The sequence below is a fragment of the Brevundimonas lutea genome (assembly GCF_003704105.1).
Taxonomy (GTDB): Bacteria; Pseudomonadota; Alphaproteobacteria; order Caulobacterales; family Caulobacteraceae; genus Brevundimonas; species Brevundimonas lutea.
Genome location: NZ_QUOQ01000007.1, coordinates 1 through 112,447, shown reverse-complemented (window position 1 = coordinate 112,447; position 112,447 = coordinate 1). Strand labels below are relative to the sequence as shown.

The 112,447-nt window shown below is 68.2% G+C and carries 104 protein-coding genes, 1 tRNA gene, 1 other RNA gene and 2 pseudogenes; 54 read left to right on the top strand and 54 right to left on the bottom strand.

Annotated elements, in window-relative coordinates; translation table 11 throughout:
- Nucleotides 1–74: 74 nt before the first annotated feature.
- The 3 genes from EES48_RS12995 to EES48_RS12985 are packed head-to-tail and all read left to right on the top strand — an operon-like array spanning nucleotide 75 to nucleotide 4,186.
- Nucleotides 75–1,163, top strand: a complete 1,089-nt coding sequence (locus tag EES48_RS12995; RefSeq protein WP_122467927.1) for an HNH endonuclease — start codon at nucleotides 75–77, stop codon at nucleotides 1,161–1,163.
- Nucleotides 1,156–3,411, top strand: coding sequence for a hypothetical protein (locus EES48_RS12990; RefSeq protein WP_122467925.1), 2,256 nt, complete (start codon nucleotides 1,156–1,158; stop codon nucleotides 3,409–3,411). The genes EES48_RS12995 and EES48_RS12990 overlap by 8 nt, the downstream gene beginning before the upstream one ends.
- Nucleotides 3,412–3,421: 10 nt before the next feature.
- Nucleotides 3,422–4,186 carry a DUF4145 domain-containing protein gene (locus tag EES48_RS12985; protein ID WP_162998162.1) on the top strand — a complete coding sequence of 255 codons (765 nt, stop codon included), beginning with the start codon at nucleotides 3,422–3,424 and terminating at the stop codon, nucleotides 4,184–4,186.
- A 160-nt stretch (nucleotides 4,187–4,346) separates the two neighbouring features.
- Here the strand turns inward: EES48_RS12985 and EES48_RS12980 are convergent, their stop codons facing one another.
- The 4 genes from EES48_RS12980 to EES48_RS12965 all read right to left on the bottom strand — a co-directional run bounded on the left by EES48_RS12980 (nucleotide 4,347) and on the right by EES48_RS12965 (nucleotide 11,415).
- On the bottom strand, nucleotides 4,347–6,086 hold the full coding sequence (locus EES48_RS12980) for a DUF2326 domain-containing protein (RefSeq protein WP_240623360.1): 1,740 nt from the start codon (nucleotides 6,084–6,086) through the stop codon (nucleotides 4,347–4,349).
- 43 nt (nucleotides 6,087–6,129) lie between these two features.
- Complete coding sequence (locus EES48_RS12975) at nucleotides 6,130–6,378, bottom strand: ABC-three component system middle component 8 (RefSeq protein WP_122467918.1); 249 nt, start codon at nucleotides 6,376–6,378, stop codon at nucleotides 6,130–6,132.
- Nucleotides 6,371–7,327: an ABC-three component system protein gene (locus EES48_RS12970; protein WP_122467916.1), complete on the bottom strand. Its 957-nt coding sequence runs from the start codon at nucleotides 7,325–7,327 to the stop codon at nucleotides 6,371–6,373. Before EES48_RS12970 ends, EES48_RS12975 begins: the two co-directional genes overlap by 8 nt.
- Nucleotides 7,328–7,572: 245 nt before the next feature.
- Nucleotides 7,573–11,415 carry a hypothetical protein gene (locus tag EES48_RS12965; RefSeq protein ID WP_205679477.1) on the bottom strand — a complete coding sequence of 1,281 codons (3,843 nt, stop codon included), beginning with the start codon at nucleotides 11,413–11,415 and terminating at the stop codon, nucleotides 7,573–7,575.
- Between the two features lie 414 nt (nucleotides 11,416–11,829).
- On the opposite strand from EES48_RS12965, the gene EES48_RS12960 reads away from it, so the two are divergent.
- The 10 genes from EES48_RS12960 (at nucleotide 11,830) to EES48_RS12915 (ending at nucleotide 23,877) form a co-directional block, all read left to right on the top strand.
- Nucleotides 11,830–12,432 carry a hypothetical protein gene (locus EES48_RS12960; protein ID WP_122467910.1) on the top strand — a complete coding sequence of 201 codons (603 nt, stop codon included), beginning with the start codon at nucleotides 11,830–11,832 and terminating at the stop codon, nucleotides 12,430–12,432.
- Nucleotides 12,425–12,901, top strand: coding sequence for a hypothetical protein (locus tag EES48_RS12955; RefSeq protein WP_122467908.1), 477 nt, complete (start codon nucleotides 12,425–12,427; stop codon nucleotides 12,899–12,901). The genes EES48_RS12960 and EES48_RS12955 overlap by 8 nt, the downstream gene beginning before the upstream one ends.
- A 20-nt stretch (nucleotides 12,902–12,921) precedes the next feature.
- Nucleotides 12,922–14,487 (top strand): DEAD/DEAH box helicase, encoded by a 1,566-nt coding sequence (locus EES48_RS12950; RefSeq protein ID WP_122467905.1) that lies wholly within the window; start codon nucleotides 12,922–12,924, stop codon nucleotides 14,485–14,487.
- Between the two features lie 337 nt (nucleotides 14,488–14,824).
- Nucleotides 14,825–15,631, top strand: coding sequence for a hypothetical protein (locus EES48_RS12945; protein WP_122467902.1), 807 nt, complete (start codon nucleotides 14,825–14,827; stop codon nucleotides 15,629–15,631).
- Nucleotides 15,632–15,633: 2 nt separating this feature from the next.
- Nucleotides 15,634–16,530 (top strand): ComEC/Rec2 family competence protein, encoded by an 897-nt coding sequence (locus tag EES48_RS12940; RefSeq protein WP_122467899.1) that lies wholly within the window; start codon nucleotides 15,634–15,636, stop codon nucleotides 16,528–16,530.
- Nucleotides 16,531–16,791: 261 nt separating this feature from the next.
- Nucleotides 16,792–17,733 (top strand): HEPN domain-containing protein, encoded by a 942-nt coding sequence (locus EES48_RS12935; protein ID WP_122467896.1) that lies wholly within the window; start codon nucleotides 16,792–16,794, stop codon nucleotides 17,731–17,733.
- A gap of 78 nt (nucleotides 17,734–17,811) precedes the next feature.
- Entirely contained in the window at nucleotides 17,812–19,836 is a 2,025-nt protein-coding gene (locus EES48_RS12930; protein WP_122467893.1) for an ATP-binding protein, read from the top strand.
- Nucleotides 19,833–22,187, top strand: a complete 2,355-nt coding sequence (locus EES48_RS12925) for a Z1 domain-containing protein (protein ID WP_122467889.1) — start codon at nucleotides 19,833–19,835, stop codon at nucleotides 22,185–22,187. The genes EES48_RS12930 and EES48_RS12925 overlap by 4 nt, the downstream gene beginning before the upstream one ends.
- On the top strand, nucleotides 22,184–23,164 hold the full coding sequence (locus EES48_RS12920; protein ID WP_240623358.1) for a PD-(D/E)XK motif protein: 981 nt from the start codon (nucleotides 22,184–22,186) through the stop codon (nucleotides 23,162–23,164). The genes EES48_RS12925 and EES48_RS12920 overlap by 4 nt, the downstream gene beginning before the upstream one ends.
- Nucleotides 23,165–23,241: 77 nt before the next feature.
- Nucleotides 23,242–23,877, top strand: a complete 636-nt coding sequence (locus EES48_RS12915) for a hypothetical protein (RefSeq protein ID WP_205679476.1) — start codon at nucleotides 23,242–23,244, stop codon at nucleotides 23,875–23,877.
- Between the two features lie 110 nt (nucleotides 23,878–23,987).
- On the opposite strand, the gene EES48_RS12910 is transcribed toward EES48_RS12915, so the two are convergent.
- Nucleotides 23,988–24,077 (bottom strand) — tRNA-Ser (locus tag EES48_RS12910).
- Nucleotides 24,078–24,209: 132 nt separating this feature from the next.
- Here EES48_RS12910 and msrA point away from each other — a divergent pair.
- From msrA to EES48_RS12870, 7 genes are all read left to right on the top strand, one after another.
- Nucleotides 24,210–24,860: a peptide-methionine (S)-S-oxide reductase MsrA gene (gene msrA, locus EES48_RS12905; RefSeq protein WP_122467883.1), complete on the top strand. Its 651-nt coding sequence runs from the start codon at nucleotides 24,210–24,212 to the stop codon at nucleotides 24,858–24,860.
- Nucleotides 24,861–24,862: 2 nt separating this feature from the next.
- Nucleotides 24,863–25,207 (top strand): MmcQ/YjbR family DNA-binding protein, encoded by a 345-nt coding sequence (locus EES48_RS12900; RefSeq protein WP_122467880.1) that lies wholly within the window; start codon nucleotides 24,863–24,865, stop codon nucleotides 25,205–25,207.
- Between the two features lie 71 nt (nucleotides 25,208–25,278).
- Nucleotides 25,279–26,793: a response regulator gene (locus EES48_RS12895; protein WP_122467878.1), complete on the top strand. Its 1,515-nt coding sequence runs from the start codon at nucleotides 25,279–25,281 to the stop codon at nucleotides 26,791–26,793.
- 41 nt (nucleotides 26,794–26,834) lie between these two features.
- On the top strand, nucleotides 26,835–28,574 hold the full coding sequence (locus tag EES48_RS12890) for an AmpG family muropeptide MFS transporter (RefSeq protein ID WP_122467875.1): 1,740 nt from the start codon (nucleotides 26,835–26,837) through the stop codon (nucleotides 28,572–28,574).
- A gap of 87 nt (nucleotides 28,575–28,661) precedes the next feature.
- The gene (locus EES48_RS12885) at nucleotides 28,662–30,107 is read left to right on the top strand and encodes a cytochrome ubiquinol oxidase subunit I (protein ID WP_122467872.1); all 1,446 of its coding nucleotides are present in this window, start codon (nucleotides 28,662–28,664) and stop codon (nucleotides 30,105–30,107) included.
- Nucleotides 30,104–31,141 (top strand): cytochrome d ubiquinol oxidase subunit II, encoded by a 1,038-nt coding sequence (gene cydB, locus EES48_RS12880; RefSeq protein ID WP_122467869.1) that lies wholly within the window; start codon nucleotides 30,104–30,106, stop codon nucleotides 31,139–31,141. The genes EES48_RS12885 and cydB overlap by 4 nt, the downstream gene beginning before the upstream one ends.
- Nucleotides 31,142–31,300: 159 nt before the next feature.
- Nucleotides 31,301–32,080, top strand: a complete 780-nt coding sequence (locus EES48_RS12870) for a hypothetical protein (RefSeq protein WP_122467864.1) — start codon at nucleotides 31,301–31,303, stop codon at nucleotides 32,078–32,080.
- 6 nt (nucleotides 32,081–32,086) lie between these two features.
- Here the strand turns inward: EES48_RS12870 and EES48_RS12865 are convergent, their stop codons facing one another.
- The 4 genes from EES48_RS12865 to EES48_RS12850 are packed head-to-tail and all read right to left on the bottom strand — an operon-like array spanning nucleotide 32,087 to nucleotide 36,249.
- A complete protein-coding gene (locus tag EES48_RS12865) occupies nucleotides 32,087–32,398 on the bottom strand; it encodes a hypothetical protein (RefSeq protein ID WP_122467861.1) in 312 nt (103 codons plus the stop codon).
- 2 nt (nucleotides 32,399–32,400) lie between these two features.
- Nucleotides 32,401–34,938, bottom strand: a complete 2,538-nt coding sequence (locus tag EES48_RS12860) for a cbb3-type cytochrome c oxidase subunit I (protein WP_122467858.1) — start codon at nucleotides 34,936–34,938, stop codon at nucleotides 32,401–32,403.
- A complete protein-coding gene (locus EES48_RS12855) occupies nucleotides 34,935–35,888 on the bottom strand; it encodes a cytochrome c oxidase subunit II (RefSeq protein WP_240623357.1) in 954 nt (317 codons plus the stop codon). The genes EES48_RS12860 and EES48_RS12855 overlap by 4 nt, the downstream gene beginning before the upstream one ends.
- Complete coding sequence (locus EES48_RS12850) at nucleotides 35,881–36,249, bottom strand: c-type cytochrome (protein ID WP_122467855.1); 369 nt, start codon at nucleotides 36,247–36,249, stop codon at nucleotides 35,881–35,883. The genes EES48_RS12855 and EES48_RS12850 overlap by 8 nt, the downstream gene beginning before the upstream one ends.
- Here EES48_RS12850 and EES48_RS15285 point away from each other — a divergent pair.
- Nucleotides 36,134–36,964 (top strand): annotated as a pseudogene (locus tag EES48_RS15285) (c-type cytochrome); the annotation flags it as partial. The gene EES48_RS12850 and the pseudogene EES48_RS15285 sit on opposite strands and share 116 nt — an antisense overlap.
- A gap of 22 nt (nucleotides 36,965–36,986) precedes the next feature.
- Here EES48_RS15285 and EES48_RS15185 read toward each other — a convergent pair.
- From EES48_RS15185 to EES48_RS12785, 14 genes and pseudogenes are all read right to left on the bottom strand, one after another.
- Entirely contained in the window at nucleotides 36,987–37,691 is a 705-nt protein-coding gene (locus tag EES48_RS15185) for a cytochrome b (RefSeq protein WP_122467849.1), read from the bottom strand.
- Entirely contained in the window at nucleotides 37,688–38,413 is a 726-nt protein-coding gene (locus EES48_RS12835; protein ID WP_122467847.1) for a cytochrome c oxidase assembly protein, read from the bottom strand. The genes EES48_RS15185 and EES48_RS12835 overlap by 4 nt, the downstream gene beginning before the upstream one ends.
- A 127-nt stretch (nucleotides 38,414–38,540) precedes the next feature.
- Nucleotides 38,541–40,037 carry a phosphomannomutase/phosphoglucomutase gene (locus tag EES48_RS15180; RefSeq protein WP_240623369.1) on the bottom strand — a complete coding sequence of 499 codons (1,497 nt, stop codon included), beginning with the start codon at nucleotides 40,035–40,037 and terminating at the stop codon, nucleotides 38,541–38,543.
- Between the two features lie 81 nt (nucleotides 40,038–40,118).
- Nucleotides 40,119–41,138: pseudogene (locus tag EES48_RS15175) on the bottom strand (mannose-1-phosphate guanylyltransferase); the annotation flags it as partial.
- A 65-nt stretch (nucleotides 41,139–41,203) separates the two neighbouring features.
- Nucleotides 41,204–42,229, bottom strand: a complete 1,026-nt coding sequence (gene pseI, locus EES48_RS12825; protein ID WP_122467841.1) for a pseudaminic acid synthase — start codon at nucleotides 42,227–42,229, stop codon at nucleotides 41,204–41,206.
- On the bottom strand, nucleotides 42,226–42,795 hold the full coding sequence (pseH, locus tag EES48_RS12820) for a UDP-4-amino-4,6-dideoxy-N-acetyl-beta-L-altrosamine N-acetyltransferase (RefSeq protein ID WP_162998160.1): 570 nt from the start codon (nucleotides 42,793–42,795) through the stop codon (nucleotides 42,226–42,228). Before pseH ends, pseI begins: the two co-directional genes overlap by 4 nt.
- Nucleotides 42,780–43,748: a hypothetical protein gene (locus tag EES48_RS14920; protein ID WP_162998159.1), complete on the bottom strand. Its 969-nt coding sequence runs from the start codon at nucleotides 43,746–43,748 to the stop codon at nucleotides 42,780–42,782. Before EES48_RS14920 ends, pseH begins: the two co-directional genes overlap by 16 nt.
- A complete protein-coding gene (gene pseF, locus EES48_RS12815; RefSeq protein WP_122467836.1) occupies nucleotides 43,745–44,449 on the bottom strand; it encodes a pseudaminic acid cytidylyltransferase in 705 nt (234 codons plus the stop codon). The genes EES48_RS14920 and pseF overlap by 4 nt, the downstream gene beginning before the upstream one ends.
- Nucleotides 44,446–45,582, bottom strand: coding sequence for a UDP-4-amino-4,6-dideoxy-N-acetyl-beta-L-altrosamine transaminase (pseC, locus tag EES48_RS12810; RefSeq protein ID WP_122467833.1), 1,137 nt, complete (start codon nucleotides 45,580–45,582; stop codon nucleotides 44,446–44,448). Before pseC ends, pseF begins: the two co-directional genes overlap by 4 nt.
- 113 nt (nucleotides 45,583–45,695) lie before the next feature.
- Nucleotides 45,696–47,300, bottom strand: coding sequence for a bifunctional phosphoribosylaminoimidazolecarboxamide formyltransferase/IMP cyclohydrolase (gene purH, locus EES48_RS12805; protein ID WP_122467830.1), 1,605 nt, complete (start codon nucleotides 47,298–47,300; stop codon nucleotides 45,696–45,698).
- A 66-nt stretch (nucleotides 47,301–47,366) separates the two neighbouring features.
- Complete coding sequence (locus EES48_RS12800) at nucleotides 47,367–47,852, bottom strand: phasin family protein (protein ID WP_162998158.1); 486 nt, start codon at nucleotides 47,850–47,852, stop codon at nucleotides 47,367–47,369.
- Nucleotides 47,845–48,651, bottom strand: coding sequence for a creatininase family protein (locus tag EES48_RS12795; RefSeq protein WP_122467825.1), 807 nt, complete (start codon nucleotides 48,649–48,651; stop codon nucleotides 47,845–47,847). The genes EES48_RS12800 and EES48_RS12795 overlap by 8 nt, the downstream gene beginning before the upstream one ends.
- A 70-nt stretch (nucleotides 48,652–48,721) precedes the next feature.
- Nucleotides 48,722–49,930 (bottom strand): DNA recombination protein RmuC, encoded by a 1,209-nt coding sequence (locus EES48_RS12790; protein WP_122467823.1) that lies wholly within the window; start codon nucleotides 49,928–49,930, stop codon nucleotides 48,722–48,724.
- Between the two features lie 86 nt (nucleotides 49,931–50,016).
- Nucleotides 50,017–50,151, bottom strand: a complete 135-nt coding sequence (locus tag EES48_RS12785) for an entericidin A/B family lipoprotein (protein WP_122467820.1) — start codon at nucleotides 50,149–50,151, stop codon at nucleotides 50,017–50,019.
- Nucleotides 50,152–50,255: 104 nt separating this feature from the next.
- Here EES48_RS12785 and EES48_RS12780 point away from each other — a divergent pair, with 104 nt between their 5' ends.
- Together EES48_RS12780 and EES48_RS12775 are read left to right on the top strand one after the other, a co-directional pair.
- Nucleotides 50,256–51,929 carry a thiamine pyrophosphate-binding protein gene (locus EES48_RS12780; protein ID WP_122467817.1) on the top strand — a complete coding sequence of 558 codons (1,674 nt, stop codon included), beginning with the start codon at nucleotides 50,256–50,258 and terminating at the stop codon, nucleotides 51,927–51,929.
- Between the two features lie 61 nt (nucleotides 51,930–51,990).
- Nucleotides 51,991–53,829: a DUF885 domain-containing protein gene (locus tag EES48_RS12775; protein ID WP_122467815.1), complete on the top strand. Its 1,839-nt coding sequence runs from the start codon at nucleotides 51,991–51,993 to the stop codon at nucleotides 53,827–53,829.
- Nucleotides 53,830–53,835: 6 nt separating this feature from the next.
- On the opposite strand, the gene EES48_RS12770 is transcribed toward EES48_RS12775, so the two are convergent.
- Both EES48_RS12770 and EES48_RS12765 read right to left on the bottom strand, forming a co-directional pair.
- Nucleotides 53,836–56,919, bottom strand: coding sequence for an efflux RND transporter permease subunit (locus tag EES48_RS12770; RefSeq protein ID WP_122467812.1), 3,084 nt, complete (start codon nucleotides 56,917–56,919; stop codon nucleotides 53,836–53,838).
- Nucleotides 56,920–56,928: 9 nt separating this feature from the next.
- Entirely contained in the window at nucleotides 56,929–58,068 is a 1,140-nt protein-coding gene (locus EES48_RS12765; RefSeq protein ID WP_240623356.1) for an efflux RND transporter periplasmic adaptor subunit, read from the bottom strand.
- Nucleotides 58,069–58,237: 169 nt separating this feature from the next.
- Between EES48_RS12765 and lepA the strand changes: the two genes are divergently transcribed.
- Both lepA and EES48_RS12755 read left to right on the top strand, forming a co-directional pair.
- On the top strand, nucleotides 58,238–60,046 hold the full coding sequence (gene lepA / locus EES48_RS12760; RefSeq protein WP_122467809.1) for a translation elongation factor 4: 1,809 nt from the start codon (nucleotides 58,238–58,240) through the stop codon (nucleotides 60,044–60,046).
- A gap of 31 nt (nucleotides 60,047–60,077) precedes the next feature.
- Entirely contained in the window at nucleotides 60,078–61,238 is a 1,161-nt protein-coding gene (locus EES48_RS12755) for an ATP-binding protein (RefSeq protein ID WP_122467807.1), read from the top strand.
- Here EES48_RS12755 and EES48_RS12750 read toward each other — a convergent pair.
- Nucleotides 61,235–62,146 carry a putative phage abortive infection protein gene (locus EES48_RS12750; protein WP_162998157.1) on the bottom strand — a complete coding sequence of 304 codons (912 nt, stop codon included), beginning with the start codon at nucleotides 62,144–62,146 and terminating at the stop codon, nucleotides 61,235–61,237. The two genes, EES48_RS12755 and EES48_RS12750, sit on opposite strands and share 4 nt — an antisense overlap.
- A gap of 80 nt (nucleotides 62,147–62,226) precedes the next feature.
- On the opposite strand from EES48_RS12750, the gene EES48_RS12745 reads away from it, so the two are divergent.
- The gene (locus EES48_RS12745) at nucleotides 62,227–63,384 is read left to right on the top strand and encodes a hypothetical protein (protein WP_122467801.1); all 1,158 of its coding nucleotides are present in this window, start codon (nucleotides 62,227–62,229) and stop codon (nucleotides 63,382–63,384) included.
- Nucleotides 63,385–63,392: 8 nt separating this feature from the next.
- Nucleotides 63,393–63,791: an acyl-CoA thioesterase gene (locus EES48_RS12740; protein ID WP_122467798.1), complete on the top strand. Its 399-nt coding sequence runs from the start codon at nucleotides 63,393–63,395 to the stop codon at nucleotides 63,789–63,791.
- 32 nt (nucleotides 63,792–63,823) lie between these two features.
- Here the strand turns inward: EES48_RS12740 and EES48_RS12735 are convergent, their stop codons facing one another.
- Nucleotides 63,824–64,285, bottom strand: a complete 462-nt coding sequence (locus tag EES48_RS12735; RefSeq protein WP_122467796.1) for a hypothetical protein — start codon at nucleotides 64,283–64,285, stop codon at nucleotides 63,824–63,826.
- 286 nt (nucleotides 64,286–64,571) lie between these two features.
- Here EES48_RS12735 and EES48_RS14915 point away from each other — a divergent pair, with 286 nt between their 5' ends.
- Genes EES48_RS14915 through EES48_RS12725 form a run of 3 tightly spaced genes read left to right on the top strand, consistent with a single transcriptional unit; the run spans nucleotide 64,572 to nucleotide 65,550 of the window.
- Nucleotides 64,572–64,730: a hypothetical protein gene (locus EES48_RS14915; protein ID WP_162998156.1), complete on the top strand. Its 159-nt coding sequence runs from the start codon at nucleotides 64,572–64,574 to the stop codon at nucleotides 64,728–64,730.
- A gap of 59 nt (nucleotides 64,731–64,789) precedes the next feature.
- Nucleotides 64,790–65,347, top strand: coding sequence for a peptide deformylase (gene def, locus EES48_RS12730; RefSeq protein ID WP_122467793.1), 558 nt, complete (start codon nucleotides 64,790–64,792; stop codon nucleotides 65,345–65,347).
- Nucleotides 65,347–65,550 (top strand): hypothetical protein, encoded by a 204-nt coding sequence (locus EES48_RS12725; RefSeq protein WP_122467790.1) that lies wholly within the window; start codon nucleotides 65,347–65,349, stop codon nucleotides 65,548–65,550. The genes def and EES48_RS12725 overlap by 1 nt, the downstream gene beginning before the upstream one ends.
- A gap of 7 nt (nucleotides 65,551–65,557) precedes the next feature.
- Here the strand turns inward: EES48_RS12725 and EES48_RS12720 are convergent, their stop codons facing one another.
- From EES48_RS12720 to EES48_RS12710, 3 genes are all read right to left on the bottom strand, one after another.
- Nucleotides 65,558–67,165, bottom strand: coding sequence for a leucyl aminopeptidase family protein (locus EES48_RS12720; protein ID WP_122467788.1), 1,608 nt, complete (start codon nucleotides 67,163–67,165; stop codon nucleotides 65,558–65,560).
- Between the two features lie 94 nt (nucleotides 67,166–67,259).
- A complete protein-coding gene (locus tag EES48_RS12715; RefSeq protein ID WP_122467785.1) occupies nucleotides 67,260–67,733 on the bottom strand; it encodes a hypothetical protein in 474 nt (157 codons plus the stop codon).
- Nucleotides 67,734–67,829: 96 nt separating this feature from the next.
- On the bottom strand, nucleotides 67,830–68,174 hold the full coding sequence (locus tag EES48_RS12710; protein WP_205679475.1) for a ribonuclease: 345 nt from the start codon (nucleotides 68,172–68,174) through the stop codon (nucleotides 67,830–67,832).
- 161 nt (nucleotides 68,175–68,335) lie between these two features.
- Between EES48_RS12710 and EES48_RS12705 the strand changes: the two genes are divergently transcribed.
- A complete protein-coding gene (locus EES48_RS12705) occupies nucleotides 68,336–68,563 on the top strand; it encodes a hypothetical protein (protein ID WP_122467782.1) in 228 nt (75 codons plus the stop codon).
- A gap of 21 nt (nucleotides 68,564–68,584) precedes the next feature.
- On the opposite strand, the gene EES48_RS12700 is transcribed toward EES48_RS12705, so the two are convergent.
- Together EES48_RS12700 and EES48_RS12695 are read right to left on the bottom strand one after the other, a co-directional pair.
- Nucleotides 68,585–69,640 (bottom strand): 1,9-bis(guanidino)-5-aza-nonane synthase, encoded by a 1,056-nt coding sequence (locus EES48_RS12700; protein WP_122467780.1) that lies wholly within the window; start codon nucleotides 69,638–69,640, stop codon nucleotides 68,585–68,587.
- A gap of 117 nt (nucleotides 69,641–69,757) precedes the next feature.
- A complete protein-coding gene (locus EES48_RS12695; protein WP_122467777.1) occupies nucleotides 69,758–71,020 on the bottom strand; it encodes a type III PLP-dependent enzyme in 1,263 nt (420 codons plus the stop codon).
- Nucleotides 71,021–71,291: 271 nt separating this feature from the next.
- Here EES48_RS12695 and EES48_RS12690 point away from each other — a divergent pair, with 271 nt between their 5' ends.
- Complete coding sequence (locus EES48_RS12690; protein ID WP_122467773.1) at nucleotides 71,292–74,090, top strand: M16 family metallopeptidase; 2,799 nt, start codon at nucleotides 71,292–71,294, stop codon at nucleotides 74,088–74,090.
- Here EES48_RS12690 and EES48_RS12685 read toward each other — a convergent pair.
- From EES48_RS12685 to flgB, 5 genes are all read right to left on the bottom strand, one after another.
- Nucleotides 74,087–74,266, bottom strand: coding sequence for a hypothetical protein (locus tag EES48_RS12685; protein WP_122467769.1), 180 nt, complete (start codon nucleotides 74,264–74,266; stop codon nucleotides 74,087–74,089). The genes EES48_RS12690 and EES48_RS12685 overlap by 4 nt on opposite strands.
- Nucleotides 74,267–74,428: 162 nt before the next feature.
- Entirely contained in the window at nucleotides 74,429–75,100 is a 672-nt protein-coding gene (locus tag EES48_RS12680) for a YiaD family glycine zipper/OmpA-like lipoprotein (protein WP_122467766.1), read from the bottom strand.
- Between the two features lie 99 nt (nucleotides 75,101–75,199).
- Entirely contained in the window at nucleotides 75,200–75,499 is a 300-nt protein-coding gene (gene fliE / locus EES48_RS12675; protein ID WP_122467763.1) for a flagellar hook-basal body complex protein FliE, read from the bottom strand.
- Nucleotides 75,500–75,510: 11 nt separating this feature from the next.
- Nucleotides 75,511–75,930, bottom strand: a complete 420-nt coding sequence (gene flgC, locus EES48_RS12670; protein ID WP_205679474.1) for a flagellar basal body rod protein FlgC — start codon at nucleotides 75,928–75,930, stop codon at nucleotides 75,511–75,513.
- Nucleotides 75,931–75,945: 15 nt separating this feature from the next.
- Nucleotides 75,946–76,356, bottom strand: coding sequence for a flagellar basal body rod protein FlgB (gene flgB / locus EES48_RS12665; RefSeq protein ID WP_122467760.1), 411 nt, complete (start codon nucleotides 76,354–76,356; stop codon nucleotides 75,946–75,948).
- Between the two features lie 154 nt (nucleotides 76,357–76,510).
- Here flgB and EES48_RS12660 point away from each other — a divergent pair, with 154 nt between their 5' ends.
- From EES48_RS12660 to EES48_RS12650, 3 genes are all read left to right on the top strand, one after another.
- A complete protein-coding gene (locus tag EES48_RS12660; RefSeq protein WP_122467757.1) occupies nucleotides 76,511–76,783 on the top strand; it encodes a flagellar biosynthetic protein FliO in 273 nt (90 codons plus the stop codon).
- 2 nt (nucleotides 76,784–76,785) lie between these two features.
- The gene (gene fliP, locus EES48_RS12655) at nucleotides 76,786–77,589 is read left to right on the top strand and encodes a flagellar type III secretion system pore protein FliP (protein WP_122467754.1); all 804 of its coding nucleotides are present in this window, start codon (nucleotides 76,786–76,788) and stop codon (nucleotides 77,587–77,589) included.
- A gap of 170 nt (nucleotides 77,590–77,759) precedes the next feature.
- Entirely contained in the window at nucleotides 77,760–78,035 is a 276-nt protein-coding gene (locus EES48_RS12650) for an HU family DNA-binding protein (protein WP_122467751.1), read from the top strand.
- 13 nt (nucleotides 78,036–78,048) lie between these two features.
- Here the strand turns inward: EES48_RS12650 and EES48_RS12645 are convergent, their stop codons facing one another.
- Together EES48_RS12645 and EES48_RS12640 are read right to left on the bottom strand one after the other, a co-directional pair.
- Entirely contained in the window at nucleotides 78,049–80,907 is a 2,859-nt protein-coding gene (locus tag EES48_RS12645; RefSeq protein WP_205679473.1) for a hypothetical protein, read from the bottom strand.
- A gap of 35 nt (nucleotides 80,908–80,942) precedes the next feature.
- Entirely contained in the window at nucleotides 80,943–82,046 is a 1,104-nt protein-coding gene (locus tag EES48_RS12640; protein WP_122467748.1) for a hypothetical protein, read from the bottom strand.
- Between the two features lie 1,110 nt (nucleotides 82,047–83,156).
- On the opposite strand from EES48_RS12640, the gene EES48_RS12630 reads away from it, so the two are divergent.
- From EES48_RS12630 to EES48_RS12615, 4 genes are all read left to right on the top strand, one after another.
- A complete protein-coding gene (locus EES48_RS12630; protein ID WP_162998154.1) occupies nucleotides 83,157–84,437 on the top strand; it encodes an ATP-binding protein in 1,281 nt (426 codons plus the stop codon).
- Nucleotides 84,438–84,492: 55 nt separating this feature from the next.
- Nucleotides 84,493–84,876 (top strand): response regulator, encoded by a 384-nt coding sequence (locus tag EES48_RS14910; RefSeq protein ID WP_276309638.1) that lies wholly within the window; start codon nucleotides 84,493–84,495, stop codon nucleotides 84,874–84,876.
- Between the two features lie 252 nt (nucleotides 84,877–85,128).
- Entirely contained in the window at nucleotides 85,129–85,554 is a 426-nt protein-coding gene (locus EES48_RS12620) for a DUF2178 domain-containing protein (RefSeq protein ID WP_162998152.1), read from the top strand.
- Nucleotides 85,547–85,759 carry a helix-turn-helix transcriptional regulator gene (locus EES48_RS12615; protein WP_122467734.1) on the top strand — a complete coding sequence of 71 codons (213 nt, stop codon included), beginning with the start codon at nucleotides 85,547–85,549 and terminating at the stop codon, nucleotides 85,757–85,759. Before EES48_RS12620 ends, EES48_RS12615 begins: the two co-directional genes overlap by 8 nt.
- Before the next feature lie 13 nt (nucleotides 85,760–85,772).
- On the opposite strand, the gene EES48_RS12610 is transcribed toward EES48_RS12615, so the two are convergent.
- The 3 genes from EES48_RS12610 to EES48_RS12600 are packed head-to-tail and all read right to left on the bottom strand — an operon-like array spanning nucleotide 85,773 to nucleotide 87,157.
- Nucleotides 85,773–85,967, bottom strand: a complete 195-nt coding sequence (locus EES48_RS12610; protein WP_122467731.1) for a hypothetical protein — start codon at nucleotides 85,965–85,967, stop codon at nucleotides 85,773–85,775.
- Between the two features lie 33 nt (nucleotides 85,968–86,000).
- Nucleotides 86,001–86,216: a hypothetical protein gene (locus EES48_RS12605; protein WP_122467728.1), complete on the bottom strand. Its 216-nt coding sequence runs from the start codon at nucleotides 86,214–86,216 to the stop codon at nucleotides 86,001–86,003.
- Complete coding sequence (locus EES48_RS12600) at nucleotides 86,213–87,157, bottom strand: site-specific tyrosine recombinase XerD (RefSeq protein ID WP_122467725.1); 945 nt, start codon at nucleotides 87,155–87,157, stop codon at nucleotides 86,213–86,215. The genes EES48_RS12605 and EES48_RS12600 overlap by 4 nt, the downstream gene beginning before the upstream one ends.
- Before the next feature lie 53 nt (nucleotides 87,158–87,210).
- Here EES48_RS12600 and EES48_RS12595 point away from each other — a divergent pair, with 53 nt between their 5' ends.
- From EES48_RS12595 to EES48_RS12575, 5 genes are all read left to right on the top strand, one after another.
- Nucleotides 87,211–87,777: a shikimate kinase gene (locus EES48_RS12595; protein WP_122468235.1), complete on the top strand. Its 567-nt coding sequence runs from the start codon at nucleotides 87,211–87,213 to the stop codon at nucleotides 87,775–87,777.
- Complete coding sequence (aroB, locus tag EES48_RS12590) at nucleotides 87,774–88,892, top strand: 3-dehydroquinate synthase (RefSeq protein WP_122467722.1); 1,119 nt, start codon at nucleotides 87,774–87,776, stop codon at nucleotides 88,890–88,892. The genes EES48_RS12595 and aroB overlap by 4 nt, the downstream gene beginning before the upstream one ends.
- Nucleotides 88,889–89,467 (top strand): GNAT family N-acetyltransferase, encoded by a 579-nt coding sequence (locus EES48_RS12585; RefSeq protein ID WP_122467719.1) that lies wholly within the window; start codon nucleotides 88,889–88,891, stop codon nucleotides 89,465–89,467. The genes aroB and EES48_RS12585 overlap by 4 nt, the downstream gene beginning before the upstream one ends.
- A gap of 62 nt (nucleotides 89,468–89,529) precedes the next feature.
- Nucleotides 89,530–92,691 (top strand): bifunctional proline dehydrogenase/L-glutamate gamma-semialdehyde dehydrogenase PutA, encoded by a 3,162-nt coding sequence (putA, locus tag EES48_RS12580; RefSeq protein ID WP_122467716.1) that lies wholly within the window; start codon nucleotides 89,530–89,532, stop codon nucleotides 92,689–92,691.
- Between the two features lie 91 nt (nucleotides 92,692–92,782).
- A complete protein-coding gene (locus tag EES48_RS12575; protein WP_122467713.1) occupies nucleotides 92,783–93,181 on the top strand; it encodes a Tat pathway signal protein in 399 nt (132 codons plus the stop codon).
- A 53-nt stretch (nucleotides 93,182–93,234) separates the two neighbouring features.
- Here EES48_RS12575 and EES48_RS12570 read toward each other — a convergent pair whose 3' ends face one another.
- The 4 genes from EES48_RS12570 to EES48_RS12555 all read right to left on the bottom strand — a co-directional run bounded on the left by EES48_RS12570 (nucleotide 93,235) and on the right by EES48_RS12555 (nucleotide 97,486).
- Complete coding sequence (locus EES48_RS12570) at nucleotides 93,235–95,106, bottom strand: DNA polymerase III subunit gamma/tau (protein ID WP_122467710.1); 1,872 nt, start codon at nucleotides 95,104–95,106, stop codon at nucleotides 93,235–93,237.
- Between the two features lie 51 nt (nucleotides 95,107–95,157).
- The gene (locus EES48_RS12565) at nucleotides 95,158–95,604 is read right to left on the bottom strand and encodes a DUF3597 domain-containing protein (protein ID WP_122467707.1); all 447 of its coding nucleotides are present in this window, start codon (nucleotides 95,602–95,604) and stop codon (nucleotides 95,158–95,160) included.
- Nucleotides 95,605–95,760: 156 nt separating this feature from the next.
- An RNA gene (gene ffs / locus EES48_RS12560) (signal recognition particle sRNA small type) lies at nucleotides 95,761–95,857 on the bottom strand.
- 438 nt (nucleotides 95,858–96,295) lie between these two features.
- Entirely contained in the window at nucleotides 96,296–97,486 is a 1,191-nt protein-coding gene (locus EES48_RS12555; protein WP_122467704.1) for an acyl-CoA dehydrogenase, read from the bottom strand.
- Nucleotides 97,487–97,640: 154 nt separating this feature from the next.
- On the opposite strand from EES48_RS12555, the gene EES48_RS12550 reads away from it, so the two are divergent.
- The 4 genes from EES48_RS12550 to EES48_RS12535 all read left to right on the top strand — a co-directional run bounded on the left by EES48_RS12550 (nucleotide 97,641) and on the right by EES48_RS12535 (nucleotide 99,518).
- A complete protein-coding gene (locus EES48_RS12550; protein ID WP_122467701.1) occupies nucleotides 97,641–97,907 on the top strand; it encodes a DUF6356 family protein in 267 nt (88 codons plus the stop codon).
- Between the two features lie 392 nt (nucleotides 97,908–98,299).
- Nucleotides 98,300–98,755 carry a YaiI/YqxD family protein gene (locus EES48_RS12545; protein ID WP_122467698.1) on the top strand — a complete coding sequence of 152 codons (456 nt, stop codon included), beginning with the start codon at nucleotides 98,300–98,302 and terminating at the stop codon, nucleotides 98,753–98,755.
- Entirely contained in the window at nucleotides 98,752–99,165 is a 414-nt protein-coding gene (gene arfB, locus EES48_RS12540) for an alternative ribosome rescue aminoacyl-tRNA hydrolase ArfB (protein WP_374275091.1), read from the top strand. Before EES48_RS12545 ends, arfB begins: the two co-directional genes overlap by 4 nt.
- A gap of 68 nt (nucleotides 99,166–99,233) precedes the next feature.
- The gene (locus tag EES48_RS12535; RefSeq protein ID WP_122467695.1) at nucleotides 99,234–99,518 is read left to right on the top strand and encodes a hypothetical protein; all 285 of its coding nucleotides are present in this window, start codon (nucleotides 99,234–99,236) and stop codon (nucleotides 99,516–99,518) included.
- A gap of 10 nt (nucleotides 99,519–99,528) precedes the next feature.
- Here EES48_RS12535 and EES48_RS12530 read toward each other — a convergent pair whose 3' ends face one another.
- From EES48_RS12530 to EES48_RS12515, 4 genes are read right to left on the bottom strand one after another with little or no spacing between them, the layout of a single operon-like run.
- The gene (locus EES48_RS12530) at nucleotides 99,529–99,969 is read right to left on the bottom strand and encodes a hypothetical protein (protein WP_122467692.1); all 441 of its coding nucleotides are present in this window, start codon (nucleotides 99,967–99,969) and stop codon (nucleotides 99,529–99,531) included.
- 35 nt (nucleotides 99,970–100,004) lie between these two features.
- Nucleotides 100,005–101,561, bottom strand: coding sequence for a 2-polyprenylphenol 6-hydroxylase (ubiB, locus tag EES48_RS12525; RefSeq protein WP_122467689.1), 1,557 nt, complete (start codon nucleotides 101,559–101,561; stop codon nucleotides 100,005–100,007).
- Nucleotides 101,549–102,313 (bottom strand): class I SAM-dependent methyltransferase, encoded by a 765-nt coding sequence (locus tag EES48_RS12520; RefSeq protein ID WP_122467686.1) that lies wholly within the window; start codon nucleotides 102,311–102,313, stop codon nucleotides 101,549–101,551. The genes ubiB and EES48_RS12520 overlap by 13 nt, the downstream gene beginning before the upstream one ends.
- 44 nt (nucleotides 102,314–102,357) lie before the next feature.
- A complete protein-coding gene (locus EES48_RS12515) occupies nucleotides 102,358–103,059 on the bottom strand; it encodes a Crp/Fnr family transcriptional regulator (RefSeq protein ID WP_122467683.1) in 702 nt (233 codons plus the stop codon).
- 120 nt (nucleotides 103,060–103,179) lie between these two features.
- Here EES48_RS12515 and EES48_RS12510 point away from each other — a divergent pair, with 120 nt between their 5' ends.
- From EES48_RS12510 to recR, 4 genes are read left to right on the top strand one after another with little or no spacing between them, the layout of a single operon-like run.
- Nucleotides 103,180–103,482 (top strand): 4a-hydroxytetrahydrobiopterin dehydratase, encoded by a 303-nt coding sequence (locus EES48_RS12510; protein WP_122467680.1) that lies wholly within the window; start codon nucleotides 103,180–103,182, stop codon nucleotides 103,480–103,482.
- The gene (locus tag EES48_RS12505) at nucleotides 103,479–104,270 is read left to right on the top strand and encodes an SDR family oxidoreductase (protein ID WP_420807952.1); all 792 of its coding nucleotides are present in this window, start codon (nucleotides 103,479–103,481) and stop codon (nucleotides 104,268–104,270) included. The genes EES48_RS12510 and EES48_RS12505 overlap by 4 nt, the downstream gene beginning before the upstream one ends.
- Nucleotides 104,271–104,322: 52 nt before the next feature.
- Nucleotides 104,323–104,652 (top strand): YbaB/EbfC family nucleoid-associated protein, encoded by a 330-nt coding sequence (locus tag EES48_RS12500; protein ID WP_122467678.1) that lies wholly within the window; start codon nucleotides 104,323–104,325, stop codon nucleotides 104,650–104,652.
- 13 nt (nucleotides 104,653–104,665) lie between these two features.
- Nucleotides 104,666–105,268, top strand: coding sequence for a recombination mediator RecR (gene recR / locus EES48_RS12495; RefSeq protein ID WP_122467675.1), 603 nt, complete (start codon nucleotides 104,666–104,668; stop codon nucleotides 105,266–105,268).
- Between the two features lie 247 nt (nucleotides 105,269–105,515).
- On the opposite strand, the gene EES48_RS12490 is transcribed toward recR, so the two are convergent.
- The gene (locus tag EES48_RS12490) at nucleotides 105,516–106,472 is read right to left on the bottom strand and encodes a serine hydrolase domain-containing protein (RefSeq protein WP_240623355.1); all 957 of its coding nucleotides are present in this window, start codon (nucleotides 106,470–106,472) and stop codon (nucleotides 105,516–105,518) included.
- A gap of 214 nt (nucleotides 106,473–106,686) precedes the next feature.
- Here EES48_RS12490 and EES48_RS12485 point away from each other — a divergent pair, with 214 nt between their 5' ends.
- Nucleotides 106,687–107,145 carry a hypothetical protein gene (locus EES48_RS12485; protein WP_122467652.1) on the top strand — a complete coding sequence of 153 codons (459 nt, stop codon included), beginning with the start codon at nucleotides 106,687–106,689 and terminating at the stop codon, nucleotides 107,143–107,145.
- Between the two features lie 24 nt (nucleotides 107,146–107,169).
- On the opposite strand, the gene EES48_RS12480 is transcribed toward EES48_RS12485, so the two are convergent.
- Both EES48_RS12480 and gyrB read right to left on the bottom strand, forming a co-directional pair.
- Nucleotides 107,170–107,361, bottom strand: a complete 192-nt coding sequence (locus EES48_RS12480; protein WP_122467649.1) for a hypothetical protein — start codon at nucleotides 107,359–107,361, stop codon at nucleotides 107,170–107,172.
- Between the two features lie 26 nt (nucleotides 107,362–107,387).
- Entirely contained in the window at nucleotides 107,388–109,805 is a 2,418-nt protein-coding gene (gyrB, locus tag EES48_RS12475; protein WP_122467646.1) for a DNA topoisomerase (ATP-hydrolyzing) subunit B, read from the bottom strand.
- 192 nt (nucleotides 109,806–109,997) lie between these two features.
- Between gyrB and EES48_RS12470 the strand changes: the two genes are divergently transcribed.
- Nucleotides 109,998–111,578 (top strand): YifB family Mg chelatase-like AAA ATPase, encoded by a 1,581-nt coding sequence (locus tag EES48_RS12470; RefSeq protein WP_122467643.1) that lies wholly within the window; start codon nucleotides 109,998–110,000, stop codon nucleotides 111,576–111,578.
- Nucleotides 111,579–111,638: 60 nt separating this feature from the next.
- Here EES48_RS12470 and EES48_RS12465 read toward each other — a convergent pair.
- The coding region (locus EES48_RS12465; protein ID WP_162998151.1) for a mechanosensitive ion channel at nucleotides 111,639–112,447 on the bottom strand (809 nt) is incomplete at its 5' end.

The following is a 112,447-nucleotide window of genomic DNA, read 5'->3' as shown; positions in this document are numbered from 1 at the left end:
AACCTTCACATAAACCGTTTCGCGTCTCGCGTGCGAGCCCCGCCTGTGCCACATCCTGGGGAAGGGAGACGGCCTTGGCGTTCAGGATCAGAGACGGGGATCAGCTGCTCGACGCCCACGTCGAGCTCGACGGATCGGATGTCAGGCTCTTCAGCCGCAGCGGCCGACGCGGCGCGCCCGACGCCCGCAACAGCGACTATGCGCCCGGGCTGCGCGCCCTCCTCGCCCAGCTGGCTAAGGCCAGCATTCAGATCGAAGCGGCCTGGGTCGACAGCGCCGGCGTGCAGTCGATGCCGCTTCAAGCCCGACAGATCCTAAGGCCCGAGGACGCGGGCCAAGCGCCGGCCGAGCAGTTCACGCGGCTGAGCCAGCGCATGCGGCGCGTCGGCCGCGACGACGATCGCCCAGGCGGCAACAACAACAAGCTGATCCGTCTACGGACGAATGCCGCATCCCCCGCCCTGCGTGCGGCCCTGGATCTGATGCCCGTCGATCAGGATCTGCGATCCATCGACCGCCTGCCGGACGCCGAGCTGCGCCGTGTCGGCCCCCGCCACATCTGGCGCGCCGTCGAAGCGCTTCGAACCGGTGCCGACACCGCGCTCTTCGCCCGGTCCACGGACTACGATGTGGTGCTCGAAGATGGCACGCGCCTGCCTCCCAAGGCGGTGTTCGGCCGGGCGGCGACAGAAGTTCTGGGCTTCCCCGTGGGCCCGCGCCACTTCTCAGCCGGCCGCGGCACGGTCTGTTTCCAGGCCCTGAACCAAGCCGGCTTTCCCGTGGTCGACCGTTCGGACAAGGGATCCGCCGAAACGTCCGACGATGAGCGCGGATGGGCCGAGGGGGCCCCGCGTCTGGTCCGTCACCTTCAGCGCGAGCGCGCCCGCGGCCTGTCGCAGGCCAAGAAGGACGCCTTCCGCGCGGACCACGACGGCCGTCTGTTCTGTGAGGACTGCGGCCTGGAACCCTCGCTCCACTACGAGGATGACCTCGCCGACGCCTGCATCGAAGCCCACCACACGCGTACGGCCGTCGCCGACATGCAGGATGATCACGTCACCCGGCTGGAGGACCTTCGCTGCCTCTGCGCCAACTGTCACCGGCTGGAACATGCCCGCCTGAGGACAAGAGCCAGCGGCGGCGAGGGCTCGGCAGGTGTCTGATCCGATCAAGGCGATCCCGGGTTATCTGGAGTTCGATCCGGAGGCGCTCGCCGCGCTGTTTCCAAACTCTGACTGGTCAACCGATCAGTGGGCAGAGGAATACGAGAGGCTCAGCGACAGACTGGGGCGCGCCCTCAGCTGCCGGGATCCCTGGGTGATTCTGGCTGGATCGGTCTGGCGATACATTTCCGAAACCGGCTCACGCGTGCGCCCGGGCGCCCTGCCTCAGCCCGGCAAGCTTGCGGCGTTGGAGCAGACCGACCTGGAGATGTTACAGGCGCTGGCTCTAATGAGCCCGCCCGGGCTGACACTCCCCACGTCACCGGGGGGGCATGTCCGATGCTGGCAGACAGTGGCCCAGCTCACAGCGGCCTTCATCCGCAAGCAGGCCGAACGAGCAGACCTGGATGATGCCGCGCAACAGGTCATCCGCCGCGCTAGGCTGCAGACCCTCTATTATCGCAATCTGTTTGACAGCGACGCCTGTGAAGCTGTGGTCGGGTCCCTTCTCGCGCGCTGCGACCGGGCGGCCGAAAAGGAGCTCGGCTATTCGCTCTCAGCCCTGTTCCGCGCCCAGATTGCGCTTCTGGACGCCGTGACGGCGCGCGGAGCGCGCTTCGACGCTCATCTTCATCAGCTCTGGGCGGGCGATCGCGCCGCCGTACTCGACGCCGCTGCCTTCTTCTCTCAGGCGTGGCCTGCTGCAGGCGCGATTTGGGAGCGGGCGCCCGACGCTTGGCCGGATCTGGACCAACTCCGATATGCCGCCTTTCAGATGTCCGAACAGGCAAAGCCCTGGATATTCACTCTTTCGCGGACGGAGATAGAAGCCTTCGCCACGCCGGCCGTAACTGGTGCGCTCTTTGATCTGGCGCTTTCCCCAGGTGCCTTGACCGGACGAAACCCTGAGCATTTCCATCTCGATAATCCCGTCTGGTCAAAGCCTTATATCTCGTTTGAAGACGGCAGGCTGTTCGCCCCGCTGGCGCATCTCGTCTTCTCATTTCCCTTCGCGATAATGGAAGGACTGATGGAGGGGCGTTTTGCGACGACGGCCGCCTATGAGAAGGCGCGAGCCGCCGAGCTGGAAGCCCAGATTCGGTCGCTGGTTACGCGCGCTATGCCAGATGCACAGGTTCACCCCTCTGTGGAGTGGCGTGATGACCTGACGGACGTCCTTTACGAGAACGATGTCGTTGCCCGCCTCGGCAACTTCATCTTCGTATTCGAAGCGAAGTCAGGTCAGATCAGGGCTACCGCTCGCCGCGGCGCCATGCAGAGCCTGGAGAAGAACTTCAAGGCTCTGTTCATCGAGCCGGGCATCCAGGGCTGGCGCCTGCAGGATTATCTGGACAGACGCGGGGTCGCGGCGTGCCTCTGGCGCAAATCAGACGGAACGCCGATAGACCTTGATCTCTCATTTCCCAAGATCGTCTTTCGCTTCAGCATCTGCATCGAACACTTCGCCGGCCTGACCAGCGCCCGGCATCACCTCAAGGCGCTCGGCCTGATCGATGAAGACGCCGCCTGGGCGCCGGTGCTTTCCCTCGGCGAGCTGCTCATGATCGAACGCGTCCTCGATTCCCAGCTGTCGTTCATTCACTACCTGACGCGAAGAGCGGTGCTTGAGGATCAGGTGGAGTTCGACGGCGATGAACAGGATCTGCTGTCGGTCTACCTGACCAACGGCCTTTACCTGTCGCCAGACGAGCTCGAAGGGCGACGGATGATGTTCCTGAACGCAGATGCGCCCGTGAGGGGCCCGCGTACGCCTCGAGCCGACAGGCTTCAGGTCGAAACCCACGGCGTCACGCTCTCTCCGTTCTGGAAGGATAGCGTCGCCGAACTGGCGCGCGCTTCTGCCAATCGTCATCGTTTCGACCTGTGCGGCGTCATCCTGAACCAGCACCCCGGGGCCCTGGCAGAGTTTGAGCGTCAGATCCGGCGCTGGCGACGCGGCGCCGGGTCAAGCCAGCAGGACCTGCTGGTGACTCGCTATCCGGTGGCAGGTCGCACCTTCATGCTTGTCGTCCGGCTTCTGAAGCGCCGACCGGATCCGGACTTATGGCACGAGGAAGCGCGCGAGGCTGTCCGGCACCTGCTGCCTGAGACCGAGGCGACAGACTGTGCGGTGTTCGCGATTGTCCGCAATTCGCGCGAACGCACATTCGATGGCTACAGCTTCTTCCGGGTCGGCCGCACGCCTCGCCCCGTCGGCGTCGTCGGCGGAGCCCCTCTCAACGTCTGAGGTTCAGTCCATGGAACGCGAACGCTGGGCGGAAGCCCTCAAAGATATCAATTGGCTGTGCGGCCGCTGTCAGGAGGGCCGGCTGCGCCTGCCTGATAAGGATGTTCAGTCAAGCATGACGGCGGACACTCAGCTCGTTTTCCACGAGGACTGGTTCGATCATGACGACGTCGTCTCTCAGTTCACCGCCCTGATGACTTGCGACAACGTCCGGTGCGCCGACCCTGTCGCGGTCTCAGGCAAGACGCAGGCCGAGCATTTTCAGGTCGACTGGGATGAGTATGACGTCATCCACACCTGGACGGTGGAGGCCGTCACTCCGGCACCCCTGCCGTTCCCCCTGCCGGCAGCGACGCCCGACGCGGTGAAACAGCGACTGCGCTCCGCCTGCCAGCTGCTCTGGTCCGACCACGACGCCGCCGGCAACAAGATCCGACAGGCCGTCGAGGCTCTCCTCGACGATCAGAAGGTGCGCAAGGCAGTCGCCGTGCCAGGCGCAGCCGGCTCAGCCGGCCGACGGCAGTCTCTCACGCTCCACAAACGCATCGAAGCCTTCTCCATAAAGAACCCTGAGGTCGGCGATCATCTGATGGCCATCAAATGGATCGGCAACGCAGGCAGCCACGCTGGCCAGCCGCTCACGCGAGACGATGTACTTGACGCTCTGGAGATCATGGAAGTCGCCATCGACGACCTCTACGTCAGAACCCGCGCGACCCTCGGGGCACGCGTGAGGCGCATCCTCAAGGCCAAGAAACCGGTGCGGAGAAAATGACGGCGCCTCTGACTCATCACAGACGTTCGGAAGGTCTGCACTAGGGCGGCGTGTGTGAGTGCCTATGGCCGTCGAACCCGCGCCACTAGCCCGCTCGAAGGCGACACTCGCAAAGTCTGTGTTCGGGAGGTCCCGACGATGCTCCACTGCGCCGCTGGAGTTACCAAGTCGGGATTTTGAACAGTCGACCCTGTTCACCTTCGTCGTGCAGTCGGAGCACGATCTCCGCGTCCTCGAAGACAGGTGACTCCTTCGGACTGCGTGCTGGCAGATCGGCGTCGATCAGCGTGATAATCGATTGGAGGCCAAGATCGGCATAGCGCCGAATGACGCCAATCAGGTTTTCTTTCTTCCGGTCGTCCAAGGACTCTAGGACGCCGTCGTGGTATGCAAATCGCGGAAAGCGCTGGTCTAGGTGCCCTCGTAGAACGGCAAGGTCAAAGGCGACGCAAAGCAGTTTGCGATAGGTGAAGCCGAGGTCGGCGCTGGTGGCATTGCCGCCCTCGTCCAGGATCTCAGCGCGAAACTCCAAGTGCCCTTGCCGGTTCGGGAACACATTAAGCAAGGCCTTACGATCAAGGACCTCTTCCACGATCTCGTTGAAGTAAATCCGGATGGTCGAGAATTTCGAGCCGGGGTCAGCATTCTGAGCCTCAACGTCGGCCTCGATCTGGGACTGAAGCGCGCCCGCTTCCGCTTCGACAGTCCGAATGTCCGTCCGCAATTCCTGAAGGCGATGCAGATGTGCACGCTGGCGCTCGAGCGCGGCGATGTCCGCCCTGAGAGCCACTACGTCCGATGAGAGCTGCTTATACTTAGCAAAGCTGTCGGAATCGCTCAAGAATTTGAGCATCTCCGAGCGGCGTTTGCCCAGAGTGTTCAGCTCTGTGCCAATGGCTTTGAGCTCGGAATCGATCTCCGCTCGCTCCTCCTCGAGATAGATCCGCCGCTCTTCGGTGATCGCGCGGTTGAAGGTGAGGAGCTGCTCGAAATCCTTCTTGATCTGCCCGGCGAAGAGTATACCGGCTTGGGCGAAGAGCTCTCGGGCCTCCTCCGGGTTGAAGAGGATCTGGTCCTCTTTGAGGGACAGGTCGATCTTCTTTCGGTTGGCCGCAAGGGTGTAGCGCCGCGCGTTAAGCCGGGCGATCGATTGGTCGACGTCCTCCACTAGGGCGCGCGTATCGGCCTTGTCGGCCGCACGGAAATCGAAGGCGTCCAGCAAAGCCTGCTTAGATGCGACCTCCTTCTGCTTGAGTAGGAGGATGCCTTCGATCTTGCTGGCGTCCACTACCGTGCCGCCGAGTTCTGTCTGGATCGTCTGCTCCGTCTGCCGCAGAGTCGCGAGGCGCTCTTCGCTGGCGTAGTGCCTGCCGATAAGATCGCCATCGAATCCGAGGAGGTGGGCAAGAAACGGCTTCCAGTCGGCGTGGGAGTTCGCAAAACGCCGGAGTTGGAAGACTTCCCGGAAATCCTCTTGAGAGCGCAGGAAGTACCCGAGGCCCTTACGATAGTGCCAAGGCTTCAGGCCGCGCCAGTCGAGGAGGCTGTCTATCAGCTCCCGCGCCCGGTCGAAGGGGACGTCCTGGTGATCCCAGCCCCCATCCGTGAGCGCGGAGAAGTCTTGGTGACCCGCCGCATGCTTCTTGAAGGCGATCCGGCTCGCCTGCGCCACGTTCCTCCGCACGGTTAGGAAGGAGCCGTCCGCAAGTTCGATCTCGAGGAAGAATGTGTAGCCGTTGAAGCGTTCGGGGTACCTGAAGAGGAAGAAGTTCGGATCCCGGCCGGCGAGAAAACCAAAGTCGAGCAAGCGGCCCAGCGTCGACTTCCCGAGATTATGGGTATCGCGCTGGCGGTTCTCCGGCAGCCGGATCTCCGCCAAGACGACATTGAGCCCGCTCACGAAGTCGATCGGCGGAAACGCCGCCGGCTGGTCGGAGTAGAATCTAGAGACCCGCATTGGGGCCCACATACTCAATTGCGTCGGTCTTGGCGTGGTAGTCGACCAAGCCCAAGAGGAAGAGGAAGTTGATCGACGGCAGAAACAGGACTTCGCCCCCCTTCACCGCTTTGCGCGCGAACGCCTTCAGGTCGTCGTAGCCCTCGAGGCGCCGGGCCCTAAGCCGGGCAAGCAGCAGCATCGCTACATTGATGACCGTGCGATCCGGATGGGCGTGCTTGCTCGGCTTAAGCATCTGCCGTCGTTCCGATGTCGCAGTTCCAATACATGTAGAAGACCAAGGCTCGGGTCAGCGGCTTGTGGGGGCGTTGGCGAAGGAGGGCGTCGCGCGCGAAAAGCAAGTCTAGCAGGTACTCCAGCACCTCGTCGAAAGTCTGGTGGTCTTTGCGCTTGGCCAGGATCTTGAGTTCGAACTCTTCCACGACGGCCTCATACGCGCGCAGGATTTCCTCGTTTTCTGGGGCCGCGAGGAAGGTCCGGATCTGCGCGGTCTCCTTCAGGTAACGCCGGCGCTGCGCCTTCGCATACGCCGGGGTCATGTTGTTCGCCGCGTTCTTGGCCTCGTAGGGAATGCGGGATGTCGGCGGGGTGTCGGCGACTTCGCTGAAGACATCCTTTTGCCGCGCCAGTGCCTCGACCACCTCGGCTAGATCCTGGGGGCTAACGATCAGCGGTGAGTCCACCGGATCTATGTCTAGCTGGCCGGCCACCTCTGGAAACGAGCGGAGCAGCCGTTCGAGGTCGTCCAAACCGAACAAGGCGATCGAGCCCTCCGGCAGGCCGCAAGTGCTGCTGATATGGGCGCGGATCGCCGTCTCCGCGCCGGCCGACAGACGGCGGTTGGAAAATAGCATGTAGTGGTCGAGCTGTTTCGCGTCGCGGAGCGCCTTGATCCGCGGCGTCTCCTCACCGATCACCGAATTCTCGGACTTGGCGTTGAAGAAGTCCGTCTCGGAGAAATGCTTGTTGTAGCCGTTGGTGTGCTTAGCTTGGATGACGACGGTCCCGCTCCAGGGCGTGGTAGTGCTCGGGTGAAGCTGCGCAGTACCGACAAACTTCGCGTCGCGGCCGCCGTCGCGGCCCTTCGCGAAACCTTGGACGCCCATTCCGAGCAGCTTCTGGCATAGGAAGACCACCAGACGCTCGAACTGGTCGGGCCCAAGATCCTCGTAGGCGTATTTCATTCTGGTTGCGAATCCGCCCGAGGCCCCCGACCGTGGGGGCCATGTTCGGCGCAACTGATTCGTGTGTCAAAGGGGCAGTGCACCGTCGCTCGCCCTACGCTGCAGCGGCCGCGAGGCGCCGGCACAGATCGAAGGTCTGTTATGCAGAACTAAGCCCATATCAGCTCATGGCGAATGCGTCCTCGGAACGAACGGTCGCGAGATTGAAAGACTGACGGCGGGAGGGGTGACAAGCGGGCGCTCGACTAACTGACTGATGATTTCGCCCGCTCCCGCCAAGCTTGAAGGGTTTCGGGTGGTACAGACACCCGAACGGAGGAGCGCGCCGCAAGCAGCAGCCGGGCGATTCCGGCGGCGTCTTTAAGCGCGTCAGCGGCGGACAGGATGTCGGCCGCCGTCAGGTCGGGCGTGATCAGGCTGAACCGCCGCTCCAAGGCAGTTCGTCGCCAGTGCGCCTGCAGAATCGGAAAGAGAGCTCCCGTCACTTCCGCGGCTGAGGGTAGTTCGCTCAGCCAGTGGCTCAGATACGCGGTTGCGACGAACAGGTCGCGAACGTCGTGTTCGGGGCTCGAGACCAGTCGCAGGGACCAAAGGGCGGTGTGACCGGACCGATCCACGTCGACCGGAGCTTGGGCCTCGGGAAAGGCCTTGATGATGGATGCAAGACCCGGATCCTGCGCGGCCTCGACGAGGCTTTCGAGCCAGGCCGTGTCGCCTCGCCCAAGGGCGAAGGCGAGGCTGACCAGGGTGACCTGGGTCACGGCGTCGACGGCCAGAGGGTTCGTCGGGTCGAGGTCACCATCCCAAGGCATGGTCTGGACCACGGTGAACATCTCGGCAGCAATCGCGGCGTCCCCGCCACCCAAGGCGTGTCCCCGAATCCAGGCGATGGCTCCAGCGCGCGCGCTGATGGCGGCGGCGGCGCTAATCGGATCGGGACTGCTGACGCCGCTCCAGTCCTGCCGGCCAGTTCGAACGACCTCAAAGGCGACGAGTTGTCCAGCAGCCCTGCGCCGCTCGAGCGCCTCCGCGACACCGACATCGATCCCCAGTTGGTGCTGCGCCTCGGCTAGCCTGTACCAGACGGCGAGCAGCGGAGGCCGGGGAAGGGCGTCCTGATCATCGTTCGGACGGCTCGCGATCCCGACAACCGAGATGCCGGCGTCCCAGCCCGGCGCGGTGAGATCCTGCACCATGACTTCCGCCATCATATAGAGACCGCGCACGAGCTGGGGCCCATTCTGGCCGGCGAGGACGTCGTCGAGCGCTTCCACCCGCTCTACCAGGCCGAAGGCGGCGCGCAGGGCCGCCTCACGGTCCTCAGTTCGCCATCGGAGCAGGATGACGTCCGCTTCCATACGAAGGCCGAGAGACCGCAGTGTCGTCGTGCCGGCGGCGGTCCTGCTGGCAGCGCGGAACCGGGCGATAGCGCCCTTGATATCTCCGGCTTCCGCAGTCGCGATCGCCACATCTCGGGCGGCGAACACCTCCTCGACCGCGTCCTGGCCTGCGGCGTCCTTCAGAAGCCTGTCGGCATCCTGGGCGATTTCGGAAAAGCGCTTTAGCCGGATGAAGATTTTGACGCGCTCGCGACGAAGGCGGTCGCTGTCGGGGCGAACGCCGAGCGCCTCCTCGACCAGCTGCAGCGCGTCTTCAGGGCGGTCCGCGTACTCGGCCAAGATGACGATGCGGGCGCAGATCAGTTCGATCTCGAGCGCTGGATCAGGCCAGCGACCCACACGGGCGGACATGGCCTTCAGGCGGACCGCCGTCGCCTTGCTGTCGAAGTGCTCGCGCTTGACCTCGGCCATCCATGCGGACTGCACGGCGATCTGGCGATTGTCGGACGTGCGGCCAAGCGACCGCTCTCCTGAAAGCAGGACCGATCGGCGGGGGACAGCGACGCTCTCAAGCCGGTCGATCAAAGCTTCAAGGTCGTCTAGGCCCTGAAGCCGATGAGAGCGGTAGGTGAACAGGAAGACGCCGAGGTCCTGGACGGGAAATGACCACGGCTGTTCTTCGTTAGCGATCTCAGGCGCTAAGGTGCGCAGTTGCCCCAATTGGTCGATCGCATCGGCAGGCAATCCGGCGACGAGCGGGAACCAGCTTCCGACCGACATCTCTTCCAGATTGGCGGTCATGATGAAGGCCGCCATGGATCGCAGGGCGCGCCCGGGCGGGTCGTCGTCGGTTTCCGCCAGGAGCGTCTGGTAGGCGCGCTCGGCCACGCCGGTCATGCCGTCGAGGGATGCGACCTTGATCTGGGCGAACCGAAGCATGCGGTTGATCGCCGGCGCACTCGAGATAAGCGGCCGGTCGGTCCGCATGAAGGCAAGGGGATAAAGGGCGCGCGCTACCATCTGGCCGGGCAGCTTCTGGAGGAGGGCGGCGTGGACGACCACCTTCAGTCCCCTTTTCGACCCTGTCCGTATAGACGACAACACCAGTTGGGGCAGGTCGGCGGCGTCGATGGTGCTTTTCGAGGCTAGGCCCTCGGCGATGGCGGTGTGGACCGCCGCCTGCTCAGCTTCGCTCAGGACCTTGATTCCGGCGTCGGAAAGCAGCGGGGACACGCGGAGGCGTCCACCGGCCAGCGGCTCGAGCCAAGGTCCCTTGAGCAGATCGAGGGCGGCTCCGGCTTCGGGGATTGCGGGTGAGACTTCAGCCAGCGACAGGGCGAGGGACCGATCAAAGGCTCCGGAAATCAGACTGATACGATAGAGCAGGCTGGCTGCGGTCGGCGGAAGCTCGCCCAGCAGACGACGGCGCGCCCCCTCTTTTTCGTCATCGACGGCGCCGCCGGCACCGCCGACGACCATCCGCGCCAGCTCACTGGCCGGCCAGCAGCCGGCGCGAAGTGCGACGACACGGGCGGCCACTAGCTGAGGATAGCCGCCTCCGCTGAACATCTGCACGGCCTTCGCCCATCGCTCGACGTCGCCGCCCGCCTGGGCAACGAGCGCCGAGGTCTCCTCCTCGGTGAAGCGCGGTGCGCGCAGGAGCGAAGATTCGGGAAGGCCGAGTTCCGCCTGCAGGCTGGCCGGCACGGGAGTGTAGGCGGTTACGAGGACGCGGGCGTCCTCCAGCCGGACCTGAGCGAACAGGAGGGCGAGTTCGCGCTTCACCGAGCCCGTCGGTGTGACGTTCAGATCATCAACGCAAAGACCGCCGTAGGTGTCGAGGGCGAGCAGCTCCTGACGCGCGGCTCTGAGACGACGCGCCGCCTCCGGGGCGGCTGCGTCCCGCAGGTCCAAGCTGAACCATGCGCGGTTGCCGTCGCCGGGCAAGGCCCGTGAGAGGGCGGTCTTACCGATCCCGGATGGGCCGTACAACCAAGCGACACCTTCCGAGAGTGCAGCTCGCAGCGCCCGATTGGCGTCAGGTCGATCCGCCATGAGAGCGCCGCTTGTCGTGGTCTCGAGGGGATCTAGAATCGGAGAACCGCCACGGCCGCCTAGGTCGGGGAGACCGGACCGTGCCGTCTCGGCGATGCGGTTCATGAGGTCCGCCCGGCTCAGGCGCCGATCCTCGGTCTCGGAAGCGACCGCCGCGCGCAGCACGTCGGCGACGAGAGTGTTGCGCAGCGACTCAATATCCGCCCCCCTCGCACCCGCCGTGGCGCAGAGATGGGCCAGCGCTTCGCTCAACAGGGTCTCGAGGTCCGTCAATGCCGGCTCGTCCGTCGCGAAACGGATCGGACGCAGCAGCTGGTCGCGAAGGGCGTCGTCGGAAGCGTCCCGGATCCAGTCCTTTAGGTCCGCATCCAGCGCGAGCCGGCGCAAGGCACCCCGAAGGGGTCGGGTGTCAGCTCCGTCCAGCGCCGCATCACGCCAGTATTGAAGACCTGGCCGGTCATTCGGAAAACGGTGATCGCGTTCCTTGCCGACGGTCGCGGTTGTCAGATAGGTCAGGGAAACTTGGCAATCGGGATTGGCCTTGCTGAACCGCCAGAGACGGTTGATTGCGTCGCCAACCCCCTTGGTCACGAGCGTCAGCGATCCGGACGCGGCGGTGTCCTTGACCTGGGTCAAGGCCAAGGCGCCGCGGGAGATGGAGCCGTAGTCGTCGGCGACCTCGAGAAGGAGCACCTCGTCCGGTTTGAGCCGCGTCCAGGCGAGGGCGGACGCCCAGATCTGATAGGCGTAGCCGCGAAGGGCGGCGACGGCCTGACGCCCGAGTTCCTCAGGAGGTATGACGAGCGCGGCAGGGTCGGTCATGTGCAGGGATCATCGCTGGGCCGCGCGGACGCCACAAGACGCGGCTGGCGCTTGGCACGGCCGGGCGCAAGGGGGGGGGCCACGCCTCACTGGTGAAACATCAGCCTGGCGCCGGCATCACGCTCTAACAGTCGGTGAGGAGGTGTCCGCTTTCGATCTCCAGTCAATGACCGCTCTTGGCGCGAGAGGACCGAATGGCGACGCGCCCAAAATAACTGTATGCGGATAGCCGGGCCTTATGCACTCTGAACGTGCTATTGAACGTTGCCGAGCGAGGGGGGGGGCGTGGTTCAGGTTACGATTGAATTAGGCGAAGACGAGGTCGCGGCGCTGGCCCGCACGTTCGACAACGGCGATCCGGCAGAGGTGGCCACCAGTTTTGCGGGCCTTGCAGTCCGAGAATATCTCGACTGGATCAACGGCCGGGCCCGATATCGGACTCTAACGGAAGAGCATCTTGCGCGGGTCGAGCGCATCTACGAAGCGATGCTTCCCAAGGCGGAAGCACCGAGCTTCAACCGGCTCTACAACAGCTTCAACATGCCCCACGGCCAAGCGGCCTACGTGGCCCGGGCGCTGGGCGACAAGACGCTGCGTCACTGGCGCGGCCAAGCCCTGAGGGACCTCCTCGCGGACCTGGAGCGGGTGAGGGGGCAGGCCATGCAGCGCCAAGAGGCCGGCGACGGCGACAAGGGGCTCAATGTGCGGACCACGCGCATGGCTTCCATCGAGCTCAACCGGCTGTGCGACGCCGAGTTCAAGATCGATCGCAATTTCATCGGCCCCACCGCCAAGGGCGGGGTTGGGGATCAACGGTTGGTCGAGCTGCCGGCTGACAGCGTGATGGTGATGATCGACCGCGTGGGACAAGAGGTGGCCAATGCCTAGCGACCAAGTTCTGACCTCGCAGGAAATCGGTACGCTGGGATTCTTCCTCAGCCTGATCAGCCTGCTCGGAAGTTTCTTCTACGTGCAGTTGAGCAACTGGCTGCGCGACCTAATCGCCGCCGAGGCTCTGTTCGAAGGCAACAAAGTCGGGGGCGACGAAACTGAGAAGACAGTTCTACGTCAGTTGAAATACAGCATCAGAGGCCAGTACAATCTCGTGCCGTTGCTAACGTCGCTCGCGGTCTCAGCATTCATCCTGCTGATCTCAGGCGTCATCTTCTCAATCCTGCGTCGTGCCCTGCCGACGGACTATTTGGCGCAGAACCTCCTCCTAGCGTTGGGTGGCTTTCTCACCATTTATGTTGTCCTGACCGGCTATCTGCTCGGTCGAGGTTATGCGATCGGCCGGAAGGTCTACGACGGTACGCAGCAGAAGCCGGCTAATCCACCGGACGCGGCGGCCTCCTGAGCGCCGCGTCCGATCTCATCTTGCGCGCGCTGGCGCAGCCCGCGGCGGTCGCGCGCGGGCTCGAGGCGCGCCGCTATCAGGTGGCAGCCGCGCTCGCCATGGCGGAAGCCGCTGGAGAGGGCCGTTCTACCGAATTGCGCCTTCCGCCTGGCACCGGGAAGACGATCGTCGCCAACATGGCCGCGCTCGCCTACCGGAGCTTACGTCCGGCCTGCCGCGTTGTGCTCGTTGCGCCACGGCGTGCGCTTGCCGCCCAGCATGGGCACTACGCGACTTGGTCATACCCTGCCATGCGCTCAGTCCTCGTCAACGACGAGCGAGTCTCGCGGCCGCACCGACTTTCGGCGGCCTGCGAGAAGTCTGACCTCATTATCGGGCTGCCTGGCCAGCTGGCCTCGTCCATGTCCAATCTTGCGATTTCCCCCGAGGTGACCGCGAGCATCGGCCTGGTCCTGGTGGACGAGTTTGACGAGTTCCTGACCGAGGATTTCGAGATCGAGGGGCCGCTGGTCCGGTGCGAGCAGGACTTCCAACGGATGCTGGCAGCACTGCCGGCGAATGCCGTCCTAGCTTTGATGAGCGGATCGGCGCCCGGCGCGCTCTCGGGGCACGAGCCCAATATCCGCAGGCTGGCAGAGTTTATCGAGGCGACATGGCAGCCCCTAGTGGTAGCTCCGAGCTCCCGGTCTTATGCCCGCTACGCGCCGACAGCGCGCGTAGCGTTTGTCACCGTCCGTGATGCGGAAGCCGTCGCGCTCGACGAAGCGGTTGGCACCGATCTAATCCTCGCCCTGCAGAGACTGGAGGACGAGATCGGTCTCTTCGACTCCGACCGGGTGATGCGGCTGCTGCCGGGAATCATGTCCGGCAAAATCGAGCTGATCCCAGTCTTCGGACGCATGGTTCCGGTCTCCGCCCGGATCAGAACCTGTTGCGCGGCTATCCAAGGCGCGATCAACCGGTACTCTTGGCTCTACGAGGACCTCTTCGACGGCTACGAGGCGGCCATGCAGGATGTCTTCCTCCGCAACGCCGAGGGCGACCTCCTCAAAGTCGAGCGCCACCAGTTCACGCATCGTCCGGCATCCGACAACCATCAACCTCGGCCGCGGGGAAAGACGGAAGCCCTGCTTCGCTTGGTGGCCCAGCGGCGCGGCCAACGCGGCGTGGTTATGGTTCGGTACGTTCGCCTAGCCCAGTTTATCGCTGGTCAACTGCAGGCGGCGCGCGTGCCGGTCGAGTTGCTTCATGGCGGTTTGCATGATCCGGAACGGGAAGAGGCACTGAAGCGGTTCCGGACGGGAGCAGGCAGTGTGCTCGTCATGACCCGCGACACGGGGAAACGCGGGCTCGATCTCCCGGAGGCGGACTACGTGATCCTGTTTTCCCCTAAGACGCGGGAAGCCACGGTGTGGCAGGAACTCAACCGCATTCGCAGTACTGTGGCCATTACCAAGGATAGCTATGTGCTAGTCTATGGCGGGACCGGCGAGGCGGCGAGGGCGGGGGATCTCGCTGAACTGATGCGGGCGAGCGGGCGGGCTTATCAGATCAACTGGATCGAACCAGATAACGCGTGCGCCTGAGGTCGTGACCAAGCGCTGAATGACCGCCCTTCGGCCACGTGCCAATGTCCGCTGGTGGCGCTCTGCCGACGCTGCAGTCGCTATCGGCGCGAACGTCCGCGGTGGGTGGTTAGCGATCGCAGCGCGACTTCGTATGGCGTGGTCTCGACAAGGTGAAAGCTGAGCTTCAGGTTGCCCAACTGCCTAGTTGAAATCGGAGCCCCGATGTGTCGCGCAGCAAGTACGGCGCGCTAGCAAATTCCGGTCGCCTTCCTCGGTCCTGAGGTCCTGCCTCTCCGCTTGGTGTTGCGGCGATTGTCGTTCGCGGTGACAAGGGAGGTGAGACCGGGGCGGGGACATGCAGCTGTATTCAGGCTGGACGGACGGATCGGCGGAGGAGATCGAATATTTCTCCTATCTGGAGGCGCGCAGCCGCCTGCCTGGCGGGATCGCCTTGCCGACCGACGGCCGGCCCCTCGTCGCGCCCGGCTGGTCTGAGGGCGACGTCGCCCACTTGGGCTTCTCGTCCGTCGTGCGTCGCCAGTTTCTGGATCGGACCCGTGAGGTCATTGGAAGGGAGCCGTCGCGCCCATCCGACTCGGGTTGGCGCAGGGACCGCGCCGCCCGGCTGCGCCGCCTGTTCGCCGTCATGCCCACCAGCCGGATCGACGTCTACGCTGCCTCGCCCTCCTTCGCGGCCCGCGCCCTTCACCGAGACCTTCAGCTGGGCGGTTGGTTCCGGATCAAGCTCGTCCGGGCCAAGGCCGTGGGGCCGGGCGAACCTGTCTTTGCGACAGTCTCGGCCCGTGACGGCGAGGCGTTGCCCGCTCATGTGAGGCGCATTGAGAGGGCGACCGTCGAGGAGAAGCGTGCGCTCCGCCGGGTGTTCTCGCTGGACCATATCGGCGATCTTGGCGGCGAGGAGCCGGGGCCAGACCCGGCGCCAGACACGCCTCCGCCCGCTCCGCTCCCCCTCGGCGTGCGGAAGGCTCTGAAATCAGGGCGCGCCACCGTCGTCTTTGGCGGGAAGCGCTTGCGGGAAGCGCAGTCCGGGACGGAACCCGAGATCAACAAGGATCATGGGCGCGGTATCGACTGGGACCAGCTCGTGGAGCGCGGGTTTCGGAACCCGCCTTCCGGAACGCCGCTTGCGGAGGAGGCCTGACGATGGCGGCTCCGGCGCGCGAAGAGATTGATGCCCTCGATCTCGGCCTTCCCTTCGATCCCTTGGCCAAGGTCAAATCCCTCGCCGGGGTAAGGGCGGAGGATGTCGGCCAGGGCGACGCTCTCGTCGTCATGGACGGGGACGGGAATGACGTGCTCCGGATCGATTATGGCGGCGTCCAAAGCAGCCCGTTCAACGGCCTGGCGGATCCGGTCCGGGCACCTAAGATCGATCAACTGCTGCCGGTGCCAGCCGCGCAGACGATCATGCTGTCCCATTGGGATCACGACCATTGGGCCAGCGCTTGGCCCGGCACGAACGCCGTCAAGCGAGGGCATTGGCTGACGCCCCGGCAGTGGACCTCCCCCTCGGCCGTGGAACGGTCCGTCGAGATCGCGAACATCCGGTGCATTCCGCCGCTGCTCGAAACCGTGCCGTGCCGCTTCGTTGCGGCGAACGGCGACGAGCTCTGGTGGGAAAAACTCAAGGCCTTCCGACCGACGTTTCAAAATGAAGACTGCAACCGGAGCGGCGTGGCGTTCTCGGTCGTCCAGAAGCGGACGGGCAAGGTCATCTTCCTGCCCGGCGATGCGCCCTTCCATCTTCCACGGCATTACAGGACACACGCCGCCCGCGGCCTGACGATGCGGGGGCTCGTCGCGTTCCATCATGGGGCGGGCACACACTGGACGAAGGGCACACGCCGCTTTTTGAAGCGATGGGGACGCCCCGACGAGAGGCAGTCGATCGTGTATTCCGCCGGAGCTGTGAACCGGGATAGTCATCCGGTCGAAGCGAATTACACCAAGGCCTTCCCCGTGGCTGGCTTCCCCAAGATGGAATTCCTGTACACGCGGGATGTACGCTTAGGAAAACCGCCGGTGGAGATCCGCTTCTGAACGGGCTTAATCCGTCCGCAACCCTCGCTTCGGGCACCAGCAAGCGTTGAAGGGCAGGCAGCGCTTCCTTTCGGGCTCGGGCGCGCGTCTGGCTGAATGTCCGTGAGGGGGCGGAAGCGGTCTACCGCAGCGTCTGGCCTGAATGCCCGCTTTTCGCCACCCAGCAAGAGTCCGCTTCTGGCGCACAGCCGCCATCGCTCTGCTGCAGATATAGTCCGCTGCGATGGCTGCAGACGGCGAAAATCACGCTAGTCTGCACTTGTGAAGTCTGACCTCGACCATCTTCCGGAGCGACAGCAGCGAGAGCTGGATCGCGTCCGCTCGATCCTCCTGACGGAGTTTGAGGCTGCGCGGACGAGCGGCGCGGGCGGCACGTCTGACTGGCGCCGACGCGGCCGAGTGCTGAAGATCATCCTGTTTGGTTCCTACGCGCGCAACGACTGGGTCGATGAGCCTGAGAACGGCTATCTGTCGGACTTCGACCTCCTGGTTGTCGTCAGCCATGAAAAGCTGACCGACATCGCCGACTACTGGTGGACAGCCGAAGACAAAATTCTGCGCGACCCCGATATCGGCCGGACCGTAAACATCATCGTCCACGATCTGGGCGAGGTGAACGCGGCCCTCGGCCAGGGGAAGTACTTCTGGACGGATATCGTTCGTGACGGCGTTGTGCTGCACGAAATGCCCGGGCATTCGCTGATTACACCAAAGCCGATGACGTCAGCAGACGCCCTTGCTGCGGCCACACGTGATGCCGATCGCTGGCTTGGAGCTGTCGACCGGTTCCTGCGTCTAGCCTCCATATCGCAGGAGGCAAGCGCGGCTGACACCGAGTGGCGGAAGAACGCAGCCTTCAACCTCCACCAAGCCGTCGAGGCCGCCTACGCCTGCTTCCTGCTGGTCCATACCTTCTATTTCCCGCGCTCCCACAACATCAAGTTCCTCCGCTCCCTGGCGGAGGACGTGGACAAGCGCCTTGTCACCGCTTGGCCGCGCGAAATCCGCGTCGACCGCCGGCGCTTCGAGCTGCTGAAGCGCGCCTATGTCGAGGCCCGCTATTCGGACCAGTACGACGCCTCGCCGGAGGATCTGGAATGGCTGGCGAAGGCCGCCCGTGCTCTGCGTGATGTGGTGGCTGAGCTGTGCAGGGCCCGCATCGAAGACCTGCGCCTCAAGGCCGAAACCGACGCCCGGAGCTGACGACTTCGGATTGTGTCACAGCCCCCCTGTCGCCTAGGGTGCAAGGGGGATGGCTGGGCTGCGAGTGCAGGGGCGCTGATGAAGTTTCTGATCCTGAGACCGCTGCAGCAAAGTGAGCTGGGCATGTTCCATGCTTACCGCCGCAGTGGTCGGGAAACCTCTCGCCAGCGCGCGATCAACTTCGACGGCGATGTTGTCGACCGAGTATTCCCGACCGCCGCCGACACAGACCGCATCGCCCTCGAACTGACCTACGACACCGACGAAGGGCCTCGTTGCCTGGAGCACTCGCTCAAGCGCCAGGCGAAGAACTGGCGGCTGGAGGGTAACTGCCCGACCGACGCCGTCTACGACTTCGTGGAGCCCGATTGCCTGTTCGCCCTGCAAGTGGACGCCGGCATCCAGCCCGCTCGAGGCGCCTGGGTGGTGTTCGCTAAAGATGATCCCACCGCCATTGCGATCATGGCTGACGGCTCGACCTCCGGCCTGATGCGCGCGGGCATGATCGCGCTCCAGCCCGATGAAGCGCCCCGTGTTCACCACCTGCTCGCACAGGCGCGCCCCGACATGTTCACGCCGCCGGCGTCCCAGGACTTCTCCATGACCGATTCCTCGACTCACGACGCCGAAGGCACCGCCGCGCCGACCGAACCCGGGCGTCGTCGCCTTCCGCCCAAGGCCGATCGCCTAGCCAACATTCTGGGCTCGGCCGGCCACAGCCTGGTCAGCGCCGTGGCCGATTTGATCGACAATGCGATCAGCGCCGACGCCTCGGAAATCCACATCACCTTCGGTCAGCCGAATGGCGGACAGGGACGGTGGATGACCATCCGTGACAACGGCCGCGGCATGTCCGCCCAGCAGCTCGATGAAGCGCTCACCGTGGGCGGCGACGCCGACTACGGCCCGCGCAGCCTGGGCAAGTTCGGCTTCGGCCTGAAGGGCGCCTCCTGGTCTCAGGCCCGCAAGTTCATGGTGGTCACCCGACAGGCCGGAGGCGAGGTTCGTCACCTTGGCTGGGACACCACCGACATGGCGGACTTCGCCGTGGACGACCGTCCTCTGGAGGAGTGGGAGAAGGCGATCACCGATCCGGGTGAGAAGGGCACCGTCATTCTCTGGAAGGACATGAAGGCTCCGGTCGCCGTCCCTACAGTGAGGGGCGTCCCACCTTTTGTGGCGGAAATTCAGGATCTTAGCCGCCACCTCGGCTTGGTCTTCCATCGCTTTCTGGACGGCGACGCCAAGGGCCGTCCGCCTCTGAAGATCTGGGTCAATGAGATCTCGGTGGCGAGCAATGGTCCGGCCAGCCACCCGCTCACTCAGCACTATGACGTCAAGACGCTCGACGTCCCGTACGACCAGGGCACCGCTCCAGTAAGGGTCGCCCCGATCCTGCTGCCGCACGAGGATGAGCTGAGGCAGCGTCACGGCGACGGCTGGCAGGCGCAGGCCGATCGCATCGGCTATTGGGGCAAGCGCAATGAGACCCAGGGCCTCTTCCTGTACCGCAACGACCGCCTGATCCGCTGGGGCGGCTGGCATGACATGTGGGCGACATCGGACGAAAAGACCAAACTTGCTCGCGTGATCCTCGACATTGATCCGGCGCTCGACGAGCCGTTCAACATCGACATTTCCAAGCAGAAGGTGCAGCTGCCGCCCTTCCTGCAGAGCCGCATCAAGCCACTGGCCGATGATGTGCGAAAGGCGAGCAAGGCCAAGTTCGGCCGCAACGCTCGTCCGCCCGTGCCCCCGGCGCCTCCGGTGCCCGCTCCGCCGGGAGTCGCGGAAGGACCAGTTACCGGAGGCCCCTCAGCCCCGCCCTCTCCATCGCCATCTCCGACGCCCGAACCGTCCCCGCCCGGACCGACGCCGATCGCCGTTCGCAAGGTCACGTCCACAAAGTTCGCCTGGAAGCTCGCTGAAGACCTCAAGGGCGATCGAACCCTCCAGGTTGGAGACGTCAGCGAACCGCTCGTGCGACTGGCGAGCGCCATCGGCACCGATCCGGCTGCGGTGGACGCCCTGGCCGCCTTCCTCACTGAGCTTGATGGGGTCGACGCCCAGCAGTCTCTCGTCGGAACCCCGGACGACGCATGATGAGCACGGCGGTCCAGGACCTGCGATCGGCCCGGCCGAGCTGGACCGATCGCCTCTCGGCAACGCCTGAGGACGGCTGGAGCCGGCTGGCGCGCCGTTTGCTGGACGGCGGCCGTTGGAAGCCGTCGCAGATCGCGAGCCTCGCTTCGGAATCCGCCCGCGTCCTCCGACATCTGCCGGATCCAAAGCAGCCGGCTCCGTTCCAGGGGCGCGGCCTGGTCGTCGGCTATGTCCAGAGCGGCAAGACCGCCAACTACACCGCAGTCGCCGCGCGCGGAGTGGACGCCGGCTATCGGATGGTCATCGTCCTGTCGGGCATTCACGACGCGCTGCGCAATCAGACCCAGGCGCGTCTGGAGAGCGAGCTGGTCGGCGTTGACGAGGCCGGCGGCCCTGCCTGGACCCTTCTGACCACGCGGGAGGGGGATTTTCGCGAGCCCCCCGTCGAGGTGCTCGGCCAGGACGGTGCCTTTCTGATCGTGACCAAGAAGAACGTCCCGGTCCTTAAACGCCTCGATGGCTGGCTGGAGGCGGCCGCGGATCGACTGGACGGCGTACCGATCCTGGTGATCGACGATGAAGCCGACCAAGCTTCGATCAACACCCGCGGCAATCGCCCGCCCGACCCGTCCCTGGATGCGGACGCGACGTCCGCTGCCGCGACCGGGCCAGGGCCGACGGCGACCAACCGCCTGATCCGGGCGCTGCTGCGCCGGGTACCCCAGGCGGCCTATGTCGCCTATACGGCCACGCCCTTCGCCAACATCTTCATCGACCCCGACGCGGTGGATCGGGAGGTCGGCGAGGATCTGTTTCCGCGTGACTTCGCGCTCCAGCTGCCCAGGCCGGAGGGCTATACGGGCACGGAAGAGCTGTTCGGCGTATCGGCGCAGGGCCGCGACGTCTTTCGCCGCACGCCCGACGAGGACGTGCCGGCGCTGCGCCAAGCCACGACGCGCCGCAACGCCCGGCCCGTAACTGCCACCCCCCAGGATCGCCTGCTGCCGGACTCCCTGTCCGACGCCATCCTGGCCTTCTGCTTGGCGGGCGCCATTCGCGAAGGTCGCCCCGGTCTCGCGGGCCGACCGCACACCATGCTGGTCCACGTCAGCGTGCGGGTTCAGGACCAGACCCGGGTCCGCAACGCGATCGAGGACCAGCGCGGCCTCTGGCTCGAGGCGGTGCGGCAGGGGCATGATCTGCGACCTCTATTCGAGGAGACGCTCGCGCTTCATTTCCAGGGCGTCTGCCTCCCCGCCGCACCGTCTGTCGTGGCGCAGCACGCCATCGGCGTGCTGGAGCGTCTCGATGTGCTGGAGCTCAACAGCGAGACCGGCGAGGACCTGGAGTATGATGAGAAGCCGGCGCGTCACCTGATCGCGGTCGGCGGCAACCGGCTGTCCCGCGGGCTAACTCTGGAAGGCCTGACGATCTCCTATTTTCTCAGGACGGCCACCATGGCCGACACCTTGCTGCAGATGGCCCGGTGGTACGGGTTTCGGACGGGCTATGAGGATCTGATCCGAATCTGGACCACCGACGGCATCGCCCAGTGGTTCACCGAGCTGGCCCTGGTCGAAGAGTCGCTCAGGGACAGCCTGCAGGCCCTGTATCGCGCGGGCCGCCGACCTGCGGAGATGGCCATTCGCCTGCGCGCTCACAGCGCGCTGCTGCTCACGGCGCGCAACAAGGCCGCCATGGCCCACACGGTGCGCCAGTCATGGTCCGGGGAGCACCCGCAGACCGTCGTCCTTCCCCTGCATGACCAGCGCCGCCTCGACGCCAATCGAGGCCTGGCGGATCGGCTGATCAGCCAGTGCGGCCCGGGCCGGGCGATCACCGGCGGTCGTCTGTTTCAGGATCTGCCACCTGAAACGATCTGCGACTTCCTGCGGCTGTATCAGCCCCATACCGACGCTGTGTCGCTCAGGGGCGACGCGCTCGCGGACTGGATCATGCAGCGCGCCGCGGAAGGCGAGCTGGTAGACTGGTCCGTGGTCCTGGCCAGCGCGCAGAGGGGCGCGGCGGTCACAATCGGCGGCATCCAGACCCAGGTCGTGTCGCGCCGGCGCACGAGCAGCGAAGGGATCGGGATCCTCATTGATCCCCGCCACGAAGGGGCCGATCTTCCTGGCGGGCCGGACGCCTTCGTGCGGGCGTCAGGAAACTACGACGCCGAGGCCATGCGCTCCGCGCGCTCGCCGACCAAGGGCCTTCTGATGCTCTACCCCCTGGATCCCGAGCCCCTCGACGTCCAGGGAACCGACGCCGTGATCGCGATCGCTCTCAGCCTGCCCTACACCTCCGATGGCCGTTCCAGCGCCGTCATCAATCGCGGCGTCAGCGCGTGAGTTCCCCCCTGGTCGAACGGTGGCGCAGTCTGAGGACGGGCCGTCCGACGGGCGTCGATCAGGCCCAGACCGAAGCGCTGGAGATCGACGGACAGGCGACCGGCGTCAGCCTCGCGGTGGACGTCGCCGGAGACCTTCATCTCTTGGTCGCGGTGGCCGCCGGACCCGCTCGCCCGCTGCCACCCGACGTGAATGGTCTGAGGCTGAGCGAAGGACGCCTGGGCGATCAGCTATGCCTGGATCTCTGTTCACCGGCTGCCCACGAGCGGATGTTCGCCACGCTCTGCGAAGAGCTCGTGGACGCCGTCGCCGTTCAGCAGCGCGAGCCCTGGTCGGCCGCATCGGCGATCGTACTGAACTGGCAGGCCGCCTTCCGGCCGCTGCGTCAGCCGATGTCGCGGTCGGTCCAGATTGGCGCGATCGGTGAGCTCATCGTGCTGCAGTCGCTCTGGCTGCCAGCTGTCGGCGTTGACGCCGTCCACTACTGGAGCGGACCGGACCGCGAGCGGCACGACTTCGTCACGTCGCGACTTCACCTGGAGGTCAAGGCCACCACCACGAGCCGCCACGAGCATGAGATCTCGCGTGTGGACCAGCTTCGCGCGCCGGGCGGCCGACGCCTTCTGCTCGCCTCCGTCCAGCTCGAAGACTCGTCACAAGGCGTGATCTCCGTCGCGACCCTTGTCGACGACATCACGGCGGAGATCCGCCACGACTCGGCGGCTCTGGACGCATTCCTCCTGCGTATGGACGGATTGGGCTGGTCCGACGAGATGCGCCGAACCCGCGACCTCGTGAAGTGTCATCTGCGCGACGCGCAGGTTTTCGACGTCGACGACGACTTCCCCGCTCTGCCGGCGGATTTCGTCCTGCCAGCCGGGGTCCTGGCCATTCGCTACACCATAAGCCTAGCCAACCTGCCATTTCTTGACGCATCGGAAGTGCGGAAGGCAATCGAAGCCGCGACCGCCTCATGACGCATGCGGATCCGGATCCGGCGTCCCGGGCGGCCCGGGTCTCCAAAGCCGTCATCGTCGCTGCCCTGCACGGCGGAATGGCGCGCGCGATTCGAGAATTCGAGGACTGGACGGAGGGTGAGTCTCTCGCTGACTGGGGCGTCGAGCCCGTGCTCACGAGCGCCTGCGCCCGAGCGCTGCGCGCCGCTTCGCGACGCGCGGGCGGCCGTCTGTCGGTCACGCTTGAGCAGACCTTTGAAAGCCTGCTGGATTGGAGCGGCCGGCGCAATCCTGCGGGGCGGCCGACCCTGACCGCTCAAAGAGTGATGCAGGCTCCGGGCCGCAAGGTTGATCTCGTCATCTGGAACGGCAATCACACGCCACGGGCCGTGGTGGAGATCAAGCGCGCCGATGGTCTCGCCGGACTGCGCGCGGACGCCGTTCGGATCATGGACTTCGTCGATGTCGCGGGTGCCGCTTACGACGGAACGATCCGTCGAGGCTTCCTGGCCTTCGTAGTTCAGCATCCGTCCGACCGAAGCGAAGAGGCCCGGCTCAGACGAACCGAGCATCGTCTTGTCGGCCTGACAGAGGTCGGATGTCGCCGGAAGTTCACCGTCACCCGCCACGGTGTGCGAGAAGTTCGGGCCCCAGGCCTCCGTGATTACTGCTGCGTCGAGACAGTGGTCGTTGAGTTCAGCCGGCCTCGCGTCAAGGCGTTCGTGACGCCTTGAAACCCTTGGAAACCGTCCGAAATACCCAAGCCTAGCCGTGAAGAGCTAGGCGGGTGCTTTGGTGGGTGCCTCCGCAATAGCTCTAAAAACACCAATGATTTCAGCGAGTGTGGCGGACAGAGAGGGATTCGAACCCTCGGTAGGCTTTCACCTACACACGCTTTCCAAGCGTGCGCGATCGACCACTCCGCCACCTGTCCGTTTCACGACCCGCGTGAGCCCGCCGGTGGGTCGATCCGGCGGAGGCGAGGCAGATAGACCAGCGGGCCCCTCTCGGCAAGCGGGCCGAGGCTTCCCATATCGGGACCGAACCATGATCCAGAGGTCCCGCCATGTTCTCCGCAAAGCCCGCTGACCTGCCCACCGCCGACACCGCCCTGCCGGGTCGCGCCCAGCCCTTGCCGACCGACGAGGTGCACACCGTCAATGGCCGCCCGCTGAAGGGGCCCCATCCCGAAGGCTTCGAGACGGCCGTATTCGGCATGGGCTGCTTCTGGGGCGTCGAGCGGGTTTTCTGGCAGTTGCCAGGCGTCTGGGTGACCTCGGCAGGCTATGCCGGCGGCATCACGCCCAATCCGACCTATGAAGAGGTGTGCTCGGGCAGGACCGGCCATACCGAAGTGGTCGAGGTGGTCTTCAACCCCGCCGAGATCAGCTATGAGCAGCTGCTCAAGGCCTTCTGGGAGAACCACGATCCGACCCAGGGCATGCGCCAGGGCAACGACCGGGGCACCCAGTACCGCTCGGCCGTCTATACGCTGAGCGACACCCAGACGCGCGCGGCTGAGGCCTCCAAGGACGCTTATCAGCAGGCCTTGGCGCAGGCCGGACGGGGCGAGATCACCACCGAGATCCGGCCGCTGGACGACTATTATTTCGCTGAAGGCTATCACCAGGGCTATCTGGCCAAGAACCCGGCCGGCTACTGCGGCATCGGCGGCACCGGGGTGACCTGCCCGATCGGCGTCGGCGTCGAGGCCTGACCATGGACCGGGCGGGCGTCGGCCGCGTCTGTCTCGCCCTGCTGGGCGCGACGACGGATCACGCGTTCGGCGACGATCACGACGTCTACAGGGTCGGCGGCAAGATGTTCGCCATGGTCGGCGGCCTGGGCGGGCTGTCGTTCAAGGTGTCGGATATCGCCTTTCAGGTTCTGACCGAAGACGGGCGCGCGCGGCCCGCGCCCTATCTGGCCCGGGCGCGGTGGGTGCATCTGGACGATCCCGGCGACTGGCCAGACGACGAGCTGGCCGATCATCTGAAAACCGCCCACGCCCTGATCGCGGCCCGGCTGACCCGCAAGGTCCGCGCCGAACTGGGCCTCAGCTGACGCGCCGCGTCTTGAGCCGCCCTTAACCGATCATCGGTCATCGTCGCCGGGAACGCAGAAGCGGGGACGGCATGGCGACGGCGGCGGGCGATCAGGCGGACACGGCGGACCTCTCGTCGGAGCAGCGCTTCCTCAGGCTAATGAGCCACGAGATGCGCACGCCGCTGAACGGCGTCATCGGTATGCTGGGCCTGCTGCAACGCACCCGTCTGGACGGCGCCCAGCGGGCCTATGCCGAGGCGGCGCGCGAGTCCGCCGATCATCTCCTGGGCCTGGTCAATTCGCTGCTGGACTATGCGCGGCTGGAAGCCGGCAGCCTGGAGTTCGATCACGGCTCGGTCGATCCCGAGGGGCTGGTCCGGGGCGTGGCCGAGCTGCTCAGCCCCCGGGCCCACGACAAGGGGCTGGAGATCGTCTGGTCGGTGTCCGCCGACGCCCCGACGGTGCTGGCCGACGAGGGCCGGCTGCGCCAGATCCTGTTCAACCTGGCCGGCAATGCGGTGAAGTTCACTGAGGCCGGCGCGGTGCGGATCGCCGTGGAGCGGGTGGGCGGCACCAAGGCCCGGCCGCGGCTGGCCTTCATCGTCGACGACACCGGCCCCGGCGTTCCACCCGAGGCGCGCGCCCGCATCTTCGAGGAGTTCGGTCACGCCGATCTGTCGGACGCCGTTCGCCACGACGGCGCCGGCCTGGGCCTGGCGGTGGCCAGAAAGCTGGCCGAGGCCATGGGCGGATCGCTGTCGGCCGAGGATCGTCCGGCGGACATCATGCCGGGCTCCGGCGCCCGGTTTCGCTTCGAGGCGCCGTTCGAGCGTGACCCCAAGGCCGAGCCGCGCGGCTCGGCCCTGGAGGGTGTCGGCGTGGCCGTGCGCTCACCCGATCCGTTCGTGGCCCGCGCCGCCCAGGACCAGATCGAGGCCTCAGGCGGCAAGTTCAGCCCGCGCGCGCCCATCGTGCTGGTCGATCACATTGGCGGCCCCTCGGCCCCGATCGCGCCGGCCCCCGGCCCCGGAGCCTTGATCCTGCTGAAGCCATCCGAGCGCGAGCTGATCGCCGGGGCGCGGGCCTCGGGCTATGCGGGCTATCTGATCAAGCCGCTGCGCCGGGCCTCCCTGGCCGAGCGGGTGCTGGCTGTGCGCGGCGCGGCCGCCTGCGCCTCGGCTCACCGCGAGGACGACCGGGTCGCTCCCGTGCGCCACGGCGGCCTCAGGGTGCTGCTGGTTGAGGACAATCCGGTCGGGGCGCTGCTGGCCAAGACGCTGCTGCGACGCGAGGGCTGCACCGTGGAGACCGCCGCCAACGGTCGCGAGGCGGTCGAGTCGATGTCGCGCGCCGCCTATGAGCTGGTGCTGATGGACATGCGGATGCCCGAGATGGACGGCCCCGCCGCCACCCGGGCGATCCGCGCCCGGGGCGACGACACCCCGATCGTGGCCCTGACCGCCAACGCCTTCGCCGAGGACCGCCGCGCCTGCCTGGAGGCCGGGATGGACGACCATCTGGTCAAGCCGCTGGAGCCCGAGGCGCTCAGAGCGGTGCTGACCCGCTGGACGCAGGGCCGCGCCCGCGCCAGACTCGCCTCCTGATTTGAGGGCGCGATCCCCGCGCCCGCAGGGAAGCGCCATCCATGTCCGACGCCGCCGACACGCCCAGAAAGGCGTCCAACCGGACCGTGGAATTCCTGAAGTCCCTCAGGGACCGTCGGGTGTTCGTGATGCTGTGGCTGGGCGCGGCGGCGGGCCTGCCCTTCTTCCTGATTTTCGACACCCTGTCGGCGTGGCTTCGGGAATCCGAACTCTCGCTGCAGAGCATTTCGGTCTTCGCCCTGGCGACCCTTTCCTATGCGCTGAAGTTCGTGTGGGCGCCGGTGGTCGATCGGCTGCGGCTGCCCGTGCTCGGCAAGCTGTTGGGTCAGCGGCGATCCTGGATGGCCCTGATGCAGGTGCTGATCATCATCGGCCTATGGCTGATCGCCGGGTCAGACCCGGCGCTGAACCTTGGGCAGGTTGCCCTGCTCGCCGTGCTGGTCGGCTTCTGCGGCGCGACCCAGGACATCGCCATCGACGCCTGGCGCATCGAGGTCGTCCAGGAGGAGCAGTACGGCGTCATGGCCGCCGCCTATCAATGGGGTTTCCGCATCGCCATGATCACGGCCGGCGCCCTGCCCTTGGTGCTGGCGGATTCCTACGGCTGGAACTTCTCCTACGCCATCATGGCCGGGTGCATGCTGATCGCGGTGGCCGCCACCGTCCTGGCGCCGCGCGAACCGGCCCAAGTCCTGCCGCCGGCCTTGCCCGGCGATATTCCGGTCCAGCCCGCGCGCGAGACCGTCGAGTGGGGCGGGCGTCTGATCCTGATCCTGCTGGGCGCGCTGCTCGCCGGATCGGGTCTGGCGGCCAACGCCACCTTCCTGAATCTGCTGTTCGGCGTGTTCGGCCAGTCCGAAGCCGCGGCCGAAGGCTTCAAGGCGATGTGGGAGGCGCGCGAGACGGGGATTTTCATCCAGTTTCCGGCGGTGATCGCGGGCCTGGGTCTGATCGCCCTGGCCTGTGTGCCCTTGCCCGGACGCCCGACCCGGCCCAGCGCCTATCTGCGCAGCGCCTACGGTCAGCCGCTGGGCCAGTTCTTCAAGCGCTTCGGCGGCAAGCTGGGGGTGCTGATCCTGGCGCTGATCTGCCTTTACCGGCTGTCGGATTTCGTCCTCAACATCATGAACCCCTTCTACCAGGACCTCGGGTTCACCCTGACCGAGATCGCGGAAGTGCGGAAGATCTACGGCGTGGTGGCGTCGCTGGCGGGGATTTCCTTCGGCGCCTGGCTGGTCAGCCGTTTCGGTGTGATCCGCACCATGGTCATCGGCGTCTTCGCCAGTCCGATCTCGAACCTGGTGTTCATCTGGCTGGCGACCCAGGGGCCCAGCATGCCGGCGCTCTACGCCGCCATCACCATCGACAACTTCGCCACGGGCGTCGCGGGCACCGCCCTGATCGTCTACATGTCCAGCCTGACCGGACATGGGTTCACCGCGACCCAGTACGCGCTGTTCAGTTCGCTCTACGCCATCATCGGCAAGATCGTCGCCTCGCAGTCCGGACGGATCATCGAGGGCTCGGCGCGGATCGCGGAAGCGGGCGGCTTCACCGCCGGTCTGCGATCGTGGTTCGCGGGGCTGCCCCAGGGCTCGCTCGCCGAGGGGGCGCGCATCGCCGAGGTGTCGCCGGCGTCCCTGGGGGCCGGGTATGCGGCCTTCTTCATATACTCGGTGATCATCGGGGTGTTCGCCGCCATCCTCGCCTTTATCGTGGCCAGGCGGCAGTCCGCTCTGCCCGTCGACTCCAAGCCCGACGCCTCGCCCGCGACCTCCTGACGCGCGACGCCGCGTCTGGCGGCCGGGTGGTGGACATCGACTGTTCGCAGGCGCACACCGTGGCCGTTCAAGCCTCGAGGTCCCGCCATGGAATTCGACGCCCTGCTGCTGTCCCGGCTGCAGTTCGCCTTCACGGTCGCCTTCCACATCCTGTTTCCGGCCTTCACCATCGGGCTGGCCGCCTTTCTGGCGGTGCTGGAGGGGCTGTGGCTGACGACGCGGCGCGAGGCCTTCAAGACCCTGTATCTGTTCTGGGTGAAGATCTTCGCCATCAGCTTCGGCATGGGCGTCGTGTCGGGGGTGGTGCTCAGCTATCAGTTCGGCACCAACTGGTCTGAGTTCATCCGCCTGACTGGCGGCGTCATCGGGCCGCTGCTGGCCTATGAGGTGCTGACCGCCTTCTTCCTGGAGGCGTCGTTCCTGGGAGTCATGCTGTTCGGCTGGCGCCGGGTGGGGCCCAAGCTGCACTTCTTCGCCACCTGCGTGGTGGCGGTCGGAACCACCCTGTCGGCCTTCTGGATCCTGTCGGCCAACAGCTGGATGCAGACGCCGCAGGGTTTCGAGATCCTCGCTGACGGCACGTTTCAGGCCACGGACTTCTGGGCCGTGGTGTTCAACCCGAGCTTCCCCTCGCGCCTAGTCCACATGCTGCTGGCGGCCTTTCTGACCACGGCGCTGGTGGTCGGGGCCGCCTCGGCGTTTCGCCTGCTCAAGGGTCGAGAGACGCCCGGCGCCGCCGAGAGCCGCATCGCCCTGGCCATGGCCGTGGGCATGATCTGCGTGGTCGCCCCGCTGCAGCTGCTGGCCGGCCACTGGTCGGGCGAGGTGGCGCATCACCACCAGCCATCCAAGACCGCCGCCATCGAGGGCTATTGGGAAACCCGCGCCGATCAGCCGCTGCACCTGTTCGGCATTCCCGACCGCGACACCCAGTCCAACCATTTCCAGGTCTCCATCCCCGGGGTCGGCAACCTGATCCAGAACGTGCCCAGAGACGAGGTCATCGTCGGCCTCGACAGCCTGGAGCGCGCCGATCAGCCGCCGGTGTTCATGGTGTTCTGGGCCTTCCGCATCATGGTCGGCCTGGGTCTGCTGATGATCGCGCTGGGTGCCTGGGGGGTGTGGTTGCTGATCCGGCGCAAGCTGTTCGACCACCGCTGGTTCCAGCGTTTCGCCGTACTGATGGGCCCGGCCGGTTTCGTCGCCGTGATCTCGGGCTGGATCGTCACCGAGGTCGGGCGCCAGCCCTGGGTCGTCTATGGCGTGCTGCGAACCCGCGACGCGGTCTCGCCGGTGACCACCGGCGACGTGGCCACGTCGCTGGCGGTCTATATCAGCGTTTACGCCATTGTCTTCACCGCCGGGGCGCTGTTCATCCTGCGCCTGATGGCCGAGGGTCCGGCCGCCGTCATGACCCGACCGACCGCGCCCGAGCCACGCGCGCCCGGTTCGGCCATGGCCCGCGCCCCGGACGACGACGGCGAGGCCGACGACGATCCTCCGATTGGCGATGGACCGGGAGGCCGACTGTGAACCCCGACCTGCCGCTGATCTGGGCCGGGGCCATCGCCCTGGCCGTGATGCTCTATGTCGTGCTGGACGGTTTCGATCTGGGCGTCGGCATCCTGTTCCCTTTCGCCAAGTCGAAGGAGGAGCGGGACATCATGATGAACACCATCGCGCCGGTGTGGGACGGCAACGAGACCTGGCTGATTCTGGGCGGCGGCGGACTGCTGGCGGCCTTTCCCCTGGCCTATTCGGTGCTGATGCCGGCTTTCTACCTGCCGGTGCTGCTGATGCTGGCGGGGCTGATCCTGCGGGGGGTCGCCTTCGAATTCCGCTTCCGCGCGCGGCGGCGGGGGCGCCGGTTCTGGACCCAGATGTTCGCCTTCGGCTCCATCCTGGCCACCCTGGCCCAGGGCCTGATCCTGGGCGGGTTCATCCAGGGGGTGACGGTGCGCGAGGACCGCTTCGCCGGCGGCGGACTGGACTGGCTGACGCCCTATACGCTGCTGGTCGCGGTGGGGGTGCTGGCGGGTTACGCCCTGCTGGGCGCCGCCTGGTTGATGCTCAAGACCGAGGACAATCTGCACGGCGACGCGCGGCGCTGGGCGGCGATTTCGGGCGTGGCCACGGCGGGGCTGCTGGCGGCGGTCAGCGTCGCCACCCTGTTCGCCCACCCGCGCCTGGCGCTGCGCTGGGGCTTTGACGTCGCCGAGGGGTTCAGCCTGGACTTCAGCGTGCTCGCCCCGCTCTTGCCCATTCCGCTGCTGGGTCTGGCGGGCCTGGCCCTGGTGGCCTGGGGCGTACGCAAGGGATCGCACACCTGGCCCTTCGTCGGAGCGCTGACGGTCTTCCTGTCGGGCTATCTGGGGCTGGCGGCCGGCTTCTTCCCGTATATCGTCCCCTATGCGCTGAACTTCCGCCAGGCGGCGGCGCCGGAAAACGCTCTGATGTTCATGGGCGCGGGCGCGGTCTTCGTGCTGCCGGCCATCCTGGCCTACACGGCCTGGGTCTATTGGGTGTTCCGCGGCAAGATCAACGAGGAGACCGGCTATCATCATTAAGCCCGTTCCTCCGCCGGAACCCGGCGAGCCGTCGCCGCCCCTTTGGTCGCGGCTATTGTGGTTCGTGATCCTGGGCGTGGCCGGCCTGATCGTGGTCGGCGCCGTGGCCTATGGATTGAGGGCCTTGCCGTTCATGGGCTGACGGCGGATGGTGGCGCCATGAAAGCGCTCCTCCTCGCCTCGGTCGCCGTCCTTCTGCTTGCCGACGTCGCCGCCGCCGAGACGGCTGGCCAGGCCGCCCAGCCGCGTCCCGCGTCACCGCCCGGATCCGACATCACCCGCGACCTGAACAGCATGCCCGGTGACCCCATGGGAACCACCCGGGCCGGCCCCGCCACGCCGCCTGTGATCGAAGAGGCGGAAGACGAGGATGAAGCCGAGAGCGCCCCTCCGCCGCGCGCCACGGTCACCCCGACCACTCCGGCGCCGGCGACACGTCCCGCGCCGCGGCCCGCCTCGCCAGCGGTCGCGGAGGCCGAAGCTGCGGAGAACGAACCAGCCGACCCGCCCGTCGAAGATGACAATGCCGCCGAGGCCGAGCCGGAGGCCGCCGAGCCCGAGGCGCCGCCGCCTCCGCCCAGCCTGACGCGGGTCGCGGTCGCTGACGCGCCGTTCGACATCGACCTGCCCGCCGGTTTTCAACTCTACCAGCGTCCCGCCGGACCGGACGCGGCCATCTATGAGGTCCGACGCGGGGATCGCGGCTATGTGGTGATCTATGCGGGCTGCTGCTCGCAGTTCCCCATCTTCACCGGCCGCCAGGTCGAGGCGACCGGCCGATTCTCGGTGGTCACCTCCGAGAACGGAGAGCAGCACGCGGTCGAGCACCTGTTCCAGCGCGAGGATGCGCCCGAGCAGATCCACGTCTGGGTGTCGTCTGTTCCCGAAGCCGACCGCGCCACGGCCGAGGCGATCGCCCAGAGCGTCGATCCCCGCTGAGACGGCTCAGTAGCCGATCACGGTCGGCAGGGCCTGCCAGACGATCGACACCAGGCTGACGAAGGCCCCGAGTGCCGCCAGCTGCTCGCGAAAGCGCCAGTTGGGCTCGTCCTCGCCCTGACGCAGGCGACGCAGGCTCAGGAACAGCAGGATCGCCACGACCGCGACACACAGGCCGCTGAACGCCAGCCCGGCCATGCGCCATGCCAGGGCGTCCGCACGGTCGACCACATCCCCCAGGCTGGCGATGATATAGACGCCCAGGAAATGGATCGCCCAGACGATCAGCCCCCCCAGCATCCAGGCCCAGCGCGCCACGGTCAGCTCCCGGGGAACAGGTGGGTCAGCAGAACGCCGAACACCCCCTGGCCCGCCGTGTAGCCCAGGAACAGGGCGATCAGCTGGAAGGTCGACGGCCGCCGCGCCTCGACATGGCCGAACACCAGCCGCAGCAGGGCGTAGACGCCCATCAGCCCCGTGATGCCGGTCAGCGACCCCTGCCAGACCAGAAGCGAGGCGACGGTGGCGCCCTGAGCGTTCGTCGAAGGTCGGAGCCCCGCGCCTAGCCAGGCCTGAATGTCGCTGTAGGTGACGACGCACAACAGGCCCGTGGCCAGCACCATCAGGCCGGTGGCGATCACAGGACTGCGGGCCCGGTCCAGCGCCAGGGCCTTGCACGACAGCCAGCCCAGTCCCGCCGCTCCGACATAGCCGGCGACCAGAAGCGCCGTCGCCATCATCGGCGGCGGCGATCCCCAGGCGCCGGGATCGCGGCTCCACAGGAAGACATAGCTGAAGGCGTTGAGCAGCAGGATCATTCCGGCCACCACCAGGGTGATGACCATGGCCCACCAGCCGTGGCTGCGCGGACCGGACACATAGGTGGGGGCCATGATGCCGGCGCCGATATCCACCATGTCGGCCACGCGCGGCCGGTCGAGGTCCCAGCACCAGCGCATCATGCACAGCACCGCGCCGACGGCTCCAACCAGCGCCGGCCAATAGGCCTGGACGGTCAGCAGCAGGAAGGCCGCCGCCGTCAGCACGGCGGCCAGCACGTGCCAGACGCCCGGCACCGGCATACGCTGCAGATACTGCGGCTCGGCGTTCAGGGCCGACACCACCAGGGTTTCGCGCTCGCCCGTGGCCGAATTGGGCAGGAAGTAGCGACCGGCGACCACGTCCTTGGACAGCTGGGGATCGTCCCATAGCGGATACAGGCTCTTCACCACCGGAATGGAGCGCACCGAGTAAAGGCCGGTCGGAATCCACTCCAGGCCCGGCCCGCCGAACACATTGCCGGCCTCGCGGTCGCCGAACGGGCGGAAGTTGCGGGCCATGTCGATGATCCACAGCAGCACTGCCAAGCCGAACAGGAAGGCGCCGACCGTGGTGACCAGATTGATCACGTCCCAGCCCCGGTCCGGCAGATAGGTGTAGACCCGCCGGGGCATCCCCATCAGCCCGACCAGATGCATGGGCAGGAAGGTGATGTGCATCCCCCAGAACATCAGCCAGAACACCCACCGGCCCCACCGCTCGGACAGCGGCCGGGCCGAGGACATCGGCATCCAGTAGTAGAGGGCCGCGAAGAAGGGGAAGACCATGCCCCCGATCAGCACATAGTGCAGGTGGGCGACGATGAAGTAGCTGTCGTGAGCCTGCCAGTCGAACGGCACCATGGCCACCATCACCCCGGTCAGCCCGCCCATGACGAAGATGGTCAGGCCGCCGACCGCGAACAGCGCCGGCGTCGACACCTTCAGCCGGCCGGCCGCCAGGGTGGCGATCCAGGCGAACACCTGCACCCCCGCCGGGATCGACACGGCCATGGAGGCGGCCGAGAAGAAGCTGGTCGATATGGTCGGCATGCCGGTGGTGAACATGTGGTGGGACCACACGCCGAAACTGATGAAGCCCGTGGCCAGCATGGCCAGCACCACCATGCGGTGGCCGACCAGCTTGGCCCCCGCCACCACCGCGATGATGGTCGAGGTCGCCCCCGCCGCCGGCAGGAAGATGATGTAGACCTCCGGGTGGCCGAAGAACCAGAACAGGTGCTGCCACAACAGCGGGTCGCCGCCCTTCAGCGCGTCGAAGAAGGGCCAGCCGAACACCCGCTCCAGCTCCATCAGGGTGGTGGCCAGGATCACCGAGGGAAAGGCGATGATGATCATCACCGCGAAGATCAGCATGGCCCAGGCGAACACCGGCAGCTTGTCCAGGGTCATGCCCGGCGCGCGGTTCCTCAGCACGCCGACGATGATCTCGATGGCCCCGGCGATGGCCGAAATCTCGATGAAGCCGATGCCCAGCAGCCAGAAGTCGGCGTTGATCCCCGGCGAATAGGTCATCGAGGTCAGCGGCGGATACATGAACCAGCCGCCGTTCGGCGCCAGGCCGAAGAACAGCGAACTGAAGAAGGCCAGGCCGCCGACCAGATAGGCCCAGAAGGCGTAGGCCCCCAGCCTCGGGAACGGCAGATCGCGGGCGCCCAGCATCTGGGGCAACAGCACCACGCCCAGGGCCTCGACCGCCGGCACGGCGAAGAGGAACATCATCATCGTGCCGTGCACGGTGAAGATCTGGTTGTAGGTCTCCTGCGGCAGGAAGCCGTTCATCGGCACCGCCAGCTGGGTGCGGATCAACAGCGCCAGGATGCCCGCCAGGCAGAAGAACAGCATGGCCGCGCCGACGAAATAGACGCCGATGAAGTTGTTGTTGATGGCGGTGACCCACCCCCAGCCCTTGGGCCGGCACCAGATCCGCTCCAACTCCTCCAGCTCGCCCTCGGGCCGCTCGCCCTTGGTCGGGAAGCGGTCGTACAGGGCGGGATCGAATCCGGTCTCGCTTTTCACTGCAGGCCCTTCAGCCAGGCCGAGACGTCACGCAGTTCCTGGCCGGTCAGGACCGGATAGGCGGGCATGCGGTTGCCGGGCTTGATCGACTGGCTGTCGGAGATCCAGCCGCCCAGCGTCCCCTCGTTGTTGGGCAGGATGCCGGCGCCGATCGTGCGCCGCGCGCCGACGCGGCTGAGGTCGGGTCCGGCCAGGCCGTTGAACTCGGTCCCGCGCACGGCGTGGCAGGCGCCGCAACCGGCGCGGTCGAACACCTCGGCGCCCGGCGACGGCAGGGCCGCGGTCTGCACCGGCGTGGCCTGCCGGGCGGCCCAGGCGGCGTAGGCCTCGGGCTCGTGCGCCACAACGACGAAGCCCATCAGGGCGTGGGGTCCGCCGCAATACTCCGCGCACTGACCGCCATAGACGCCGGGCTCGTCGGCCTGGATGCGCATGTAGTTGCGGCGGCCGGGGATCATGTCGACCTTGCCCGACAGGCGCGGCACCCAGACGCTGTGGATCACGTCGGCGGAATCCAGCTCCAGCACCACGGTGCTGCCCACTGGGATGTGCACCTCATTGGCGTCCTGCCAGGCTTCTCGGCCCTGGTCGTCCAGATAGGCGACGCGCCACCACCACATCTCACCGGTGACCCGGACCCGCATCTCGCCAGGCTCGGGATCGGGGGTCAGGTGGGTGGTTAGGCCCAGGCCATAGATCAGCAGCGCCGACAGCACCACGATCGGAAAGGCCAAGCCGCCGGCCCAGACCAGGGTTTCCCCGCCCAGCCGCTGACGCCATTTCCGCGGACCGAACAGGGCGACCCCCAGCGCGATCAGCACCACGACCAGCACCAGGAAGCCCATGCCGAACAGCACCCAGGCCAGAGTGTTCAGCGGTCCGGCGAAGGGCCCGGCCGGATCCAGCACCGGCGGCGGCCAGCCGGAGGTTCCGGGAACGGCCTCAGTCACGGAGCTGGTACAGATAGGCCGCGATATCGCGGGCTTCGGCGTCTGTGATGGGCATGGCGGTCATTCCGGTCTCGGGCGACATCGACGGCGCGTCGATCAGCCATTGGGTCAAAACGTCGGGCTGGTTGGGAAACCGTCCGGCGATCATCGGCGCGTCGCCGAAACCTTCCAGCGACGGACCGGCCAGGCCCCGCGGCCAGTCGACGCCGGGGATGACGTGGCAGGCGGCGCAGCCCACCTGTTCCATGACTTCCAGACCGCGGGCCGCGTCGGCCCCCGCGATCTGGCGCGGGGGATCGCTCTTGTCGGCGCAGGCGGCGACACACGCGAGCAGCGGCAGGGCGACGAGCGCGCCCCTCATATCCGATCGTCCTGGCGATGGTGTCTGCGCGCCGCACGCGGCATCGGCCCCCCGATGGCTGGTTCTTCTGGCTAACCCCTGCACCGGAGGCCGGTTCCCCGGAACCGTCAAGCTGGCGCGGCATTCGTCTCCGGTGCGCCCGATCCTGACCTTTTCGGCCCTGACAAGCTTCGCGCTGGCGGCCCTCGCGATGGCGTCCTGCCACCCCATCGCCAACGAGACCGGCGCGCGCTTCAGAGCCGACGGCGAGACGATCGCCATGAGCGGCGGCGAGGGCGGTGCTGCCAACGCCTGTTTCGCCTGCCACGGGCTGGAGGGGCAGGGCGACGGGGTCAGCGTGCCGCGTCTGGCGGGGCTGGACGCCGGCTATCTGCAAAAGCAGATGGAGGACTACGCCGCCAATGTCCGCCATCACGACGTCATGGGTCCGATCGCCGGCTGGCTGAGCCACGAGGATCGGCGGGCGGTTTCGGCCTACTACGCCGCCATGAGCCCGCCGACCGTCGAGGGGCCGGCGCGCCCGGTGCCGGCCATTTATTTCCAGGGCGCGCCCGAGCGCGAAGTCGAGGCCTGCGTGACCTGCCACGGGCCGACCGGCCAAGGCGTCGGGCCCGGCAATCCGGCCCTCTCGGGACAGCCCGCCGCCTATACGATCGACCAGATCGAGCGCTGGCAGGCGCGCGAACGCCGCAACGATCCGCGCGGGGTCATGACCGACGCGGTGGCCGGGCTAACGCCTAGCGAAACCCGGGCCATAGCCGCCTGGCTAGAGACTTCACCCACCCTTCCAGCGCCCGCCAGCGACGCTGCCAGCGCGTCCGCCGCCGCGACAGCTGCGGCACGACCGGGAGCATCCCGTGGAGAACGTCGTCCCGATCGATGAGGTGGTGCTTGATCGCCGCCCCGACGTGCAGGGGGATCATCAGCAGCAGGGCGATGACCATGCCCCAGTGCATCCATTCGCTGATCGCCTCGACCCGCCAGCGCTGGACGGCGGTCAGATCCTGCATCGGCATCAGCGGCCACGGAATATAGCCGACAAGGCTCAACTCCTGCTCGCGCGCCGTGGCCGAGATCATCGCCCAGCCGGTCAGGGGCAGGCCGAACAGGCAGATATAGAAAACGTAGTGTGTGATGTGGGCGGCGGTGCTTTCCCAGCCTGGCTTGTCGGCGTCATTGATCGGACCGGGCGCCAGCATGCGCCAGGACAGGCGTCCGATGACCAGCACCAGCATCAGCACCCCGATCAGGTAATGCAGGTCGTGCGCCGCCACCTTTGCTCCGCCAGCGGGAAGTCGCCCCATCCACCAGCCCCAGAACAGCTGGACGGTGACCAGCGCCGCCATGGTCCAGTGGAACACGATGGCCACGGGCGAGTAGCGGCCCTCGTCGTGGTGGCCCGCCGCCCACTGCAGGATGTTGCCGATCAGCCGGTCGATCACGCGGGGCGAACCTCGGCGGAACGGTCAGGACCGATCCAGCGACCCAGGATGACCAGCGCCGCGATCAGATAGACCGCCGCCGCCGGCGCCCACATGATCAGCCCGGCCGCCTGCTGGTCCTCCAGCGGGCTGAGCCCCCACGAACCCGTGGTCAACAGATGCGGCGCATACAGCGGCTGCCCGGCGAAGGTGATCAGGGCGCCCAGCAGGCCCATGGCCACCATGGCCACCAGCAGATGCCCGACCGCCGACGGCCCCGACGCCGTGCGCACGCCCGCCCAGAACCAGACCGAACTGGCCAGAAGGCTGGCCTGCATCAGCCAGTAGATGCCGTCGTGCGACAGGGCGGCGGCGTAGAGATCGGGCGCGTGCCAGGCCCACAGCACCACCGCCTGAACCCCCGTGGCGACGGACAGCGGACCGGCGCGGGTACGGGGCAGGCTCCAGGCGATCAAGGGCGCGGCCAGGGCGACCAGGATCACGTGATGCACCGTCCGCGCGGCGAACAGAGCCGACGACAGGGCGCACAGGGGCGACACGAAACTGACCGCCAGGGCCAGCACCGCCCCCAGGCCAAGAAGCCGCTCGCGGCCGCGCAATCGCCAGCCGACCGCAAGCGCCACGATCCCCAGCGCGCCGATCAGCACCGGATCGAGGTTCCAGCGCCACTCGCCCGCCAGGGGCGCGACGCCACAATAGGGAATCCAGATGTCGGGCGTCATGAAACAGTTCGGACGATCGGAGCTGCGCGGCGCGGATCGCGTATCAGGTTGTGCATGGCCGGCCCCCTGGCTGAACAGCTCTCAAACCTAAGCAATCAGGGTCTCTTCGGTTCCGGTCCGCGCGCTGTCAAATCTCCTGGTTATAGTCCCCGACTTCCGGCTCGGCGGCCAAACGCGGGCGGGCCTCCAGCCGGAACAGGTCGCGCATATCGGCCTCCGAGCGCAGGCTTTCCACCACCACCGCCAGCTCGGGCTTGTTGGACGAGGCGCGGACCAGCAGCCACGAGCCGTCGTCCAGCTCGACCCTGACGCCGTCGATGGTTTCCAGACGGCGGATGGTCCGCCCCAGAATCGAGCCGCCAGACGCCGCCAGGTTCGCATAGGCGCGGCGCGCCCGCGCCACCACGGCGTGCTTCGACCCGTCCGGACAGCGCGGCGACAGGGTCAGGCTGGTCCAGGCGCGCCCAAGTTCGGCGGCCATGACCGACAGCGGCGCGGCCGGCCGCGCACCCATCAGCTCCAGAACCGCCACGGCCGCCCTGAGGGCGTCGTCATAGCCGCCGCCGTCCGGCCCGCCAAAATAGATGTGGCCCGACTTCTCGAATCCGGCAAGGGCGCTGGTCTCGGCGAGGGTCCGCTTGATGTGGCTGTGGCCTGTCCGTCCAGTCAGAACGCGTGCGCCATGTGCCGTCAGCACCGGATCGGTCCGGAACAGTCCGGTGCATTTCACATCGACGACGAAGGTCGCGCCCGGAGACCTCGCGGCCATCTCGCGCGCCAGCAACAGGCCGATACGGTCGGACAGCACCGGCGCGCCGGTCTCATCGACCACGCCGCAGCGGTCACCGTCGCCGTCGAAGGCCAGGCCCAGGTCAGCCCCCGAGGCCTGCACCGCCTCGCCCAGGGCCGCGAGCATGTCTCCGTCCTCCGGGTTCGGATTGTGGTTCGGGAACGTCGGATCCAGGTCGGCGTGCAGCGGTATGACCTCCGCCCCCAGCCGCGCCAGGGCCTCCGGGACGAAAGCGCCAGCCGTGCCGTTGCCGCACCCGACCACCACCTTCAGCGGCCGGGTCAGTCGCCGCGCGCCGACCACCGCCTCGACATGCTGTTCCGGCATCCCGGTGATCGTCCGCGCCGAGCCGCCCCATTCCGGCCGCCCGCGTGCCGCCATGACCAAGGCGGCCAGCTCGGCCATGTCATCGGGACCGAAGGTGAAGGGCGTCTGGTCGCCCATCTTGATGCCCGTCCAGCCGTTTTCGTTGTGGCTGGCGGTCACCATGGCGACATTGCCGCAATCCAGAGCCTCGCGCGCGAAATAGGCCGTGGGGGTCAGACACAGCCCGATGTCTACCACCTCCATCCCGCCTGAGATCAGCCCAAGGGTCAGGGCCTGTTTCACGGCGAAGGAATAGCTGCGGAAGTCATGTCCCACGATGATCCGCCGTTCGCGCCCTCGCGCCTTCAGCAGCGTCGCCAGCCCCAGGCCGACCGCCTGCATCCCGGTCAGATTGATCTCTTCGCCCAGACGCCAGCGTGCGTCATAGTCTCGAAAGCCCTCGGGCCGGATGAAGGGCTCGGTCTCGTGCAGCCGCGTGTGCGGCGTCAGATCCGTGCGCGGCCTCATCGTTTGCGCGAACGCATCCGAACCGCCGCCATGGCGACCCGCCGTTGCGGACGCGACGCTCGCCGGTCCCAACGCCTCCGCCACATCCCTGACCCGCTGCGCCTGATCCAGGCGGCAGGCCAGCACCCGGTTGCCCTCGACCACCACGGCAACGTCTGGCGCGCCGATGACAGCGACATCGACGCCCTCCGGCGCCCGCACATAGGCGCCGGGACTGTCCACCAGCCGATGCCGCGTGTCGGTCGCCTCCAACTCGGCCACCGCGTCCCAAGCCCCAAGGTCGCGCCACGAGAAGTCGACCGGCATGACCCGCGCGCGATCGGTCCGCTCCATCACCGCCCGGTCGAAGGGCAGGGCCGGCGCCGTCGCGAACGCGGCGTCCAGCTTTAGCGCGTCGGCTCGCCGCTCGCCCCTCTCGACGGCCGCCCGCGCCGCCGCCAGCACCTCGGGCGCATGGCGCGCCAGCGCCTCCACAAACACCCCCGCCGGACCGACGAAGACGCCGATGTTCCACAGGGCCCCGTCCTCGATCAGCCTCGCCGCTTCGGCTGGCTCCGGCTTCTCCACGAACCGGGCGACCTCGCCCGCAGAGCCTTGGCCCGGCAAGATGTATCCGAAGGCCGACGACGCCTCGCGCGGTCTCAAGCCCATCAGGCAGATCGCGCCCCCTTCGGCCGAGCGGGTGGCCGCCGCGAAAGCAGCCTCCCTGAACCGATCACCGGCCGGGATGTAGTGGTCCGCCGGCGCGACGATCATCACGCCGTCGGCGTCCTCGGCCAGCACCTCCAGCGCCGCCGCCGCGATGGCCGCGGCCGTATCGCGGGGCGCCGGCTCCAGGATCAGCCGCGCCCCAGCGCCGGCCTCCGCCAGGGTCTCGACGACCAGAACCTCATGATCGATGCCGGCGACGACGCGGGCCGGCCCCAAAGGCGCCACGCGCTCGACCGCCTGGTGCAACAGGCTGCGCGGACCGCCAAAGGCCACGAACGGCTTGGGCCGATCCGGCCGCGACAAAGGCCACAGCCGCGCCCCGCCGCCGCCGCACAGCACGACCGGATACAGCCTCACCGGCGCGTCCCGACAGCCTTCGCCATCGTCCATCTCCCCTATCCCGTGGCAACTATTACCCAAGGTTGCGGGAAAGGCGAATCAGCGTTCGCTGGCTTTCACTCCAGCAGGCTCCAGTCCATTGGCGTGCCCTTGGCCGCCGCTCGCGTCACCTTCCGCCCCAGCAGCGCGCGATAGTGGCGGGGATGCAGGCCGTCGCCTGGGCGCACGGAGCGAAGGGTGTCCGGCGTCAGCTCGTCGCCCGCCGCCATGTCCTGGGCGATGAACAGGCTGCGGCCGAAGCGGGCGTTCTTGGCGGCCTGGCCTTCGGGGCCGTAGCGCACTCGGCCCAGAGCGTCCTCGGCCGTCCGCACCGCCGACACCATGCCGCCGAACTCCTCGGGCGTCAGGCTGAAACTGGCGTCGGGTCCGCCGATGGCGCGATCCAGAATGAAATGCTTCTCCACCAACCGGGCGCCCAGCGCCACGGCGGTCACCGCCACGGCGTCATCCATGGTGTGGTCCGACAGTCCGATGCGACAGCCGAACCGCGCCGCCATGTCGGGCAGGGTGGCCAGGTTGGCGTCCCTGGGTTCGGCCGGATAGGCCGAGGTGCATTTCAGCAGGGTGATGTCGTCGTTCCCGGCGTTCCGGCAGGCCGCGACCGCCTCCTCGATCGCCGCTTCGTCGGCGATACCGGTCGACATCACCATAGGCCGCCCCTTGGCCGCGGCGTATTCGATCAGGGGAATGTCGGCGATCTCGAACGAGGCGATCTTGTACATCGCCGGCGCCAGATTCTCGAGAAAGTCCACCGCCGTGAAATCGAAGGGCGAGGAGAAGAAGGCGAGGCCAGTCTTCTCCGCCTCGTCGTGGATCGGCCGGTGCCATTCCCAGGGCGTCATCGCCTCCGCGTAGAGGCTGTGCAGCGTCCGCCCGTCCCACAGCGTCCCGCCGTCGATGCGGAACGGCGGCGTGTCGCAGTCCAGGGTGATGGTGTCGGGCGAATAGGTCTGCAGCTTGATGGCGTCCGCACCGGCCTCGGCCGCCGCCCTGACGGTGTCCAGACAGACCTGGAGCGAACCGCCGTGATTGGCCGACAGTTCGGCGACGATGAAGACCCGGTCGGGCCACTGGAAACTCATGCGCCGTCTCCCGCGAACACCTGGGGCCGCAGCGCCGCCCGGTCGCCCGCCCACCCCTCGCTAAATCGCGCCAGCAGCACGACATCATGCCAGTCTTCGCCGCGCCGAAAGTGCCGCTTCAGCAGCCCTTCCTCGACGAAGCCGAACCGCCTGTGCATCCGCACCACGCCGGCGTTGAACCCCAGTACTTCGCAGCACAGCTTCGACACGCCGACCGCCTCGAAGGCATGATCCAGCGCCAGCATCTCCATGGCGCCGCCCATCCCGCGCGGCGCCTCCGTTTCGCCGAGGTAGAAGGCCCATTCCGCCCGATCATTCTCGCGGTTCACGCGCGTGATCGACACAAAGCCCATCGGCCGGCCCTGATGCTCGAAGATCAAATAGGCGTCGTCGGCGGCCTCCAGGGCCCGGGCGAACCAGCGGCCATGCTCGTCCTCGCTGATCACATGGTCCGTGTACATGGCGGCGCGCACCCGATCCTGGTTGCGCCAGCCCAGAATCCGCTCCCGATCGCCGGCCTCGATCGGCCGCAGGCGACAGTCCGCCTCTCTCAGTCCGTCCGCCATCTCGCCTCCAGCCGGTCGATCAGTCGGTTCGCACCCTGTCCGTCCACCGCCGCCATTGCGCGCGCGCTGACCGCCTGGCGCACCTGCGGATCGTGCAGCGCTTCGCAGCCGCCCGCCAGTCGCGCCTCCAGATCGGGCGCGTCCCACATTCCCGCGTTCACAAAGCCGACCAGTGGCGGCCACCCTTCCAGATTTGGCCTCTGGTTCTCCGCCACGCCCAGCATGACCGTCGGCGCCCCGCATCGCGCCAGTTCGAACACCGTCTGGCCCGCGGCGCTGATCGCCAGGTCACAGGCCGTCATCTCCGCCGCCATAGACTCGGCGGTCAGTCGGCCCAGTCCGACGACCCCGGACGGAGCCTCATCGGCCCCGGCAAGTCTGATCTCCGCCTCCGGCAGGGCGCGGGCCAGGGTCTCGGCGACCCGTCCGCCCAGGCCCTGCGCATCGCTGCCGCCCATCACCACAAACACCCGCCCGATCCGCCGCGCCACAGCGACGCGCGAAGGCGGTCGCACGAAGGCGGTGCGCAGGGGTTGCCAGGTCGGTCCGCACAGCCATTCGCCCCCATCCGGTCTCAGAGGCGCGGGCGTCGGCGCGGGATGAACTACCAGCCCGCCCGAATAGGCGATCCGCTGCAGGTCATCCATGAACACGATTGCGGGCGCGCGGTCCGCAAGCCTTCGGGCCATTTTCGGGTCGAGGGCGTAGGAATCGACGATCGCCACATCGGCATCGACGGTATCGTCCGGCGCCCGGAGCCAGTCGCCCGCCTCTACGGTTCCCAATCTTTCTGCCGCCTTCATGGCGAGGTCGTCGCCGTCGATCCGCCAGGACACCTCACCGCCCCGCGCCCGCCATTCCTCGGCATAGCGTCCGCAACGGACGACATGCCCCAGCCCCCGGCGCCGATCCCCCTCGGTCAGGATCATCAGGCGACGTCCGGTCAGGCTCATGGCGAACCCGACCGGTCCCGCATCAGCACGAACTTCATCTCGGCCAGGCGCCAGTCGTCCTCGGTGTCGATGTCCTGGGCCTCCATCTCACTCAGCGTCAGGGTCGCGCAGCGCGCGGTCAGCACGGACCTCCGTGCACGGATGACCTCCGGCGACAGCCAGTAGAACTGCCCCGCGTCATGCCACGCTGGCTCCAGATCCTGGGTGCGGGTTTCGGCCTCGACCGGGTCGATCAGGGTCGTGCGGCCATCCGTCTCGCGACGCGTCGCCCGTTCGATCGGGTGCGGATAGGCCAGCACCGGATAGACCCCGTCCCAGTCGCCCATGCGGTACAGAGACAAGCCTTCGCGAAGCCGTGCGGGCGTCGCTAGGGCGGCAGTGGCCAGCAGGCAGCAGACGGCGTCGAACGCCTCGCCGCGCGCTTCCCATGTCTCCAGCACCTCGGCCAGCACCGACATCAGGCCCGCCCGGTCGTCCGCTGTCGCGGAGGATCGCAGGAACGGGACCTCGGCGCCTTCTGCACACGCGATCCGCGCCACCGCCTCGTCCTCCGTCGAGACCATCACGGTGTGGAACAGATTGCTGTCCAGCGCCGCCTGGACCGGCCAGCCAAGCATCGGCCGTCCGTGAAACGGACGCACATTCTTGCCCGGCACGCGCTTCGACCCGGCCCGCGCCGGAATGACCGCCAGCAGTTTCATGGCCTCAGCGCCCGGACGGCGGCGATCACCTGCTCGACCTCGGCGTCGGTCATGGCGGGGAACAGCGGCAGGCTGAGGCACTGGTCGTACCAGGCCTCGGCGTGGGGGAAGGGCCCCTGCCGCCGCTGTCGGCGCCGCCATGGCTGGGTGTGGACGGGGATGTAGTGGACCTGACTGCCGACCCCGGCCCCGGCCAGTTCCGCCATCACCGCCGTCCGATCGCGGCCCAGGGCGGCGAAGTCCAGCCGCACCGCGAACAGATGCCAGCCGACACGCTGGGCCCCGGCGTCTGGCGGCAGGCCCAGCCACTCAAGGTCGGCGAAGGCGGCGCGATAGGCGTCCATGATCGCGCGTCGCCGCGTTACGAAACCATCCAGCTTCCGCAACTGGCTCGAGCCAAGGGCCGCCTGGAGGTCGGTCATCCGCGCATTCAGACCCAGGGTCTGCTGCTCGTGAAACCACGGCCCGTCGTGGCGGGCCATTCGCGTCGGATCGCGCACGATGCCGTGTGACCTCAGCGCGACCAGCCGGGCATGCAGCTCGGGGTCGTTGGTGGTGATCGCCCCGCCTTCGCCCGTGGTCATCGTCTTGACCGGGTGGAAGGAGAAAACCGTCATGTCCGAATGTCGACAGCTGCCGATCCGTCCGCCGTCGGCATAGTCCGACCCGATGGCGTGGGCGGCGTCCTCGACGATCTTCAGGCCGCGCGCCCGGGCGATGTCGGCGATGGCCGCCATGTCGCACGGCAGGCCCGCGAAATGCACGGGTGCGACCAGCCGCGTCTGCGGCCCGATCGCTACGTCTAATGCGCGTGGGGCAAGGTTGACCGTCTCCGGATCAATGTCGGCGAACACCGGCGTCAGCCCGGCCTGCTCCATGGCGCTGGCGGTGGCGATGAAGGTGATCGGGCTGGTGATCCCCTCACCGGCGCCGAGCTCGAGGGCCGCATAGGCCAGCTGCAGGCCTAGGGTCGCATTGGCCACGGCCACGCAATGCTTCGCCCCGACATAGGCGGCGATCTCGGCCTCGAACGCCTCGACGCGCGGTCCTTGGGTCAGGAAGGGCGAGCGCAGCGCCGCCAGCACCGCCGCCTCGTCTTCAGCATCGATCGTCTGGCGGCCATAGGGGATCATGGGGCGACTCTCGCTGATGGTCGCCGGAGTCTGGACGAGGGCGCAGTCACGAGCAAGGCGAGCCACGCTCAGGCGGCGAGCGACCGCGTCACGAGCGCTAGCGACCCCTCAGATCAATGCCGGAACACCCGCACGCCGGTGAACGCCATGGCCAATCCGGCCTCGTCCGCGGCTGCGATGACCTCGGCGTCGCGCATGGCCCCGCCCGGCTGGATCACCGCCGTCGCGCCCGCCGCCGCCGCCTCCAAGAGGCCGTCGGGGAAGGGGAAGAAGGCCTCGGACGCACAGGCCGAGCCCTGCGCCAGGGAATGCGCCAGCCCTTTGGCCTCGCCCGCCTCCCTGGCCCTCAGCGAAGCGATCCGGGCCGAGTCACGCCGGTTCATCTGGCCCGCGCCGATGCCCGCCGTCTGGCCGTCCTTGGCGTAGACGATGGCGTTGGACTTCACATGCTTGGCCACGGTGAAGGCAAACAGCATGTCCTCGATCTCGCTCGGCGTCGGCTGACGCCGCGTCACGATCTTGAGGTCCGCCGCTGTCAGCCGCGACCGGTCGCGCCCCTGCACCAGGAAGCCGCCGGAGACCGAACGGAACACCTCGCCCGCCGCCAGCGGATCGGGCAGGCCGTCGGTCAGCAGCAGGCGCAGATTCTTCTTGGCCGCGAACACCTCTTGCGCGCCGTCGTCGGCACCCGGCGCGATCACCACCTCGGTGAAGATGCCGGTGATGGCCTCGGCGTCGGCCCGGGTCAGGGGGCGGTTGACCGCCACCACTCCGCCGAAGGCCGAGACGCTGTCGCACTCCAGCGCCCGCGCATAGGCCTGGCCAAGGTCGGCGCCGACCGCGACCCCGCACGGATTGGCGTGTTTGACGATGACGCAGGCCGGGGCCGCGAACTCGGCGACCAGCTCATAGGCCGCGTCGGCATCGGCGATGTTGTTGTAACCCAGTTCCTTGCCCTGCAGCTGGCGGGCGTTGGCGACGCCGGGCCGGGTTTCGCTGGTGACGTAGAAGGCCCCCGTCTGGTGCGGATTCTCGCCATAGCGCAGGGTCTGGGCAAGCCGGCCGCTGATGGATTTCCGAGCCGGCGCTGCATCCTCGACCTGTCCGGCGAACCAGCCCGACACGGCCGCGTCATAGGCGGCGGTGCGGCCAAAGGCGCGGGCCGCGAGGCGTTTGCGCAGCGCCAGGGTCGTGGCGCCGTTGTTTGTGATCGCCTCGACTGCCTCGTCCACGCCCGCCCTGTCGACGCAGACAGCGACATAGCCGTGGTTCTTGGCGGCCGAACGGATCATGGCCGGACCGCCGATGTCGATGTTCTCAATCACGACGTCGAAGCCGCCGCCCGTGGCCACCGTCGCCTCGAACGGATAGAGGTCGATCCACACGATATCGATGGCCCCGATGCCGTGCGCCTGCATGGCCTCTGCGTGGGACGGCGCGTCGCGCACGCCCAGCAGGCCGCCGTGAACGATGGGATGAAGGGTCTTGACCCGCCCGTCCATCATCTCGGGAAAGCCGGTCAGATCGGCTACGTCCCTTACCGGCAGTCCCAGCTTTTCGATCGCAGCCCGCGTGCCGCCGGTGGAGATCAGCTCGACGCCAGCCGCGCTCAGAGCCCGCGCCACGCTCTCCAGCCCCGCCTTGTCGGACAGCGAGATCAGGGCGCGTTTCGGCGTCACGCGGTCGGGCGCAGGCGGAAAGTCGGGGGCGGCGGGCATGGCGGCCTCATCAGGGAATCGTTAGGGGAGGGACGCCGCCGCCTCTAGCATCCCCGCCCCCTCGCGTCAGCGGCCGACCTTCAGCCGCCGCGCATTGGCGGTCGTCGCCGCATGCAGCGGGGCCAGCGCCTCGCCCTGCGCCTTCATCATCATCGCCGAGGCCTCCAGCGCCCCGGTCCACGCCCGGCCCCACAGGCCCATGGCATAGTCGCTCTGCGCCGCCGCCATCGTCGGCAGGTCACGCGCCGCCAGCACCCGGTTCAGCGCCGTTCCGGCCAGCCGCGCCTCGGCCTCCGCCGTCCGCCCGGCCTCGGCCAGCATTTCCGCGCCGCCCGCCGCCAGCCGCCCGCCGGCCAGGGCGAAGGCCTCGACCTTCTCCGAGCCCATCAGGCCCATCTCGACCACATCGGCGCGCCTCGGATCGTCCAGCGCCGCCCGCGCGATTTCCAGCCGACGCGCCACCACGGCAGCCGTCGCCTCGGCCATCTCGCGCCCCAGCGCCGCCTGTCGCGCGCCCTCGCGGGCCAGGCTTTCCAGAGATGCTTTACCCATGACCATGCACCGGCGCCGACAGGGGCATGCGCTCGAATCCCGGCGACTGCTCCGCCCCGAACGCCCGCGCCTCCTTCAGCAGCGCCGGCGCCGCCAGGTCGATGATCTGGCGCCCCAGCTCCGGGCTGGCCAGGCTGGGGTCGGACCCGATCCGCCCGTCCGGGAACCGCGCGCGATAATCCAGGGCGTCGCGGATCGGCCCCACCGGCGCGATGCGCGGCACGCACTCGCCGGTCCGCGCGCTCTCAGGCCAGCGCGCCTGGGTCACCGCGATCTCCGACGGCGTCGCATGCATGCCGTGCCCCGAGGGGAACAGCCGGTTGCACAGCGCCAGCACCCCCGGCAGCTCCCACCAGTTGCGCAGGGTCAGCATGAACCCCGGCCGCTCCTCCATCAGCGACCAGTCGGCGTTGATCTCCGCGAAGGCGGCCTCGATCGTCGCCACATTCCCCCCGTGGCCGTTCAGGAAATAGATCCGCTCGAACCCGTGCCGCGTCAGGCTGGCGACCCAGTCCTGGATCGCCGCCATGAAGGTCGAGGGCCTCAGGGTGATTGTCCCCCCGAACGCCAAGTGGTGCTGGGCCATGCCGATGTTGAAGGTCGGGGCCACCATCAGGTCGCCGTCCAGTCCCTCGGCGGCCTCGGCGATGATCTGCGGACACATCCAGTCGGTGCCCAGCAGACCCGTCGGCCCGTGTTGCTCGTTCGAGCCGATCGGCACCACCACCGTCCGCGCCAGGACGTCGCCGCGCTCGATCCGCTCCTCGATCTCGAGCCAGGTGGAAAAGGGGATCAGCATGGGCGGTGGACTCTCCTGAACTCCCGATCCTTACGGCGCGTCGTCGGGTAAGACCACCGCCTGGGCCGACTCAGGCCAACTCCGGCCGACTCAGCGCGCGCGGGGCGGTTTCGACGGCCGGCAGCTCGGGCAGCTCCTTGCCTTCATGATCGACCTGCAGATCTTCAAAGCGCCGGGCCGAGACCATCACCTGGCTCTCCAGCGAGCCGACGAACTGGTTGTACTTGCCGCTGGCGGTCTCAAGCGCCTTGCCCAGCGCCGCGACGTGGCCGCCCATGACCGACAGGCGCTTGTAGAGCTCCTTGCCCAGGGTCGCGACCTTGTCGGCGTTTTTGGTCTGCTCCTCGGCCCGCCAGCCATAGGCGACCGCCTTGCACAGAGCGAACAGGGTAGTCGGGGTGACGATCAGCACGCGGCGGTCCATCGCCTCGCTCATCAGGTCGGGCTGGCGCTCCAGCGCCGCGGCCAGAAAGCCGTCGCCCGGCACGAACATGGCCACGAAGTCGGGCGAACCCTCGGCCTTGAACTGATCCCAATAGGCCTTGGCCGACAGCCCCTGCATATGGCTGCGCAGCGACTGAGCGTGACGCGCCAGACACTGGTCGCGCGTGGCGTCGTCCGGGCATTCCTGCGCCTCCAGAAAGGCGTTCAGCGAGGCCTTGGCGTCGATGGCGAAGACGCCGCCCCCCGGCATCCTCACCTTCACGTCGGGTCGCCGGCGCCCCTCCTCGGTGTCCAGCGAGAACTGTTCCTCGAAGTCGAACCGGTTGGCGAGGCCGGCGGCCTCCAGCACGTTCCTGAGGGTCTGTTCGCCCCAGCGGCCCTGGACCCCGGCGCCACGCCGCAGCGCCGCCGACAACTTGCGGGCCTCGCCCTGGGTGTCGACCGAGGCCTGCATCAGGGCGGCGATCTGGGCCTTGAGACCCCCGGTGTCCTCGACGCGGGACTTCTCCAGCGCGGCGACATGTTCCTGAAACTTGGTCAGCTGTTCCGCCACCGGCTTCAGCTGGGCCTCCATCCGCTCGCGCGCCAGGCGGTCCTGAGCCTGAAAGGTTTCGGTGGCCCGGGTGACCAGCTGGTCGGCGACCGCGCGTGCGGTCTCCCCGGCCTGAGCCCGAACCAGTTCGCCCATGGCGTCGCGGCTCTCCTCCATCAGCGCCAGCCTATGGGCGCCGGCGGCCAACTCCGACCGCGCCTCTTGCCAGCCCATGAAGGCCCAGACGAAACCGCCCATCGCAGCGACGGCGAACAGGAGGGAAGCGATGGTGACAGCGTTCATGCTCCGTTCTTTACGCGGAGTCGCCGCCAGGGCAAACTGGCCGTCAGGCTCGGATCACGTCCGAACCTGACGGCTTCGACAGTGGCTCAGCAGCGCCCTTGGGCGCCGCACTGAATGCCTTCGCCGGCGGCTTCGACGTCGGCGCCGACGCCACGAACGGTGTTGCAGGCCGAAACGGCCAGGGCGGCGGCGCACACCGCCAGAACCAGAATATTGCGCATGGGATATCTCCTGAAGTGGGCGAATGCCGCCGCTAATACGGTCTAGCTTGGCTTTGGTTGCGGCGGCTTGATGGCAAGCGCGCTTGAGGCTGCTAGAGCGGGGCATGACGAAAGCGTCCCAACCCCGGAACACCGCCGCCCGCCGCCTGGTCGACACCCTGGTGATGAACGGGATCGACACCGTCTTCTGCGTGCCGGGCGAGAGCTATCTGGCCGTGCTGGACGCCCTGGCCGATGTGGAGGACCGCATCCGGGTCATCACCTGTCGGCACGAGGCGGGGGCCGCCAACATGGCCGAGGCCTATGGCAAGCTGACCGGCAAGCCCGGCGTCTGCATGGTCACGCGCGGGCCGGGCGCCACCCACGCGTCCATCGGGGTTCATACGGCGCATCAGGACTCGACGCCGATGATCCTGTTCGTCGGCCAGATCGCCCTGACCGACCGGGGCCGCGGCGCCTTTCAGGAGGTCGACTACCGCCAGGTGTTCGGCGGCCTGGCCAAATGGGCGACCGAGATCGAGAGCCCCCAGCGCACGGTCGAGATCGTCGAGCGCGCCTTCGCCACGGCGCTGCAGGGCCGCATGGGCCCCGTGGTCATCGCTCTGCCGGAGGACATCCTGCACGAAGATGGCGGCCCGGCCCCGACCCGGCCGGTGACCCCGGCGCGCTCCGCCCTGCCGTCGACCTTCCTCGACGATCTGCGCATGCGCCTGTCGCGGGCCGAGCGGCCGCTGCTGGTGCTCGGCGGATCAGGCTGGACCGATGCGGCGGCCGGCGCCGTCGGCGACTGGGCCGAGCGCCTGGGCCTGCCGGTCTCCCTGTCGTTCCGCAGGAAGGACATCCTGTCGAATGACCGCGCGAACTACGCCGGCGACCTGGGTCTGGGCTGCAATCCCAAGCTGATGGCCCGCGCCCGAGAGGCCGATCTGTTGATCGCCATCGGCGCGCGGCTTGGCGAGAATCCGACCCAGGGCTACACCCTGTTCGACCGCGCGAAGACGGCCGAGACCCTGGTCCACATCCACCCGGGGCCGGAGGAGCTGGACCGGGTGTGGCCGACGCTGATGAGCGCCGCCGCCGATGTTTCCCTCGCCGCCGAAGCCATCGCCGGCATCGATCCGGGCCGCACCTGGGCCGACCTCGGCAAACAGGCCCGCGCCGACTACGAGGCCTTCTCCGCCGAGGTCGAGGTCACCGGCGCGGTGAACATGAGCCGCTGCATGGCCCACCTGGCCGAGGCCCTGCCGCATGACGCCATCCTGACCAACGGCGCGGGCAATTTCGCCGCCTGGCTGCACCGCTTTTACCGCCACCGCTCGTGCCGCACCCAGCTGGCCCCGACCTCCGGCGCCATGGGATACGGCTATCCCGCCGCCCTGGCCGCCAAGGCCGTCCATCCGGATCGGGAAGCCATCTGCGTCGCGGGCGACGGCGACTATCTGATGACCGGCCAGGAGCTGGCCACGGCCGTCCAACATGGTCTCGGCTGCGTCGTGATCGTGGTCGACAACGGCACCTACGGCACCATCCGCATGCACCAGGAAGGCCACTATCCCGGCCGCGTCATCGCCACCGACCTGAAGAACCCGGACTTCGTCGCCTATGCCCGCGCCTTCGGCGCCTTCGGGGTGCGCTGCGAAACCACCGAGGCCTTCCCCGACGCCCTGGATCAGGCCCGCGCCGCCGCCCGCGCCGGCCAGCCGGCCCTGCTGCACCTGATCACCTCCGCCGAGGACATCGCCCCCAACCGGACGATCAGCGGGCTGCGCAACGGCTGACCGCTTGCATCGAGGGCGCGCTTCGCGGACGGTCCCCGTCCCGTCGCCAAGGAGCGCCCGAATGCGCCGTCTGCTGATCTCGTCCGCCGCCCTCGCCCTGCTGGCCGGATGCGCCACCGCGCCCGCCGCGACCGCGCCGAACCCTGACGTCGCGGCGCCGACAGCCGGGGCCGAAGACGCGCAATTCACCGCCTTCCTGGACCAGGCCTTCGACGAGCGGGTGGCGTTGAGCCCGCAGCAGATGACGTCCCTCGGCATCAAGACCCACTACGACCGGCTCGACGACTACACCGCCGCTGCGGACGACCGTGAGCTTGACCTGGCGCGCAGCCAGCTGGCGCGGATGACCGCCGGGTTCGACCGCGACGCCCTGTCGCCGCAGGGCCAGCTCTCCTGGGATTTGTTCGAAGAGCAGGTTGAGCGCCAGATCGCCAACCAGCGCTGGCGCGACCACGGCTATGTCTTCGCCGCCAACGGCAATCCGGCGACCAGCCTGCCGGTGTTCATGATCAATTCGCACCGGATCGACAGCGTCGCCGACGCCGAGGCCTATGTCGCGCGTCTGGTCGAGTTCGAGCGCGTGCTGGGTGAAATTTCGACGGACGCCGAACGCCGCGCGGCGGAAGGCTTCGTGTCGCCCGCCTTCGTTTTCCCGATCACCCTGACCGATACCCGAAACGTCATCTCCGGCGCGCCCTTCGACGGGGGAGGGGACAATCCGGTCTGGGCCGATTTCTCCGAAAAGGTCGCCGCCCTCGACGCGCCCGAGGCCGAAAAGACTCGCCTGATGGCGGCCGGCCGCGCCGCCCTGACCGGCCCCTTCAAGCGAGGCTATGACCAGATCCTGGCGACGATCCAGCGTCTTCAGCCGATGGCGACCTCCAACGACGGCGTGTGGCGGCTGCCCGACGGCGCGGCTTACTACGCCCAGCGGGTGCGGCAATCCACGACCACTGACCTGACCCCGGACCAGGTCCACCAGATCGGCCTGGACGAGGTCGCCCGCATCCAGGGCGAGATGGAGGCCATCAAGACCCGGGTCGGCTTCACCGGCTCGCTTCAGGACTTCTTCGCCCACATCAAGACCGATCCGCGCTTCCAGTATCCGAACACCGCCGAGGGCCGCGAAACCTATCTTGTCGACGCCCGCGCCGCCGTGGCCGACGCCATGGAGGTGGCGCCCCGGTGGTTCCACACCCTGCCGCGCGCTGAGCTGGAGGTCCGCGCCGTCGAGGAATGGCGCCAGGAGACGGCCTCCGTCGCCTTCTACAATCGCCCGGCGCCGGACGGCTCACGGCCCGGCATCTACTACGTCAATCTGGCCGACATGACCCAGGTGCTGAAGCCCCAGGTCGAGGCCATCAGCTATCACGAGGGCGCGCCCGGCCACCATTTCCAGATCGCCCTGGTACAGGAGATCGAAGGCCTGCCCCGCTTCCGCCGCTTCGGCGGCTACGGCGCCTTTTCCGAAGGCTGGGGCCTCTACTCCGAGCTACTCGGCAAGGAGATGGGTTTCTATCAGGACCCCTATGCGGACTTCGGCCGCCTGTCGCTGGAGCTGTGGCGCGCCGCCCGGCTGGTCACCGACACCGGCCTGCACGCCAAGCGCTGGAGCCGCGAACGGGCCATCGAATACTTCCAGCAGAACACGCTTCTGTCCGAGCGCGACATCGTCAAGGAGGTCGAGCGCTACATCACCAACCCCGGCCAGGCGACCAGCTATAAGATCGGACAGCTCAAGATCCTCGAGCTGCGCGCCAGGGCCCGCGACGCCCTCGGCGACCGCTTCGACATCCGCGACTTCCACGCCGTGGTGCTGGGCGGCGGCGCCGTGCCGCTGGGCGTGCTGGAAGACCGCGTGGACGCCTGGATCGCGGCCGGCGGCGGTCGGCCGGGCTGAGCGTTTCTACTCCGCCGGCGCTGGCGCCTCGCCCTCAACCCGGCGATGCCCGGTGAACCGGCCGCCGATGCGGCGCTTCAGCCAGCCGGCGATGTCGTCGACGATGGTGAAGATGGCCGGGATGTAGAGCAGCGACAGGAAGGTCGAAGAGATCAGACCGCCGACCACGGCAATAGCCATGGGCGAGCGGAACTCGACATCGGCGCCCCAGCCCACCGCCACCGGCACCATCCCCGCGCCCATGGCGAAGGTGGTCATCAGGATTGGGCGCGCCCGCTTGTGGGCCGCGTCCATGATGGCGTCCCAGCGGCTCATCCCGTCCTTCTCGGCCATGATGATGTAGTCGACCAGCAGGATGGAGTTCTTGGCCGCGATGCCCATCAGCATCAGCACGCCGATCAGGGACGACAGCGAGAAGCTGGACCCCATCAGCACCAGACCGACGAAGGCGCCGCCGATGGCCAGGGGCAGGGCCGCCATGATGGTGATCGGATAGGCGAAGCTTTTGAACAGCAGGACCAGCACCGCATACATGAGCAGGATGCCCGTGGCGAAAGCGATGGCGAAGCCCGTGACCATCTCCTGAATGAACTCGGCGTCGCCGGCCGGGACCTGGCGCACCCCGGCGGGCAGGTTCTGGACCGACGCCAGTTGCTGCACCCGGCGCGAGGCTTCTCCCGTCAGGATGCCGTCCAATTCCGCAGTGATGGAGGCGACACGGGCGCGGTCCTGGCGGCTGACCGTCGCCGGGCCCGCGCCAAATTCGATCGTGGCGACCGATGACAGCGGCACAGTCGCGCCCGACGCCGTCGGCACGCGCAGGGTCTCGATCACCGACAGGTCGGAGCGGGCGTCTTCCGTCAGCACCAGGCGGATCGGGATCTGACGGTCGCCGAGATTGAACTTGGGCAGGTTCTGATCGACGTCGCCGATGGTGGCGACCCGCACCGCCTGGGAGATAGCGCCGGTGGACACTCCGACCAGTGCGGCCTGATCCGGGCGGGGAGTGACCAGGATCTCGGGCCGGGCGATCGCGGCGGAGTTGACCACATTGGCCAGTCCGGGGACGCCCCGCATCTCGGACTCGATGCGCCTCGCCGCCTCCTCCAGCGCCTCGGGATCATCCGACAGGATGGAGAAGGTGTAGCGGGTGCCGTCCGACGGGCCGCCACCCTGCTGGGCGATGCCGGCGGCGATGCGCGCGCCGGGGATGGCGTCGAACTGATCGACCATCTCGCGGGCGAACTGCTGTTGGGTCAGGTCGCGCTGGCCCGGCTGGACCATGTCGGCGTAGACGTTTGCTTGATTGACGTCTTGACCGCCGACGGCGGCATAGACCGAGGTCACCTCGGGACGGGCCTGCAGCTCGCGGGTCACCCGCTGCACCACCGTGTCGGTCTGGCGCAGGGTCGATCCCGGCGGCAGCTCGACCTGGAAGGCGGCCCGCGACTGGTCGGCGGTCGGCTGGAACTCGAAGGCCAGGCGCGAGCCCAGTACGATGCAGCCGGCGAACAGGGCGATGCCCAGGCCGAACACCTTCCAGCGGTTCTTCAGGCACCAGGAAAGCGCGCGCAGATAGCCGCCCATCCACGGCGGATCGCGGTCCTCGTGCTTGGTGTGGCGCAGCATATAGGCCGCCATCAGAGGCGTCAGGGTACGCGCGACCAGCAGGGAGAAGGCCACCGACACACAAGCCGCCAGGGCGAAGGCCTTGAAGAACTGGCCGACGATGCCGGGCATGAATCCGACGGGCGCGAACACGGCGATGATGGTCGAGGTGGTGGCGACCACCGCCAGGCCGATCTCGTCGGCCGCTTCGATCGAGGCGTCATACGGCGACTTCCCGCCTCGCATATGTCGGACGATGTTCTCGATCTCGACGATGGCGTCATCGACCAGAATGCCGATGGTCAGCGACAGCGCCAGCAGCGTCACTACGTTCAGGGACTGATCCAGTGGGCCCAGGATCATGAAGGTCGGGATCAGCGACAGCGGCATGGCCGTGGCCGCGATCACCGTGGCTCGCCAGTCCCTCAGGAAGATGAACACCACCACGACGGCCAGAGCCGCGCCCAGCAGCAGCGCCTCGATCGAGGCCAGATAGCTCTCCTCGATATATTCAACGCTGGCGGTGACCTGTTCGATGGTCAGGTCGTCGCGGGCTTCGTCGATGTCGGCCACAACTTCGCGAACGCGCTGCGCCACGGTCACCTCGGACGCCGTGCGCGACCGCAGGAAGCTGAAGGTCACCGCCTCCTGACCATTGTAGCGGGCCAGGCGGCGCGGCTCGGACCAGCTGTCGGTCACTGCGCCCAAGTCGCCGAGCCTGACGGTGCGTCCGCTTTGCAGCGGAATCAGAGTCTCACCCAGCTGCTCGACGGAATCGGCCGAGCCCAGGGTGCGGATCGCCCGCTCGGACCCGGCCACGGTGACGCGGCCGCCCGGCAGGTCGGAATTGACGCTGGTCAGGGCCTGGCTGATCGCCGCCGCCGTGACGCCGTAAGAGGCCAGCCGGTCGGGATCCAGCTCGACCCGAATCTCGCGATCCACGCCGCCCGAGCGGTTGACTTCGCCAACCCCGCCCACCGCCAGCAGCGCTCGGCTCATGTCGTTGTCGATGAACCAGCTGATCTCCTCGGGGCTCATCGTCGGCGAGCGAACCACATAGGTGATCAGGGCGTCGCCGGTGATGTCGATGCGCTGGACCGCCGGCTCCTGCATGTCCTGGGGCAGGTCGGCGCGCAGGCCAGACATGGCGTTGCGCACATCGTTGGTGGCGCGCTCGGTGTCGGTGCCCAGCTCGAACTCGATGGTGGTCGAGGACACGCCGTCGGTGATGTTGGAATAGACCCGCCGCACCCCGGCCAGGCCGGTGATCGAATCCTCGATCAGGCGCGTGACCTGCACCTCCATCTCCGCCGGTGCGGCGCCCGGCCGGGCGGCCGTGACGGCGACCAGCGGAAAGTCGATGTCCGGGTTGTTGTTCACCCGCATGCCCATGAAGCTGATCACCCCGGCGAGGGTCAGCAGCACGAACAGCAGGATGATCGGGATCGGGTTGCGGATCGACCAGGAGGAAATCTGGTTCATGGCCGGACCTCAGCCGGCCGTCTTGGCGGCCGGGGCGGGAGCGGGGCGAGCCGGTGCGGCGGTCGGCTGGACCACGCGCACCACATCGCCCTCGCCGAGGAAGCCGGCGCCCTCGACCACGACGCGCGCGCCCTCGGCCACGCCGTCGACCGAGGTCTCGGCTTCGGACCTGGCCAACACCCGCACGGGTTGGAAGCGGACGCGGTTCTCGGCGCCCAGCACATAGACGCCGGCGCGGTTCTCGCGGAACAGCACCGAGGCTGTCGGCACCACCACGGCAGGCTGGGCCCCCACGGCGATCTCGGCGCGGCCGAACATGCCGGGACGGAAGGATCCGGGTGCCGCGAGGGCGATGCGCGCCACCCCCAGGCGCGTCTCGGCGTCGACCTCGGGCGTCACGATGCGCACCCGGCCCGCCGCCTGGCCGACCTGGTCGGAGCTGACCGTCGCCGATTGTCCGGCGCGGACAAGATTCAGCTCGGTCTCGGGAACTTGGGCGTCCAGCTCCAGCCGGCCGTCGCGCACCAGGCGGAACAGTTCGACCCCGGCGTCGACGATCTGGCCTCGGGTGACGCTGCGGCTGATGATCAGGCCGGACACGGGCGCACGGATTACCGCCTGGTCCAGACGGGCGCGGGTCTCGGCCAAGGCGGCCCGGCTCTGGCTGAGCTGGGCCTGGGCCGAGCGCTCCTCGGAGATGGCGAGATCCAGCGACGCCTGGGACAGGAAGCCCCGTCCGTTCAGTTCACGAGCCCGCGACAGGTCGCCCGCCTCGCGGTCGGCGTTGGCTTCGGCGGCCTCGACCGACGCCTGCTGCTGGGTCAGTTGCGCTCGCAACAGGGTGTCGTTCATCCGCACCAGGGGTTGGCCCTGGCGCACATACTGGCCCTCGTCGGCCAGCACGGCGACGGCGGTCAGGCCTCCGGCCTCGGCGCCGACCGGCACCTCTTCCCAGGCCGAGATCGCGCCGGACGCCGTGACGGTGCGGTCCAGCGCCGCGGTTCGGGCGGTGCTCACGGTGACGGTTTGGCTGGAGGCGGCGCCCTCCTTTTCCGCACCCGCTTCCTGCCCGCCATGACAGGCGGCGAGGCCGAGCACGGCGGCGAGGATGGCGAGGCGGAGCGGCAGGCGAGAGGGGCGGGTCAGCACGCGGAGACGTCCCTGATAACGGCGGCGGGGAGGCCGATCGAACCCCCTTAGATCACGGCCGCGTGTCCGAAAACCGGCGGAGCGCCGAATGACCAAGGTTTAATCTCGGCGGCGCCAATGGGGTCCGGGCCTCGCGCGCGGGGGCCGGGCGTGGTAGGCGCCGGGCGCCATGTCGAACACCCCCCTCCAGCGCATCCGCAACTTTTCGATCGTCGCCCATATTGATCATGGGAAATCAACGCTTTCCGATCGGCTGATCCAGGAAACCGGGGGGCTGACGGCGCGCGAGATGAGCTCCCAGGTGCTCGACAATATGGAGATCGAGCAGGAGCGGGGGATCACCATCAAGGCGCAGACCGTGCGTCTGAACTACACCGCCCAGGATGGGGAAACCTATGTCCTGAACCTGATGGACACGCCGGGCCATGTGGACTTCGCCTATGAGGTCAGCCGCAGCCTGGCCGCCTGCGAGGGCTCGATCCTGGTGGTGGATGCGTCGCAAGGGGTCGAGGCCCAGACCCTGGCCAATGTCTATCAGGCGATCGACAACAATCACGAGATCGTCCCCGTCCTGAACAAGATCGATCTGCCGGCCGCCGAGCCCGAGCGGGTCCGCGCCCAGATCGAGGACGTCATCGGCATCGACGCCTCCGACGCCGTGCTGTGTTCGGCCAAGTCGGGCATCGGCATCGCCGACGTGCTGGAGGCCGTCGTCACCCGCCTGCCCGCGCCCCAGGGCGACGAGACCAAGCCGCTGAAGGCCATGCTGGTCGACGCCTGGTACGACCCGTACCTGGGCGTGGTGCTGCTGGTCCGCGTCTTCGATGGCCGGCTGAAGGCCGGGATGCGGGTCAAGATGATGCAGAACGGCTCGACCCACCTGGTCGACCGGGTCGGGGTCTTTCTGCCCAAGAACACCCCGGTCGAGAGCCTGGGGCCCGGCGAGATCGGCTTCATCACCGCCCAGATCAAGGAGGTCGCCCACGCCGCCGTCGGCGACACCATCACCGACGAGAAGAAGCCCACCGACGCCCCGCTGAAGGGGTTCAAGGAGGTGCAGTCGGTGGTGTTCTGCGGCCTGTTCCCGGTCGACGCCGCCGATTTCGAGGACCTGCGCGCCGCCATCGGCCGCCTGCGCCTGAACGACGCCTCCTTCACCTATGAGATGGAGAGCTCGGCCGCCCTCGGCTTCGGCTTCCGCTGCGGATTCCTGGGGCTGCTGCACCTGGAGATCATCCAGGAGCGTCTCAGCCGCGAATTCAATCTGGACCTGATCGCGACCGCGCCGTCGGTGGTCTATAAGCTGAAGCTGCGCGACGGCTCGGACGTCGACCTGCACAACCCGGCCGACCTGCCCGACGTGATGCAGATCCTGGAAATCTCCGAGCCCTGGATCAAGGCCACCATCATGACCCCGGACGAGTATCTGGGCGGGGTGATCAAGCTGTGCCAGGACCGCCGCGGCGAGCAGAAGGAGCTGTCCTATGTCGGCAGCCGCGCCATGGTGGTCTATGAGCTGCCGCTGAACGAGGTGGTGTTCGACTTCTACGACCGGCTGAAATCCATCTCAAAGGGATACGCCAGCTTCGACTACGAGCTGGCCGACTACCGCGTCGGCGACCTGGTCAAGATGAACATCCTGGTCAACGCCGAGCCGGTGGACGCCCTGTCGATGCTGGTCCACCGCTCACGCGCCGAGACGCGCGGCCGGGGCATGGTCGAGAAGATGAAGGAGCTGATCCCCTCGCACCTGTTCCAGATCCCGATCCAGGCCGCCATCGGCGGCAAGATCATCGCCCGCGAGACGGTCCGCGCGCTGAGGAAGGACGTCACCGCCAAATGCTACGGCGGCGACGCGACGCGAAAGAAGAAGCTTCTGGAGAAACAGAAGGAAGGCAAGAAGCGGATGCGCCAGTTCGGCAAGGTCGAGATCCCGCAGGAAGCCTTCATCGCGGCGCTGAAGATGGATGGGGATTGAGGGTTTGGCCGATCTACCTTAGGGAGTGGGCATGCCGAAATTTACACCTACGAACCCGCCAGCAAGGGTGTTCACGCCCAGAGCATCTGACATCAATGATCGGATGTATGTTCGGCGTGAAGAGTTAGAAGAAAAGCTTCGTCGTGCTTTGAGCTCCACAAAATTTATTGTTATCCATGGCGAAAGTGGAAACGGTAAGACTTGGCTTTACAAAAAGATTTTCCGTGAACTCGACGTCTTCACACAGGTGATGAACCTCTCGACCGCTGACTCGATGGGGAGCCTTTCTGCTGCAATCGAAAGCAAGATGGCCGAGTCTGGTATCGAACCTGACTTTGGTTCTGTCAGTTCGTTGCTCCGTTTTGTGCAATATATTCGCCATCAGGCGGGGTCTCGCCAAGCCGTCCTTGTTTTAGATAACTTTGAACAGGTGGTGGACAATGATAAAATACTTCGTGAAATCGCGGCTGCGATAATATCCGCTGACGATGAATCGGTCGCGGCCGCTAATGTAAAAATCGTTATCGTCGGCACGCCCAATGACATTCGCGCCATGATTTCGAAGCTTGCAAGCGGGTCTACGATCTCAAATCGATTGACGGAGATTCCTGAGGTAGCAAGAATGAGTCAGGCGGAGGCCGTTGATCTTATTGAGAGAGGATTAGAAAGAGAGATTGGACTCAATATAACTGTCGATAAAACGCAGTTGCTCCATGATATATCCTGGAAGACTGACAGAATCGCTCAGCATATTCATGAGTTTTGTCTTAATATTGCCTATGAAGCCATTAAAAACGATGGAGAAATTTCTAACGAGGTAGTATCAATCGCGGAGAGGCAGTGGATGGATGAGTATCTCTCGGCGGATTGGGCCATCATTGACGGGATAATGAACGCTCGAGAGACGCGCGCAGGACGCAAGAATCAGGTCATCTTTGCTCTTGGTCAGTGCGAAACTGAGGATTTCACATCGACCGACATTGAACGGATTGTTCGGGACGAATTTCCGGTCAGCACTGCGAATGTAGGACTAAATGTAATACAAATTCTGGCTGGCTTCAGCAAAGAATCCAGCCCTATGATTCGCAGAACGCCTAAAAATAACGCCTATCGGCTTGTGTCGCCAAAATTTCGTATGGCGATACGATCGCGGCTGGCAAAAAATGATCACGAGCGAGTAATTGTTGTCTAGAAGTCTGAGAGCCATTTAATGTGGCTAGGGTCCAAAAGCATTTCTTTAGGTAAATTGTCGAACAGATCGATTTTCTTCGCCAGATCTTTGAATGCCGCTCCTCGCGTGGTCAGTGAATTGTAGTATAACAGCACGAGTTCTTGATCCGATAGCTGCGATCTGAGCATCTTCCCGTGATATGGCTGAAAGTAGCGGTGAGCTATGATGTAGCGTGTGATATTGAATAGATGTCTATAATAGTGTCCTAGCTCGGTATTTTTTCGCGACCAATATTCGTTATATGCCTCAGTTATAATGTCTATCTCATCACTTCCGGACATTTCGCGCTTTTTTGAAAAATACGCGCGTTGGAGGTGCGAAAGAAAGTTGTTGAAGCAGTCTCGTCCGTGTCTTTGCTTACTATCTCCCAAATTAAGATCTATGCTCGTCACGATGCTGTTGTGAAGTGAAAGCATCTGGAAAAATGACGACTCAAATAACTGGCGTCCAGATATATCGTTCTGGGTAGCGAGCGCCTCGGCTGATTTGGCGAGCTCACCTCGTGTCTCTTTAAGTTCGCGATGTTGAAGCAGGATCGTTGCAAGCACACCCATAAACGTGATGAAGGTCAGTATCGGGTTGAGAAACCCCCCGAAGAAATCCCCTAACTGGCCTGGCTCACCCCACGTCCCCAGCCAGACGGTGGCCGCGAAAACAACGATGATCGCCAGTGCCGCGGTCACAAAAAGGCGATAAAGCCCGTCAGTGTCATGGGTATGGTGATCTGGGTCGAGCGTCAGATCAAACCATCGCCTAAACATGGCCCTCAGCCTCTTCTCAGCCGCTTCAAGATGCCAGTCCATGTCGGCTGACCGACGTACCTTAAAGCCGGCTTCGACAGCATGAAACAACGAAAGCGCTCTCGCCAAGTATCGGTTCTAAGCTGCCACTGTCAGAGACGGTTAACCCCCGACCGCTTCTGACGCATGCGCGCGCCAACCTCCTCGGCATGTCCCGCGCCGTTCCGCCTGCTCGCGCCACGCATTATCGGCTGTCGGCCGAGACCTGGGCCTTGATCGCGGAGGAGTATGCGGGCGGGGCCAGCGCGAAGGAGGTGGCGGCGAAGTGGAAGGTGTCGGCGGGGTCGGTCTATCGGCGGGCCTGTCTGGACGGGTTCACCAAGGCGGCGGTGGGGGACGCTCGGGCTCGGGAGCATGCTGCGCGGGTGGAGGCCGGGGAGGCGGAGGCTGAGGCCGAGGCTGCCGCTCCGGCCAAGACGCGGCGGCGGCGGCCCGCGCCGTACAAGCGCAAGGGGCCGGAGACCTGGGATTTGATCGCGGAGCTGTATCTGGCGGGAGCGCCGGCGCGGGTGCTGGCCGAACGCTATGGGGTGACGGCGGACAATATCTGGCGCCGCGCGCGTCGGCATGGCTGGTCTCGGCCGCGACAGGCGCGGGCGCGGGAGCGGGCCAAGGGCCAGGGGGTGGTGCTGGAGGACCTGCTGGTCCCGCCGCTGGACCCGTTCGACGACGCGGGCGATCCGGCGGTGCTGGCGCGGCAGGCGTTGAGTGGCGTGGCCGAGGCGATGCGGCAGAACCGGCTGGGCGAGGCGAGGACGCTGGCGGCGCTGGCCGCGAGCCTGAGCCAGGCGGCCAAGGCGCGGGAGGCGGCCGCGAGCGGCGGCGGGCGGGGTGGCCGGGGGACGGTGACGCTGGACCAGCTGGTCGACTGCATCACCGGGGATCAGGCGGTTCTGAGAGCGCTTCTGGCTATCGACCCCGACGGCCGACATTCGCATCCGGCCAAGAGCCGCTATTGGCAGTGGAAGGAAGAGCAGCGCAAGGAGCACTGGAACGCCACGGTGCTGGTGGCGCGCGACATCCGCGAGGCGATCCTGTCGTGGGCGCGCTGGGCCGTGGCGCGCGAGATCGAGACGGGCGTGCGGGTCGAGCCCCTGCCCGGCGACTGGTACCAGATGGAGCGGGCGGTGCTGCTGCGCGGCGGCTGGATCGGGCCGCAGGGCGAGCAGTGGCGCGACGAGGAGGTGGAGAAGGCCCGGCGCGGCGAGCCGGTGGCGCCGCCGCCGCGGGACCAGCACGGCCGGCCGCTGTGGACCTATCTGGGGCCTGACGGCGAGCCGTTGTCATTCGACGACGACGCGGCCTAAGAGGCGGGATGACCGACGCCTCATCTCCCACCCTGCCCGAGGGCGAACCCGTCGGACGGGTGATCGCCATGCCGGCCGACACCAACCCCGAGGGCGACATCTTCGGCGGCTGGCTCTTGGCGCACATGGACCTGGCGGGGGCGACCCCGGCGTTTCAGGTCGCCCAGGGGCGGTGCTCGACCGTGGCGGTGGACGGGATGGTGTTCCACCAGCCGGTGTCGGTGGGCGACGAGGTCTCGATCTACGCCCGGGTGGTGCGCACCGGCCGGACTTCCGTCGGGGTACGTGTCGAGGCCTGGAAGCGGCCGCGCTATGGCCAGGAGTCGATCAAGGTGACCGAGGGCGTCTTCACCTATGTGGCGATCGACGCCGAGCGCAGGCCCCGCCTGCTTCCCGGGCGGGAATAGACGGGGCCTGGCCGGGGGCAGGGGTGGGCGGTTCAGTAGCCGCCGACGCCGCCCTGCAGGATGCCGACGTCCAGATCGATGGCCGACCCGCCGCGACGATCATTGCGACGGTCGTTGCGGCGGCTGTCGTGGCGATCGCGACGGTCGCGTCCGCCGACAGTGACGTCGGCGTCGATCAGTCCGCGCCCGCCGCCGACATTGACGTCGGCGTCGATCAGGCCGCCGGACTGGCGGCCGCGCTGACCGCGATCCCGGTCGCGCCCGCCGACATCGACATCGAGATCGACAAGGCCGCCCCGCCGGTTCCCGCCGACCCGGGCGTCGAGGTCGAGCAGGCCGCCGCGGCCGCCGACGTTCAGGCCCAGACCCAGCAGGCCGCCGCTGGAGCGGGCCTGATGGCGGTCGTTGTGGCGACCCCGGTCGCCGGCCTCCGCCGAAACCGAAGCCGAGGCGGCGATGACGGCCACGGCCGCCGCGATGATGAACTTGGACATGATGTCCCCTCCTGATACAACCACAGAGCGTGGTCGAGGGGGCGGATGCATCTATGGCGCCACTCCCGCGTGTGTCGGAACGGCCCGGTGCGCCTTATGCGTTACGGGGGCATCCCTTTCGTGATAGGGACGGACGATCGGAGGGTCCCATGATCGGAATTCTGGCCGCGCTCGGCGCCTTGCTGGCGGGATTGTATCTTGCGCTGCGCGATGGACTGCCCTGGACGGCAGCGCGCCGAACGGGCCTGATCCGGCGCCCCGGCGCCCCGGCGACCGGGCCCGCACCGTGTCTCGCGCCGAGGACCCCGAGCGGTTCGACGCCATGCTGGATCGTCGACGCAAGGGCATGATGACCGGACTGGCCGTCGCCCTGGCCGGTCTGCTCTTCGCGGCCTGGCAGATCCTGAGCGTGGCGCTCATGTCCGGCGCGCCGGCGGCGGGTTGACCTCGGCGCGACGCGTCGCCTCGCTTGACCGGCGCGGGCGCCGGGCCTACCTCCGCCGCATGTCCCTTCGCCGTATCCTCACCGTCGACAAGCCCGCCGATCTGCAGGTGCTGAAACAGGTCTGCGCCCCCGTGGCCGCGATCGACGAGGACGTGAAGACGCTGGCCGCCGACATGCTGGAGACCATGTACGACGCGCCGGGCATCGGCCTTGCCGCGATCCAGATCGGCGATCTGCGCCGCGTGGTGGTGATGGATGTCGGCGACGGCGAACCGGACGACGCCTCCGAAGACGCCGAGCCGGCGCGCAATCCCATGGTCTTCGTCAATCCGGAGATCCTGTGGGCCTCGGACGAGCTGTCGACCTATGAGGAAGGCTGCCTGTCCATCCCCGACTATTTCGACGAGGTGAAGCGGCCGGCGCGGGTCAGGGTCGCCTGGCTGGACCTGTACGGCCAGCGGCAGGAACGCGAGGCCGACGGCCTGTTCGCCACCTGTATCCAGCACGAGATCGACCACCTGAACGGCGTGCTGTTCATCGACCACCTGTCGCGCCTGCGCCGCGACCGGGCCATGACCAAGGTCAAGAAGGTCATGCGCGCAAAGGAAGCCGCCTGATGGACCGGATCCGCTTTCTCGATGACGAGCGTCACCTGACCCGCGCCGGAAAGATCGGCGTCGGCTCGGGCGCGACCCTGCTGGCGGTCGGCCTGATGGGGGTGGCCGTCGGGGTGCTGCTGCACCGCCTGATCCAGCTCGACTCGGTGCTCGATACCGGCGGCGACTGGAACGACGAGGGCGTCTCGGAGCGCTGGTTCTGACCCCGACCTAGCGGCCGCCCTCGGCGCGCCCGGCCGGAACCGGTTGATAGTCGCGGACGAAACGCTCCAGCAGACGCACGCCGTAGCCGAACGAGCCGTCCGGCTTCCAGTCATTGGCTCCGCCATAGGCCATGTTGGCCATGTCGATGTGGGCCCAGGGGGTGTCCTCCTCGACGAAGTGGCCGATGAAGTGGGCGCCCGTCCCGGCCCCCGCGCCGGAGCCGCCGGTGTTCTGCAGATCGGCGATGCTGGACGCCATGTCGGCGGCGTAGCTGGGATGCAGCGGAAGCCGCCACACGCCCTCGCCGGTCGCCCGTCCGGCGGCGATCAGCTGATCCGCCAGGGCGTCGTGACGGCTGAACAAGCCGGCGTATTCCCCGCCCAGGGCTCCGCCGACCGAACCCGTCAGGGTGGCCATATCGACGATCACGGCGGGATCGAGATTGGCCTCCGCCCAGGCGATGGCGTCGGCCAGCACCAGCCGACCTTCGGCATCGGTCGAGATGATCTCGATGGTGGTGCCGTCCATGGCGGTCAGCACGTCGGCGGGGCGGATGGCCTGGCCGTCCGGCATGTTCTCGGCCAGGGCGGCGATAGCCACGACATTCACCGGCGCCTGGGATTTGGCGAGGGCCAGTGTCGCGCCGACCACCCCGGCGGCCCCCGACATGTCCATCTTCATATTGCCCATGCCCGCGCCGGGCTTCAGCGAGATGCCGCCGGTGTCGAAGGTGATGCCCTTGCCCGCCAGGACGACCGGCTGGCCGCCGGCGCCCTGATAGCGGACGATCAGCATCCGGGGCGGACGGTGCGAGCCGCGCCCGACGCCCAGGATCGCCCCCATGCCCAGCCGCTGCATGGCGGCCTCGTCCAGCACCTCGATCGAGACGTTGTCGACGCCCCGGAAGGCGGCCTGGGCGCGCTCCACGAAAGTCTGGGGATAGACGCTATTGGCCGGCTCGTTGGCGATGTCGCGGGTCCAGGTCATGGCCTCGACAAGGGGCTGGCCGCGTCCGCGATAGAGCGGCTCGGCGCCCGCCGCCGCGTCGCCGACGACGCTCAAGCCCCCCGGAACCCCGGCCTCGCGCGTGGTGCTGTAGAGGTCCGAGCGATAGTGGCCGATGCCGAAACCCGTGGTGAGTTCGGCCGCCACACTGGCCGGCAGGCCCTGCACCGACAGGGTGGCCGGGGCCATGTCCGACACCAGCAGGCGACCGACCACGGCGCCCGACAGTTGAACGGCCGCCAGGTCCGAGGCGTCCCCCACGCCGACGACGATGATCCGATCCCACTCGCCGATCCCGCGCAGGGTTTCGGTCCGGCGGGCCTGGCCTTCGAACGCGGCCGAGGTCAGGGCGGCGTCGACCATGCGGCGCTCGGCCTCCGACAGCATCGGTGCGCGTCCCGCTGCCGTATCGCCCGGCCGCATCGGCAGGATCAGGGTTCCGCCCGGCGCTCCGGCCTCGGCCGCGAAGTTGACCGCGCGAGCCGCCGGAGCCGCCGCGCGCGCCGCATTGTCCGGCAGATCGATGGACACCCGGTTCTGGGCGTACACCTCACCGGGGGCGAGCAGGCACAGGGCGGCGGCGCAGGCCATGAGGGCGGAACGGGTCATGAGATCTCCGGCGGCGTCAGGATGAAAGCGGCGCCATTCAAGCGAGCGTTGATGGGGCGATCAATGCGACGCTTCGCATCAGGGCGGGACGGCCTCAGCCCTCGCGGCCGGTTTCCCACGACAGGGTGACCCGCGTCTGCCCATCGACCTGCTCGGCCCAGACATCCAGGCTCTCGCCGGTGGTGGCCGACAGGGCGCCGAAGCCGCCCCTTTCGCCCTGACGCAAGGCCATGACTGGGCTGAGCCCGGCCTTTTCGGCTTCGCTCTGATAGAAATCGAGCACCTGATCGGGGCTGGCGTCGGTCATATAGGCGACCTGGTCGGTCGTGGGCGCATCGCCCTCGACGGGCGGCGCGATCTGGCCGCCGGGATAGATGAGGGCAAAGGCGGGCGCGTCCTCAGCGGCGGCCTGGGCCGGTGCGCCAGGCGTTTCGACCGCCGCCTCCGTCTCGCCGTCACCGGGAGAGCTCGCGTCGTCGGCCGGCGCTTCCGCCTCAGCTGCGGCGGCCTCTTCGGGCTCGGCCTGCCCGCAGGCCGCGAGGACCATGGCCACGGCCAGGCCGGCCATCCAAGCTTTCATCCCCATCGCGTTCCTCAAAGGCCCAGCGGGCCCAAACGTCTTGACGTCACCGTGGACGAGCCGGCGCTCGGCCGCAAGGCGGGCTCAGCCGCTGGCGGCGTCGGCGCTGGTCGAGCCGCCGTCTTTGGCGCGCCGTCCGACGTTGTTGACGCTGGATTCGCCATTGGCGCCGCCTTCATCGCGCGTCTCTCCGCCAGCCGAGGCCATGCCCTCGGTGGCGAGGCTCTCGTCGATCGCCTCCTGATCGGGATCGACATCCGAGCCCGACGCGGAGCCGCCGCGCAGCGATCCGGCTCGCGTGTCCGATCCGACGTTGGTGCCGGTCAGGGCCTCGGTCAGGGCGTCGGGCTTGTGCCCGAGATCCGGCTTCTCCCCGGCGGCTTCGGCTTCCCTGGCCTCTGTGGTTTCGGGCTTTTCCTGATCGGACATGGCGGGCTCCTTCTCGACGTCAGAGAAGCGGATCAGGAACCCGCCGGTTCCGCGACGGCGAAGCTTACCGCGAAGTCATCGACCTGACCGAGATTTAACTGCCGTCAGAGCGGAGGCTGCGGCAAAGCTCGGGCTCTTACGCCCATGGAGACATCCGCCTTATGAAACGCTCGATCCCGCTCGCCGCCCTGTCCGCCATCGCGATGCTCGGCCTGTCAGCCTGCGTCACCGTCATCGACGCCAATGACGGCTACAGCTGGACCGGCGAGGGCGCCCAGCCTTTCGACGGCGCGCGCGATGACTGCCGCGCCCGCACCGGCGGCGGAGAGGGCTCGACCGCCTTCGTCCGCTGCATGGACGACAAGGGCTGGACCCGGGTCAGGGACTGACCCGGGCCCGGGCCCGGGCCGTCAGGCCTGTTCGAACAGCTTCTGCCAGCGGCGCGGGGCGCGGCCTTTCCACGCGCCGCGATGATAGGCGTCCGAGCCGATCAGCGGCACGACGGTGGTCGCCTCGGCGAAGACCATCTGTTCGAAGGTGGTGTCGACCTTGCCCCATGACGCCGCCTCCTTGAGCGTCGAGGACGAGCAGGCGCCGTCGCGCACGTCGGCGACGGTGATCTGGACCGCATACTTGTGCATGTCGGCCTCGACGCCGAGGATTTCGGCGCAGACGACGGTGTCCTGGGCGAAGTTCTTCGGCACCCCGCCGCCGACCATGAACAGGCCGGTGGTGCCGGCCGCGATCTTGATGTCGGTCAGTTCGCGGAAGTCGGCGATGGCGTCCAGCATCATATAGGGCTGGCCGGCAGCGGCCCGCTCCTTCTGATGCTTGACCAGCCCGAAGCCGGCCGAGCTGTCGACGAAGGCCGGGCAGAAGATCGGCACGCCCATCTCATAGGCGGTCTGGATCAGGCTGCCTTCCTTCTTGGCGTTCCCCTCCGACAGCCACTTGCCCATCTCCCAGATGAACTCGCGGCTGGAATAGCCGCGCGGCTCCAGACGGTTGGCGATCTCCAGGATGGTGTGGTCGCAGGCCTGGAGCTCTTCCTCGTCGATATAGGTGTCGTAGATGCGGTCGATGTAGTTCTCGCGCAGCACGTTGTCGTCGACCGGACCGGCCGCCTGATAGTGTTTGAAGCCGAGCGCCTCGAAGAAATCCATGTCGACGATCGAGGCGCCGGTGGCGACCACGGCGTCGATCATGCCGAACTTCACCATGTCGCGGTACACGTGCATGCAGCCGCCGGCCGAGGTCGATCCGGCCAGGATCAGCCAGGGCGAGCAGCTCTCGTCCTCCAGCGCCATGTTGAAGATGTCGGCGGCGCGGGCGGTGTCGCGGCTCGAAAACGACATCTTGCGCATGCTGTCGATGATCGGGCGGGCGTCGAACGAGGTGATGTCGACGTGTTCGACGGTGTTCTGGAGCAGCTCGGCCTTTTGGTTCGTCTGGACGGGTGCGTTCATCGGTTTGGTTTCCCTTACAGGTGAGCGCCCGTCGTCAAATGAAGTGCAGCGGCCCGGACGGAGCGACGGGCCGCTGCCAACTATAATGCGCCAACCCCGCGAAGGGTTGGCGACGGATCAACGCTTGCGCCGCCGCTGCCCGGCCTTGCCCTTGGGACGAGAGAGGCGAACCACTTTCCGCGCCTGCTCCTCGGCCGTGGTGCGCACGGTCGGGATGGAGCGGGGCGCGAGGCCATAGAGCGAGGCCATCGGGGCGTCTTCCATCACGGCGATGTCGTGCTCGCCATAGCCGTTGAAACCGGTGGTCATGGCCACGCCATAGGCGCCCAGCATGCCGATTTCGATGAAGTCGCCCTCACGGATATCGGCCGGCAGATAGAAGGGGCCGGGCATGTGGTCGATGGAATCGCAGGTCGGGCCATAGAACTGGAACGGGCGCAGATCGTCCGCCGCCTCGCCGTCGCGCACCAGCTTGACCGGGAAGGGCCAGCGCGAGTGTGTCGCGTCGAACAGCGAGCCATAGCTGCCGTCGTTCAGATACAGGGCGTCGCCCTTGCGCAGATCGACGCGGCACAGGATCGACGAGCTCTCGGCTACCAGGGCGCGACCGGGCTCGCACCACAGCTCGGTGGTTTCCGACACCGGCATTTCGTTGAAGCCGCGATGGATGGCGTCGGCGTACTCCTGCATGTCCGGCGGGACCATGCCCGGATAGACCGAGGGGAAGCCGCCGCCGACATCGACGATGTCGACGATCACGCCGGCGCGCGAAATCGAGCGGCCGACCTGGGCCATCGCCGCCTGATAGGCGGTCGGGCGCATGCACTGGCTGCCGACGTGGAACGACACGCCCATCAGCCCGTCCTGAACCGCGCGCCGGACGGCGAGCAGCAGCGCCGGAGCCGCGTCCGGCGAGACGCCGAACTTGCCCGACAGAGTATAGGCCGCGCCGTCGGCCGACACGGCCATGCGCACGATCAGGTTCAGATCGCGGGCGTTGCCGGTGGCGTCGAGGATCTTCTGCAGCTCATCGTGGCTGTCGAGTGAGAAGGTGCGGACGCCGTGCTCGAAATAGGCCCGGGTGATCGCCTGGCGGCTCTTGACCGGATGCATGAAGGCCAGGCGCGCGTCGGCGCTGACCGAACGCACCAGTTCGATCTCGGCGAGGGAGGCCACGTCGAAGGCGGTGACGCCGGCGTCCACCAGGGTCTGGATGACCCAGGCGGAAGGGTTCGCCTTCACCGCGTAAAAGACATCAGCCTTCAGATTGTCCTGGAACCAGCGCGCCGCTACGGAAACCGAACGCGGTCGCACCAGGGCGACGGGACGTTCAGGAGGCCGCTCACGGACCAGGTCCAGGGGAAGATGGTACGTGCGCAATTCACGTAACCCCCTGTTGACTGTTAAACCCAGACCGGCGTTAGCAGCGCATAACGGTTAGACCACGGGGTCCGCCGGAGCGGGGGAGATAGGGTCACGCCTCCGTCATGTAAAGCGGTTTTTTCGTGACGGGGCCACGACTTGGCCGAGATTTCCTCCTGATCCGGACGATGGATTCCGGGCGACCGGCGGTTCGTGACCGAAGCGTAACTTGCCCGCGCCCGCGCCGCTGATAGCGTCCGCAACGCTGTTTATTGGGGAGGGTTCGGTCATGACGCGTTCCAGGTCCGTCGTCGCGCTGGTGGCGCTGGTGCTGGCGGCGGGGGCCGTGCCGGTCGCCGCCCAGGTTCCGCCGGCCGAACTGGCCCGCAGCGTCGACATCCCGTTCGAGGAGTTCACCCTGGACAACGGCCTGCGCGTCGTCGTCCACACCGACCGTAAGGCGCCGGTGGTGGCGGTCCAGGCCTGGTACAATGTCGGCTCCAAGGACGAGCCCCGGGGGCGCACCGGCTTCGCTCACCTGTTCGAACACATCGGCCTGTTCAATCCGACCGAGAACCTGCCGGGCGGCCTGATGGAGCCGCTGCGCGCCATGGGGGCCACCGACTGGAACGGCACCACCTGGTACGACCGCACCAACTTCTTCCAGACCGTGCCGACCTCGGCCCTCGATCAGGCGCTCTACATGGAGAGCGATCGGATGGGGCACCTGCTGGGCGCACTCAATCAGGAGCGGCTCGATAATCAGCGCGGCGTCGTCCAGAACGAGAAGCGTCAGCGCGACAACCAGCCCTACGGCCTGGTCTTCTACGAGATCAGCGAGGCGCTGTTTCCCGAAGGCCATCCGTACCGCCACTCGACCATCGGCTCGATGGCCGACCTGGACGCGGCCAGTCTGGAGGATCTGCGCCAGTGGCACCGGGACAACTACGGGCCGAACAACGCCGTGCTGGTCCTGGCCGGAGACATCGACGCGGCCACGGCGCGCCAGAAGGTCGAGCGCTGGTTCGGCCATATTCCGCGCGGCGCCCAGAACACGCCGGCCGAGGCCGACATCCCGACCCTGCCGGTCCGCATCGACCGGGTGATGCACGACCGGGTGCCGAACACGCGCCTGACCCGCACCTGGGCGGTCCCCGGCCTGCGCGACGACGCCTCCGCCGCGCTGCAGGTGGGCGCCTCGGTGCTGGGCGGCCTGGCCAGTTCGCGGCTGGACAATGAACTTGTACGCGGCGACCAGACGGCCACCAGCGTCTCGGCCAGCTATCAGCCGTTCCACCGCCTGGGCCTGTTCAGCGTCTCGATCGACGTCAAGCCGGGCGAGGACGCCGACGCCGTGTCGCGGCGGCTGGACCAGCTGATCGCCGACTATGTCGCCTCCGGGCCCAGCGAGGACGAGATCGCCCGGACCGTGACGACCGACATCTCCCAGACCATCCAGGCGCTGGAGCCCGTCGGTGGGTTCGAAGGCAAGTCGGTGGTTCTGGCGGAAGGCGAGCTCTATTCGGACGATCCGGGCTTCTATCGCACCCATCTTCAGAATCTGGGCGGGGTCACCCCGGCCTCGGTCCAGGCGGCCATGCAGACCTGGCTGACGCGGCCGGTTGTGGCCGTGCGCATCGATCCGGGTGAGCGCGAGCCCTATCAGGAAGCGGCCGCCACCCGCCCGCCGCCGGCCGAAGCGGAGGCCTTGCCGGTCACGCCCCGCGAGCCCATCCCGGCCGTCGGCGAGATGAAGCCACTGGACTTCCCCGACGTCGAGCGCGCGCGCCTGGCCAACGGCCTGGAGGTGATCTACGCCCGCTCGACAACCGTGCCGACCACCCGGCTGGCGCTGGAGTTCGACGCGGGCACGGCCGCCGATCCGGCCGACGCTCCGGGAAGCCAGCGGCTGATGCTGGACCTGCTGACCGAGGGCACGGACGAGCTGACCGCCGTCCAGATCGCCGAGCAGGAAGAGCGGCTGGGGGCCTCGATCAACGCCTTCGCCACCACCGACCGCACGGTCGTGGGCCTGACCACCGTCAGCGCCAATCTGGAGCCGGCGCTGGACCTGATGCTGGATGTGGTCCGCGATCCGGCCTTCCGCGAGGCTGATCTGACGCGCCGCCGCAATCAGCAGCTTGCGCTGATCGCCCAGGAGCTCGCGTCGCCCAATGGCCTGGGCGGCCGGGCCCTGCCGGCGGTGCTGTTTGGGGACCAGCATCCCTACGGCCGGCTGGGCCTGGGACTGGGACGGACCGAGGCGGTTTCGGCGCTGGATCGAGACGACCTGACGGCCTTCCACCAGGCATGGATCCGTCCCGACAATGCCCAGCTGTTCGTGGTTTCTGACCGGCCGCTGGCCGAATTGGTCCCGCTGCTGAACGCCCGTTTCGGCGCCTGGGCGACCCCGAACGCGTCCAAGGGGACCAAGGCTTTCGACGCCGCCATCCCCGAGACCGCGCCGCGCGTGGTGCTGATCGACCGGCCGCAGTCGCCGCAATCGTTGATCCTGGGGGGGCTGGTGCTGCCGGTCACGGGCGCCGAGGATCGGGTGGTGTTCAACGCCGCCAATGAGGCGATCGGCTCGGGCTTCCTGTCCCGCATCAATCAGGACATCCGCGAGACGCGGGGCTGGTCCTACGGTCTGGGCGGAGCGGCACAGAACCTGGAGCATCAGGTGCATTACCAGATCCAGGCGCCGGTCCAGGCCGATCGTACGGGCGAATCGATCCAGGTGCTGATGGACCAGTACGCCGGCTTCCTGAGCGACCGGGGCGTCACGGCGGCGGAACGCGAACGCATCGTCAACGCCAATATTCGCCAGATTCCGGGTCAGTTCGAGAGCTCGGCGGCGGTGTTGAACGCGCTACGCTCCAACGCCCTCTTCGACCGGCCGGACGATTACTGGGAGACGCTGGGCCCGCGCTACGCCGAGTTGACGCCGCAACAGCTGGACGCCGAGGCGCGGCGTCTTCTGGGCCAGGGCGAGTTCGTCTGGGTGGTGGTCGGCGACGCCTCGGTCGTGCGTCCGCAGCTGGAGGCCCTGGGTCTGCCGGTCGAGGAGAGGGCGGCGGGCAGTCTCTAGCGGTTCGCCACCAGGATCACGGGGCGGTCTGGCGTCGCGGCCTCCAGCGCGCGCGAACCGAGGCCGACGACGGCGACCCCGGTGATCACCGCGAACAGGGCGGCGACGCCGATCAGGCCGACCGCCCGACGCAACTCGTCGGTTTCGCGAACGTCGTCCTGATCACGCTGTCCCATGTCTCGTCCCGCTGCGAAGGGTGACAGGACATGGTTTGGCGATCGTGCGCAAGCGGTCTCGCCCGGATGTGAAGAGGGCGGCGCCCGCGTGGACGCCGCCCTCCTGTCTCTCGGCTAAGGAAGCGAGGCTCCCTCGACCGAACGATCGTGGTCTGACACGTGTCAGGCGGTCAGCGGCCGGATCAGGATTTCGACGCGCCGGTTCTGGGCGCGACCGTCCGGGCTGTCGTTGCTGGCCACCGGATTGCGGCTGGAATTGCCGGCCACGTACAGGCGGTCGCGCAGCACGCCGCGGCTGATCAGATAATCGGCCACCGACAGCGCCCGACGCTCGGACAGCGGCTGGTTGATGGCGTCGCCGCCGGTCGAATCGGTGTGGCCGATGACATCGACGACCGAGCGATCATATTCCTGAAGAATGCCCGCCACGTCATCCAGGGTCGACAGGAAGCGGGGATCGATGTTCGACTGGTTGGTGGCGAAGGTCACGTCCGACGGCATGCGCAGGACCAGATTGTCGCCCTGGCGCGCAACGCCGACGCCCGAACCCGACAGTTCGGCCTCCATGGCGCGCTGCTGGCGGTCCATGTACTGGCCGACGGCCGCGCCGCCCAAGGCGCCGATGCCGGCGCCGATCAGGGCGTTCTTGCGGCCTTCCTCGGAGTTGTTGGTGTTGGTCAGATAGCCCAGGGCCGCGCCGCCGATGGCGCCGATGATGCCGCCCCGGACGGTGTTGTTGCGCGGCGCGTCCGAGCGGTAGGGATCGGTCGTGGTGCAGGCGGCGGCCAGCATGGCGGCGCCGCTGACGGCGACGAGGATGATATTCTTGCGCATGAGAGAATCCCTTGTTTGTTCCCGACCCAGCCCGCGCCGAAACGCCGCGCCATGGCCAAGGTTCCGACTGGCGTAACCGGGATTGGGGAGTCTCGCCGATCAGATCGGCATGCGCATGATCTCCTGATAGGCGGAGATGACCTGGTCGCGGACGGCCATGACGGTTTCCAGCGAGGCCTCGGCCGAGGCCACGGCGGTGACCACGTCGATCAGCTCGCCACGGCCCTGGATCTGGGCGGTCATCTGGGTCTCGGCGGCGCGGGTGGCGGCCGTGGTCTGGTCCATCACGCCGGAAAGGATCTCGCCAAAGCCGGGCGCGGCTGTGGGCGTCGCGGCGCCGGTCGGCAGGGCGCCGCCCTGGATCGCCTGATAGGCTTTGGCCGCCATCAAGGGGTTCATGGCCTAGCTCCTCAGCGCTTCAGCAGGTCGAGGGTGCGGGTCTCCATGGCCCGGGCCGTCTCGATCACGTTCAGATTGGCCTCGTAGGCGCGCTGGGCCTCGCGCATGTCCATGGATTCGACCAGGGTCTCGACATTGGGGCGCAGCACATAGCCGTCGGCGTCGGCGGCCGGGTGCGAGGGGTCGTACTCCTTCTTGAAGTCCTTCATGTCCGGCCGGACCTCGGCCAGGACGACACCGGTGGCGCCGGCGACGTTGGCGGTCTCGAACACCGGGGTCTGGCGCCGATAGGGTTCGCCGCCGGGCGTGCGGGCGGTCGAGTTGGCGTTGGCGATGTTCTCGGCGATGACCCGCATACGCGACTGCTGAGCGCGCAGGGCCGAGGCGGCGACCGCCATGGTCGGATTGTTGGGCGCGACGGGATCGGGCATCGGCGTCTCCTAAGGTCAGCGGCCGGGCGGCTTGGCGGCCAGGCGGATCATGGCCAGCGACTTCTGATACAGGCCGATGGCGGCGTCGTGGGCCATGCGGCTTTCGGCCATCTTCAGCATCTGCTCCTCGACCACGACCGAGTTGCCGTCGAGGGTGGTCTCGGAATCCGGCGCGGCCTGATTGGCCATGCGCGGGGCGGAGGCCGACTGGGCCGGGATGTGGGCGGCGCTGGTGCGAGCCAGCGAGACGCCGGACGAGGTCATGCGCAGCGCCTGGGCGAAATCGGACGGGGCGGCGATGTCACGCGCGCCGTAGCCGGGCGTATCGGCGTTGGCGACGTTCTGGGCGATGACCCGCTGGCGCTCACCCAGCCAGGTCAGGCGGCCGCGAATCTGGTCGAAGATCGGCAGATCGGTGATGGACATGGATGTCCCCGCACAGGTCGCCCGACGTGGCGCCCCGGCAGAAACTGCCGCCTGTATGGTTAAGAATGGGTTTCCCCTAACCCGCCGTTAACCACGTTCGGTCGATGGAGGGTCGAGGGCGTCGACCGCGAGGGTCGCGCCGACCGGGGCGGCGATGACCTTTCTGGACCTGTTGCGCGGCGTGCTGAGCCTGGCGATCACCCTGGGCCTGATCGGCCTGGCCGCCTGGGCGTCGCGCCGTTACCTGCCCCAGCTGATGGCCAGGATGAGCGCCCACAAGGGCGAGCGCCGCATGCAGGTGGTCGAGACCCTGGTGCTCGACCCGGCCCGCCGTCTGGTGCTGGTTCGGGTCGACGCCGAGGAGCGGCTGATCCTGCTGGGCGAAGGCAAAGAGCTGATCGAGCCGCGCGGGGACGGCAAGCCGTGAGCATGCTGGCGCTCCCCACCCGCGCCGAGCTCAAGCGCGCCGCCCTGCTGTCGCTGATCGTCACGGCCCTGTGCCTGATCTGGCCGCTGGGCGCCCTGGCGCAGGAGGTGGCGCAGTCCGGCGGATCGGCGATCAATGTCGATCTCGGCACCGGGGCGGGCCTGACCGAGCGGGTGGTGCAGCTGGTGGGGCTGGTGACCGTGCTGTCGCTGGCGCCGTCGATCGTGATCATGACCACCAGCTTCGTGCGCATCGTGGTGGTGCTGAGCCTGCTCAGGACCGCCCTGGGGCTTCAGCAGTCGCCGCCCAACGCCGTGCTTGTATCCCTGGCCCTGTTCCTGTCCGCCATCGTCATGGCCCCGACCTGGCAGGACGCCTACGACAGCGGCATCCGGCCGCTGATGGATCAGCAGATGGAGCTGCCGCAGGCGTTCGACGCCGCCTCCGAGCCGGTCAAGACCTTCATGCTGGGCCAGGTGGATCAGGACGATCTGGCCCTGTTCACCCGCCTGTCCAACGTCGAGGTTCCCGAGAGCGCCCAGGATCTGCCGCTTCGCGTGGTGACCCCGGCGTTTATGATCTCGGAGCTGAAACGGGCCTTCGAGATCGGCTTCCTGCTGTTCGTCCCCTTCCTGGTGATCGACCTGGTGGTGGCCTCGGTGCTGATGAGCATGGGCATGATGATGCTGCCGCCGGTGATCGTCAGCCTCCCGTTTAAGCTGATCTTTTTCGTGCTGGTCGACGGCTGGCGGCTGGTGGCGGGATCGCTGGTCGAGAGCTTCCAACGAGGGGCGGGGACGGGCTGACCACGCCTGAAATGCGCCCCAATTCGGCCCGGACCCTTGCCACGCGGCGATTTCGGCGGAATATCGGGCGTCCGCTCGCCGGCGAGTCGAGGTTTCGCCCTCGGCGCCGCGCCTGGCGGGCTGGAAACGCAACCTGATCGCCGGGGACGGCGACGCTACTGGAAACGACCATGACCCAAGCCGAACTCATCGCCGCCGTCGCCAAGGCCTCCGGTGTGTCGCAAGCCGACACGGGCCGCGTTCTCGACTCGCTGGTGAAGTCCATTCACGCCTCGCTAAAGTCCGGCGGCGACGTGCGCATCTCGAACCTGGGCGTGTTCGACACCGCCGACCGCGCCGCCCGCGAAGGCCGCAACCCGGCCACCGGCGCCACCATCAAGATTCCGGCTTCCAAGGCGGTCCGCTTCCGCGTGTCCAAGCCCCTGAAAGACGCCGTCAACGGCTAAGCGATCCTGATCATCAGGCGGCCGCGCTGGTTTCAGCCGCCGCCTGACGGGTATCCGAGGACCGGCCGGGCTCAGCGCTCGCGCCGGTCTTTTCGCGCCAGGCCGCCTTCTGGGCCGCGACCCACCCGGTGAAGGTGTCGGCCCGGGCGGTGACCTGTTGCAGATCGGCGACCGAGACCTCGCCGCCGGTGTCGAGCGCGATGCGCAGGGCCGGCGCCGATCGGGCCCCCTCGATCAGATCGCCATAGCGGCCCGACAGCCGCGCCACGCCGCTGGGATCGCGGGCCAGGGTGTAGCCGACGCCGGCGCGGATCAGGCGGCTCTCCTCCTCCGGCGTCAGCGCTCCGCCCTCGCGACCGGCCAGCAGGCGTTCATAGAGGGCGGCGGCCTCGGCCCAGTCCTGGCGCCGCCAGCGGACGTCGGCGCGCACGGCGGTGGCGGCCGTGGAGTTGTCCGCCTCCAGCAGCTCCAGCGCGTGATCGAAGCGGCCGAGATCCGCCAGGGCGCGGGCCTCGAGCGCGCGACGCTCACTGTTCAGGGCGGTAGGCAGGAGGGTGGTGCGGGTCGCCCAGATGGTCTGCAGCGCCTGCTCGGGCTGGCGGTTCATCAGATAGACGCCGGCCAGATCGGTGGCGACCTGGGCCTTGGCCACGCCGTCCAGGCGGTTGTCGACCTGGTGTTGCAGCAGTTCGGCGGCGGGGGTCAGGAGGTCGACGTCGATCAGGCGGCGGGCCAGACGCCGCACCATGTCGTCGCCCTCGGCGCCCACGGGCGTCAGCTCGCGGAAGTCGTAGAACAGGGCCAGCGCCTGGACCGGCTCCAGCCCGTCGACGCCGCCCTCCAGGAACAGGGCGCGGAAGGCGGCCGCGAGGTCGTTCTGCAGCTCGACCGCCTCGGGCAGGTCGGGAAGGCGACGGCCGGCGCCGCGCAACGCCTCCAGCGCCTCTCGATAGCGGCCCTGGGACAGATAGATGTCGCCCAGGGTGCGGATCACGGCCAGTTCGGTGGCGTCGCCGCGCCAGCGCCAGCGCAGCGGCTCCAGCCGGGCGGCGGCCTCCTCGGGCTTGATGGCGTTTCGGGCCAGCTCCAGCCGCGTCTGGCCCAGCTTGGCCGGGGTGGCGATGCCGTCCAGCGGGGCGCGAGCCACGGCGGCGAAGACGGCCAGGGCCCGGTCGCCCTGACCCTCCAGCTCGAACAGTCGGGCCTGGACCAGGCGGGCGGCCAGCTGGTCCGGGGCCGGGGCGTCCTGGGCGAAGGCGTAGGCCAGCAGGGAATGAGCCGCGGCCAGGTCACCGGTCTCCAGCGCGGCCAGGGCGTGGGACGCAGCGAACCGGGCGCGCCAGGCGGCGGGGAACTGGTCCACGGCGCGGGCGCCGGCGGCGAAGGCCTGACGCGCGGCGGCCCAGTCGCCCTGCTGGGCGGCGATATGGCCCTGCCAGACCTTGGCCGAAGGGTCGCCCGACAGGCTGGCGTTGGCGAAGTCGGTCTCGGACTCGGCCAGGCGGCCGATGGCGACGCGGGCGGCGCCACGCAGGCCGCGCACCTCGGCCTCGCCGGCCATGGCCGGGCTGTCCTCGATCAGGGCGGTCAGGACGCCGATGGCCTCGTAGCCGAGGCCCGAGCCGACCAGGAAGCGGGCCAGCGCCAGCCGCGCTTCGATGGGCGCGCGCGGATCCTCGCGGGCCTGCATGGTCTCTTCGGCGGCGGCGGCCTGAAGCGCATCGTGACGGGCGGTGAAGCCCCCGGCCGGAAGCGCGCTCCAGTCGGTCAGGATCAGGGCGGGCAGGGCGGCGCGGCGCGGGGCGTCGGTGGGGGCCTCGGCCGTCTCAAGCGCGGCGGAGGGGGCCGACAGGGTCAGGCCGCGCGGGCGGCCGAGACGCACCAGATCCCCGTCGGCGGACACGGTCAGATCGTCGGCCACGGCCTGGACGGCCAGACCCTGTGCGGTCGGCAACAGGGCCATGTCCACGGTGCGCCGACCGGCGCCGAGGCCCTTGGCGGGGCCGAGCGCGGTGACGGCGGCGAAGCGGTCGCCGATCACCGGATCGGTCAGCCAGACGGCGCGGCCGGCGCCGCTCATCTGGGCGACCAGGGCGGTGGGGCCGCTCTCGTCGTCGCGGACCAGGCGCACGCCCGAGGCGGCGAGGGCGGTGGGGGCCAGGGTCACGCGCCAGCGGCCGCCCTCGGCCGAAGCCGCCACAGCCAAAGTCTTCGGCGCGGCCAGGCGAATGGCGGTCCAGTCCTCGCCCCGGGTGACCTTGGCGTCGGTCACGGGGCCCAGGGAGGCGCCGGAGGGCAGGGCGGCGGGCGCGGCGGCGTCGAACACGATCCACACCGCCTCGCCGCGCCGGAACACGGCGGCGCCGACCGGCCGGTCCCAGTCGAAGTCCAGGCTGACGCGGTCGGCCGAGGCGTCGGCGGCGACCGTGACCGCGGCCGGGCGGGCGCCGGCGTCGGGCGCGTCGGCGGCGGTGGCGTAGAGGTTCAGATAGACGGCGCCGTCGGCCCGGCCGCTGCGCGCGTCGGCACCCTCGGCCAGGGTGAAGACCACCTCCGACCCGCCGGGGGCGGCGCGGGTGGCGACGGCCGTGACCCCGGCCGGGGGATTGATCTTGAGCTCGGCCACATCGGGCGCGGCGGTGGCGCCGACGCGGACGACGACGGTCCGGCCCTCGCGGCGCACGGCGGCCCGCGATCCGACCGAGCCGGCGAATTCGACGCGGGTGAAATCGGGGTTGGTGCCGACCCGGACCTCGACCGGACCGCCGCCCGACTGGGCCGGCAGGGTGGCGGGCGCGAGCGCGACCGCACCGGCGACGCCCAGCGCCGCGGTGGTCCTGAGCAGCGTCCGGCGGGCGGGTGCGGCGGCCATCCTGCGATTAGAGCCGATCAGGCGTTAGGGCGCGGTTAACCCAACGGCGGTGGGCGGGGGACGGACCGGCGGAAGGCGCCGACGCCGCGGTTGAGGGGTGGAGGCAAGCGATCCGCCGTCACAGCAGGGCTCGGCGCGGGGGCCGGGGTGTGCGGCGCCTCGGCGTCGCCGGGGAGAGGACGGCGCTCGGGGGGCTGCGGACGAGCGGGCGATTTTTCCGGCCCTCGGGTCGAGCCCGAGGGTGACGGCGGCTGGGCGGCGGGCGCTGGCGTGCGCGGCTCGCCCCCTCCACCGTGGAGCCTGTCCTCGGGCCGAGCTTCGCTCGGACCCGGGGGCGGTCCCCCTCCCCCGCAGGCGGGGGAGGAAAGGGGAGAGTCCAATCTTTTTTCGGGTTGGGAGTCCAGGATTTCGGCGGATTGTCTCGCGCGTTCAGCGGCTTGCTTGCGAGCGGCGCAGCTGTCGATGGCGCGGCGGAGGGCGTTGGCGGCGTAGATCAGCTGGTCCTCGGAGAGCTTGCCGAAGGGCAGGGGGCCGGCGAGGTCGATCAGGACGCCGGCGTCGCGGGCGGCGGTGTCGGCGGCCTCGGCCGAGGCGATGGCCTGCTGCTCGGCGGCTTTCGTTTCCTGATCGGCGAGGTCGGTGAACTGGCGGGTCAGTTTCAGCCAGCGCTGGGCGTCCAGCGGGCGGCCGGCGCGCACGGCCCGGACCATGTGGCGCCGGGCGTCGGCGGCGAGCCGGGCGTAGGTGGGGTCGTCATCCTGTCTTCCCCCCACGGTGTGGGGGGAAGTGTCTCCGGGAGCCTCGGCGACCGGAGACGATGGGGGGATGTCTGTGATGGGGGCTCGGTCGGTGGGGCCCCTCATCGACCTCTGTCCCTTCGGTCCAGAGGGGTTGGTTTCTCCCCGCACGCGGGGAGAAGACAGGAGATCGTCGGCGTCGCGGCGGCGCCAGCCCTCGACGCTGGCGCGGTGGCGGAAAGTCGACAGCGGCATGTCGTGGCGGGCGCAGACCACCCGGGCGGTCTCGCCGGCCAGGTACTCCTTCTTGGCCGCCTCCCAGCGCAGGCGGCTTCGGCGGTTGCGCTCCGCCAGATCGTCGGGCGGCGGGCTGTCGGGCATGTATCGGAGGGCATAGGTCATGCCGCCAGCATGAGGCCTGCCGGACGGGGGTCGGAGATTTGGACGCTGGTGAGGCTGGGAGGTCGGCGGGGCGGGGATCGGGCGCCGCCGGTTAGAGGATTACGCGCGATGGCGGAGGCGAGAAACGGCGCTTGCGGTCATGAGGCGTCGTTCGAAGTCATGTTTTCGGCACGGAGTTGATGACCGCTTACGACCCTTAGCGCACCTTCAACGCGCCCGGCGGAAGGCTTGATAGGTAGTCGGAAATCGCCTCGACCGTCGCCCTCGCACGAGAACTGGTCGTTGGATTTCGGGTCAGTCCAATGTGCCCGACCTCGGTGTCCTCAAGGTAAGCCGACACATCCGCAAGCGGCTCACCGCGCCTCAATCGACCCACGACTTGGAGTAGATAACCGTCGTATTCGTCAGCGCATGCTCCTCCATCTTGCCACTCACCGTCGCTGAGTTCCCGCAAACCGATGGGGTCCCAGAAGGACCAGCCGATCTCGCGCAAGCGCGATAGCTTCACTTTGGGGACGTCGCTCATTCCGGGAGACTGGCCCCAAAGCCGAAGGTCGGCAATCCAGCCCGAGCCGACCCTGAGTGGGTCCGGTTCCGGGCGGCGGGTTGAATGTCCGTTTTCCGCCTGGACGGCCAAGACCGATCCCGACCCGTAGCGGACATTCGCTACGCACTATTGCCTCTGGCATTCCGCGGACAGATTGGTGCCGGGACGGCAGTCGTGTCGCCACGCGAACTCACTCGCCCCCAAAGACGCGGAAGGATGCGTCCTTCTGTGCTTAACTTTGATTATTTGGATCAGGGCGGACAGAAAAATTGAATTCCCTATGTCAAGAAGCAACATATGTTATTGATTATGGCCCACAGCAACGAAAGTGCTACGAATATTACGCTGAACGCCATTTTTATTGAACCTTCACAGTAAGACTCTGTTAGTTTGCGTGAGAGCTAACATGTCCTCGTATTTGGCCATCTGATCAGCTAACGCGCCCCATTACTCAAAATGTTATGGGTGAACCGCGTGTCAGTTCGACTTGGTTCGATGCGCTTGGAGCATATCCTGTGAACACCGAGGCCAAGCCTGAGATAGGCGGGAGACCGATTGGGCCCGTGGTCACCCATCTGCTTCGGCTCGTGGTCGCCGGGAACCTGCGCTACTGGATCATCAGCATCTGGGCGCTTGCGCTCGCCACGACCGTCCCCTGGCCGATCGCCCTTGGGTGGTTCCTCGGGACGACCGCCCTGGGCCTGCTGAGATCGTTCCTTGACCCGCGGTCGGAAGGCGCTCGCAACGTTCGACTGGCGGTTGCCACCGTGTCTTGCATCGCGTGGGCGGTGGCCCCCCTGCTGGCTTGGTTCAGCGGCGCGGTTCACGGCGAGCCGCTGGCGACCGGCCTGCTGTGCGCCGGCTACACCCTTGTGTTCACGCAGTTGCGCGCCGCGCCCCGCGAAGGCCTGATCATCTCGATACCTTACAGCATCGTGCTCGGCGTCATCCTCGTCAGTGTGTGGGGTCAGACCGGGTTCTGGCAGTTCGCGGCGGTCGTACCGGTCCTGGGACTTGCCATTCTGATAAAGTTTCTCGTCACGCTGACCAAGGACATCGAGATCGCCGCGACGCTGGTCCGGCAACGCGAGCTGATCGTCAATCTGCAACAGGCGCGCGATCAGGCCGAGGCGGCCAATCATGCGAAATCCGAGTTCCTGGGAATCATCTCGCACGAACTGAGGACGCCGATGAACGGCGTCCTCGGCGCGGCGCAACTGCTCGAGGCCCGGCCGCTTGCGCCCGTGGAGAGCAGCTATGTCCAGATCATTCGCAAGAGCGGCGAGGGCCTGCTGGCGCTGCTGAACGACCTTCTGGACGTGACCAAGATGGAGGCTGACCGACTTGAGCTCTCTCCCCAATCGGTGCGCACCACGGACATTTGGGAGCGCGCCGCGGGCACCGCACGCGCCGCCACGGAGGCGCGCGGCATCACGTTCGAGCTCGATGTCGCAGGGGATATTCCCTACTGCCTCCACACCGACGCCCTGCGTGCGGGCCAGATCCTCCACAACCTGCTGGGCAATGCCGCCAAGTTCACTGAGCAGGGCACGGTGCGGCTGTCCGTTGTCGGCGAACAGGTTGGTCCCGACGACGTATTGGTGCGCTTCGCCGTGACCGACACGGGGCTTGGAATTTCTGAAACCGACCAGGCGCGCCTGTTTCTGCCGTTCGCACAGGTCGATGCCTCGAGCACCCGCCGCGCCGGCGGCACGGGGCTGGGCCTCGCAATCTCTCGCCGCCTCGCGCACATGTTCGGAGGCGAGATCACCATCGACTCCTGCCCCGGACAGGGTTTCGACCTTCACCTTCAGGGCGACGTTCCCGGTCGCCGCCTGGCATGAGCCGGACGCCGCATCCAGCGTCGAGTCGTCCCCGGCCGACGTCGCCGCCCTTCAGATACTGGTCGTCGAGGATCACCCCGTGAACCGCCTGCTCCTGGTCACCTCGCTCACCGGGTGCGGCCACACCGTCTCCACGGCTGAAAACGGACAAATCGCTCTCGACTGCACGGATGTGCAGCTGTTCGATTTGATCGTGATGGATGTGAACATGCCCGTGCTGGACGGGCTGGCCGCCACGCGCCGGATCCGGGATGGGGCCGGGCCGAACAGCGACACCCCGATCGTCATGCTGTCCGCGTCCATAAGGGCGGAGGATCAGCAGGTCGGCCTGGCCGCCGGCGCGGACATCTATACCGCCAAGCCTGTCGATTTCGCCGGGTTCGTCGTGATCGTGGCGCGTGCTGCCCACGGTCGTGAAGCGCTCAAGCAAGCCGCATGAAGCTAAAGAGGCGGGCACGTCACACTTGGGACTGAGCGGCATCGGTGCCCCGGGGCGCGCCCCTGGACAACGTCCGCTTTCCACCCTTAGCTGACGTCCGCACCGTCAGTTCCTAAACCGCGCATGACACGGTTGACGGCTCACCGGCTGCCGGCGCTGTGCCGCTTTGCGAACGACGATGTTCGCCACGCTTGACTCAATGTTAGAAAATATTCACATCATGTGAGCTGCGTCAAACATGGAGATCGCGCCGTGTCTTACAGAGAGAAGCTGGCCTGGCTGATGCTGGGGGCCCTGGTGGTGTCGTTCGGGGTGTATTTCGCCGTGGCCTATAGCGGCTCGATCGAGGGGCTGCCCAATCTGCGGCTGCTGGCGGTCTATGCCGGGGCGATGGCGCTGCAACTGGTGATCCTGGGCGTGGGGCGGCTCTATATCGGCAGGACCTCGGGCAAGGAGGCCAGGGCCAAGCCGGACGAGCGGGACCGGGCCATCGCCAATCGCGCCGGGCGCCGCGCCTATTATGTGATGATGGCCGGACTGGTGTTCACGGGCGTCTATCTGCCGTTCGTCGAGGCGGGGTGGCATATCGTGCACGCGGCGCTGCTGACCTATGTCATCGCCGAGGTGGTGCGCTACTGGGCCGTGCTCAGCGCCTATCGGAAGGGCTGGCATGCCTGACGGCCCCATCGACAATCAGGTCAGGACGCTCCGTTTCCTGAACGGCGAGATGACCCAGGCCGAGCTGGGCGACCGCATCGGCGTCACCCGCCAGACCATCGCCGCCATCGAGGCCGGCAAGTACGCGCCCAGCCTGGAGGCCGCATTCCGCATCGCGCGGGTGTTCGGCAAGCCGCTGGAGGAGGTGTTCCAGTGGAAGGAATGAGGGGGCTGAGGCCCTACTTGCTCATCCAGGGGCGGGATTTGCCGGTGGTGATGCGGGCGGCCTGTTCGCGCTGGAAACGGCCGCCCCGGGGCGGTTTGGGGCGGGCGTCGATGGCGGCCTGTTTCAGGCGCAGGGCGCGCTGGACGGGGGTTTCGTCGGCCGGTTCGGCGATGGGCGGCGTCGCGTCGGTGTCGTCGGGCTGGGTCATGACGACCCTCTAGCACGGCGCGGTGACCGCGCCTCAGCTCTTGGGCGTGAGCTTCGGCCAGTCCGGGACGGTGCCGGTTGAGGTCGGGGGCTTTTCCGAGCCGGTGAAGACGGCCTGCATCTGGGCGCCCGGCTTCAGGAAGACCAGCACGTCGTCGTATTCGTAGATGGCGACGGAAGCCGAGCTGTTCGACAGGCTGACGCCGGTGTCGGGCAGGGGCTTGAGCGGGGTCTTCTGCGCGTCGGTCATGCGGGCTTCCTAGGCGCGGGCCGGGAGGGCGGCAAGCCGGCCTCGCCATCCTGGCGGGCCAGAGGGTGGTGGCGGTGGACGACCTCGGCCAGGCGGTCGCCGGCGACGTGGGTGTAGATCTGGGTGGTCGAGATGTCGGCGTGGCCGAGGAAGGTCTGGACCACGCGCAGGTCCGCGCCGCCGTCCAGCAGATGGGTGGCGAAGGCGTGCCGCAGGACGTGGGGGCTGACCCGGGCCGGATCGATGCCGGCGCGGATCGCCGCCTGATCCAGCAGCTGGGCGAAGCGGCGGGGGGTGAGGTGGCCCTTCTTGCCATGGGAGGGGAACAGCCAGGGGCTGTCGGGGGCGTCGGGGTTCCGTTTGGCGTCGCGGGCGGTCAGCCAGTCGGCCACGGCGGTGCGGGCGGCGGTGTTGAGCGGGGCCATCCGCTCCTTGCCGCCCTTGCCGCGCACGATCAGGAAGGCGGGGTCGCGGCGCACGGCCTCGACGCGCAGGGACAGCAGTTCGGACACGCGCAGGCCCGAGGCATAGGCCAGCTCGACCAGGGTGCGCAGACGCAGGGCGCCGGCGCTGTCGCCCTCGCCGGCGGCCGCGATCAGGCGCTCGACCTCGGCGCGCTCCAGCACCCGGGGCAGGGAGCGGCCGCGCCGGGGGGCGTCGAGGCGGCTGGAGGGGTCGTCGGCGCGCCAGCCCTCGCCCAGGGCGAAGCGGTAGAACTGGCGCAGCGCCGAGCGGCGGCGGCTCTGGGTGGCGGGGGACAGGCCGCGCTCGGCCAGGCCCCGGAACCAGGCCTCGATGGCCGTGGCGTCGGCGGTCATCAGCCCGGCGTCCAGATGCGCCTCGGCGTCGGCGAGGTCGCGGGCGTAGGCCGAGAGGGTGTGGGGCGAGGCGTCGCGCTCCACCGCCATCATCTCCAGAAAGGCCTCGATCTGGGGCGTCAACGCCACGCTTTCCCCGCGATTTCCGCGCGAACCTGGGTCATAAGGCGATGACCATGTCCGCGCCCGCCCGCCAAGCCAAGCCCCCTTTCGCGGCCCGCCGAACCCTCGCCCTGGTCGGACTGATGGGGGTGGGCAAGTCGAGCGTGGGGCGGCGGCTGGCGCAGCGGCTGGGACTGCCGTTCGTCGACGCCGACGACGAGATCGAGCGGGCGGCGGGGCGCAGCGTGTCGGACATCTTCGCCGAACTGGGCGAGGCCGAGTTCCGGGCGGGCGAGGCGCGGGTGATCCGCCGCCTGCTGGAGGGGCCGCCCGTGGTGCTGGCGACCGGCGGCGGGGCGATGCTGAACGTCGAGACGCGGGCGCTGCTGAAGGAACGAGCGACCACGGTGTGGCTGAAGGCCGACCTGGAGGTGATCGCCGAGCGGGTCGGCCGGCGCGACACGCGGCCCCTGCTGCGTGGCAAGGACCCCAGGGCGGTGCTGGGGGCGCTGGCCGAGGCGCGCTATCCGATCTACGCCGAGGCCGATCTGGCGGTCGAGGTCGGCTCCGGGCCGCACGGCCAGGCGGTGGCGGCCATCGTCGCCGCGCTGGAGGCTTATGAGCGGGAGCAGGCCCGATGAGCGGGAACCGGATTGTCACCGTCGGCGGCTCGGGCGGTTTCGCGCCCTATGAGGTGGTCATCGGGGCGGGAGCCCTGGGGCGCGCGGGCCGGCGGCTGAAGACGGCGATCGGACGGGACCGCTGCGTGGTCGTGGCCGACGCGACGGTGTGGGGGCTGCATGGGGCGGCCCTGGCGGCGGTGCTGGGCGAAGCCGGGGTGAAGGCCGAAGTCATCGACGTGCCGGCGGGGGAGCGGTCGAAGAGCTTCGCAGAGCTGGAGCGGGTTCTGGACGGCTTCGGCGCCCTGGGGCTGGACCGTGGGGACTGCGTGGTCGCCCTGGGCGGCGGGGTGGTCGGGGACCTGGCCGGGCTGGCGGCGGCGCTGTGGATGCGCGGGATCGGAGTGGTCCAGGTTCCCACCAGCCTGCTGGCGCAGGTCGACAGTTCGGTCGGCGGCAAGACGGCGATCGACACGCCGCGCGGCAAGAACCTGGTCGGGGCGTTTCACCAGCCGCGGCTGGTGGTGGCCGATATCGGCCTGCTGGCGACCCTGCCGGAGCGGCAATTGCGCTCGGGTTGGGCCGAGGTGATCAAGCATGGGCTGATTTGCGATGCGGAGTTCTTCGCCTGGCTGGAGGGCGAGGGGGCTGTCGGGGCGCGGGGCGATGTCGTGGCCCTGACGCGGGCGGTCGAGCGGTCGGTCGAGATCAAGGCGGCCATCGTGGCCGAGGACGAGAAGGAGGCGGGGCGCCGCGCCCTGCTGAACCTGGGCCACACCTTCGGTCATGCGCTGGAGGCCGAGCTGGCGTTCGACGAGGCGCGGTTGAGCCACGGCGAGGCGGTGGCCGTCGGCTGCGCCCTGGCGTTCCGGTTCTCGGTGCGGACGGGGCTGGCGACGGCGGAGGCCGCGGCGCGGGCCGAGGCGGCGTTCGGGGCGGCGGGGCTGCCGACGCGGCTGGATCCGGCGGACGGGTTCGACGCCGCGCGGCTGGTCGAGCGGATGCGGGGGGACAAGAAGGCAGAGGGCGGACGGCTGACCCTGGTGCTGGCGCGGGGCATCGGCGAGGCCTTCGTGGCCAAGGACGTTGATGCGGCGGCGGTGGAGCAGTTCCTGAAGGACGAGGGCGCGTCGTGAAGCTGGACCCGATGGTGCTGGAGAACGCCCAGGTGCGGCTGGAGCCGCTGAGGGAGTCGCGCAAGAAGGCCGTGCGCGAGGCGCTGAACGTCGATCCCGAGGCCTGGGACATTCTGGTGTCCTCCGCCTATGGCGAGGATTTCGAGGACTGGTGGACCGACGCGATGCGCAGCGTCCATCTGGGCCACCGCCTGCCCTATGTGGTGATCGACAAAGCGGCCAAGGCGATCGCGGGGGTGACCGGCTTCTTCGACATCGTCGACGCCCACAGGCGGGTGGAGATCGGCGGCACCTTCTATCGGCCGGAATTCCGCGGCGGTCTGGTCAATCCGGCCTGCAAGCGGCTGCTGATGGGCGCGGCCTTTGAGGCGGGCGCCATCCGGGTCGAGTTCTGCACCGATGCGTTGAATGGACGCAGCCGCGCGGCGCTGGCGCGGCTGGGCGCGGTCGAGGAGGCGGTGTTGCGGCGGCACAAGGTGACTCACACCGGGCGGGTGCGCGACACGGTGATTTTCGCGGTCACCGAAGATGACTGGCCGGCGGTGAAAGCGTTGCTGGACGCGCGGCTGGGGTAGGGCGCTCGACAGTCTCGCCCGCCCCCCTTTCGTCGATGGAGGTGAACGCGTAAGGGGCCGCCATGAGTTTTCACGCCCGCCCGCCCGTCACCCTCTCCCAGGACTGGGACGCCCTGGACGCCGGCAAGTACGCCGACGAAACCTCGGCGGTTCAGACACTTCTGGATCGGATCCCCCTGGACCGCACCGCTCGCGAGGCTGCCGTCGAGGAGGCCATCGACCTGGTCGAGCGCGCCCGGAAGGACAATGAACGCCAGGGGGTGATCGAGAGCTTCCTGCAGGAATTCTCGCTGGGCACCCGGGAGGGTCTGGCCCTGATGTGCCTGGCCGAAGCCCTGCTGCGCACGCCCGACGAAGACACCCGCGACAAGCTGATCGCCGAGAAGATCAAGTCCGCCGACTGGGCCAAGCACCTGGGCCAGTCCGACAGCGTCTTCGTCAACGCCTCGACCTGGGGCCTGATGCTGACCGGCCGCGTGGTGGACGTTGACGAGGACGCACGACGTGACCTGCCCGGCTTCCTGCGGCGTGTCGCCGGCCGGGTCGGCGAGCCGGTGATCCGTCAGGCGGTGGGCGCCGCCGTGCGCATGATGGGCGAGCAGTTCGTCGTGGGTCGCAACATCGGCGCGGCGCTGAGGCGGGCCAACCGGAATCGCTGGCTGTGCAGTTTCGACATGCTGGGCGAAGGCGCCCGAACCGACGCCGACGCCGCCCGCTATGAGCGGATCTACGCCGAGGCCATCCAGATGGTCGGCGGCACCAGCCGCATGGACCGCCCGGACATGACCGGGCCGCAGACCGGCCACGGCGTCTCGGTCAAGCTGTCGGCCCTGACGCCGCGATATGAAGCGACCCAGGAGGCGCGGGTGTGGGAGGAGCTCTATCCCCGCATCAAGCGGCTGGCGATGCTGGCCAAGGGCCACGACCTGAACTTCTGCATGGACGCCGAGGAGGCGGACCGGCTGGTCATCTCGCTGAAACTGCTGGACGCCCTGGCCCACGATCCCGACCTAGGCGAGTGGAAGGGGCTGGGCCTGGCGGTCCAGGCCTATCAGAAGCGCGCGCCCGAAGTGATCGCCCGCGTCGCCGACCTGGCCCGTCATTCCGGCCGCCGCATCATGGTGCGGCTGGTGAAGGGCGCCTATTGGGACACCGAGATCAAGCGCGCCCAGGTGATGGGCCGCGAGGACTATCCGGTGTTCACCACCAAGGCGGCCACCGACGTCAACTTCCTGGTCTGCGCCGAGGCCATCCTGAAAGCGTCGCCGCATCTGTATGGCCAGTTCGCCACCCACAACGCCGTGTCCCTGGCGGCCGTGCACCGCATGGCCAAGGCGGCGGACGTCAAGGTCGAGTTCCAGCGCCTGCACGGCATGGGCGAGGCGCTGTACGACGCCGCCGCCGAGAAGTGGAAGGGCGAGCGGCTGGTCGTCAGGGCCTACGCCCCCGTCGGCGGCCATGAGGAGCTGCTGCCCTATCTGGTGCGGCGCCTGCTCGAGAACGGCGCCAATTCCTCCTTCGTCCACGCGCTGCTGGATGAGCGTGTCCCGGCCGCCGCCGTGGCCGCCGATCCCTTCACCGCCCTCGAGGCCAACCCCGGCCCCCACTCCAAGATTCCGGTCCCGCGCGACATGTATGGCAATCGACAGAACTCCCTCGGCCGCGACTATTCCCGGGCCGCCGAACGCGACCGCCACGCCATCGCGCTGGACCTTATCGATCGCGAACGGCTGAACTCCGGCCCGATCATCGGTGGCGTGCTGCAGGCCGGCGAAAACCCCGAAGCCGTGACCAATCCGGCCGACCGGGGCAGCACCCTGGGCCATGTGTCCGAGGCCACCAAGGATGAGATCGACCGCGCCGTCGATTTGGCCGCCAAGGCCCAGATCGCCTGGGACCGGGCCGGGGGCGGGCCGCGCGCCCAGATCCTGCGCGCCATGGCCGATGCGCTGGAAGCCGATATGGACCGGTTCGTCGCCCTGCTCAGCCGCGAGGCGGGCAAGACCCTGAACGACGGGGTGGCCGAGGTGCGCGAGGCGGCGGATTTCTGCCGCTACTACGCCATGCTGGCCGAGCGAGACTTTTCCGGTCGCGAGACGCTGAAGGGTCCGACCGGCGAGACCAACGAACTGGTGCTGCATGGCCGCGGCGTGTTCGTCTGCATCAGCCCGTGGAACTTCCCCCTGGCCATCTTCACCGGACAGGTGGCGGCGGCCCTAGCGGCCGGCAACGCGGTACTGGCCAAGCCGGCCGAGCAGACGCCGCTGGTTGCGGCCGAGGCCGTGCGGCTGTTCCACAAGGCGGGGCTGAAGCCCGAGCTGCTGGCCCTGGTTCCCGGGCGCGGCGAGACGGTGGGCGCGGCCCTGGTGTCGCATCCGGGCATCGACGGCGTGGCCTTCACCGGCGGCACAGACACGGCCTGGGCGATCAACAAGAGCCTGGCCGAGCGCAAGGGGCCGATCGTGCCCTTCATCGCCGAGACCGGCGGTCTGAACGGCATGTTCGTGGATACCACGGCGCTGAGGGAACAGGTGCTGGACGATGTGATCGTCTCGGCCTTCGGCTCGGCGGGCCAGCGCTGTTCGGCCCTGCGCGTGCTGTTCGTGCCGGAGGATTCGGCGGACCTGCTGATCGAGGGACTGAAGGGCGCGCTGGCGGCCCAGGTGGTCGGCGACCCGGCCGATCCCTCCACCGACATCGGCCCGGTGATCGATCCCCAGTCCCGCGTCACCCTGGAGAAGCACCTGTCGCGGCTGAACAAGGAGGCCAAGGTCATCGCCCGCGCCGACCTGGCCGACAGCGCCAATTCCGGCGCGCGGCCTGGCGACTATTTCGCCCCGACCATCGCCGAGATTCCGACGCCGGACTTCCTGGAAAAGGAGGTCTTCGGCCCGATCCTGCACATCTATCGCTATGACCCGGACGATCTGAAGTCGGTGGCCGGCAAGCTGGCGGCGCGGGGCTATGGCCTGACCCTGGGCGTGCATAGCCGCATCGAGGCCTTCGCCGAGGAGGTGCTGCGGCTGGTCCCGGCCGGAAACGTCTATGTGAACCGCTCGATGACCGGGGCGGTGGTGGGGGTTCAGCCCTTCGGCGGCGAGGGCCTCAGCGGCACCGGCCCCAAGGCCGGCGGCCCCAACAGCCTGATCCGCTACGCCGCCGAAAAGGCCATCAGCATCAATATCGCGGCCCAGGGCGGGGACCCGGCGCTGCTGAATTTGTAGGGAGGCCCGTCCTCGGGCGGGTCTCGTGCTTGCGCCCGGTCGGCGCTTCGGCCGTAACCGCGCCTTAAGCGGGCGGCGTCATGCTCGGCGGATGGACAGACGCGCCCTGATCGGACTGGCGGCCATGGCCGCGACGGCGGCGACGAGCGCGCGGGCGGGGGCGCCGTCGAAAGGCGCTCCGGCCGCAGAGGCCTATCTGCCGATCCAGACCCTGACCGCGACCATCGTCAGGCCCGGGGGGCGACGCGGGGTGCTGACCGTCGAGGCGGCGCTGCACACGCCCGATCCCGCCCTGGCCGGGCGCGCGGCGCAATCCGTCCCGCGCCTGAGGGCGGCGTTCAATCTGGTGGTGTCGGAACTGGGCCGAGGCCTGCTGCCCGGCGGCGTGCCGGATGTCGACCGGCTGGGGCGACAGCTTCAGGCCGCCTGCGACCAGGTGCTGGGGCGGGCGGGGGCGCGGGTGCTGCTGGGCACGGTGATGGCGGTCTGATCGCCCCCAAACAGCGCGAAGCGCGGTAGGGCCCAATAAGACCCAGGTGACGCTCAGGCGTCCGGGTCGGAATCCTCGTCGGGGATGGGAGGCAGCTCAACCGCGGGGGCGACCGAGCGGATTTCGCCGATCTCGGCGCCGGGGAAGGCGGCCATGACGGCCTGGACGAAGGGGTCGGCGACGACGGCGTCGCGCTCGGCCTGGCGGGCGGCCTTTTCCTGTTCGATCAGGGTCTCGCCGCCGCCCTGGCCGTTGGCGGCGATCAGCCAGGTGCGGCCGGTCCACTCCTTGAGCCGCGAGGCCAGGCGGCGGGCCAGGTCGGCCGGGGCGCCGGGACCGCTCTCATAGACGATGGCGCCCGGCTTGAAGGACACCGGCTTGACGTAGCGCTGGACGTCCAGCTGCAGGGTGATCTCGCGCTTCTCGCCGATCAGGGCGACGGTCTGTTCGAAGGTCTGGGGGTCGGGCAGGGCGGGCTGAGCGGCCGGGCGCGGGGCCAGCTGGGCGCTGGCTCCACCGCCACCGCCGCCGCCGCCGCCTCGGGGCGCGGCCGGACCGGCGCCGCCGGGCGTCTCGCCATCCCTGAGCGCCTTCAGCGCCTCCTCCGGGCCCGGCAGGTCGGCGGCGTAGGCCAGGCGGACGATGGCCATCTCGACCGCGTCGGCCGGGTTGGGCGCGCGCCGCACTTCCTCGTGGGCCTTGAGCAGCATCGACCAGGCGCGCGACAGCGTGCCCGCCGACAGGGCCGCGCCGAGACCCGCCAGGGTCTGGGCCTGATCGTTGGGCAGGCGCGTCGCCTGCGGCCCCAGCATCTTGGCCACCGAGGCGGCGTGGCAGTGTTCGAGCAGGTCGCCCACCACCTGAACCGGATCGGCGCCGTAGCCGTAGAGGGTGCGGAAGGCCTCCAGCGCCTGGGGCGTCTTGCCCGCCATGATCGTCTCGAACAGGGCGATGGTCTGGCTGCGGTCGGCCAGGCCCAGCATGTCGCGCACCACCTCGGCCTTGACCACCGCGCCGCGCTCGCCCTGGACCAGGGCCTGATCCAGCAGGCTGAGGCCATCGCGCACCGAGCCCTCGGCGGCGCGGGCGATCAGGGCCAGGGCCTCGTCCTCGACCTTCATGCCCTCGCGCTCGGCGATCCGCTCCAGATGGCCGACCAGGATTTCCGGCTCGACCCGGCGCAGATCGAAGCGCTGGCAGCGGCTCAGGATCGTCACCGGCACCTTGCGGATCTCGGTGGTGGCGAAGATGAACTTGGCGTGGGGCGGCGGCTCCTCCAGCGTCTTCAGCAGGGCGTTGAAGGCGGCGGTCGAGAGCATGTGCACCTCGTCCAGCACATAGACCTTGTAGCGGGCCTCGACCGGCGCATAGCGGACGCTCTCGATCAGCTCGCGGATGTCGCCGACGCCGGTGTGGCTGGCGGCGTCCATCTCCATCACGTCCATGTGCTGGCCGGCCATGATGGCGGCGTCGTGCCGTCCGGTGGCGGTCAGGGCCAGGCTGGGCCGGTCGATGGTGTCGGTCTGGTTGTTCAGGGCCCGGGCCAGCAGACGCGCCGTCGTCGTCTTGCCCACCCCGCGGACGCCGGTCAGCATGAAGGCGTGGGCGATGCGGCCCGAGGAAAAGGCGTTGGTCAGGGTCCGGACCATGGCCTCCTGGCCGATCAGGTCCTCGAAGGTGCGCGGCCGGTACTTGCGCGCCAGGACGGTATAGGCGGCGCCGTCGTCGGCGTGGGCGGCGGGCTCCTGAACAGGCGAGGTCGGTGCGGCGACAGGCTCATCGATGGTTTCGGCATCGACCGAGGGCGCCGCCGCAGCCGGGGCGCCGAACATGTCGTCGGTGTTCTCGTCGCGAACCGGCGCCTCGTTCTCGGGCGCGTCGTCATCCCACGGCGGGGTGTCGGGGTGCGGGTCGGTGTCGCTCATCGACCCGATCCTTAGCGCGGATCGGGCGCGGTCCGCACCCCTTCACGCGCCTCAGTCGGCGAGATCGGCCGGCAGCTGTCCACCGTTTTCGCGAATCCGCGTCAGCACCTGACGATGCAGCCACATGTTCATGGCGGCGGTGTCGCCCTTGTCGCCGTCATAGCCCAGCTCGTCGGCCAGCTCACGGCGTTCGGCCAGGGAGCTCTCCATGCCGACCAGCTTCATCAGATCGACGATGGAGGTGCGCCAGTTCAGCCGTTGACCGGCCTCGTCGTTCATGGCGTCCAGCATGGCCGCGACGTCCACGTCCTGGGGCTGGGGCGATGTGCCGAGGCCCGCCGCGCCCGGCTGCCCGGGATTCGGCGGCGGCGAGGCGCTGGGCGAGGGGGTGGGGGCCGGCGCGGGCTGGGGAGCGGTGGCGGACGGAGCCGGCCGGGGCGCGGCCTCGGGCTTCTTGCGCCCAAAAATGCCGCCGAGAATTTTGCCGAGAATGCTCATGAGATCCGCTCCGTTGGGGTCGGACGAACAAGCGGCCGGCGTGCGCGGATGTTCCGCTCAAGCCGCGAGCGACCGCGTCGCGAGCGATAGCGCCAGAAATCCGCGCTCAAGCAGCCGCGAACCGCGTTCGCGGCGATAGCGCCAGAAATGGTGAGGAAGTGGAGACCGAACGCGACCCGAAGGGGATTTCGTTGTGGCTGCTGCCTTCCGGCCCTGACCAGATTGGCGAAGCCTTCGCCCGCGCCGATCTCCGGGAGGGGATATCGCGTGGGCGGGCGGGAGAATCAAGTCTCGATGCCTGAGCCAATTCCCACCGTCCCCGGCGAAGGCCGGGGCCCAGGTTCGAACGCCGGCGATGGCCATTTGGCTATGCGGCCCCTCACGCGTTGGGGCCGGCGTCCTACAATCTGGACCCCGGCCTACGCCGGGGAGGCGGGTTGGTTTCGTCGCTCAGGCAGCGAGGCTCCGCGAGCCGAGCGTTAGCGACCAAGCCTGTCGCTCAGGCAGCGAGGCTCCGCGAGCCGAGCGTTAGCGACCAAGCCTGTCGCTCAGGCAGCGAGGCTCCGCGAGCCGAGCGTTAGCGACCAAGCCTGTCGCTCAGGCAGCGAGGCTCCGCGAGCCGAGCGTTAGCGACCAAGCCTGTCGCTCAGGCAGCGAGGCTCCGCGAGCCGAGCGTTAGCGACCACTCTTCCTAGAAAGCCGCCTGTCCGGTGATCGCCCGGCCCAGGATCAGGGCGTGGACGTCGTGGGCGCCTTCGTAGGTGTTGACGGTTTCCAGGTTCATGGCGTGGCGCATGACGTGCATCTCGCCGGTGATGCCGGCGCCGCCATGCATGTCGCGGGCCTCGCGAGCGATGGCCAGGGCCTTGCCGCAGTTGTTGCGCTTCATCATCGAGATGGCCTCGGGACACCAGTCGCCGTTGTCGAGCCTGCGGCCCAGGGCCAGGGCGCCTTCGAAGCCCAGGAAGATCTCGGTCTGCATGTCGGCCAGCTTCTTCTGCACCAGCTGGCGCGCGGACAGCGGACGGCCGAACAGCATGCGCTCGCCGACATAGTCGCGCGTGGCGTGGAAGCAGAATTCGGCGGCGCCCATGGCGCCCCAGGAAATGCCGTAGCGCGCCTTGTTCAGGCAGCTGAACGGCCCGCGCAGGCCCTTCACGTTCGGCAGCAGGTTCTCTTCGGGCACCAGGACGTCGTTCAGGCCGATGTCGCCGGTGATGGAGGCGCGCAAGCTGAGCTTGCCGTCGATCTTGTCGGTGGTGAAGCCGTCCATGCCGCGCTCGACGATGAAGCCCCGGATCGCGTCGTCCAGCTTGGCCCAGACGATGGCGAGGTCCGAGATCGGCGAGTTGGTGATCCAGTACTTCGCGCCGTTCAGGCGATAGCCGCCGCCCACTTTCTCGGCCTTGGTCTTCATCGAGGCGGGGTCGGAGCCGCCATCGGCCTCGGTCAGGCCGAAACAGCCGATCAGCTCGCCGGTGGCCATCCTGGGAAGAAAGCGAAGTTTCTGCTCCTCGGAGCCGAAGGCGTAGATCGGATACATGGCCAGGGACGACTGCACGCTCATGGCCGAGCGATAGCCGCTGTCGACCGCCTCGATCTCGCGGGCGATCAGGCCATAGGCGACATGGCTGGCGCCCGCGCCGCCGTACTGCTCGGGCAGGGTGGCGCCGAGGAAGCCCATCTCTCCCAGCTCGGTCATGATCTCGCGATCGAACCGCTGGTCCTCGAAGGCGGAGACGACGCGGGGCAGCAGCTTGTCTCGCGCATAGGCGCGGGCCGCCTCCTGAATCATCCGCTCGTCGTCGGTCAGCCGCCCGTCCAGATCCAGCGGATCGTCCCAGCGGAAGGTCTTGGCGGGAGTGGTCGAGCCGTCGGCCATGGGTCTGGATTCCTGAACGTTTCCTCAGCCTCGCGCGCCGATCACGCAGGAATGACGACGGGGGCTTGATGTGTGGCCCCGGCTTTAGGGTAAAATGCGCGTCTTCGGTAGGCCCGACGCCAGAGCCAGGCGGGTCGCAGTCCAGGGCGGGCGCGTGAAACGATCCTTCGACCGGCTGTTCCGCGACCACCCGCGCGAGGTCGAGGAGAGCTATTTCGAGCATATGGCGGCGTCGTCCCGCTATGGCTTTCGCATGCTGGGCTGCGCCGGCGCGGCGTTTCTGCATGCGCTGATCCCGGGCGTGCACAAGAGCACCGCCTCGACCAGGGTCTGCGAGATGGCCGACGAGATGCGCGGCCGCACCCGCGCCGCCCAGGAAACCCGCATGCGCGACGCCGGGGCCTATGACCCGGGGCTGTGACACCTCTCCTTCCCGTCGCCTAGCGGATGGAAAGGTGGCGAGAAAAGACCTGACGGAGTGGGCGCGGAAGCACTAAGGTTTGAGCAAACGTGACTGAGGAAAGCACGATCCGGGTTGTGAAGTGGCTGCTAGCCACTCTACCCGTACCTTTGTTCATCATCGGGTTCTGGGCGACATTCGCCTATCAGAGCGCACCAACACGACCGACACCAAGCCAGACAATCGATGTGTACTTTTGGGGAGCGACGTCAAGGTTCGTGACACCGCTTGAGTCGTTTGGATTCTACGTCATGTATGCACTCACCTTCGTGCTCACGGTGAGTTGGCTGTACGCCTTCACGATCAAATGGCGAGATGACAAGCCCGAGCTCTGACTGCGTGAGCCAGCTTCCATGACCACCCTCTACATCGACGCCGACGCCTGTCCGGTGAAGGAGGAGGTCTATCGCGTGGCGCGGCGCTGTGGGCTGAAGGTCTTCGTGGTGTCCAATGCCTGGATCAACACGCCGCGAGAGCCTTTGATCGAACAGGTGGTGGTCGACGCCGGGCCGGACATCGCCGACGACTGGATCGCCGAGCGGGCGGGCGTGGGCGATGTCGTCATCACCTCGGACATTCCCCTGGCCGACCGTTGCCTGAAGTCGGGGGCCCAGGCGATCAAGCCCAATGGCCAGCTGTTCACCCCCGATTCGATCGGCTCGGCGCTGGCCGGGCGGATGGTGGGCGAGCATCTGCGCTCCATCGGCGTGGCGACCTCGGGGCCGCCGCCGTTCTCGGCCGCCGACCGGTCGAAATTCCTCCAGGCCCTGGACGCCGCCGTGGTCCGGGCGATGAGGGCCGCGCCGTGAAGGTGGAGACCCTCGAGGAACGGGGCGAGCTGGACTACCGCTTCTTTCGGGCCGGGGGACCGGGCGGCCAGAACGTCAACAAGGTCTCGACCGCGCTTCAGTTGCGGTTCGATGTGGCCGGGTCGCCGTCGCTCAAGGATGCGGTGCGCGAGCGGCTGATGAAGCTGGCGGGATCGCGCCTGACCCAGGAGGGCGTCTTGCAGATCACCGCCCAGCGCTTTCGCACCCAGGAGCGGAACCGCGCCGACGCCCTCGAACGGCTCCAGGACCTGATCGACCGCGCCTCGGTCGCGCCGGTCAGACGGGTGGCGACGCGTCCGACGCGGGCCTCGAAGGAGCGCCGCCTGAAGGCCAAGGCCGGGCGCGCCACGATCAAGAGCGGGCGCGGCCGCGTGTCGCCCACGGATTGAGCGAGCGATCGGCGGTTGCCAGACACGCTGTTCGCGCGCACTCTTCGGTCCGCAACCGGAGACCCGCCATGATCCTGGAACTGATCGCCGCCCTGACCCTGATCCAGGCGCCGCAGAATGACGACACCGCCGGCGGCCGCGCGCCCGAGGCCCAGCCCGAGCCGGCGGAACAGGTCGAGGAGCAGCCCCGCCGCGTGTGCCGCTATGAGCGCACCATCGGCTCGTCGATGCAGCGCCGGGTTTGCACCAACGAACCCCGTCCACGCCGCAATATCAGCAACATGCATTCGACCTGGGAAGCCCAGAGCGCGGTCCGCCGCATGCAGGGCTCGCGGATCCCGGACGGCCAGTAATCCTGAAGCGTCAGGCGGCCGGGCGGAACACCAGGCCCTGGATGATCTCCTGGTCGTCCAGGGCGATGAACCAGTCGGTCTGGGCGTTGGCGAAGATCACCCGGAAATGCTCGGCGCCCTGCATGGGGCCGCGATATTCGATGTCCTGGATTTCGCCATAGGCGACGAGGGCCGGGCCGATATTGGCCTGCTGGGCGCGGACGGCCTCGGCCAGTTGGGGCGCCATGCGGTCGAACGGCGGCGTGCCCGCCTGCATCTGGCGGATGGTCTCGTTCAGAACCTCGGCTGAGCGGCGCACCTGAGGCGTCGGTTCGGCGGCGGTCATGTCGGTTTCCTCCACCGCTTGCGGCGCGGTCTGGACGGGAACGTCCTGGGCCCGCGCCGACGACATGTCGACCAGCGCCAGCACGGCGGCCGCGGGCGCGATCAGGCTCAGAGGCAGAAGGTTCATGGTCGGGCTCCGCGTTCGGTTTCAGGCAGCGTCGGTCAGACCAGGGTCAGAATAAGGGCCGTCGCCGAAATGACCAGCGCGGCGGCGATCACGACCGTCGCCCAGACGGGCAGGCGGGGCCGTTCGACCACCACCGTCTGCGAGGCGTGTGGTTCCTGGGCCCAGCGGGCCAGGGCCTTGAGGGTGGCGCGCGCCTCCTCCAGGAAATCGCGGGCCTGGGCGGCGGGACCCAGTTCGCGGCCGATCCAGCGTTCGACCACCGGCCGGGCGGCGGCCCACAGATCGTGGTCGGGGTTCAGCCGGCGGGCCACGCCCTCGACCGACACCATGGTCTTCTGCAGCAGGATCAGCTCGGGCCTGAGACGCATGTCGAACAGGTCGGTGATCTCGAACAGCTGGCCCAGCAGCCGGCCCATCGACACCTGGCTGGCCTGTTTGCCGATCACCGGTTCGCCCACCGCGCGCAGGGCCTGGGCGAAGGCCTCGACGGAGTGGTTGGGCGGCACATAGCCGGCCTCGAAATGCACCCGGGCGATGCGGTCGTAGTCGCGGCTGAGGAAACCCCACAGGATCTCCGCCAGATAGCGCCGCTCGGCCGGGCCCAGCCGCCCGACGATGCCGAAGTCGATGGCGGTGACCTCGGCCGGGGCGCGGGCGAACAGATTTCCCTCGTGCAGATCGGCGTGGAAGGCACCGTGGTCCAGCGCCTGAATCAGGAAGGCGCGCACGATGTTGTCGGCCAGGGCGTTGCGGTCCAGCCCCTCCTGGGTCGCGCAGGCCGGGTCCGTCATGGGCAGGCCGGCGGCCCATTCCAGGGTCAGGACGCGGCGGCCGACGCCGTCCCAGATCACCCTGGGGGCGCTCATGTGGCCGTCCTTGGCCATGATGTCAGCCAGTTCGGAGGCCGCCGCCGCCTCCAGCCGCATGTCCAGCTCGATCAGCAGGGCGCGGGCGATGGTCTCGACAAAGGCGCGAGGCTCCAGACGGCGCGCGACGGGGACCATCCGCTCGACCCAGACGGCGCCCAGCCGCATGGAATCGAGGCCGCGCGCCACGCGGCGCTCGACGCCCGGGCGCAGCACCTTGACCGCCACCTTGGTCCCGTCGGCCAGGTATGCCGGATGCGCCTGGGCCAGGGAGGCGGCGGCCACCGGCTCGGCCAGATCGGTGAACAGGCTCTCGACCGGTCGGCCCAGAGAGCGTTCGATCTCGGCCCGGGCTTGATCCAGGGGGAAGGGCGGGAGCTTGTCCTTGAGCCGGCCCAGGTCCTCGGCGAAGGTCGTGCCGAAGATGTCGGCGCGGGTGGCCATGACCTGGCCCAGCTTGATGGCCACAGGGCCGAGATGCTCGAAGGCCCGGCCGACGCGCTGGCCCGGGCGCCCGTCGCGGCCTTTGCGGCCGCTGGGCAGGCGGGCGATCGCCGCCAGCATTCGCGCCCAGCCGGGCAGATAGGGATTGAGCTCTCGCGGGATCAGGGCGTCGTGGCGGGCCAGCACCCACAGCCAGCCGACCAGCCGGAAGAAGGCCGTCAGCGGGGCGCGCACCTTCTGGTTCGGCGGCGCGGGCGGCGGCAGGCGGTTCAGATCGCCCACCCGTGATGGATGGCGGCGACCCCGCCGGAGAGGTTGGTGAAGCTGACGCGCGAGAAGCCGGCCTGTTCGATCATGGCCTTGAAGGCGGCCTGGTCCGGAAAGCGTCGGATGCTCTCGACCAGATACTGATAGCTGTCGCGGTCGCCGGCGACCCAGCCGCCGATCCTCGGAATGGCGTGGAAGGACCAGGCGTCATAGGCGCGGCGGATCGCCGCCGCCGGGGGGCGCGAGAACTCCAGGCACAGGAACCGGCCTCCGGGCTTCAGCACCCGCCGCGCCTCGGCCAGGGCGGTCGGGATGTGGGCCACGTTGCGGATGCCGAAGCTGATCGAATAGGCGTCGACCGAGGCGTCGGGCAGGGGCAGGCTCTGGGCGTCGCCGACACTCCAGACCATCTCGGGCTCGCCGCCCTTCTCGACCCCGGCCAGGATCATCTCGGCGTTGTAGTCCAGCACGATGACCTGGGCGTCCGCGCCGCCGCGTCGCTGTTGCGCCCGCCGCGCCATCTTCGCATAGCGCCGCGCCATGTCGCCGGTGCCGCCCGCGACATCCAGGATGGTCTCGCCCGGCTGAGGGTTCAGCCGCGCCGCTGCCGCGTCCTTCCACAGCCGGTGGACACCGCCGGACATCAGGTCGTTCATCAGGTCGTAGTTGGAGGCCACGCTGTCGAACACGCCGCGCACCAGCCGCACCTTCTCGCGCGCGTCGACGTCGCGATAGCCGAAGGAGGAGGTGTCGGGTTGGGCGGTCATGGCGGCGGTCTAGCGGGTCGCGGCCCGGTCGTCACCTGAGGCGTTCAGCGGCGGCGCACCTGCGGCACGCCCAGATCGGCCAGCACGCCCCGCATCATCCGGTAGCAACCGCAGGCCGACTGCTCGAGCCGCGGCCGATCGACGATCTCGATCCAGCCGCGCCCGCGCCGGATCAGGCCGCGATCGACCAGCTCGGAGCCGACTTCCGACACCGTGGCGCGGCGCACGCCCAGCATCTGGGCGATGTCGGACTGTGTCAGGACCACGCGGTGGGTCTCAACCCGGTCCGATATGGTCAGCAGCCAACGGGCCAGGCGTTCGTCCAGGGGGTGCTGGGCGTTGCAGGCGGCCGTCTGCTGCACCTGGGCCATCAGGCCTTCGGTGAAGGTGGCCAGGGCGTGACGCATGGCTTCGCTTCGGGCAAGGGCGTCGGCGAAGACATCGGCCGGGCAGCAGGAGGCGACGCCCTGAATCTGGGCGATGGCGCGACTGGCGGCGCGGGCGTTCAGGGGACCGCAGGTGACGCCGACCAGACCTTCGCGACCGATGGCGGCGGTCTCGACCATCCTGTCCTCGTCGAGGATGGTCATCAGGCTGATGGCTCCGTCGTGGGGAAACCACACCTCGTCCACGGCGTCACCGGCGTCATACAGGATCTCGCCGGGCTCGATCGGCCGCTCGTTCAGATGCGGCTTGAGCCGCTTCTGGTCTTCAGGGGGCAGCGAGGCGATCCAGAGATTGTCCATGGCCGGGCTTCGTTAACGGTGACGCTTGAGAACGCCGGTCTGGCTTTGCCGTTCCGCCCTCGCGCCGCCTTGCCGCCGCCGGAGCCGCGCGTTACGCCAAAGGCGAACGGAGACGCCGCCATGACCGACCGCCTGGACCCCGCAGAAACCGCGAAGCAGCTGACCGGCTGGGGCGTGGCGAAGGGCGACCGACCGGCGATCGTCCGCACACTGAGATTCGCCGATTTCAACACCGCTTTCGGCTTCATGACCCGCGTGGCCATCGAGGCCGACAAGCGCGATCACCATCCCGAGTGGTCCAATGTCTATGACAAGGTCGAAATCCTGCTGACCACCCATGACGCCGGCGGGGTGACCGACAAGGACCTCGAGCTCGCACGCTTCATCGACGCCGCGGCCGAGGCCGCCGGGGGCAAGGCGTGATCACCCGCCCGGGCCGGGTCGCCGGCAAGCGGGTGCTGATCACCGGCGCCGCCGGCGGACTGGGCCGATCGATGGCGCAGCGGCTGGCCGAGGAGGGCGCGAGCCTGGCCCTGACGGACCTCGACGGCGGGGCGGTCGCCGCTCTGGCCCGGGAGATCAACGCGGACCACCCGGAACAGGCTTTTGGCTATGCCCACGACGTGACGTCCGAGGCCGACTGGGTCCGGGTCGTCGCCGACGCGGCGCGCGACCTGGACGGACTGTCGGTGCTGGTCAACAACGCCGGGATCGGCGGCGATCTGGTCTGGGCCGAGCAGGACACGGTCGATGCGTGGCGCCGCATGCAGGCGATCAACCAGGAATCGGTGATGCTGGGCTGCAAGCACGCCCTGCCGCACCTGCGCGAGGCCCAGCCGGCTTCGATCATCAACATCTCGTCTGTGGCGGGACTGGCGGCGGCGCCCGGCATGGGCGCCTACAACGCTACCAAGGCCGCCGTGTGGATGTACACCAAGACCGTCGCCCTGGAGTGCGCCAAGGCTGGATGGGACATTCGCGCCAACTCGATCCATCCGGTGTTCATCAAGACGCCGATCCTCGACCCGTTCGTCGCCTTCGCCGGCGGCGACGAGGCCAAGGCGCACGAGCGGCTGGCGCGCGGCATCCCCCTGAAACGCATCGGCGAGCCCGACGACGTGGCCTGGGCCGTGGTCTATCTGGCCTCTGACGAAAGCCGGTTCATCACCGGGACCGAGCTGAAAATCGACGGCGGCATGCTGGCGCAGTAGTGAGCGTCGCGATGACTAGGAGGCGGACGCAAAGCTCCCTATCTATCCGGCTATGAAAGACCTGAACCAATTGATGCAACAGGCCCAGGCGATGCAGCAGAAGCTGCAGGACGCCCAGGCGCGGATGGCCGAATCGAGCGCCGAGGGCTCCTCGGGCGGCGGGCTGGTGACCATGAGCCTGAAGGGTCCGGGCGAGATCACCCGCGTGGTCATCGACGACAGCCTGATGGTCCCGGGCGAGGGCGAGATCCTGGCCGACCTGATCGTCGCCGCCCACGCCGACGCCAAACGCAAGCTGGACGAGGTCAACAACCGGCTGATGCAGGAGGCGGCGGGGCCGCTGGCCGGCATGAACATCCCGGGCATGCCCAAGCTGTTCTGAGGACCGACCGCCCGTGGCCGCCTCCGCCGGACCCGAGATTGAGCGCCTGATCGGCCTGTTGGCCAAGCTGCCGGGCATGGGACCGCGTTCGGCCCGGCGCGCGGCGCTGGCCCTGCTGAAACGGCGCGAGCAGTTGCTGGAGCCGCTGGCGGCGTCGCTGGCGGAGACGGCGGCCAAGGTGCGGTCCTGCTCGATCTGCGGTGCGCCCGACACCCGCGACCCCTGCTCCATCTGTTCGGACGGGGCGCGCGACAACGGTCTGGTCTGCGTGGTCGAGGAGGCCGGCGCCCTGTGGGCGATGGAGCGGTCGGGCGCCTTTCGCGGCAAGTATCATGTCCTGGGCGGACTGCTGTCGGCGCTGGACGGCGTCGGGCCGGACGCCCTGAGGGTGGCCGAGCTGGTCGGACGCTGTCAGGGCGGCGCGGTGCGCGAGGTGGTGCTGGCCCTGCCGGCCACGGTCGATGGCCAGACCACGGCCCACTATATCGCCGAGCGTCTTGGGCCGTCTGGCGCGCAGATCACCTCCCTGGCGCGCGGCGTGCCGGTGGGCGGCGACCTCGACTGGCTGGACGACGGCACCATCATCCAGGCCATGCGGGCGCGACGGCCGGCCTGAGTTGGTGGCGGGTGATGGGGAGGTTCATCACAGCGATCACAGAGGGGTCACAAAGCACACAGCGGGATCTGTCGTGAGGGACGGGTCGGAGCTTCCCGATCTGGCGCGCCGAGATGGCGGCGTTCGCCGCCTTTCCAGCACGGTATCGACGAGGGCAAGGGTCCGTGTGGCTATCGCTGAGTCGTCGTGGCCGTCGTGTCCCGTCGTGGTCGTTGTGATGACCCTACGGTCGAGGGCGCAGGGTCGTTCAGCCGCCCCGTTCCGCCGCCGGGATCAGCCGCTGGTCGAGCAGGGCGTGCAGGCGGTCGACGTGGTCGTCACGCTGTGTGACCGGCGAGGGGTCGGAGGTCATCACCACGGTCAGGGCCAGGTCGGGCACGACGAAGACCATTTGGCCGCCATAGCCCCAGGCGAAATAGACCTCGCGCTCCCCGACCTGTTTGATCCACCAGCCGTAGCCGTAAGGGTTGCCGCTCCAGCGCGAGGTTCCGCGCCCGCGCCAGGAGGTCTCGACCCAGCCCTCGGGCAGGACACGTCGGCCCTCATGAACGCCGTCGTTGCGATAGAGCTCGCCGAAGGTCAGCAGGTCGCGCGGCGCCATCAGCATGTCGTTGCCGCCGAAATAGACGCCCTGGGGATCCGCCGGCCACTCGGGGATGTCGATGCCCAGCGGTTCGCCCAGCAGGTCGCGGGTCAGGGCCAGGGTCGAGCGGTCCGTCGCCTCGGTCAGCAGCGCCGACAGGATGTGCGAAGTTCCGGTCGAATAGACCATGCGGCCGCCCGGCTCGGCCTCGAACGGCTGGGCCAGGGCGAAGCCGACCCAGTCGCGCCCTGACACCCAGGCCCCGTAGTTGCGGCCCGAAGTCGAGCCCAGTCCCGCCTGCATGGTCAGGAGGTTCTCGACCGTGAGCGTGTTCAGGCGCGGGTCCGGGGCGACGGGAAAGTCATCGGCCAGCCAGGTCGAGATCGGCGCCTCGACCCCCGGCAGCAGGCCCTGGCCGATCGCGGCGCCGGCGACGGCGGCCAGCACCGACTTGGAGGCCGACTTGATGTTAACGGGGGTGTCGAGATCGGGCCCCCGGAACACCCGCTCGACCAGCACCTCTCCGTCGCGCGCCACGATCAGGCTGTTGAGGCGGGGCAGGGCGGCGGCCTCCTCGACCGCCGTGGCGACCAGGGCGGCGTCGAGACCGGTGGTGGCCACGCTCCGGGCCTGAGCGCCCGCGGCGGGCGCAGTGTCACAGCCGAGGGGTGCGAGAACGAGAACGGCGGCGGCGAGAAGGGCGGAGGTCGGGCGCATTCATCCCAGACGCGCGACGGGTGTGACCGGTTCAGGGCGGATCGGTGTGATGCGACGACTTGTCATCGGCGCGTCATGGGGGAAGACTGGGGTCGTCACCATTGCTGGGGAGGAAGGGATGACGCTTACCGCCTTGCTACTGCTGGCCGCGTTCCAGGATGCCGGCCAGGCCATCGTGATCGCACCGGAGACGCCCGCGCCGGCCGCCGACAACTGGCGACGGATCGCGTCCAGCGCCACGCGCGCCTATTTCGTCAACATCGGAGGCAAGACAGAGGCCGGCGGGGTGACCCGCGTCAATGTCGCGGCGGTGCCTCTGGAGGCCGAGGACGCCGGCGACCAGAGCTATATGCTCGACACCTATGAAGTCCGCTGCGCCGCGGCCGAATACCGGATCGTTCGCTCGGTCGACATTCTGGCCGACGGCGCCGAGGATGCGCCGTTCGACGATCCCGAGGCCGCCTGGGAAGATGTGCCGGCCGGGGGCATCGCCCCCGCCGCCAAGCAACTGGCGTGCGGCGAGGCGGATACGGAAGAGGGCTATCCGACCCTCGCGGGGTTCATGGCCAAGCGTTAGCGACGGCCATCGTCAACGACGCGGTCAGCCCCGCTTGGACAGGCGTTTGGCGGCCGGCTTTGACCGGGCGGCCGAGGCGGCGGCAGCCTGACGCTCGCCGTCGCGGCCGCCGTCGATCGATGCATGGGCCGATCCGCCCGCGGCCTTTCGGGCCAGCGCCGCCTTGAGATTGGCGCTGGCGGACGACGGGGGAGGGGTCTTGGGAGTGTCGGTCATCGTCCCTCCTAGCACATTCCGTCGGATCAGACGTCGACGGCGGCGTCCAGGGCGTTTTCCTGGATGAATTCGCGGCGCGGCTCGACCACGTCGCCCATCAGTTTGGAAAACAGGTCGTCGGCGTCATCGGCGTGGTCGATGCGGACCTTGAGCAGGGTGCGCGCCTCGGCGTCGAGCGTGGTCTCCCACAGCTGTTCCGGGTTCATCTCGCCCAGACCCTTGTAGCGCTGGATCGACAGACCCTTGCGGCCGGCCTCCAGCACCGCCGCCATGAGGTCGAGCGGGCCGCGGATGGTGGTCGACTTGTCCTTGCGGCGGAACACGGCCGGCTTGTCGAACGTGCCGTTGAAGGTGGCGGCGCGTTCGCCCAGGCGCCGGGCGTCCAGCGACCGGACCAGGGCCTCTTCCAGCACGATGCGCTCGGCCACGGCGCGGCGGGTGCGGCCGAACACCACCGCGCCCTGTTCGCCGGGCTCTCCGGCCCACGGGCCGTCGCCTTCCTCGGCATAGAGGTTCAGGTGGTCGGCCGCCTTGGCCGGATCGCCGCCGTCCTCGGCGAACAGGCCGGCCAGGGCCGACTGTTCGATGGCGAAGGCGGGCGCGCGGGTCGACAGGCGGTCGGTCAGGGCCTTGAACGACCGCGCCTCCTTGACCAGGGCCTGGAGGTCCAGGCCCGTCAACCGCTCGCCGGTCGCCAGGTCCAGTTCGGAGCCGTCCGTGCCCTCCTCGATCAGGAAGGCGTCCATCTCGGGATCGTCCTTGAGGTAGCGGCTCTGCTTGCCCTTGGCGGCCTTGTAGAGCGGCGGCTGGGCGATGAAGATGTGCCCCTTCTCGATCAGCTCCGGCATCTGCCGGTAGAAGAAGGTCAGCAGCAGGGTGCGGATGTGGGCGCCGTCGACGTCGGCGTCCGTCATGATGATGATCTTGTGATAGCGCAGCTTGGCGATATCGAAGTCGTCGCGACCGATGCCGGTGCCCAGCGCCAGGATCAGGGTGCCGATCAGCTCACTGGACAGCATGCGGTCGAACCGGGCGCGCTCGACGTTGAGGATCTTGCCGCGCAGGGGCAGGACGGCCTGGTTTTCGCGGTTGCGCGCCTGTTTCGCCGAGCCGCCGGCGGAGTCGCCCTCGACGATGAACAGTTCGGACTTGGCCGGATCGCGCTCCTGACAGTCGGCCAGCTTGCCGGGCAGGCTGGAGATTTCCAGCGCCGACTTGCGCCGGGTCAGGTCCCGGGCCTTGCGCGCCGCCTCGCGGGCGGTGGCGGCCTCGACGATCTTGGAGACGACTTGTTTGGCCTCGACCGGATGCTCTTCGAACCAGGTCGACAGCCCTTCCGAGCACAGCCCCTCGACCGCCGGGCGGACCTCGGAAGAGACCAGCTTGTCCTTGGTCTGAGAGGAGAACTTCGGGTCCGGCACCTTGACCGACAGCACGCAGGTCAGGCCCTCGCGCGCGTCCTCGCCGGTGACCGAGACCTTCTCCTTCTTGGCGATGCCGGAGCTCTCGATATAGGCGCCCATGACCCGGGTCAGACTGGCGCGGAAGGCCGACAGGTGCGTGCCCCCATCCCGCTGGGGGATGTTGTTGGTGAAGCACAGCATGGTCTCGTGGTAGCTCTCGTTCCACCACAGGGCGAGATCGATCTCGATCCCCTCCTTTTTGCCGCGGATGACGATGACGTCCTTCAGGATCGGCGTCTTGGACTTGTCCAGGTGGCGCACGAAGGCCTCGACCCCGCCCTCGTAGTGCAGGATCTCCTCGAACGGCTCGGCGCCGCGCAGGTCGGCCAGGCGGATGGTGACGCCGGAGTTGAGGAAGGCCAGCTCGCGCAGCCGGTGCTCCAGCGTCTTCAGGTCGAAATCGATGTGGGCGAAGGTGGTGACCGACGGGAAGAAGGTGACCTGGGTGCCGGTCAGGGGCTTGCCGGTGTCCTGGCGGATCGGGGCGTCGCCGGTGATCTCCAGAGACTTGACCGTATCGCCGCGCTCGAAGCGCATCTGGTGCGCCTTGCCGTTCCGGAAGATCTTCAGTTCCAGATAGTCCGACAGGGCGTTGACCACCGACACGCCCACGCCGTGCAGCCCGCCGGAGACCTTGTAGGAATTCTGATCGAATTTCCCGCCCGCATGCAGCTGGGTCATGATGACCTCGGCCGCCGAGACGCCTTCCCCTTCGTGGATATCGACCGGGATGCCGCGCCCGTTGTCGGTGACCGTCACCGAGCCATTGGGGTTCAGGATCACCTCGACCAGATCGGCGTGGCCGGCCAGGGCCTCGTCGATGGCGTTGTCCACCACCTCGTAGACCATGTGGTGCAGGCCCGAGCCGTCGTCGGTGTCGCCGATGTACATGCCGGGACGTTTGCGGACGGCGTCCAGGCCTTTCAGAACCTTGATGGAATCGGCGCCGTATTCCGGCTGGGGCAGGGTTTCGTCAGTCATCAGGGCTCGGGTTCAACAGGCGCGGCCGGGCGCCGGGGGACGGGCGCGAATCTGACCGCGCCGTGAGGCCGATCATATAGGAATTCCGGGCTGAATTGCGAGGAAAACCGGGCTCTTCGGATCACCGTTCGACGAAGGGTTGCGCGCATGGATGGTTCGTGATTTGTTCTCATTCGGGAACGGGAGATCGGCATGGTCGCGCGGGTGGTGACGGTGGCCTTCGACGGAGTCGAGGCGCGGCGGGTGGACGTCGAGGTCCAGCTGGTCGCCCTGCCGGCCGGCGCCTTCGCCATCGTCGGCCTGCCCGACAAGGCGGTGGCCGAGAGCCGCGAGCGCGTCAGGGGCGCCTTCGCCGGCATCGGTCTGGCCCTGCCGCCCAAGAAGGTGATCGCCAATCTGGCCCCCGCCGACCTGCCCAAGGAGGGCAGCCATTTCGACCTGCCCATCGCCCTGGCCTTGCTGGCCTCGATGGGGGTGATCCCGCCGGACGTGACGGCCGGCTGGGCCGCGATCGGCGAGCTGGGGCTGGACGGGTCGATCGCGCCGGTCGGCGGCGCCCTGCCGGCGGCGGTGGCGGCCGACGCCCTGGGGCTGGGCCTGATCTGTCCCGAGGCCAATGGTCCGGAAGCGGCCTGGTCGGGCGGCGCGCGCATCCTCGCGCCGCGCTCCCTGATCGGGCTGATCAACCATTTCCGGGGGACCCAGGTGTTGAGCGCGCCCGAGCCCGGTCCCGTCGCCACGCCCCGGCGCGACGCCGACCTCAACGAGGTGAAGGGGCAGGAGGGCGCAAAGCGGGCGCTGGAGATCGCCGCCGCCGGGGGCCACAACATCCTGTTCATCGGCCCGCCGGGCTCGGGAAAGTCGATGATGGCGCAGAGGCTGCCCGGCCTGTTGCCGCCGCTGACGGCCGAGGAACTGCTGGAGACCTCCATGGTCTGGTCGGTGGCGGGGCTGATCGAGCGCGGCGCCCTGACCCGCGAGCGGCCGTTCCGCAGCCCGCATCATTCCGCCTCGATGGCGGCGCTGACCGGCGGCGGCATGCGCGCCAAGCCGGGCGAGGCGTCCCTGGCCCACAACGGCGTGCTGTTTCTGGACGAACTGCCGGAATATTCGGCCCAGGCGCTGGATTCGTTGCGCCAGCCGCTGGAAACCGGCGAGATCGTGGTGGCCCGGGCCAACGCCCATGTGCGCTATCCAGCGCGATTTCAGCTGGTCGCCGCCATGAACCCCTGCCGCTGCGGCCTGGGCGGGGCGGGCAAGGGCGCCTGCGGCAAGGCTCCGCGCTGCCAGAGGGACTATCAGAACCGCATCTCCGGCCCCCTGTTCGACCGCATCGACCTGACGGTGGAGACCCCGCCCGTGACCGCCGCCGACATGGCCCTGCCGCCACCCGCCGAGGGCACGGCCGAGGTCGCCGCCCGCGTCGCCACGGCCCGCGAGATGCAGACCGAGCGGGTGCGCGAGGCCGGGATCGATCCGCTCCAGGGGGTCAACGCCCGCGCGTCGGGCTCAACACTCGATCGCTTCGCGGCGCCGGACGAGGCGGGCAAGGCGCTGATGATGCGGGCGGGGGAGGCGGGCGCGCTCACGGCGCGCGGCTGGACGCGGACGCTCAGGTTGGCCCGCACCATCGCCGATCTGGAGGGCTCGACCGGCGTGCTGCGCCGCCACATCGCCGAGGCCCTGATCTATCGCCGCTCCACCGCCCAGGCCCAGGGCGAGTTCGACCGGGCGCAGGCTACGGCGGCCGCGCCGACACTCCCGGCCTGGTGATGCGAAAAGGGGCGGCCCGCATGGACCGCCCCTTCCAGACGTTACCGTCGATGGGTTCTGTCAGACCTTGTCCATGGGCGGACGCGGTCCGTCGCCGGACTTGCGGGTCACCTTGTCGGCCCAGGTCTGGGCCACCCGACCGGCGGCGTCGCGACCGCCGAGACCGAAGGCCAGAGCCGTGGCCACCGCCGCCGCGCCCAGGATCAGGGCGAAGGCGATCAGCACGATCTCGTCGGCGATGCCCATGAAGCTGAGGCCCATGGCCGTGGCGAGAGCGATGGTCGCCCAGCGCACGATGGTGGACGCGAAGCGATCGGCGCCACCCGTTCCCCGATCGATGGCGTTGGCCAGGAGGTCGCCGATGATCACCCCGGCGGCGATGATCACGCCCCCGACGATCACCTGAACCGCCAGGCCCAGCACGGTCTCGACCATCTCGGCGATGGTGGCGAACTGAAGGACGTGCGCGGCCTCGACCACGAAGAAGGCGACGATGGCCGCCATCACCAGCCAGCCGACAACCCTGGATGGGGTTGTCCGCGCCGGAACGCCCGAGCCACCCATGGCCGCGGCGGTCGCCGGGGTGACGTCACCCGCATAGGGCTGGGTCGAGGGCGGCGGCTCGGTGGTGGAGCGGGCCGACGACAGGTTCGCCAGGCTCTGGATCGACCGGTCGAACCCGGTGGCGGGCAGGACACGTTCGATCAGCTGCGCGACCCAGCGGCCGATGAACCAGCCGATAGCCAGCAGGATGGCGGCGACGATGACGCGGGGAATGGCCGCCAGCACCATGGTCAGCACGGCCACGGCCGGAACGGTGAGCGATTCGATGCTCAGCTGCTCGAGCGCGGCGATGGTGATGGGGATGA

Excerpts from the sequence above, each read along its gene's own strand:
- EES48_RS12645 (WP_205679473.1), bottom strand. The coding sequence starts at position 80,907 with ATGGCCGCCGCACCCGCCCGCCGGACGCTGCTCAGGACCACCGCGGCG.
- EES48_RS12890 (WP_122467875.1), top strand. The coding sequence starts at position 26,835 with ATGTCCGACGCCGCCGACACGCCCAGAAAGGCGTCCAACCGGACCGTG.
- pseH (WP_162998160.1), bottom strand. The coding sequence starts at position 42,795 with ATGGCGGACGGACTGAGAGAGGCGGACTGTCGCCTGCGGCCGATCGAG.
- EES48_RS12770 (WP_122467812.1), bottom strand. The coding sequence starts at position 56,919 with ATGAACCAGATTTCCTCCTGGTCGATCCGCAACCCGATCCCGATCATC.
- gyrB (WP_122467646.1), bottom strand. The coding sequence starts at position 109,805 with ATGACTGACGAAACCCTGCCCCAGCCGGAATACGGCGCCGATTCCATC.
- EES48_RS12610 (WP_122467731.1), bottom strand. The coding sequence starts at position 85,967 with ATGACCCAGCCCGACGACACCGACGCGACGCCGCCCATCGCCGAACCG.
- EES48_RS12755 (WP_122467807.1), top strand. The coding sequence starts at position 60,078 with ATGCCGAAATTTACACCTACGAACCCGCCAGCAAGGGTGTTCACGCCC.
- EES48_RS12885 (WP_122467872.1), top strand. The coding sequence starts at position 28,662 with ATGGAATTCGACGCCCTGCTGCTGTCCCGGCTGCAGTTCGCCTTCACG.
- EES48_RS12945 (WP_122467902.1), top strand. The coding sequence starts at position 14,825 with ATGCAGCTGTATTCAGGCTGGACGGACGGATCGGCGGAGGAGATCGAA.
- EES48_RS12680 (WP_122467766.1), bottom strand. The coding sequence starts at position 75,100 with ATGCGCAAGAATATCATCCTCGTCGCCGTCAGCGGCGCCGCCATGCTG.
- EES48_RS12690 (WP_122467773.1), top strand. The coding sequence starts at position 71,292 with ATGACGCGTTCCAGGTCCGTCGTCGCGCTGGTGGCGCTGGTGCTGGCG.
- EES48_RS12720 (WP_122467788.1), bottom strand. The coding sequence starts at position 67,165 with ATGACCCGTTCCGCCCTCATGGCCTGCGCCGCCGCCCTGTGCCTGCTC.
- EES48_RS12530 (WP_122467692.1), bottom strand. The coding sequence starts at position 99,969 with ATGAACCTTCTGCCTCTGAGCCTGATCGCGCCCGCGGCCGCCGTGCTG.
- EES48_RS12535 (WP_122467695.1), top strand. The coding sequence starts at position 99,234 with ATGATCCTGGAACTGATCGCCGCCCTGACCCTGATCCAGGCGCCGCAG.
- EES48_RS12925 (WP_122467889.1), top strand. The coding sequence starts at position 19,833 with ATGATGAGCACGGCGGTCCAGGACCTGCGATCGGCCCGGCCGAGCTGG.
- EES48_RS12900 (WP_122467880.1), top strand. The coding sequence starts at position 24,863 with ATGGACCGGGCGGGCGTCGGCCGCGTCTGTCTCGCCCTGCTGGGCGCG.
- flgC (WP_205679474.1), bottom strand. The coding sequence starts at position 75,930 with ATGCCCGATCCCGTCGCGCCCAACAATCCGACCATGGCGGTCGCCGCC.
- EES48_RS15180 (WP_240623369.1), bottom strand. The coding sequence starts at position 40,037 with ATGAGGCCGCGCACGGATCTGACGCCGCACACGCGGCTGCACGAGACC.
- EES48_RS12545 (WP_122467698.1), top strand. The coding sequence starts at position 98,300 with ATGACCACCCTCTACATCGACGCCGACGCCTGTCCGGTGAAGGAGGAG.
- EES48_RS12785 (WP_122467820.1), bottom strand. The coding sequence starts at position 50,151 with ATGCGCAATATTCTGGTTCTGGCGGTGTGCGCCGCCGCCCTGGCCGTT.
- EES48_RS12705 (WP_122467782.1), top strand. The coding sequence starts at position 68,336 with ATGAAACGCTCGATCCCGCTCGCCGCCCTGTCCGCCATCGCGATGCTC.
- EES48_RS12970 (WP_122467916.1), bottom strand. The coding sequence starts at position 7,327 with ATGAAATACGCCTACGAGGATCTTGGGCCCGACCAGTTCGAGCGTCTG.
- EES48_RS12555 (WP_122467704.1), bottom strand. The coding sequence starts at position 97,486 with ATGGCCGACGGCTCGACCACTCCCGCCAAGACCTTCCGCTGGGACGAT.
- EES48_RS12715 (WP_122467785.1), bottom strand. The coding sequence starts at position 67,733 with ATGGCCGGCCTGGCCGTGGCCATGGTCCTCGCGGCCTGCGGGCAGGCC.
- EES48_RS12915 (WP_205679476.1), top strand. The coding sequence starts at position 23,242 with ATGGCGCGCGCGATTCGAGAATTCGAGGACTGGACGGAGGGTGAGTCT.
- EES48_RS12725 (WP_122467790.1), top strand. The coding sequence starts at position 65,347 with ATGGACCGGATCCGCTTTCTCGATGACGAGCGTCACCTGACCCGCGCC.
- flgB (WP_122467760.1), bottom strand. The coding sequence starts at position 76,356 with ATGTCCATCACCGATCTGCCGATCTTCGACCAGATTCGCGGCCGCCTG.
- EES48_RS12660 (WP_122467757.1), top strand. The coding sequence starts at position 76,511 with ATGACCTTTCTGGACCTGTTGCGCGGCGTGCTGAGCCTGGCGATCACC.
- EES48_RS12870 (WP_122467864.1), top strand. The coding sequence starts at position 31,301 with ATGAAAGCGCTCCTCCTCGCCTCGGTCGCCGTCCTTCTGCTTGCCGAC.
- EES48_RS12955 (WP_122467908.1), top strand. The coding sequence starts at position 12,425 with ATGCCTAGCGACCAAGTTCTGACCTCGCAGGAAATCGGTACGCTGGGA.
- EES48_RS12605 (WP_122467728.1), bottom strand. The coding sequence starts at position 86,216 with ATGACCGACGCGCAGAAGACCCCGCTCAAGCCCCTGCCCGACACCGGC.
- EES48_RS12710 (WP_205679475.1), bottom strand. The coding sequence starts at position 68,174 with ATGTCCGATCAGGAAAAGCCCGAAACCACAGAGGCCAGGGAAGCCGAA.
- EES48_RS12975 (WP_122467918.1), bottom strand. The coding sequence starts at position 6,378 with ATGCTTAAGCCGAGCAAGCACGCCCATCCGGATCGCACGGTCATCAAT.
- fliE (WP_122467763.1), bottom strand. The coding sequence starts at position 75,499 with ATGAACCCCTTGATGGCGGCCAAAGCCTATCAGGCGATCCAGGGCGGC.
- EES48_RS12565 (WP_122467707.1), bottom strand. The coding sequence starts at position 95,604 with ATGAGCATTCTCGGCAAAATTCTCGGCGGCATTTTTGGGCGCAAGAAG.
- pseI (WP_122467841.1), bottom strand. The coding sequence starts at position 42,229 with ATGAGTTTCCAGTGGCCCGACCGGGTCTTCATCGTCGCCGAACTGTCG.
- EES48_RS12795 (WP_122467825.1), bottom strand. The coding sequence starts at position 48,651 with ATGCTGATCCCCTTTTCCACCTGGCTCGAGATCGAGGAGCGGATCGAG.
- EES48_RS12570 (WP_122467710.1), bottom strand. The coding sequence starts at position 95,106 with ATGAGCGACACCGACCCGCACCCCGACACCCCGCCGTGGGATGACGAC.
- fliP (WP_122467754.1), top strand. The coding sequence starts at position 76,786 with ATGCTGGCGCTCCCCACCCGCGCCGAGCTCAAGCGCGCCGCCCTGCTG.
- EES48_RS12780 (WP_122467817.1), top strand. The coding sequence starts at position 50,256 with ATGACGAAAGCGTCCCAACCCCGGAACACCGCCGCCCGCCGCCTGGTC.
- msrA (WP_122467883.1), top strand. The coding sequence starts at position 24,210 with ATGTTCTCCGCAAAGCCCGCTGACCTGCCCACCGCCGACACCGCCCTG.
- EES48_RS12740 (WP_122467798.1), top strand. The coding sequence starts at position 63,393 with ATGACCGACGCCTCATCTCCCACCCTGCCCGAGGGCGAACCCGTCGGA.
- aroB (WP_122467722.1), top strand. The coding sequence starts at position 87,774 with ATGAGCGGGAACCGGATTGTCACCGTCGGCGGCTCGGGCGGTTTCGCG.
- EES48_RS12930 (WP_122467893.1), top strand. The coding sequence starts at position 17,812 with ATGAAGTTTCTGATCCTGAGACCGCTGCAGCAAAGTGAGCTGGGCATG.
- putA (WP_122467716.1), top strand. The coding sequence starts at position 89,530 with ATGAGTTTTCACGCCCGCCCGCCCGTCACCCTCTCCCAGGACTGGGAC.
- pseC (WP_122467833.1), bottom strand. The coding sequence starts at position 45,582 with ATGATCCCCTATGGCCGCCAGACGATCGATGCTGAAGACGAGGCGGCG.
- EES48_RS12470 (WP_122467643.1), top strand. The coding sequence starts at position 109,998 with ATGGTCGCGCGGGTGGTGACGGTGGCCTTCGACGGAGTCGAGGCGCGG.
- EES48_RS12510 (WP_122467680.1), top strand. The coding sequence starts at position 103,180 with ATGACCGACCGCCTGGACCCCGCAGAAACCGCGAAGCAGCTGACCGGC.
- EES48_RS12700 (WP_122467780.1), bottom strand. The coding sequence starts at position 69,640 with ATGAACGCACCCGTCCAGACGAACCAAAAGGCCGAGCTGCTCCAGAAC.
- EES48_RS12640 (WP_122467748.1), bottom strand. The coding sequence starts at position 82,046 with ATGACCTATGCCCTCCGATACATGCCCGACAGCCCGCCGCCCGACGAT.
- pseF (WP_122467836.1), bottom strand. The coding sequence starts at position 44,449 with ATGAAACTGCTGGCGGTCATTCCGGCGCGGGCCGGGTCGAAGCGCGTG.
- EES48_RS12800 (WP_162998158.1), bottom strand. The coding sequence starts at position 47,852 with ATGGGTAAAGCATCTCTGGAAAGCCTGGCCCGCGAGGGCGCGCGACAG.
- lepA (WP_122467809.1), top strand. The coding sequence starts at position 58,238 with ATGTCGAACACCCCCCTCCAGCGCATCCGCAACTTTTCGATCGTCGCC.
- EES48_RS12515 (WP_122467683.1), bottom strand. The coding sequence starts at position 103,059 with ATGGACAATCTCTGGATCGCCTCGCTGCCCCCTGAAGACCAGAAGCGG.
- def (WP_122467793.1), top strand. The coding sequence starts at position 64,790 with ATGTCCCTTCGCCGTATCCTCACCGTCGACAAGCCCGCCGATCTGCAG.
- EES48_RS12500 (WP_122467678.1), top strand. The coding sequence starts at position 104,323 with ATGAAAGACCTGAACCAATTGATGCAACAGGCCCAGGCGATGCAGCAG.
- EES48_RS12685 (WP_122467769.1), bottom strand. The coding sequence starts at position 74,266 with ATGGGACAGCGTGATCAGGACGACGTTCGCGAAACCGACGAGTTGCGT.
- EES48_RS12575 (WP_122467713.1), top strand. The coding sequence starts at position 92,783 with ATGGACAGACGCGCCCTGATCGGACTGGCGGCCATGGCCGCGACGGCG.
- EES48_RS12835 (WP_122467847.1), bottom strand. The coding sequence starts at position 38,413 with ATGACGCCCGACATCTGGATTCCCTATTGTGGCGTCGCGCCCCTGGCG.
- EES48_RS12790 (WP_122467823.1), bottom strand. The coding sequence starts at position 49,930 with ATGAACGCTGTCACCATCGCTTCCCTCCTGTTCGCCGTCGCTGCGATG.
- EES48_RS12520 (WP_122467686.1), bottom strand. The coding sequence starts at position 102,313 with ATGACCGCCCAACCCGACACCTCCTCCTTCGGCTATCGCGACGTCGAC.
- EES48_RS12735 (WP_122467796.1), bottom strand. The coding sequence starts at position 64,285 with ATGTCCAAGTTCATCATCGCGGCGGCCGTGGCCGTCATCGCCGCCTCG.
- EES48_RS12850 (WP_122467855.1), bottom strand. The coding sequence starts at position 36,249 with ATGAGGGGCGCGCTCGTCGCCCTGCCGCTGCTCGCGTGTGTCGCCGCC.
- EES48_RS12745 (WP_122467801.1), top strand. The coding sequence starts at position 62,227 with ATGTCCCGCGCCGTTCCGCCTGCTCGCGCCACGCATTATCGGCTGTCG.
- EES48_RS12485 (WP_122467652.1), top strand. The coding sequence starts at position 106,687 with ATGACGCTTACCGCCTTGCTACTGCTGGCCGCGTTCCAGGATGCCGGC.
- EES48_RS14920 (WP_162998159.1), bottom strand. The coding sequence starts at position 43,748 with ATGAGCCTGACCGGACGTCGCCTGATGATCCTGACCGAGGGGGATCGG.
- EES48_RS12985 (WP_162998162.1), top strand. The coding sequence starts at position 3,422 with ATGGAACGCGAACGCTGGGCGGAAGCCCTCAAAGATATCAATTGGCTG.
- EES48_RS12940 (WP_122467899.1), top strand. The coding sequence starts at position 15,634 with ATGGCGGCTCCGGCGCGCGAAGAGATTGATGCCCTCGATCTCGGCCTT.
- EES48_RS12895 (WP_122467878.1), top strand. The coding sequence starts at position 25,279 with ATGGCGACGGCGGCGGGCGATCAGGCGGACACGGCGGACCTCTCGTCG.
- EES48_RS12775 (WP_122467815.1), top strand. The coding sequence starts at position 51,991 with ATGCGCCGTCTGCTGATCTCGTCCGCCGCCCTCGCCCTGCTGGCCGGA.
- EES48_RS12595 (WP_122468235.1), top strand. The coding sequence starts at position 87,211 with ATGTCCGCGCCCGCCCGCCAAGCCAAGCCCCCTTTCGCGGCCCGCCGA.
- purH (WP_122467830.1), bottom strand. The coding sequence starts at position 47,300 with ATGCCCGCCGCCCCCGACTTTCCGCCTGCGCCCGACCGCGTGACGCCG.
- EES48_RS12480 (WP_122467649.1), bottom strand. The coding sequence starts at position 107,361 with ATGACCGACACTCCCAAGACCCCTCCCCCGTCGTCCGCCAGCGCCAAT.
- EES48_RS12650 (WP_122467751.1), top strand. The coding sequence starts at position 77,760 with ATGACCCAAGCCGAACTCATCGCCGCCGTCGCCAAGGCCTCCGGTGTG.
- EES48_RS12615 (WP_122467734.1), top strand. The coding sequence starts at position 85,547 with ATGCCTGACGGCCCCATCGACAATCAGGTCAGGACGCTCCGTTTCCTG.